Below are 114308 nucleotides of genomic sequence, written 5' to 3'. Positions count from 1 at the left end.
CAGATGCAGCCCACCAGCGCGCTCACCCACATGGCATTGACCATGTAGCCATAGGTGAAGGGCTCGAGGAGCAGGTCGGTCACGGCGCCTTCTCCTGCTCGCGCTCGCTGTAGATGACGAACGGGCGCTCATCGTCGGTGATGACCTTGACCGAACGCTTGTCCTCGTCGTCGTGCAGGTCCTGGCCACCGAGAATGAAGTGGCGCAGCACGCCGCCGAAGGCCTTTTCGAGATTGGCCTCGGTAAAGGCCTCGGCGGTCGGGCCGGAGGCGATGACTGTGCCCTTGACGAAGACGGTCCGATCGCAGAAATCCGGCACGCTGCCCAGATTGTGCGTGGAAACCAGCATGACGCGGCCTTCGTCGCGCAGCTTGCCGAGCAGCTCGATGATCTGCTCCTCGGTGGTGACGTCGACACCGGTGAACGGTTCGTCGAGCAGGATCACCTGACCTTCCTGCGCAAGCGCCCGCGCGAGGAAGACGCGCTTTCTCTGTCCGCCCGAGAGCTCGCCGATCTGGCGCTTGCGATAGGCGCTCATGTTGACGCGCGAAAGCGCCTCGTCGACCATCTCATGATCGCGCTTGGAGGGGATGCGCAGCCAGTTCATGTGGCCGTAGCGCCCCATCATCACCACGTCCTCGACCAGCACGGGAAAGGTCCAGTCGACCTCCTCGGCCTGCGGCACATAGGCGACGAGGTTCTTCTTCAAGGCTTCCTGTACGGAAAGGCCGAGGATCGTCACATTCCCGACGGCGATGGGCACGAAGCCCATGATCGCCTTAAAGAGCGTCGACTTGCCGGCGCCGTTGACGCCGACAAGGGCGGTGATGGTGCCTTTCGGCACGGAGAAGCTCGCCTGCCGAAGGGCGGTGTGCCCGTTGCGATAGGTGACCGTCACATTGTCGGCGACGATGCCGTCGACCTTCCTGGGCTTGCTTCCCATCATCATTTCGAGAGGCCTTCCACGATTGTCTCCGACGTCACGCGCAAGAGGTCGAGATAGGTCGGAACGGGACCGTCCGCTTCGCTCAGCGAGTCGACATAGAGCACGCCGCCATAGGCTGCGCCCGTTTCCGCCGCGACCTGCTTGGCCGGGTCGGCCGAGACCGTGCTTTCGCTGAAGACGACATGGATATTGTGTTCGCGCACCGCATCGATGACGGCCTTCACCTGCTTGGGCGTGCCCTGCTGGTCGGCATTGATCGGCCAGAGGAAGAGTTCCTTCAGGCCGAAATCGCGGGCGAGGTAACTGAAGGCGCCTTCGCTGGTGACGAGCCAGCGCTTTTCTTCCGGCAGCGCGCCGATCTTCGCCTTCATCTCCGCGCCGAGCGCCTTGATCTTCTCGCCATAGGCCTTGGCATTGGCGTCATAGGTCGCGGCATTCGCCGGATCGAGCGCGACCAGCGCCTTGCGGATGTTCTCGACGTAAACAAGCGCATTGTCCGGCGACATCCAGGCATGCGGGTTCGGCTTGCCCTGATAGGGGCCCTCGACGATGCTCATCGGTTCGATGCCGTCGCTCACGACGACGTTCGGCACGTCACCGAGATTGGCGAGGAATTTCTGAAACCAGAGTTCCAGGTTGAGGCCGTTCCACAGGACCAGCTTGGCGTCCTGCGCCTTGAGGATGTCGCGCGGCGTCGGCTGGTAGTTGTGGATCTCCGCACCCGGCTTGGTGATGGATTCCACGACTGCGGCATCGCCCGCCACGTTGGCAGCGATATCGGCGATGATCGTGAACGTCGTCACGACCTTCGGCTTTTCCTGGGCGAAGGCGGGCGCTGCGGCGAGAAGGGGCAGGCTGAGGATGAGGGCATTGAACGAACGGCGGAACATGAATGGTCCTGAACTGCTTTTGCGAATGAGTTGCATTAAACTATAGGGCGCTTTCGGCCGCTGTCAACGCTATTGCAAATCATTCGCAACTATGTGCCGAAATGAACCCGTCCCCCTTAAAACTTCCGAAACGCCCTGCTTGTAGAGTGCGCTCAGTTCGCGCGCTCTCGGCGCGTCCGTTGTTCTGCGTTCCAAGAGAAGTCCGTCGCCCGTGAAGCTGCTCCCGATCTCGTTCCGCTTGTCCCGGAAGCTTCTGATCATCGTTGCCGGTGTAACGGTGCTGACCGGTGCGTCCGGTGCGGCCGCGATCTTCGTCGGGCGCGACGTTCTGCTCGGCCCCTCGACGGAAACGGTATCGGGGGCCGCCTGCACGACGGTCACCACCGTGCGGCTTGATCGCGACGGGCAGCAGTGGCTGCGCAAATATGTGCGCTCCGACGCCAAGGACGGCGAGGTTCGCGTCAAGACGGCGCTACGTGTCGCCGGTGCGGTTTCCAATGCGGAGGAAGCCGATCTCTACCAGGTGATCATGCTTGATGCCGCCGGTCCGGTCTATCGCGCCGACATGCGCGGCCGTGCCATCGGCGCCGAAGTGCTTTTCGCGCGTGACCCCTCGGCCATTCCCGGCATGAGTGCGCCCTTCGTCGCCCGCTATACGGATGGAAAGCCGGCGGGCAACGGTGAATTCTACGGCGAACGCAAGGAGCTTTCGCTGGACGAGATCAAGACCATCGTCACCGCCATGACGGATCGGGAAGACTGTGTCGATCCCAATGCGGTGGCCGAGGCCGGCAAGTCCGGCGGGCATGGCGAGGCAAAGCCCGAGGAGGGCGGCCACGAGGCGCCGACCGATGGCCACGCCTCCTCCGACACGGCCGAGGAAGGCTCGCACGAGGTTGCCGCGAGCGGTCACTGAGGGCGGTTCCATCCGCGGCACGGCAACTTTGCCGTTGTACAGCACCGCCCAACTTTGCTAGCAGAAGCACACGATTTTGACCCCGTACCGGCCGGTGTGCCGACCTTCTCCTGGCGGAGAGGGTGAGGAAAGTTGACATGCCCGATCTTCTGCTTGAACTCCGCTCCGAGGAAATTCCTGCCCGCATGCAGCGCAAGGCGGCAGGCGACCTGAAGAAGCTGGTCACCGATGCGCTTGTCGAGGCGGGCCTGACCTATGAAGGTGCACGCGAATACTGGACCCCGCGTCGCCTGACACTGGATATCCGCGGCCTCAACGCCCGCTCCAGCGACGTGCGCGAGGATATCAAGGGCCCCGCGACATCCGCGCCGGAGCAGGCGATCCAGGGCTTTCTCCGAAAGGCCGGACTTGCCTCGATTGCCGAGGCCCATGTGCACAGCGATCCGAAGAAGGGCGACTTCTACGTCGCCCACGTCGTCAAGCCGGGCCGCGCGGCCGATGAGATCATCGCCGAGGTGATGCCCGGCATCATCAGGAATTTTCCCTGGCCGAAGCCGATGCGCTCCGGCGCGGAATCGGCCAGGCCCGGCTCGCTGCAATGGGTGCGCCCGCTGCAATCCATCGTCTGCACCTTCGGTTCGGAAACCGAGGAAACCCGCGTCGTGCCGTTCGAGGTCGGCGGCATCGTCGCGGGCAATGTCACCTATGGCCACCGTTTCCACGCGCCCGAGCCCATCACCGTGCGCCGCTTCGAGGATTATGCCGCCAGTCTCGAAAAGGCCAAGGTCGTGCTCGATGCCGAACGCCGCAAGCAGATCATCGCGACCGACGCCAACAACATCGCCTTCGCCAACGGCCTTGAACTGGTCGAGGACGAGGGGCTTCTGGAAGAGGTGTCGGGTCTCGTCGAATGGCCGCAGGTGCTGATGGGCACGTTCGAGGAGGATTTCCTGTCGATCCCGTCGGAAATCATCCGCCTGACGATCAAGACGAACCAGAAGTGTTTCGTGACCCGCAAGCCGGGCGCCGACACGCTCTCCAACCACTTCATCCTCGTTTCGAACATCGAGGCGAAGGATGGCGGCAAGGAGATCGTGCACGGCAACGGCAAGGTCGTGCGCGCGCGGCTCTCCGATGCCAAGCATTTCTGGCTGCGCGACCAGGGCGACCTGCCGGATCTCGACACGCTGAAGGCCTCGGCCGAAAAGTTCGGTCTCGATCTTTCGAAGCCGCTCGACCAGCGCATGGCCAAGCTCGACGCCCTCAACGTGACCTTCCACGCCAAGCTGGGCACGCAGGGCGAACGCGTCGCGCGCATCCGCACGCTCGCAGCCGAACTCGCCCCGATCATCGGCGCCGATCCGGCGCTGGTCGACCGGGCCGTGGTGCTCGCCAAGGCGGACCTGCGCACCGAGGCCGTCGGCGAGTTTCCCGAACTCCAGGGCATCATGGGCCGCAAATATGCGCTCCTGCAGGGTGAGGATGCGTCGGTGGCCGAGGCCATCGAGGATCATTACAAGCCGCAGGGCCCCTCCGATCGCGTGCCCTCGGGCAAGGTCGGCCTCACGGTCGCGCTGGCCGACAAGCTCGATACGCTGATCGGCTTCTGGGCGATCGACGAAAAGCCGACCGGCTCGAAGGACCCCTACGCACTGCGCCGCGCTGCGCTCGGCGTGATCCGCATGGTGGTGGAAAAAGGAGTGCGACTTCCTCTTCTGCAGAGCCTCGCATCTGGATTGTTCGGGCTCGTCTATAATGGTGGCGATCGTCTTTCCGTTATTTGGCAGGCGGATGATGGCGGGACGTTTACGACGGGCGTCGACGGAGTGAGTGATCTGATGTCCGCTAAGGCTGTTGGCCTAAAGCGCGAGAAAGCCGATCCCGGTGAAACAATATCCCCAAAGCAACTGGTTGCAGATTTGCTTACCTTCTTCCACGACCGTCTGAAGGTCTACCTGCGCGACATGGGCGCGCGCCATGACCTGATCGACGCGGTCCTGACGCCTGATGCCGACGATCTCCTGATGGTGGCCCGTCGCGTGGAAGCGCTGACAGCGTTCATTACTTCCGAGGAGGGGCGCAACCTGCTCGCCGGCACCAAGCGTGCGACGCAGCTGCTGGCGGCCGAGGAGAAGAAGGGCACGGTGGTCGAAGTCGCCGTCTCGCCCGATCTCCTGAAACTGGATGACGAAAAGGCGCTTTACGCGGCGATCGAGACGGCCTCCAGGGATGCTGCGGCCGCCGTGGCTGGCGAGGATTTCCGCTCCGCCATGGCCGCGCTTTCGACGCTTCGCGCGCCGGTCGACCAGTTCTTCACCGACGTTCTCGTGAATGACGAAGACCCGGCGGTCCGTGCCAACCGGCTGGCGCTGCTGTCTTCCATTCGTGCGGCGACCGGCACGGTTGCCGATTTCTCAAAGATCGCGGGATGAGGCGGTGCGCTGATGACAGGAAAGATCCTCATCAGCGCCTGCCTCGCCGGTCTGCCGGTCCGCTACAACGGATCGGCCAAGCCGCTGCTCCATGAGGCCGTGGACCGCTGGCGTGCGGCCGGGCGGCTGGTGACGCTCTGTCCCGAACTGGCCGGCGGCTTTGCCGTTCCACGGCCGCCCGCCGAAATCGAAAACGGTCTGGATGGCGACGACGTGCTCGACTGACGGGCGCGCGTGCTGGAAATTTCCGGCGGGGATGTCTCGGCTGCCTATATCGAAGGCGCGCGTATCGCGCTCGATGTGGCGCTCGCGCATGGCTGCCGGCATGCGCTGCTCATCGACGGAAGCCCGTCCTGCGGCTCGGGCTTTGTCTATGACGGCTCGTTTTCCGGCGTCCGGCATGTGGGAAAGGGCGTGACGGCTGCGCTTTTGCGCCGCAACGGGATCGCCGTCTATTCCGACGGGCAAGTGGATGCGCTGGCGCGGGATCTCGCAGAGACCGCCTGACACGCATACGCCCCTGCTTGAGGTCAGGGGCGCAACGTCCGCTTTCGCGAATTCCCGTCAGTCTGGAGGGACCGAGAGGCAGGGTTCTTCCAATATGGGGTCATTCCACGCGAAGTTCAAATTTTGTCGGATCAAACTCCCGTGAGGTGGCGACGGCTGCGGTCGCTGTCTCGCGCGCTGCATTGGTTCCCAGCGCGCTCGTCTTGGCGCTGGTGTCGACGGTTGCGGCCGCGGCGTTCTCATCCAGCGGCTTTTCAGCCTCGGCCGCCTGGACCGTCTCGGCTGGTGCCTTGTTGACGAACAGTACGGGCGACCCGCCCATCCACGCTTCCGTCCGGAAAACCTTGCGCTCGCCGTTCTGTTCGCGGATTTCGATCTTCTGCGTGCCGGGTGCGATGGCATCGACGTGATAGGTCGAGGTCTCTGCCTTCGGCTTCAGCGCGGGGCACCCATCGCAGCGCACCGTCGAGATGCTCGAGGATGATGTGGTGGCAGGCATGGTCTCGATCGAACCAGCAAAGGCAGGCGCGGTGAGCAGAAGCAGGCCAAAGGTCGGCAGCAGGGTACGCATCAACGGGTCTCCCTCATGGTTGAGGGAAGAATAGCCGTTACCGGTTACGGTACCGTCAGGAGAGATGGTAAAATTTGAGCAAACCGGCCCGTTGCGGCCGGGGTCTCAGGCCTGTTCGCGGGCGACGGCGCGCCAGCCGATATCGCGTCGGCAGAAGCCGTTGTCCCATGTCACGGCGTCGACGGCGGCATAGGCGGCCTTTTGCGCTTCCGCCACCGTCGGCGCGACGGCGGTGACATTGAGAACGCGGCCGCCTGTCGCGACCAGGTGTCCGTCCTTCAGGGCTGTCCCGGCGTGGAACACCTTCGTCGCCGCGTCATCCGTCGGCAGCGACAGGATCGGCGTGTTCTTCTCATAGGCGCCCGGGTAACCCTTCGATGCCATGACGACGGTGAGCGCCGGCGCGTCGCGCCATTCCGCGGTGACCTTGTCGAGCCGGCCAACGGCGGATGCGTGGAGGATCGGCAGGAGGTCGCTTTCTAGGCGCATCATCAGCACCTGGCATTCGGGATCGCCGAAACGCACATTGTATTCGATGAGTTCGGGGCCCTTGGCGGTGATCATCAGGCCGGCGAAAAGCACGCCCTGGAACGCATGGCCATCTGCCGCCATGCCGCGGATCGTCGGCTCGATGATTTCCTTCATCGTGCGCTCGACCATGTCAGGCGTCATGACCGGGGCGGGCGAATAGGCGCCCATGCCGCCCGTATTGGGTCCTGTATCACCGTCACCGACGCGCTTGTGATCCTGCGCCGAGGCGAGCGGCAGGGCGTTTAAGCCGTCGCACAGGCAGAAGAAGCTCGCCTCCTCGCCGTCGAGGAAGGCTTCCACCACCACTTCGGCACCGGCCGCGCCGAAGGCGCCGTCGAAGCAATCGTCGATCGCGGCAAGTGCTTCGTCCAGCGTCATGGCGACGGTCACGCCCTTGCCGGCGGCGAGGCCATCGGCCTTGATGACGATGGGCGCACCCTGCTCGTTCACATAGGCCTTGGCGGCGGCTGCATCGGTGAAGCGCTGGTAGGCGCCCGTGGGAATGTCGTATTTCGCGCAGAGATCCTTGGTGAAGCCCTTGGAGCCTTCGAGCTGGGCGGCGGCGGCCGACGGGCCGAAAACGTCGATGCCCTTGGAGCGCAGCACGTCGGCCAATCCCGTGACCAGAGGCGCTTCCGGACCGACGATGACGAAGGACACGCCGTTATCGGCACAGAAGGCGGCAACGGCTTCGTGGTCTTCGATATCGAGTGCGACGAGCGTCGCGCATTCGGCTATGCCGGGATTGCCGGGTGCGGCATAGAGCGTGGTCAGCAGCGGCGACTGCGCCAGCTTCCAGGCAAGGGCGTGTTCGCGTCCGCCTGATCCGATCAACAGAACCTTCATGCCCGTACCCTCGATCCGTCCGTGATTAGCAGGCGGGTTAAGGGGACGGGGCGCAAAGGTCAAGGGCCTGCGGCCTCACAGGGTGGCGGCGCCCTTTTCCGCGACGGGACGGCCGAGGTTTTCCAGTTCGTGTCGATCAGGTGCACGTCATCGTACCACCCCTCATCATCCACCATAGCGCTTTCGGTGGCGGCGCGCTGAAGGGCGCGCGCCTCTCCGCGCAGCTTCTCGAGCCTTGCGATCTTCTCCTGCCGGGAAAGCCCCGTTTCACTCCGGATTTCCTGGAGCTTCGGCTCCATCGTGCTCACGGTCATCGCAAACGCCTTGTTTCAGCGCGGCAAAAACGCAAACTGAAGCGAATCGTTCCTGTAACGGGCGGGAACACGATGGTTAGCGAATCGGTAATCAAACATGGATAATTCTAGGCAATCAAAGTTCACGGCGGCCTGCTGCGGGGCCGTCGGTCAAACGAGGATTGTGTTTTGAGTATCCGTGTTACGACCGCAATGACTGCGGCTGCGCTTCTGTTCGCGCCCGTATCCGCCAGTGCCGGCGATTACTTCTGGTCCGGCGACTGGTATCTTAAGGTGGGTGCGGCGGGCTTCTCCGCTCCACGCTACGAGGGCTCCAAGAAGTACCTTTTCCAGGTCACGCCGCTGATCTCGCTCGGCAAGGCCGGCAGCACGGTTCGTTTCTCCTCGCGCAACGACAACCCGTCCTTCGCGCTCATCGACAACGGCGCCTTCCGTGCGGGTGCGACCGGCAAGCTGATCATGCCGCGCGACGAGGGCGATTCGGACGATCTGAGGGGCCTGACGCCGGTGAAGTTCGGCGGCGAACTCGGCGCGTTCGCCGAGGTCTATCCGACGGATTTCCTGCGCCTGCGCGGCGAAGTGCGTCACGGAATCCGCAGCCATCATGGTGTGGTCGCCGATATCGCGGCGGATGCCTTCGTCGACGTCGTGCCCAATGTCCGCGTTTCGGCCGGCCCGCGCATGACCATCGCGTCCAAGGACTACATGAAGACCTACTATGGCGTGAAGCCGAGCGAAGTCGCCGCGTCCGGTCTCGCGGCCTATGATCCGGGGGGCGGCATCCAGTCCGTCGGCGCGGGCGCGGCGATCACCTGGCAGGTCAACGAGAAGATCGAGACCAGCGCCTTTGCGGAGTACAAGCGCCTCGTCGGCCCGGCGGCTGATTCGAGCCTCGTCAAGCAGCGCGGTGACCGCGATCAGTTCCTGATCGGCGTCGCGGCGACCTACAAGTTCGATTTCACGCTCCGCTAAACCGCAGCACGCCGCCGCCGCAGACTCACGGTTGCGACGGCGCGACGCTTGACCGGAACGTAAGCGCTTGCGATCAAGGTGCATGATCACCACCTCGACCGATTCCGGCCGCGTCGCCGACGCACCGTCCAACAACTGGGTCTATCGCGTGCTGCCGCGCGCGCTCTGGCCCTATGCGCAGCTTGCCCGCTGGGACCGGCCGATCGGCTGGCAGCTGCTCATGTGGCCGTGTTTCTGGTCGGCTGCGCTTGCCGCCAATGTCGCGGCCGCGGCCGGGACGTTCGACTGGACGCGCTTCGTCTTCCATCTCGTGCTGTTCTTCATCGGCTCCGTGGCGATGCGGGGTGCGGGCTGCACCTACAACGACCTCGTCGACCACGATATAGATAACGCGGTGGCGCGCACCCGCTCGCGCCCGCTGCCGTCCGGTCGCGTCACGCGCCGGCAGGCGAAGGTCTTCATGCTCCTGCAAACGCTGGTCGGCCTCGTCGTGTTGCTGCAATTCAACCGCTTCGCCGTGCTGCTCGCCATCGCCTCGCTGCTGATCGTCGCAATCTATCCCTTCGCGAAGCGCTTCACGGACTGGCCGCAGTTCTTTCTCGGCATGGCGTTTTCGTGGGGTGCGCTGATGGGCTGGGCTGCCGAGTTCGGCACGCTCTCCCTTGCCGCCGGCACCCTCTATGTCGCCGCCATCGCCTGGACGGTGGGTTACGACACGATCTACGCCCATCAGGACAAGGAAGACGATGCGCTGATCGGCGTGCGCTCCACCGCGCGCCTATTCGGCGATCGGACCAAGCCGTGGCTTGTCGCCCTTTACGGCCTCACCGTCGCGCTCATCGCCGTCTCGTTCTGGCTTGCCGGCGTCGGCTTCGTCGCCTGGCTGGGGCTTGTCGTCGCGGCTTTCATGCTGGCCTGGCAGATCAGGACGCTCGACATCGACGATCCGGAGCAGTGTCTGGCGCTCTTCAAGTTCAACGGCGTCGTCGGTCTCAGCATCTTCCTCGCGCTGGCCGTCGCCATTCCCTTCGCCTGATCCTTAAACCCGGCGCGCGCCTTCCTGCGGGCGAAGGCCCGTGCGGCGGAGCGTTGCAGGCTGCATGGCCAGCTCGAAGCCGCGGCGGGGCGGCCGGCCGTGCGAGACGAGGGCTGCATCCGCCTTGCGCAGATGGATGAGGAGTGTGGTGAAGAGCTTTGCCATGTGATCCGTCCCTTGCGCTCGTTCCCGGCCGGGCCGGTGTTGAACGCTATGTGGCATGGAGGGACGGAGACGGCTGTTCCTGCGGGAACAGGGGTACGCGAAAAAGCCGGCCGCAGGGAACGGCCGGCTTTTCATGGAGGTCAGCGCATGCTCAACGGCGGGCGATGATTTCCCGTCCGTCGATCTTCATCTGGACGCCGAGCTTGCCCGTCGTGCGGCGCACGAGGAAACGCGGACGGCGGTCCGCAAAGTAGGAATGGCGGCGACGCGGCTTGGCCGGGCGGCTGCCGACGGTGAGGTTCTCATCGAGGGGCCGGGCGATGCCGTCGGCCTCCACCATCAGCATGGGGATGCGGTAGGCATCCGACCAGCTGCGCCAATCGGCGGCGATATCGCAAAGATCGTGCGCCACCAGCAGCGGAATGCAGAGATCCGGATCGTCGTGGTGGAGTTCGAGGGTAACGGTCACGTCGCCGTTGCCGTGGTCGATGGCGCGGGCGGCGACGCCCTTGAAGGCGCGCGCAGGCAGCGCGATGGAAAGCGGAAGGCCGCTCGACGGCAGGACCTTGCGCAAAACGGCGCCGCGCTCGTCGAGAGTGATGGTGGCATCGGTTCCCTCGGCGCGCAGCTCGAACGATACCTGCTGCGGGAAGCGCTTGGGATCGAGCCGGAGCGTGTTGCCGGCCCATGCCGGCTTGGAAACGGTATTCAGCATGTCTTTCACCCTTGTTTTCCTTGAGAGCCGGTTTCCGGTCTTCTCATCGGGACTTTTCGTCCTCTGAGGGCGAGAATAGGCACAGCCCCTTCCGAGCCGCTTAAAAATTGCGGTTAAGAAAACTTTGCGGTTCCCGATGGTTAGCAAAACCGAACCGGCTAGGGTTTCGAACTTATGAATGCCTGGGGCGCGATGTGTGCCGCGCCGGACCGACAGGCCGGGACAAGGCTCGACAGCGACAATGACGCCGATCGGCTTGCCGATGACTGGAAGGAACGGTTCCCGATGCTGTCGACCTATACGAGCTACAACCTCATCGCGAAGGACCTGTTGAAGTCGCTAAACCGAACGGCGGCGGAGACGGTCAATGCGCGCGACGCCGCCTATTACAAGGAGAATATCGGCAAGGTTACCTCGGTCGACGCGTTCCTCGACGACCACCGGCTCTATTCCTACGCGGTCAAGGCCTATGGCCTGGATGACATGGGCTATGCCAAGGCCTTCATGCGCAAGGTGCTCGACAGCGACCTCGCCGATCCTAACAGTTTTGCCAACAAGCTGACGGACGAGCGCTACCGGAACTTCGCAAGCGCCTTCACCTTCAACACCTCCACGACGGCCACGGCCCAGACGGAGGCGCAGCTCGACGAGGTCATCGGCCTCTATACCGCGGGCGCTGCCAATGCCGGAGCGGCGATCAAGGAAGAGAGCCGGTACTACAATGCCGTGATCGATCAGATCACAAACGTCGACCAGCTTCTGAACAACGACCGCCTGCGGACCTATGTCTTCACGGCCTTCGGCATCGATCCCAACACCTATTCGCGCGAAGCCGTGCGTGGCGCGCTGTCGAGCGATCTGAGCGACACGTCCAGCTACATCAACACCCAGTTCGGTGGCAGCGTGACGGCGGCGCAGGAGGCCAGGCAGGTGGCGAGCGATGCGCTGGCGCCGCTACAGCTGCGCGAGACGCATCTTGCCCGTATCACCAAGCTCGAAACTGATATTCCGGCCTTGCAGACGCAGATCACCGATCTGGATGCCGAAATCGCGCGGCTTTCCACCAATCCGGACGGGCTTGGTGCCGCGGAGCTGCAGGCGCTCATCGACAGCAAGGAGGCGGCGAAGGCGACCCTCCAGACCCGCCGGTCGGATTACCAGGCGGAGCTGGTCGAAAAGCAGGCCGCCGCGGCCGATCTTGATGCCGTTCTGGTTCCGCGCGCGGAGGCGGCATCCCGCATCGCGTCGCTCAAGGCGGAGATCACGCGCCAGGACACGATCATTTCGAGCGCCGACAAGTACTTCATGCTCGCGGCGGCGTTCAACTTCGCAGCGGACGGGACGGCGGTGGCCGGAACGGTTCAGGATGCAAGCCAGAAGACGAGCACGCAGGAACTCTACACGCTCTCCAATCCGCGTGTGACGACGGCTGCGGCCCTGATCCATCAGGATTATTTCGAAAGCCGGATTGGCAGCATCACCACCGCGCAGGAACTCGCCGATGATGCGCGTCTTGTCTCCTATCTCAAGGTTGCCTATGGGCTCGACAAGCTGTCGGTCGGCAGCCTGACGATCCGCAACATCATCACGAGCGATCCGGATCCGGACAACCCGTCGAGCTATATCAACGCTTTCGGCGGTGCCGACAAGGCGAAATACATCGCGCTGCGGGCGGCCTTCAATTTCCAGGAAGACGGAACGCTTGCGGCAGGCGACAGCGCCCAGACGGCCACGCAGACCGCGAAAACCGCGAGCGCCTATCTCACACACTACAATGACAAGGACGAAGAGGCCGACGAACTCGCCATCAAGCGCTTCAAGGGGCAGATCGGCGCGGTGGAGACCGTGCAGGACTTCCTGGGCGAGTCCACGCTCTACAGCTTCGCGTTGAAGGCTTTCGGCATCGACCCGGCCAAAGTCTCGGCGTTCACGATCAAGAATGTGCTGAAAAGCGATCTCAACGATCCGAAAAGCTATGTGTACCAATTGAAGGACGAGCGCTTCGTCGAATTGGCGAAGGCGTTCAATTTCGGGCCTGATGGCAATGTCACGGCGCCCAAGTTGGCGCAGTCGGAAGCCGAAATTCTCGTGATGTCGCGCGCCTATCTGACGGCGAAATCCCGTTTCGGCACGGAAGACGACAAGGAGCTGGCGCAGAAGGAGGCGGAATATTACTCCGCCCAGATGCAGAAGGTGGAGACCGTCAAGGAATTCCTGTCGGACGAACGCCTCGTGGCTTTCGTGCTCACGGCAAACGGGATCGACACCCAAAGCGTCGATGCGGAGTTCATGGCGAAGATCTTCACCTCCGATCTCGATGATCCCAAGAGCTTCGTGAACCAGCAATCCAATCGCGCCTATCGCAAGATGGTGGCCTCCTTCAATTTCAATTCCGATGGCAAGGTCGCGCAGCCGGACGCCGATGCCGTGCAGTCGCGGCGCGGCATCTACGAGACCATCGACAGCCATGTCCGGCAGATGCTGGAAGAGGAAGCAGGCAGCGACAATGCCGGCGTGCGCCTCGCACTCTATTTCGAGCGCAAGGCTCCATCGGTCGGCAGCGCTTATGACATCCTTGCCGACGACGCGCTGTTTGCGGTCTTCAAGACGCTGTTCCAATTGCCTGATGAGGTCGGTAGCGCCGACATCGATGCGCAGGCCGACATGATCAAACGCCATCTCGATCTCAAGGACCTGCAGGACCCGGAAAAGGTCTCCAAGATGATCGTGAAGTTCTCGGTGCTCTACGATCTGGACAACCAGGCCACGACCGATCCGGCCCTGTCGGTGCTGACCGCGTCGGGTTCAGCCGGCATCAGCGCGGATCTCATGATGTCGCTGGCGCAGCTGCGCACCGGCGGCGCCTGACGTCAGGCCTTCAGGACCTTGCCGGGATTCATGATGCCGGCGGGGTCGAAGGCGCGCTTGACCCTGCGCATCAGGTCCATCTCGATCGGCTCGCGCACCGCGGCAAGCTCGTCGCGCTTCAATTGGCCGATACCATGCTCGGCTGAAATCGAGCCTTTGTATTTCAGCACGATGCCGTGGACGAGGTGGTTGATTTCCCGCCAACGGTCCAGGAACGCCTGCTTGTCGGCGCCGACGGGCTGGGAGATGTTGTAATGGATATTGCCGTCGCCCATGTGCCCGAAGGAGCAAATGCGCGCGCCGGGAATTGCAGCCATAACGGCGGCGTCCGCTTCCGCCATGAAGTCCGGGATGGCGGAAACCGGCACCGACACATCGTGCTTGATCGATCCGCCCTCCGGCTTTTGCGCCGGCGACATGCTTTCGCGCATGTGCCAGAGCGCCTTGCGCTGCTCCTCGCTTGCCGCGATCACCGCATCCTCGACCAGCCCTGCCTCGAAACCTTCGGACAGAAGCGCCTCCATCATGTGCGTGGCGGTCTCGGCGGCATCGGAGGTCGAGATGTCGATCAGGACATACCAGTCATGCGCGGTGGCAAGCGGGTCGCGGACGCCTGGAATGTGCCGTGTGGTGAAGTCGACGCCGAGGCGCGGCATCAGCTCGAACCCTGTAAGCGCGGTACCGCACCGGCTGGAAGCGCGTTCGAACAGCGCCAGCGTGTCCTTGACCGATTTCAGCCCGGCAAAGGCGACCTCGTGGCCGAGTGGACGGGGAAACAGCTTGAGCACGGCGCCGGTGATGACGCCGAGCGTGCCTTCAGCGCCGATGAAGAGGTCGCGCAGATCATAACCCGTATTGTCCTTCTTGAGGCGGCGCAGCCCGTTCCAGATCTCGCCCGTCGGCAGAACGACCTCGAGCCCGAGGCAGAGCTGGCGCATGCCGCCATAGGCGAGCACGGCGGTGCCGCCGGCATTGGTGGAAAGATTGCCGCCGATCTGGCAGGAGCCCTCCGAGCCGAGCGACAGCGGGAAGAGCCGGCCCACCGCCTCGGCTTGCGCCTGGATGTCGGCCAGGATGCAGCCGCCGTCGGCGACGATGACATCGCCGACCGGATCGACATCGCGAATGCGGTTGAGGCGGGAGAGCGAGAGCACGACGTCGGCAGCCCCTTCGCGCGGGACACTGCCGCCGACATGGCCGGTATTGCCCCCCTGCGGCACGATCGCCGTGCGCGTTTCCGTGGCGAGCGCCAGGATATCGGCAACCTCCTGCACGGTGCCGGGCCGCAGCACCAGCGGCGAGACACCGTGATACAGGCCGCGGCTTTCGATCAGGTAGGGGGCGATATCGCCGTCGTCGACAAGGGCTTGGGCCGGGCCGACGATCGCGGCGAACCGCGCGATGAGTTCGGGGGAAAGGGTCGCCTGGACCATGCGTCGTCGTTCCTTCCTGTGCATCTCCCGCCCACGCGCATGGCATCGGCGCCGGTAAATGCCGTCATAAATCTAGCCACGCGGCGCGGCGGCCCGTTGCAGGCGGTCGTTGATGGCCTCGCCGAGGCCGGTTTCCGGGATCGGCGAGAAGGCGATGGAGCCGGCGCCGGTCGCGTCCGCACGCTTCATATAGCCGAACAGGTTGGCGGCCGCTTCGGCCAGGTTGCCGGCCGGGCTCAGATCCAGCACGAGGGCTGCGGCATCCTCGCCGGGAAGCGGCGCGCCGCCGAAGCGAATGAGCACTTCACCCGGTTTGACGTCGCTTGCGTCAAGCCGCACGGGGGCCGCGGGTGCATAATGCGAGGCCAGCATGCCGGGGGCCTCGATGGCGGCACCCGCCTTTTCGTTCCGCTGGACGCGCCGGCCGGTCACGCGTTCGATCTCGCTGACGTCGAGGCCGCCCGGCCGCAACAGACGGATCGTGTCGCCCTCGACCTTAAGAATTGTGGATTCGAGCCCGACGGCTGCCGGACCGCCGTCGAGAACCAGCTCCAGCCTGTCCCCGAAGTCATCGGCGACGTGGCGGGCCGTCGTGGGGCTGATCCTGCCCGACGTGTTGGCGCTGGGCGCCGCCAGCGGGCGGCCGAAGGCGGTGAGCAGACGGCTTGCAAAGCCCGCCGGCACGCGGATGCCAACCGTATCCAGGCCGGCACGCGCCAGCGGATGGATGGCGCTTTCGGGACGGATCGGCACAATGAGCGTCAGCGGTCCCGGCCAGAAGGCTTGCGCCAGCGCCCGCGACATTGGATCGAAGACCGCATGTTGCTCCGCCATCGCGAGATCGGCCATGTGGCAGATCAGAGGGTTGAAGCGCGGCCTGCCCTTCATTTCATAGATGCGGGTGATCGCCAGCGGGTCGGTGGCGTCGGCTGCCAGGCCGTAGACCGTTTCGGTGGGAATGGCGACGGGCACGCCGCGGGACAGGGCCTCGCAGGCTCGCTCCAGGGCTGCCGTCGCATCCGTCCTCGTGTCCACGATATCAGCCATTTCGCGCTTCCGTTTCGTCGGCTTCCTTTACAGGGCTTTGGCAGCGGATGCCAAGAGGCCAGCCCATTGCCTAAAATTGCAACGACCTGATTAGACTGGCCGTAAGGGCGCGCTGATATGCCTGATGGTAACAGGTTGTGCCCACAGGTTCCGGTTGATGACACACAAGAAATCCTCCACGATCGATGTCGCGCTGCGCGTTGCGACGGCCATGAAGCAGATGGGCATCGAGGGCCTGCCGCGAAACTACGAGCTGGTCTATGAGGCCTATGCGGGCAACAATCCCGATCTCGTGCGCGAGTTCATCGCGCTCGGCAAATACAAGACCCAGGCGGGGCTCGACGAACTCGGGCGCAAATACCTGCCGCATCAGCATGAGGCGAGCGTGCTGCAGCGCTCGGCAGGCGCTATCACCAACGAGATGGCCAACTTCATGGACCTGCTCGGTCAGGAGCGCGCCTCGCTTTCCGACTATGGCCGCCTGATCGGCGAAGCGTCGCAGGTGATCCGCAATGCCAGCGGCATGGGCGAAGGCGCGCTCGGCAGTTCGCTCGAGGCCCTTCAGCGGGCAACAGAGCTGCGTGTCACGCATACGGCTGAAATGGCGAAGAAGGTCGCGGCGCAATCGGTCGTCATGGACGGCATCCAGAAGGAGATGGCGGAATTCGAGGCGATGAAGTTCATCGATCCGCCGACGAAACTCGGCAATCGCCGGGCCTTCAACAAAGCGCTTGCCAGCGTCTATGCCAATCCCGAACTGCCCATGCTGTGCGGCGTCGCCATCGCCGAGGTCGATGCGGGACGGCGCTTTTCTCCCGCGCAGATCGAAGCGCTTTCGGATCACCTTGTGACGTTCTATGGCGGGCTCATTCGCCAGGTGTTCCCCGGTGAAGACCTCGCGGTGCGTTTCGATGGCCTGCGCTTCGGGTTCTTGTTCCACACAGGGGACGAAGCGGAGATGCTGCGGCTCATCGATCAGTTGCGCAATACGTTCGAGACGGTGGCGTTGCGCGATCCGCGCACGGGCCGCAATCTCGGCCATCTCACCCTGTCAGCCGGTGTCTGCATGGCCGACCGGGCCGATAGCGCGCTGGCTCTGTCATCGGCCTGCGAGCAGGCATTGGCGGAGGCGCGGGCTGGCGGCGGTGACAGGGTCGTCGTGCACGGACCGGGCGAATCCGCCGCTTCCGGTCGCGACTGGATGATCTACCGGGCGTCCTGAGCCACCGGGCGCTGCCGGTTACGGCTACATCGCCCGGATGATCTTGCGCAGCGCCTCGTTGCCTGCGCTAAGCATGAGAACGTTCTTCATCGCCAGCTTCGGGTCATCGGTGCGGAACAGCACGCCGTTTCCGCGTATCTTGTTGTCGATCCTGAGCCGTCCGGCTTCTTCCGCAGGCGTGATCGCGACGGCGAAGTACATGCGGCCCGGCTTGCGGGAGATGCTATCGAAGAACTGCTCCCCGTGGTCGCTGTCGGCGCCGATCTCGGCCTGGAAATTGGCCATGTAGAAGGCCCATTGAACATTCTCGAATTCGGCAAAGCGGGACTTGGCGACGGTGATATGGCAGTAGCCGAGATGCGGCGTGCCGGCGAGCGTGCGGTGAAAGATGAGGCGGGGAAACTGGATGGACTGGTGGAAGCGGTTGATACGGCCGTGCGTGATGCTGCCGGCCCGTTCCAGCTTGCGGCCGGTACGCTCGGCGACTTCTTCGTAGCTGAGATAACGTTTTTCGGTAGCGCTCCAGGTCGGCGTGCGATCGATCCGCCCCGTGCGCAGGAATTCGGTATGCGCGGACCGGGGCGGGTTCGCGCGCTTGAAGGCGACAGCGTCGTAGTATCGGAAACCTGTCTGCTGCACCCGTCGCACCCCATCGTCGTGCCTTTATCGACGAAAGAGTATGGAAACGTCGTTAAGCTTTCCTTTCCGACAGGGTGCCTTTTCCAGGTGCATCCTTTATGGTCGCAATATGACAACCTGCCGTCACGCGGCCGCCTGCTGCCAAAACTATACGCATTGCGCCGCAAAATTAGGCGCATCACATTGAAACCTTTAACTTAATGAGAGCAATGCAGGTAGGGCCCATGCAAAGGGGGCTGTCGTCAAAACATGATGGCATGTCGTTTTCCGGCGTGCCGCCCGGTCTTTCTTGCGGTTAGATAAGAACACTCAAGGTGCCCGCCTCCAAGGGAGGGGTGGAGAATTGGGAAGCCGGTTTAAATCCGGCGCTGCCCCCGCAACGGTGTTGGAGCAAGGTGCAGCAGGAAGCCACTGGACGGGAGGTCCGGGAAGGCGCTGCACCAGGTCCGGAAGGCATGGTCCCAGGCGAGCCGCGAGGCTTTCTGTGCGGATCATGACCGGCCAAGGACACTCCTCAGCCCGGAAACCAGCCTGGAGTAACGATCGTGACTGGCTGCGGCGGGCGGCCGGGAAGCGTGCAGACCGTGCGGCTTGCCGCCCGGATGCCGTCTCCTCAGCGCGCCTCGGCAAATTATTGGATATTCTGAGGATCCGGCATGGACATTCACAGCGACGTGCTCCGCAAGCTCAAGAACCGGCGCGAAGGCCACAGCCTCGAGCAGGCTTTCTACATCGACCCCGACTATTACAAGCTCGATCTTGAGACGATCTGGTACCGCGACTGGCTGTTCATCGGCCACGATTGCGAGATCCCCAAGTCCGGCAACTACTTCACGGTGCAGGTAGGCGATTATCCCGTCGTCGTCACCCGCGACCGGACCGGCACCGTTCGTGCCCTTCACAATTCCTGTCGCCATCGCGGCTCGCGCGTCTGCACGCAGAACAAGGGCTCTTCCGCCAAGCTCGTCTGTCCCTACCACCAGTGGACCTACGAACTCGACGGTTCGCTGCTCTTCGCGCGCCACATGGCTGAGGATTTCGACAAGACCCAGCACGGCCTGAAGCAGATCCACTGCCAGACGGTCGGCGGCTATATCTTCATCTGCCTTGCCGATGAGGCGCCCGATTTCGCGCCCTTCCGCAATCTCGTCGATCCCTATCTCGCCCGCCACCGCCTTGGCGAGACGAAGGTCGCCTTCGAGAGCACGATCATCGAGAAGGGCAACTGGAAGCTCGTGTGGGAAAACAACCGCGAGTGCTACCACTGCGCCGCCAACCATCCGGAGCTCTGCCGCACCTATCCCGAAGCGCCGAGCGCGACGGGCGTACAGGGCGCCAAGGATGACCCCGTCATCGCGGAGCACTGGGCGAAGTGCGAAGCCGCCGGCTTGCCGAGCGAGTTCAAGATCTCGCCGACCGGCCAGTTCCGCGCCGCGCGCATGCCGCTCATCCAGGATGCCGAGAGCTACACCATGTCCGGCGCGCGCGCCGTGCAGCGGCCGCTGTCGAGCGACGTGCTGGAAAGCCATATCGGTACGCTCCTGCTCTTCCATTACCCGACGACCTGGAACCATGTGCTGGCCGATCACGCCATCACCTTCCGCGTCCTGCCGCTCGGCCCCGAGCTGACGCAGGTCACGACGAAGTGGCTGGTCAACAAGGATGCGGTCGAGGGCGTGGATTACCGGCTCGACGAGCTCACGCATGTCTGGACTGAAACCAACGACCAGGACCGCCGGATCGTCGAGGAAAACGCCTTCGGCATTCGCTCGCCGGCCTACCAGCCCGGCCCCTACTCGCCCGAAGACGAGGGCGGCGTGATGCAGTTCGTCGAGTGGTACACCAACTTCATGGTGGAGCGGCTCGACGGCGCCAAGAAGCCGCTGTCGCGGGTCGCCTGACATGACGGTCACGAGCGATTTCCGCCATTTCGACGAACTCCAGCCGTGGAACGATCGCCAGCATATGCTGGAATGCATTGCCGTCACGGTGGAGACGGCCGATGTGATGACCTTTACCTTCCGTTCCGATCGTGACAACTGGTTCCGGTACCTGCCGGGCCAGTTCGTCACGTTGGAACTGCCGGTCTCGGAAGACGATCCGGTCATGCGGACCTATACGCTGTCTTCGACCCCTTCGCGTCCCTTCTCCGTCGCCGTGACGGTGAAGGCGCAGAAGAGTTCGATCGGCACGCGGTGGATGTTCGATCATCTGCGTCCCGGCATGAAGCTGAAGGCCTTCGGCCCGCTCGGCGATTTCTCCTTCGTACGCTATCCCGCGGAAAAGTACCTCTTCATCTCGGCCGGCTCCGGCGTGACGCCGATGATGTCGATGACGCGGTGGATGTCGGATTGCAGCCCGCAATCGGACGTCGCTTTCGTCACCTGCGCCCGCAAGCCGGAAGACCTGCTGTTCAAGGCGGAGCTCGAATGTCTCGCGGCCCAGATGCCCAACCTGTCGCTGGGCTTCGTCGTGGAAGGCCATAATCCGCGCGACGGATGGCACGGCGTGCGCGGTCGCATCGATGCTGCCCGGCTGTCGCTGCTGGCACCGGATTTCCGTGATCGCACCGTCTTCTGCTGCGGTCCGGAACCCTTCATGCGTGGCGTGCGCGACATGCTCAAGGTCTGCGGCTTCAACATGGACCGCTACCACGAGGAAAGCTTCCAGCCGGCGGCCGCGCCGGCGCCGGAGGAAATCGCGATCCGCGCGGGTGCGGGTGAACAGGAGGTCGATGCCAACGCGGTCTCGACCGTCACCTTCACCATGGCGGGCAAGGACGCGAAATGCCCGCCCGGCCAGACGATCCTCCAGACGGCGCGTTCGGCCGGGGTGCGTATCGGCGCGGCCTGCGAAGGCGGCCTGTGCGGCACCTGTCGGGTGATGAAGATTTCCGGCGAGGTCGAGATGAACCACAATGGCGGCATTCTCGATGATGAAATCGAGGAAGGCTATATCCTTGCCTGCTGCTCGCGGCCGATCGGCGACGTGTCCATCGAAGCGTAAGCCAGCGCTGCGCGATCTCGATAAAAAGCCCCGTCACCGACCGGTGACGGGGCTTTGCGTTTTCGGATTGTGATCCGGCCTCAGTCCGCCTTTGCGCGGCGCGCCGGAAAGAGGATGACGTCGCGGATCGACGGGGCGTTGGTGAGCAACATGATCAGGCGGTCCACGCCGATACCGAGGCCGCCGGCGGGCGGCATGCCCTGGTCGATCGCATCCAGGAACTCGTCGTCGAGCTGCTTGTCCTTCTCGCCGCGGGCATGGGCCTGGTTGAGCTGCTCGACCATGCGGGCGCGCTGCTCTTCCGGGTCGTTCAGTTCGGAGAAGGCATTGCCGAGTTCCCAGGCATTGCAATAGGTCTCGAACCGCTCGACGAGGCGCGGCTCGCCCGGTACTTCCTTGGCGAAGGGCGAGATGTCTTTCGGGAAATGGGTGACATGGCTCGGCTGGATCAGCGTGCCCTCGACCTTCTCCTCGAAGATGAAGGCAAGGCACTCGCCCCAGGTCCAGTCCTTTTCAACTTCGAAGCCGGCCGCCTTGGCGGCGGCGCGGGCTTCCTCGTCCGTCTTGATGGCAAGGAAGTCGATACCGGTGGCTTCCTTGACGGCATCGGGCATCGGCACACGCTTGAACGGGCCCTTGAAGGAGAGCTCCTTGTCGCCATAGGCGAATTCGGTCGAGCCGTGGATCTTGACGGCCAGCTCGGCGAAGAGGCGTTCCACGAGGTCCATCACGTCCTCGTAGTCGGCATAGGCCCAGTAGCACTCCATCATCGTGAATTCGGGATTGTGCCTCGTCGACACACCCTCATTGCGGAAGTTGCGATTGATCTCGAACACCTTGTCGGTGAGGCCGGAGACCAGCGTGCGCTTCAGGAACAATTCCGGCGCGATGCGCAGGTACATGTCGAGCTTCAGCGTGTTGTGGTGCGTCTTGAAGGGCTCGGCCGTCGCGCCGCCGTACACCGAGTGCAGCATCGGCGTCTCGACTTCCATGAAGCCGTCGTTTTCCATGAAGCGGCGGATGCCTGAGACGATCTTCGAGCGCTGCTGGAAGCGCAGCTTCGATTCCTCGTTGGTCATGATATCGAGATGGCGCTTGCGGTAGCGGATCTCGACATCCGAAACGCCGTGCCACTTCTCGGGCATCGGCAGCAGCGTCTTCGTCAGCATGACGATCTCTTGCGCGTTGATCGTCAGCTCGCCGCGCTTGGTGCGGCGCACGGTGCCGGTCACGCCGATGATGTCGCCGATATCGATCATCGGCAGCAGGTCGCGGGCCTCCTGCGGCGTCGTATCCTTGTGGCTGAAGATCTGGATCTTGCCCGAGGCGTCATGGATGTCCATGAACATGCCGGAATTGCGCGAGGAATAGACGCGGCCGGCGACCGTCACGACGTCGCCGCTTTCCGTATCGGGTTCCAGCGTCTCGTATTTGTCGGCCAGTTCCGCATTGGTCATCGTGCGATGAAAATGCGCCGGATAGACATCGCCGATCGTCTTGCGCAGCTGCTCGAGCTTCTGGCGGCGGACTTCCGTCGGATCGGAGGAAAGGGCGGTTTCTGTCTTCGTGTCGGTCATTTTTTCGAACTCTGTTGCGGCGCTTGCCGCGCAATTAATTGCAAAACACCGCCCCTGGCTACCCCCTCACCCTGGCCCTCTCCCAGAGGGGAGAGGGGACTGGAGTGTGTCGTGGGCGCCATATGCCCCTTCTCCCCTCGGGGAGAAGGTGCCGGCAGGCGGATGAGGGGGAACCCCTCTTTCTTACTTCCCGCTACCGACCATCGAGGCTACCACCTGCGCGGCGACCTTCAGGCGCTGGCGCACGACGGAGCGGCCGAGAATGGCCATCGAGTCGAACAGCGGCAGCGAGCGCGACGAGCCGGAGACGGCGACGAAGAGCGGGGCGACGACGACCTTCAGCTTCTTGCCGAGCTTGTCGGCGCTGGCGCGCAGTTCCGCCTCGATGCTCTCGACCGTCCATTCGGGCATCTTTTCAAGATCCGGCTGCACCTGGTTCAGCACTTCGAGGATTTCTTCCGGCGTGGACTTCACCTTGGCGAAGGACTCCGGCGTCAGGCCGAGATCGGATTTCAGCAGGAAGCCGGCGAGGTCGGGCAGTTCGCCGAGCTTGGAGATGCGCGACTGCGAAAGCTTCAAGCCCTGGCGGACGCGGTCGTTCTCCATGGCCCATTCCAGCACGCGCTGGGTGAACTGTTCCTCGGTCAGCTGCTCGCGCAACCAGCGGCCGTTCAGCCAGTCGAGCTTCTGGATATCGAAGATGGCGCCGGCCTTGGACAGGTTGTCCGGATCGAACTTTTCGGCGAGCTGATCCATGGTCAGCAATTCCTCACCCTCGGCGATCTGGATGAAGAACAGGCCGAGGAAGTTCATCAGCGCTTCCGGCAGGTAGCCGAGCGCCGAGTAATAGGAGATCGAGGTCGGGTTCTTACGTTTCGACAGCTTCGACTTGTCGTGATTGCGCATCAGCGACAGGTGCATGAAGACCGGCGGCTCGAGCCCGAGATATTGATAGATGAGGATGTGCTTCGGCACGGAGGCAAGCCATTCCTCGCCGCGCGCCACATGAGTGATCTTCATCAGGTGGTCGTCGACCACATTGGCCATGTGGTAGGTCGGCATGCCGTCGGCCTTGAGCAGGACCTGCATGTCGACCGCATCCCACGGGATTTCGACTTCGCCATAGACGCCGTCGACGAACTTGCAGGAGCCTTCGGTCGGGATCTTCATGCGCACGACATGCGGCTCGCCGGCTTCGACGCGCCTGGTCACTTCTTCCGCCGTGAGATGCAGGCAGCGGCCGTCATATTTCGGCGGCTTGCCAGCGGCGCGCTGGGCCTCGCGCATCTGCTCCAGCCGCTCGGGCGTGCAGAAACACTTGAAGCCGTGGCCGCTCTCGACGATCTTGTCGACGAAGGGACGGTAGAGGTCCTTGCGGTCGGACTGGCGGTAGGGGCCGTAGGGTCCGCCGATGTCAGGGCCTTCGGACCATTCCAGGCCGCACCATTTCAGCGCGTCCAGCACCTTCTGTTCGAACTCCGGCGTGGAGCGCGTGGCGTCCGTATCCTCGATGCGCAGGATGAAGGTGCCGTTGTGCTTCTTGGCGAAGAGATAGTTGAACAGCGCGATATAGGCGGTGCCGACATGCGGTTCGCCGGTCGGGGAGGGTGCGATGCGTACGCGAACGCCGGATGCGGTTCCGGAAGTGCTCATGATGTGGCCCGTCTTGACTTATGGAGGGGAGAGCCCGGTTTTGAGCCGTTTCACACGGCGGAAAGAGGCTTTCCATTGGGCTGGGTGAGACCATATTCAGCCCGGCGCGTCAAGAAAAACTCCGCCTGTCACTGCACGGGCCAGACGGCGAGCAGGGCCGGAACGCTGACGATGAGGATGAGGACCGAAAGCGGCAGGCCGACGCGTGGATAGTCGGAGAACCTGTAGCCGCCCGGCCCCATGACCAGCGTGTTGCACTGGTGGCCGACCGGCGTGAGGAAGTCGCAGCCGGCGCCGATCGCAACCGCCATCAGGAAAGCCTCGGGCCTGTAGCCCAGTGTGGCGGCGAAGCTCGCCGCGATCGGGGCCATCACGAGCACGGTGGCAGCATTGTTGAGGAAGGGTGTTACGGCCATCGCGGTCAGCAGGATCAGGGCTATGGCCCCGAAAGGCGGCAGGTGCACGGCGACTGCGCCAAGCCATTCGGCGATGAGTTCGCTGGCGCCCGTCGTGCGCAGGCTGTCGGACACGGGGATGAGGGCCGCGAGCATCACGAGGATCGGTCCGTCTAGTGCGGCATAGGCCTCACGCAGCGGCACGGCCTTGAACAGGACCATGGCGACGGCCGCGGCAAAGAAGCCCGTCGCGACAGGCACGATGCCGAATGCGGTGGCCGTCATGGCGGCCACCAGGATCAGCACGGGTATCATGGCGCGCCGTGGCGCACCGAGCAGGATTTCGCGCTGGGCGAGGGGCAGAAGGCCGAGTTCCGGCAGGAGCGACGGCAAGGTGCGGTTGTTGCCCTGGATGACGATGAGGTCGCCGGGGCGCAGGCGCACTTCCGAGAGCTTTTCCCGCAGACGCTGGCCCTGCCTGCTCACCGCCAGCAGGTTGATGCCATAGGAGTGGAAGAGGCCGATGCTGCGTGCCGAGAGGTCGACAAGGCGCGATTCCGTGCCGACCACCGCCTCGATCGCGCTGATTTCTCCGTCTTCTCCCCGTTCCAGGAGGATCGGCTTGCCGGAGAGCGCGAGCCCTGCTGCCGAAACCACCTTGTCGAGCCCGCCGGCCGTTCCTTCCATCAAAATGGTGTCGTTGGCCTGCAGGACGACATCGGGTAGCGGGTGCAGATGCACGTTGCCGCGGATGATGGCCGTCGCGATCACCTCGCCGTCGCCATTGCGCAGCACCTCGTTCAGGGATTTGCCGACGGAGGACGAGCCTTCTTCAACCGTCGCATCCGATGAATAGGGGGCGGCCTCCAGTGACTCTTCGATCGTGGCATTGTTCTTGCCGCGCTCGGGCACGATGCGGTTGAAGAACAGCATGAAAAGAATGCCGCAGACGGCAAGCGTCGCGCCGACCGGCGTGAAGTCGAACATCGTGAAGCTCTCGCCGGTGATTTCCTGGCGCATGCGGGAAACGACGATGTTGGGCGAGGTGCCGATCTGGGTCATGAGGCCGCCCAGCAGCGCCGCGAACGCCATGGGCATCAGGAACTTCGAAGCGGGCGCGCCGGATTTGCGGGCGAACTGGAAGGCGAGCGGCATCATGATCGCGAGCGCGCCGATATTCTTGATGAAGGCCGAGAGCACCGCGACCGATACGAGCAGCAGGGCAAGCTGGGCGCGCATCGCCGTGAGGTTCGGGAAGAAGCGCTTCACCGCAACGTTGACGATCCCCGAGCGCGCGACGGCCGCACTCACCAGAAGCGCGCTGCCGACGATGATCACGATATCGTCGGAGAACCCCGAAAAAGCCTTGTCGAAAGGCACGATGCCGAGTGCCAGCGCAAGAAGCAGCGAACAGCATGCAACCAGATCATACCGGAACCGACCCCACATGAACGCCGCCATCATCAGCGCGATAACGGCGAAGGCGAAGGTCTGCTCTAGGGTCATGTCGGGATCCATGCATGAGGCGAATGTCTGCGGAAATTCCTTCAGAAGGGCTGCGGTTCCACTGTGCACGTCGGGAAATATGTGCCGCCTCTTTCAGGAACAATCCGTCTCAGGCACGGTTTGCAAGGGGAGGGCGGGCCGTGTCAACCGGACCCGACGGCGATGGAGAACACGGGAATTTTTCCGGTTTCTTCCCGTGGCCAACGAAACGGCAGGCGAGCTCCCAACCCGTCCGGCCCGCCTTCAGCCTTCATCGGTACCCACAAAAAACCGGCGGGATGATTGTCCCGCCGGCTTCTCTGTCAGTGGTGGGTGGTGCCCTTGTTTTTCTGCCGTGCCCGGCGGGAAAACATGTTCAGAAGTTCAACGAGAGCCGAGAACGCCATGGCGGCGTAGATGTAACCCTTGGGTACATGGAAGCCCATGCCTTCGGCGATCAGCGTCGTTCCGATCATCAGCAGGAAGGCGAGCGCCAGCATGACGATGGTCGGGTTCTTCTCGATGAAGTTTGCCAGCGGCGTTGCGGCAAGCAGCATGACAGCCACGGCAAAGACCACGGCGACAACCATGATCGGCAGGTGCGGTGTCATGCCGACGGCGGTGATGATGCTGTCGACCGAGAAAACCAGGTCGAGCAACAGGATCTGGCCAATCGCCGCTCCGAAGTTCGCCGCCACCGTGCGGCCGACCATGTCTTCCTTGTGGTCGACGGGGTCCACATTGTGGTGGATTTCCTTGGTCGCCTTCCAGACGAGGAAGAGACCACCGGCGATGAGGATGACATCCTTCCAGGAAAAGCCGTGGCCGAAGAGTTCGAAGACCGGGGTGGTCAGCTTGACGATCCACGCCACCGTGCCCAGCAGGGCCAGGCGCATGACGAGCGCGAGCCCGATGCCGATGCGCCGCGCGCGTTCGCGCTGCTCCACCGGGAGCTTGTTCGTCAGGATCGAGATGAAGATGAGGTTGTCGATGCCGAGGACGACTTCCATCACGATGAGCGTGACGAGCGCGATCCAAGCGGCGGGGTCTTGCATGAGTGCAAGAATGCTGTCCATCCGATGTGTTCCTCTCCAAGGTACGGTGTGTGAACGGTTCCGTATGTATGAGGAAATCGCCGGCTGACAAGCGGTCGGACCATCCGGCGCACGTTATTTCACGAATTCGTTATAAGATTGCGACCATGGCGGGTGTTTTCAGGGCCTGGCGCCATAGGCGGCGGTGAAAACCCGGATCGCGGAGGCGACATTCTTCTCGATCGTCGCTTTCAGCGGCGCGTCTTCCATCACGCCGAAGATGCGGGGCTTGAAGAGGCCGACCGTGGTGAGTTCCATGAACTGCCGGGCCGCGTGAGCCGTGTCGTCGCAGACGAGGACACCCGCCGCGACCTGCCTGTCCAGATAGGCCTGGAGAACGGACATGGGGTTGACCGTCGAGGTGGAGAAGAAATTGCGGCACAGTTTCGGAAGGCGATGGTTGGCGGCGATCACCATGCGCATGGCGCGGATGGTGGAATCGTTCGTGACATGGGTGGCGAAGAGCGTACCGAACTCCTCCAGCGTCTTTTCCAGTTCCTGATTCGCATCAAGCACATGGCGTACCGACTCCGTGAGCTTGCTGCGCTCGCGCTCGACCATGTCCTCGAACAGGTCTTCCTTGTTCTGGAAGTAGACGTAGATCGTGCCCTTGGAGACGCCGGCCGCACGCGTGATGTCATTCATGCTCGCGGCTTCGAAACCTTGCTTCATGAAAACGCGTTTTGCGCCGTCGAGGATCTGTTCACGCTTCGCCGGGTCTTCTCCGGCGGCGCGCCTTCCCGGCTGCGTAACGGTCGATCTGTCTGCCGTCGTGTCCATCTGGCGTTGTGTGTCCGAAACCCTGGGTGAAACTATTTCGAACCGGTTGGTTCGATTTCACTTGATATGGGGGAAAAATAGCATTATGTCAAATCGAACCGAACAGTTCAGTTCGAATGGTTATCCAGAGAATGGTGACGCTCGCATGTCGACTTCCCATGGTGCCGGCACGGCAAAGGTCCGTCCAGTCAACGATGATTTCGAGGCGGAGACCGGCGAGGCCCCGCCGGCCGCCGCTGAAGTGTCCGCGTCCGCGGAAGCTGCGCGCGAGCCCGAGAAAAAGAAGGGCGGGCGCCGTCTGCTGCTGCCTGTTGTCGCGCTCGCCGTGCTGGCCGGCGCTGGCTGGTTCGGCTATGAGTGGTGGACCAACGGCCGCTTCATGATTTCGACCGATGACGCCTATATCGAGGGCGACATCGCCTCCATCTCGCCGAAGGTCTCCGGCTATGTGGCGGCTGTGAATGTCGTGGCGAACCAGACGGTGAAGGCCGGCGACCCGCTCGTCACGCTCGATGACGGCGACTACCGCATCGCCCGCGAGCAGGCGGACGCCCAGATTGCGACCCAGAAGCTCGCGCTCAACCGCATCGATGCGCAGATCGAAGGCGCCAAGGCCAGCCTTGCCCAGGCGGAAGCGCAGAAGACCGCTTACCAAGCCGCCCTCGAAGGTGCGCAGGTCGCCGAGACGCGCGCGAAGGAGCTGAATGCGAAGGCCGTCGGCACGACCGCCTCGCTGGACAGCGCCACCGTCGCGCTCGACCAGGCCAAGGCGAACCTCGTCGGTGCGGATGCCAACATTGTCTCGGCCAAGGCCAATATCGCCGTCTTGCAGGCGCAGCGCGCCGAGGCGGAAAGCACGGTCCGGTCGCTGCAGCTGGCAAGCGACAAGGCAGCGCGCGACCTCGGTTTCACTGTGCTGAAGGCGCCCTATGACGGCGTCGTCGGCAATGTTTCGGTACAGGTCGGCGATCTCGTCTCGGCCGGGCAGAGGCTTGCCGCGCTGGTTCCGGTCACGCAGCTTTACGTCGAGGCCAACTTCAAGGAAACGCAGATCGCGCATCTCGTGCCGGGCTCGAAGGTCCACCTGCATGTCGATGCCTTCGACAAGGACGATATCGTCGGTACGGTCACGTCGATTGCGCCGGCATCCGGTTCGGTCTTCTCGCTGCTGCCGGCTGAAAACGCCACGGGCAACTTCACCAAGGTCACGCAGCGCGTGCCGGTCCGCATCGCCATACCGCAGGATGCCCTCGATACGGGCAAGCTGAGGGCCGGGCTCAGCGTCGTCGTGGATGTCGACAGCCGAACCGCGCCGACGGACACGGCGGCAGTGGCGAAAGCCGAATAGGCCTCACGAACGAAGGAGCGCGGGCGATGGCCGCGACCGCTCAACCGACTGCTGGCGCCCTGACGGCGACGCCGGCGCAGTCCGACAAGGTTCCCGTCCGCCGGATGGTCGCGTTCTTCGCGATGGTCTTCGGCATGTTCATGTCGATCCTCGACATCCAAATCGTCTCCGCCTCGCTCGCCGAAATTCAGGCGGGCCTGAGTGCGGGCTCAGATGAAATCGGCTGGGTCCAGACCTCCTATCTGATCGCCGAAGTCATCATGATCCCGTTGTCGGGGACGCTGGCGCGCATCGTTTCGACGCGTGTGCTGTTCGCGACGTCGGCGGCGGGATTCACGATTGCGAGCGCGCTCGCTGCGACCGCGACGAATATCGACCAGATGATCGTCTACCGGGCCATCCAGGGCTTCATCGGCGGCGGCATGATCCCGTCGGTCTTCGCGGCCGCCTTCACCATCTTTCCGCCGTCGAAGCGCTCGGTCGTCTCGCCGATGATCGGCCTCGTCGCGACGCTTGCGCCGACCATCGGCCCGACCGTCGGCGGTTATCTGAGCCATGCCTTTTCCTGGCACTGGCTGTTCCTCGTCAACATCGTGCCCGGCATCATCGTGACGGTGCTGACCTGGAACTTCATCGATTTCGACAAGCCGCAGTTCAGCCTCATGAAGAAGTTCGACTGGCTCGGCCTTGCCGCCATGGCGGTCTTCCTGGGCGCGCTCGAATATGTGCTGGAAGAGGGCAATGCCAACGACTGGTTCAATGACGAATATATCGTCATGGGCGCCATCGCCTCGACGATCGGCGGGCTGATCTTCTTCTACCGGGTATTTTCAGTGGAATTTCCCGTGGTGGACCTGCGCGCCTTCAGCAATCGGAATTTCGCGTTCGGCTCGCTGTTTTCCTTCGTCATGGGCATTGGCCTCTACGGGCTGACCTATCTCTACCCGCTCTATCTCGGGCGCATCCGCGGCTACGATTCGCTGATGATCGGCGAGACCATGTTCGTCAGCGGCCTTGCGATGTTCTGCACCGCGCCCATCGCCGGCGCCTTGTCGAGCCGCATGGATCCGCGCTTCATGATGATGATCGGCTTCGCGTGCTTTGCCTACGGCACGTGGATCATGAGCAGCCTGACGACGGACTGGGACTTCTACGAGTTGCTCCTGCCCCAAATCCTGCGCGGCTTCGGCCTGATGATCTGCATGGTGCCGATCAACAACGTCGCCCTGGGAACCCTGCCACCCGACAAAATCCGCGGCGCCTCGGGGGTTTTCAACCTGACGCGAAACCTTGGCGGTGCGGTCGGGCTTGCGGTGATCAACACGATCCTGACGCAGCGGCAGCAGGAGCATTATGCCCGGCTTTCCGAGCATGTGCAGTGGGGCAACCCCGCGGCGATGGATCAGCTGCACAGCATGGCATCGAACTACAACGCGCACGGTCTCGACGGCAACACGATCGCCATCCAGAGGATGTCGGGGCTTGTCCAGCAGCAGGCCACGATCCTCTCCTTCGCGGATGTCTTCCTGTTGCTGACGGTCTTGTTCGGCACCCTTGTCCTGTGCGCCTTCATCATCAAGAAGCCGCAATCCGGAGTGGGCGGTGGCGGCGGGCACTGATTGCCCGTCATGCCTCTTGCCCGCGCCTGGGCAATGCCATCAGAATGCGGGCTTGGAATCGCTGTCCGGAGGCCCGCATGCCCATTTCCACGTCTCGTCGTCATCTGCTCGTCGCGGCCGGCGGGCTCGGCCTCTCGATGATTCTGCCGGGGCAGCGTGGCCTCGCGCAGGCGCAGCGCCCGGCGACGGACGTCACCTTCCTGTTTTCCTGCGACGTGCATGCCTGCCTCGTTTCCGCAGACGCCCTCAGCCCGAATTGCGCGGATGAGGGCAAGACGGACGCGGCATTGCTGAAGCACGTCGCGGCCGTAAACGGAATTGCCGGTCACGCCTGGCCTGCCGAGATCGATGGCAAGCCTACGGGCCTTGCCGGCGCGGGAAGCCCGATCGCCACGCCGCGCGGCCTCGTTTTCGGCGGCGACATGACGGATGATGGCGGCGGACAGGTGAAGGTGCCTGGCGAAGGGCGCCAGCTGCAGCAGTTCTCCAGCCGCTATCAGCAGGGTACCGGGCCGGACCGGGTGCATTATCCCGTCTATACCGGGCTTGGAAACCATGACCTCGATCAGGATGGCGTGCCGCCGCATGCCGACTGGTACCGCCGCGAGCTGCGCGATTACATCGAGCTGAACCACCGCTCCACCGTTTTCTACAAGGCGCCGGTTCCCGTCACCAATTACGATATCGATTCGGACAACTATTCCTGGGATTGGAGCGGGCTTCATCTCGTCCAGCTCCAGCGCTTCGGCGGCGACGGCACGAAGGGCGCGATCAGCGGTCTGCCCTGGCTTCAGCAGGACCTTGCCACCTATGCCGCAGACGGCCGGCCGGTCGTGCTGTTCCAGCACTATGGCTGGGACGATTTTTCCACCGAACACTGGGATCCCGTCGCCAAGACCTTCGATCCGCACGGCTCCGGTCCCGCGCACTGGTGGACGGACGAGGCGCGTGCCGCCCTTCTGGCAACGCTCACCAAGTACAATGTCGTCGGCATTTTCCACGGCCACGAACACCCGACGCCGATGATCTACAACCGCGACGGCCATGACATCTTCAAGCCCGTTGCGGCCTTCATGGGCGGTCTTGCCGTGGTGCGCGTGACGGACCAGTTCATGGATGTGGCGCTCGCCCGTGCCGGGACAAGCGCCACGGATATCATCTTCACCCACGCGTTCAGCAAGCGCCTGGGCGGTTAAAAAAGCCGCTTTCGAAGCGTCGATCCATTTTTTGATTTACGTACATCAAAAACTCCTCTAAGGGTCTGGCCACGGAGGAGACATGCGACCGACAGTTCACGACATTGCCGAACGGGCAGGCGTCAGCCTTGCGACCGTCGATCGGGTTTTGAACGATCGGCCGGGCGTGCGCGGCGTGACGCGTGCCAAGGTCGAGGGGGCCATCGCCGAGCTCGGTTATGTCCGCGACGTGGCTGCGGCCAATCTTGCCAAGAGCCGTGTTTATCCGCTCGTCTTCATCCTGCCCGAGGGCGACAATCCTTTCATGCGCGGGCTGGAGGACGAGGTCCGTCGCGCCGGCGCCCATTCGATGGTCGAGCGCACGCAGCTTTCCGTGGTGACGGTCCCCGCCTTCGATGGTCGTGCCCTTGCACGGGAAATCGACGGTGCGATCGAACGGGCGGTTGCCGGTATCGCTGCCGTCGCGGTCGATGCGCCGGAGGTGCTGGCTGCGATCGGCCGGGCGCGCGAGGCGGGCGTACCCTTTGTCACCCTCGTATCGGACCTTGCCAATTCCGGCCGCGATCATTTCATCGGCGTCGACAACATCGCCGCGGGCCGCACCGCCGGCAGCCTGATGGGGCGGTTCCTGGGCGAGAGGCCCGGGCCGGTCGCGGTGCTCGCGGGCTCGATGCGGGTACGCGACCACGGTGAACGCCTCGAAGGCTTCCTGGCCGCCATGTCGGCCATGCCGATATCCCGCGCGATCCTGCCCGTGCTGGAAGGACAGGACGATCCCGAGCTTTCCTTCGACCTCATCGCCAAATGTCTCGCCGACGTGCCCGATCTCGCCGGCATCTACAGCCTCGGCGCGGGTAACCGGGGCTTGGTGAAGGCGCTTGCTGCGGCCGGCGCGGACCGAAACCTCTGCGTCATCGCGCATGAAGTGACCGACGAGACCCGCGCCGCGCTCGAAGGCGGACTGGTCGATGCCGTGCTCAACCAGGATGCCGGCCATGAGGTGCGCAGCGCCATTCGCGTGCTGCGCGCCAAGGCCGATGGCTTGCCGGTCATTGCCGCTCAGGAGCGCATCCGGCTCGAAATCTTCATCAAGGACAATCTTCCGTCCGAACCGGGCACAGATGATACGCCCGGCGCGGCCGGCAATTAGGGAGAAGCGCATGTATCTCGGGATCGATCTCGGCACATCGGGCGTCAAGGCCATGCTGATCGGCGACGACCAGACCGTGGTCGGCTCGGCGTCCAGCAAGGAGGTCACGACCACGCGCCTGCACGACGGCTGGTCCGAGCAGGATCCGGCCGACTGGATCCGCGCGACGGAAGAGGCGATCGCCGGCCTGCGCTCGGCCCATCCCGACGCGTTTTCCGCCGTGCGCGGCATCGGTCTTTCCGGCCACATGCATGGTGCGACGCTTCTCGACGCCGATGACAAGGTGCTCCGGCCCTGCATCATGTGGAACGATACGCGCAGCTACCGCGAGGCAGCGGCGCTGGATGCCGATCCGCGCTTCCGCAAGATCACCGGCAATATCGTTTTTCCGGGCTTCACCGCGCCCAAGCTTGCCTGGGTGAAGAACAATGAGCCGGATATCTTCGCCAAGGTGCGCTGGGTGCTGCTGCCCAAGGATTACCTGCGCCTGTGGCTCGCCGGCGAGCATCTTTCGGAAATGTCGGATTCGGCGGGCACGTCCTGGCTCGACACGGGCGCGCGCAAATGGTCCACAGAGTTGCTTGCCGCGACGGGGCTCGATGAAAGCCGGATGCCCGGCCTCGTGGAAGGCACCGCGCCGGCTGGAACGTTGCGGCCGGAGCTTGCCGCGAAGTGGGGCCTTCGCGAGGGCATCGTCATTGCCGGTGGCGCCGGCGACAATGCCGCCTCTGCCTGCGGCATGGGAACGGTGCGCGAGGGCACGGCTTTCGTCTCGCTCGGCACATCCGGCGTGCTCTTTGCGGCCAATGCCCGCTACCTGCCCAATCCGGAAAGCGCCGTGCATGCCTTCTGCCACGCACTGCCCGACACCTGGCACCAGATGGGCGTCATCCTCTCGGCCACGGATGCGCTGAACTGGCACGCCCGTGTCACCGGCGCGTCCGCCGCCGACCTGACGAAGGAGCTGGGCGACGCGCTGAAGGCGCCGTCCCACGTGACCTTCCTGCCCTACCTCTCCGGCGAACGCACGCCGCACAATGACGCCACGATCCGCGGCGCCTTCCTCGGTCTCGGCCATGAGGCCGACCGCACGGTTCTGACCCAGGCCGTGCTGGAAGGGGTCGCCTTCGCCATTCGCGATAGTCTGGAAGCCCTGAAATCCGCCGGCACGGAGCTTACGCGCGTCACCGCCATCGGCGGCGGATCGCGTTCTCGCTACTGGCTGAAATCCATCGCCACCGCGCTCGGCCTGCCGGTCGACCTGCCAGCGGATGGCGATTTCGGTGCCGCCTTCGGTGCGGCACGCCTCGGCCTGATCGCTGCGACCGGTGCCAACCCGACGGATATCCTGACACCGCCGGCGACGGCGGAGACGATCGATCCGGAGGTAGGGCTGTCGGCCGCCTACGAGGATGCCTATCAGCGCTACCGCCGCTTCTACCCGGCGATCCGCGCTGCCTACTGACCAACGAAAACGAGAGGAGACACCATGTCCACCGGCTTCTTCGGCGATATCGCCAAGATCAAGTACGAAGGCCCCGAGAGCACCAACCCGCTCGCCTTCCGCCATTACAATCCGGACGAGATCGTCCTGGGCAAGCGCATGGAGGATCATCTGCGCTTCGCCGTCGCCTATTGGCACACCTTCGTGTGGCCGGGCGGCGACCCCTTCGGCGGCCAGACCTTCGAGCGCCCCTGGTTCGACGATACGATGAAGGCAGCCAAGCTCAAGGCAGACGTCGCCTTCGAATTCTTCCAGCTGCTCGGCGTGCCGTTCTACTGCTTCCACGATGCGGATGTGCGCCCGGAAGGCAAGGACTTCATCGAGAACACGAAGAACCTCAACGAGATCGTCGACTATTTCGAGAAGAAGCAGGCCGAGACCGGCGTTAGGCTCTTGTGGGGCACGGCAAACCTGTTCTCCAACCGCCGCTACATGGGCGGCGCCGCCACCAATCCCGACCCTGACGTCTTCGCCTTCGGCGCGGCCACCGTGAAGACTTGCCTGGACGCCACGCATCGCCTCGGCGGCGACAACTATGTGCTGTGGGGCGGCCGTGAAGGCTACGAGACGCTGCTCAACACCAATATCGGCCAGGAACTCGACCAGCTCGGCCGTTTCGTCAACATGGTGGTGGAGTACAAGCACAAGATCGGCTTCAAGGGCGCGATCCTCATCGAGCCGAAGCCCCAGGAGCCGACCAAGCACCAATACGACTACGATGTCGCGACGGTCTACGGCTTCCTCAAGAAGTACGGCCTGGAAAACGAGGTCAAGCTCAATATCGAGCAGGGCCATGCCATCCTGGCCGGCCACTCCTTCGAACACGAGCTGTCGTTGGCCAATGCGCTCGGCATCTTCGGTTCGATCGATATGAACCGCAACGACTATCAGTCCGGCTGGGATACCGACCAGTTCCCGAACAATGTGCCGGAAATGGCGCTGGCCTTCTACCAGGTTCTGTCCGGTGGCGGCTTCACGACGGGCGGCACCAACTTCGATGCGAAGCTGCGCCGCCAGTCGATCGATCCGGCGGATCTGCTGATCGGCCACATCGGCGGCATGGATTGCTGCGCGCGCGGCGTGAAGGCTGCGGCGAAGATGATCGAGGACAAGGCGTTGTCGGCGCCGCTCGCCGATCGTTATGCCGGATGGCAGTCGCCGGAAGCGCAGAAGATCCTGTCGGGCGGTTCGTCGCTGGAAGCGCTGGAAGCCTATGTGGTCAACGGAAACGTCAATCCGCAGCCGCGCTCCGGCCGTCAGGAATATCTGGAGAACGTCGTCAACCGCTACGTTTGATTGCGCTTTACAGACTATACGAAGGGCGCCGCTGGCGCCCTTCTTCGTTTCAGGCGGTTGAAGCCGCGCTCGTGACGGATGTACTGCCTCACGTAACGTTATGTAGACTTCTAGTCTTAGGCCGGTTGTATTCTGTATCGTTTCAGTTGTCCGCATTACGTTATAAAATTGATATCTATCAATTTTTGCGCGATTTTCCGTGGCGATATAGGCTTTATTTACCATCATTCCCAAGAATTAAAGGGAATCAGGGGTGTCGTGGCCTCAATCTCTGATTGATTCCGGGGCGGCCACCAGGACTATTTCCGATGACCGCGCAGGATGCCAAGACCAAGCAGCTGAATGACCGCCTCCAGTTTGTCGATCTCGACGTGACGCAGCGCGCAGCGCTGAAGCGCGTTCTGCCGACGATTTCCGCTTCGCTGGACGGTGCGCTCGACACATTCTACCGCAAGGCGCGCGCGACGCCCGAGACCGCGCGCTTCTTTTCCAGCGAGGCGCATATCCAGGGTGCGAAGGGTCGCCAGATCAAGCATTGGGAACTGATCGGTTCGGCGACATTCGATGCGCAGTATGTCGATGCGGTCACGATGATCGGCAAGACGCATGCCCGCCTCGGGCTCGAGCCGCGCTGGTATATCGGCGGCTATGCGCTGATCCTCGATTCCATTCTTCAGAACGTCATCGCCAAGCATCTTGAAGGCTTCCTCTTCCGCAAGAAGGCGGCGGCGCTGAGCGAGGAGGTTTCGTCCATCGTCAAGGCCGCGCTGGTCGACATGGACTATGCGATTTCGGTCTATCTCGAAGCGCTCCAGGAAGAGCGTGACAAGGTCGAGTCCGAACGGCAGGCGCAGAACGCCGAACAGGAGGAGGCGCTTGCCGCGCTCGATACGTCTTTGAACCGCGTGGCAGGGGGCGATCTGACGGCATCCATCACCAAGCCGCTTGCGCCGCAGTTCGAGCGGCTGCGATCCAACTTCAATGCCGCCATCGGCAAACTCGACGATACGCTGGGCTCCATTGCTGCCGCGGCCGAGGACGCTGCTGGCAATTCCAGCGAACTGGTCGCCGCGACGGACGACATGTCCAGACGGACGGAGCAGCAGGCGGCGTCGCTGGAAGAGACGGCGGCGGCGGTCGAGGAAATCACCACGATCTCACGCGAAGCCGCCAACCGCGCAGAGGAGGCGAGGCGTGTCGTGGGCAGCGCCACCGAGGAGGCGCGCCGCTCCGGCGACGTCGTCGAGCAGGCCGTGTCGGCGATGAGCGCGATCGAGGATTCCTCGCGTCAGATCACCCAGATCATCGGCGTGATCGACCAGATTTCCTTCCAGACCAATCTTCTGGCTCTCAATGCCGGCGTCGAGGCTGCGCGGGCCGGCGAGGCGGGCAAGGGCTTTGCCGTCGTGGCGCAGGAGGTTCGCGAACTCGCGCAGAAATCCGCCGAGGCCGCCAAGGAAATCAAGACATTGATCGACAAGTCCTTCGAGGATGTTTTGCTCGGCGTATCCCTGGTCAACAAGACCGGCGAGGCGTTGCGCCATATCGGCGAGCAGGTGGTCCATATCAACGGGCATATCGATGCCATCGCCAGCTCCGCGCGCGAGCAATCCGCCGGCATTTCAGAGATCAACACCGCCGTCGTCAGCATGGACCAGATGACCCAGAAGAATGCCGGCATGGTGGAAGAGACCAATGCCGCCACGCACAATCTGATGCAGATCAGCACGAAGCTGAAAGGGCTGGTCGACAGCTTCACGGTCTCGGGCGGGCGTGTCCGTGCGGCATCCTTTGCCGAAGAGCGGCGCTACCGCTGAGGTTTAGCGCTTCTGGAAACGCCGCGAGGGTGCCGAGACGGAGTTGCGCACGATGAGGTCCGGGCGCAGCAGGATTTCCGTTTCGGCCGGCTCGCTGTCCGACAGCAGTTCGAAGAGCAGCGCCATGGCGCTCTTGCCGATGGCCGTGCGCGGCTGGCGGATCGTCGTCAGCGACGGGCTCATGAAGCTCGCTTGCGGCACGTCGTCGAAGCCGGTGACGGAGAAATCTTTCGGAATGTCATAGCCGCGCGCGCCAAGCCCGATCATGACGCCGATGGCCGTCTGGTCGTTCACGCACATGAAGGCGCTCGGCAGCGTGTCGCGCATGAAGAGCTGTTCCAGCGCAAGCCGTCCGCTTTCGATGGTGCCGTCGCCCTCCAGCACGATCCGGTCGCTCTCCGGTACGCCCGCCGCGTCCAGCCCGGCGTCATAACCCTGGCGCCGGCGGGCATAGGCGAGGCGCGTGCGTGAATCGCCGACGAAGGCGATCTTGCGGTGGCCTTCGGCGATCAGCAGATCGATCGCCTTGCGTGCGCCCTCGATATCGTCGACGCCGACATAGGGAATTCCGCCGTTATAGACGGGCTCGAAGACACCGACGCTGGGCGGCAGCCGTGCCGTCATGGTCTGGTGTCCGAAGGGCAGGATGCCGGTGAAGAGGATCAGCCCGGCAGCCTGGTTCGAATTGAGGAACTTCAGATATTCCAGGCCGCGTTGCGGATCGTTCTGCGTATGGCCGATCAGAATGCCGTAGCCGTGCGCGCGCGCCTCGTTCTCCAGGCCGACGAGGATATTGGAGAAGTTCGGATCGCCGATGTCGGGCGCGACCACGAGGATCATGTTCGACCGGCCAAGCCGCAGGCTGCGCGCCATCGCATTGGTCGTATAGCCGGTGATGGCGATCGCCTGGTTCACCTTCAGCCGCGTCGAATTGGCCACTTTTTCCGGTGTGTGGATGGCCCGCGACACGGTCGCGATCGAGACCTGCGCGATACGCGCGACATCCTCGATCGTGGCTGGGCTGGACATCGACAAACTGGTTCTCACTCGGCGGCGGCGGTTCCAGATATGCGAAACGATTCTCTATCCGGAACGGCTGGTACAAACGATTTGCGGGACACTACACAGACTGGCCCGAGGGTCAAACGACGCTTGATGAAAATTCCTGATGTCCGATGATGTAAACCTTTACATAGATCGTGTAAAGGTTTACATAGTGCTCAAGCGGTCGAGGAGCCGCAGGGAGGAAGTCGATGAATCCGGACGTTGCCGACGGCGCACCCGTTGTCCTAGCCGCACGCCGTGTCTCCAAGTCGTTCAACGGCGTGCAGGTGCTGTTCAGCGTCAATTTCGAGCTGCGCGCCGGCGAAATCCATGCGTTGATGGGAGAGAACGGCGCCGGCAAGTCGACGCTGGTGAAGATCCTTTCGGGCTTCGAGCAACCTACCTCCGGTGAAATCCTTCTCGACGGCCAGCCGATCAAGCTGCCGCCGAACGGCCAGGCCGAGGCGCTCGGCATCGTCATCATCCACCAGGAATTCAATCTCGCGGAGCACCTGACGGTATCCGAAAGCCTTTTCCTCGGGCGCGAAGTCACGCGTTTCGGGGTGCTGGATCGCAAGTTCATGCGCGCGGAAACGCGTCGCGTGCTCGACCAGCTCGGCTCGCATGTCGATGAAAACGCGTTGATCAGTTCGCTATCCATCGCCGACAAGCAGATGGTGGAAATCGCCAAGGCGATCAGCCGCGATGCCCGCATCATCTTCATGGACGAGCCGACCGCCGTTCTCTCCCGCGAGGAGACCAATTACCTGTTCCGCCAGGTGCGCAAGCTGCGCGAGCGGGGCACCTCGTTCGTCTTCGTCTCGCACAAGCTGGACGAGGTGATGGAGCTGACCGATCGCGTCACCGTGCTGCGCGATGGCCAATGGGTGAAGACCGCGCCGACCAGCATTCTCGATGGCGAATCCATTGCCCAGCTGATGGTCGGCCGCGAGCTGTCCAGCCTTTATCCCGCCAAGCAGGAGCCGAGCGTCGACGAGGACGTGATGCTTTCCGTCACGGGACTGTCGACGCATTACGTGCAAGACGCCAGCTTTGATGTGCGCAAGGGCGAAATCCTCGGCTTTTCCGGCCTTATCGGGTCCGGGCGGACCGAATTGATGGAAGCGGTCGCCGGTCTCAGGTCCCGTACGGCGGGCGAGGTGTCCGTTCGCGGCACGCCGGTGCCGGCGGGCGATGTGCATGCCGCCAATCGCGTCGGCATCGCCTACATGACCAAGGACCGCAAGCACAAGGGCCTGCTTCTGAACTCCGGCATGACGGCGAACCTCACCTTGCAATCGTTGGATCGGCACGGTGACCATGGCTATCTGAGCCCGAAGAGCGAAGCGGCCGCCCTGGAGCGGGCGCGCCGACGCTTCGATATCCGCGTACGCGACGGCCGCGTCGTGGCCGGCCGCATGTCGGGCGGCAACCAGCAGAAGCTTCTTCTCGCCAAGGTCATGGAGACCGAGCCCGACGTCATCATCATCGACGAGCCGACGCGCGGCATCGATGTAGGCACCAAGCAGCAGATCTATCACTTCATCTCCGCGCTCGCGCGCGACGGCAAGTCGATCATCGTCGTCTCCTCGGAAATGCCGGAGATCATCGGGCTTTGCACTCGCGTCGCAGTGATGCGGGAAGGGCGGATCGTCGGCATTCTCGAAGGCGAAGAGATCTCCGAGCAGGAGATCATGCGCTACTCGGCCGGCCTCAAGAAAAAGACCGCTGCCTGAGCCTTAAAGGGCGGGCGGCACGACAACAACGCATTCACGTCGGGGACGAACATGACGGCAAGCGAAGACGCGGCAGAAACCAGCGCGAGGGGCCGCACCTGGCGAGATATCGACCTGAGAGCGGTCGCGCCCTTTGCGGCGCTGGCACTGCTTCTGATCGTCGGTGCGTTGGTCAATCCGAATTTCATCGGGCTCAACAATCTCGCGAACGTGGCGACACGCAGCGCCTTCATCGCGATCATCGCGGTTGGCGCGACCTTCGTCATCTCGTCGGGTGACCTCGATCTGTCGGTCGGGTCCATGGTGGCCTTCGTGGCTAGCATCATGATCCTTTTCATGAATTCCGGTGCGATCGCCGATCCGTCTCTCATGCTGGCGGCGGCGGTGGCGCTGACGATCATCATCGGCGCCGGCTGCGGCCTGGCGAATGGCCTGATCACCACCGTCGGCAAGATCGAACCCTTCATCGCGACGCTCGGCACGATGGGCATCTATCGTGGCCTCACCACCTGGCTATCGCAGGGCGGCGCGATCACGCTGCGCGAACCGGAATTGCAGGCGCTCTATCGGCCGGCCTATTTCGGCAGCATTCTCGGCGTGCCGGTTCCGATCGTCGTCATCCTGGCGGTGACGATCGTCGCAGCCTTCGTTCTCTACCGCACCCGCTACGGCCGCCATGTGGTCGCTGTCGGTTCCAACAGCGATGTCGCGCGCTATTCCGGCATTCCGGTGAACCGCGTGCGCACCATTGCCTTCGTCATCCAGGGTGTCTGCGTGGCGATCGCGGTGCTGCTCTATGTGCCGCGTCTCGGTTCCACCTCGGCCACGACCGGCATTCTGTGGGAATTGCAGGCGATCACCGCGGTCGTCGTCGGCGGTACGGCGCTGAAGGGCGGGGCAGGGCGCGTCTGGGGCACGATCTGCGGCGCCTTCATTCTCGAGCTGGTCGGCAACATCATGCTGCTTTCCAACTTCATCAGCGAATATCTGATCGGAGCCATCCAGGGCGCGATCATCATCATTGCGATGCTCGTCCAGCGCTCGCTGGTACGCAAGTCGTAAGCCCGAGCAATTCCGGCCACAGCACAAGGCGGCCGGGGTTGTGGGAGAACAGTCGGGTTCACAGGTCGCCCGGCCACGAAGCAAGACCTGCTTTTGGGAGGAAACTCATGCGCAAGAAACTATTGGGCCTGACGGTCGCCGCGGTTGCCGCCTTTGCCGGCTTCGCTCACGCCCAGGAAGAGAAGAAGGTCACGATCGGCGTCTCGATCCCGGCCGCCAGCCACGGCTGGACGGCAGGCGTGATCTATCATGCCGAGCGTGTGGCCAAGCAGCTGATGGAAAGCCATCCGGGCCTCAACGTCGTGGTCAAGACCTCGCCGGACCCGGCAAGCCAGGCGAATGCCGTGCAGGACCTTGCCACGCAGGGCATCGACGCGCTCGTCATCCTGCCGACCGATCCGGATCCGCTGGTCAACGCCATCAAGGAAATCAAGGGCAACGGCACCTTCGTCGCGCTTGTCGACCGCGCGCCGAGCGTCAACGACGGCACCGTGCGCGACCTCTATGTCGCCGGCAACAACTTCGCGCTCGGTGAAGTGGCCGGTCAGTACATCAAGGAGACAACGCCGGAAGCCGAGGTCGTCGTCATCCGCGGCATGCCGATCCCGATCGACCAGGAGCGCCAGAACGGTTTCGACAAGGGCATCGAAGGCTCGGGCGTCAAGGTTCTCGACCGCCAGTACGGCAACTGGAACCGCGACGATGCCTTCAAGGTCATGCAGGACTACCTGACCAAGTACCAGAAGATCGACGTCGTATGGTGCCAGGACGACGACATGGCCGTCGGCGTTCTCCAGGCCATCGAGCAGGCCGGCCGCACGGACATCCAGTATGTCGTCGCGGGCGCCGGTTCGAAGGACATGATCAAGAAGGTCATGGACGGCGACAAGATGATCCCTGTCGATGTTCTCTATCCGCCGGCAATGGTCGGTACCGCCCTTGAGATGGCGGCTGCCCACTTCTACGGCCAGGTTCCGGTCCGCGGCGTCTACACGATCGACGCGACGCTGGTGACGAAGGACAACGCGAAGGACTTCTACTTCCCGGACTCGCCGTTCTGATCCAATCCTGATGCGCCGCTCGGGACATTGCGTTCCGGGCGGCCTTTCATTGGCGGGCACATCGATTTCGCATTGCCCGCACTGTTAAAGGTCGATAGTTTTCAAAAATCTGCGGTACGTACCGCAAGAATATCTTCAACCGGTCGCGGGGAGCGGCCGGGTGCATGGGAGGAAGCCGAATATGAAGACGATCAAGGGCCCGGCCCTGTTTCTCGCACAGTTCGCCGGCGATGCGGCACCCTTCAACTCCTGGGACAGCATTACCAAGTGGGCCGCCGATATCGGTTACAAGGGCGTGCAGGTTCCCACTTGGGATGCGCGGCTGATCGACCTGAAGAAGGCGGCGGAATCCAAGACCTATTGCGACGAATTTGCCGGCAAGGCGCGCGAAAATGGCGTCGAGGTAACGGAGCTTTCCACGCATCTGCAGGGCCAGCTCGTTGCGGTTCATCCAGCCTATGACGAGGCCTTCGACGGCTTTGCGGCACCAGAAGTGCGCGGCAATCCTGGGGCGAGGCAGGCCTGGGCGGTGGAACAGGTGAAGATGGCGCTGACCGCATCTCGCAATCTCGGCCTGAACGCCATGGCGAGCTTTTCCGGCGCGCTCGCCTGGCCGTTCGTCTATCCCTGGCCGCAGCGCCCGGCCGGTCTCGTGGAGACTGCGTTCGACGAGCTTGCGAAGCGCTGGAAGCCGCTGCTCGACCATGCGGATGAGAATGGCGTGGACGTCTGCTACGAGATCCATCCCGGCGAAGACCTGCACGACGGCATCACCTATGAGATGTTCCTGGAGCGCACCGGCAACCATGCCCGCGCCTGCATGCTCTACGACCCCTCGCACTATGTGCTGCAATGCCTTGACTATCTCGACAACATCGACATCTACAAGGACCGCATCCGCATGTTCCATGTGAAGGATGCGGAATTCAATCCGACGGGCCGACAGGGCGTCTATGGCGGCTACCAGGGCTGGGTCAACCGCGCAGGCCGCTTCCGCTCGCTGGGTGACGGACAGGTGGATTTCGGCGCGGTCTTTTCCAAGATGGCGGCCAACGATTTTGCCGGCTGGGCCGTGGTCGAATGGGAATGCGCGCTGAAGCATCCCGAGGACGGTGCCCGCGAGGGCGCGGAATTCGTCAAAGCGCATATCATCCGTGTTACGGACAAGGCCTTCGACGACTTTGCCGACGGCGGTACCGACGAGGCGGCCAACCGGCGCATGCTGGGGCTTTAAGGCTGGCCCCTGTCCCTCTCTCCGCACGCGGGAGAGGGGACCTGCCCACACAGTGGTGAAGGTTGGGATAACGGTGCGGCCTATCTCCTTTCCCGCTTGCGGGAAGAAGGTGGCCGGTAGACCGGATGGGGCTTGCCCCACGAGAAACGTTAAGGAGGAACACAGGATGGCAATCGAAGGAAGCGCGAACGAAACGCGCGAACGCCGGATCCGGCTCGGCATGGTCGGCGGTGGTTCCGGCGCCTTTATCGGTGCGGTGCACCGCATGGCGGCCCGGCTCGACGATCACTACGAACTGGTCGCCGGCGCGCTGTCGTCCTCGCCCGAAAAGGCCGAGCAGTCGGCCCGCGAACTGGGCCTCGACCCGGCCCGCAGCTATGGCAGCTTCAAGGAAATGGCGATCCGCGAGGCCAAGCTGAAGAACGGTATCGAGGCGGTGGCGATCGTCACGCCCAACCATGTGCACTACGAGGCGGCCAAGGAGTTCCTCAAGCGTGGCATCCACGTTATCTGCGACAAGCCGCTGACCTCGACGCTCGGCGATGCGCGCAAGCTGAAGAAGCTGGCGGACGAAAGCGACGCCCTCTTCGTGCTGACCCACAACTATACCGGCTATCCGATGGTGCGACAGGCTCGCGAGATGATCGCAAACGGCGATCTGGGCACCATCCGCCTGGTGCAGATGGAATATCCGCAGGACTGGCTGACCGAGGATATCGAATCGAGCGGCCAGAAGCAGGCGGCGTGGCGGACGGATCCTTCCAAGTCGGGCGCGGGCGGCTCGACGGGTGACATCGGAACGCACGCTTACAATCTCGGATGCTTCGTCTCGGGCCTCGAGCTCGAAGAACTCTCGGCCGACTTGGACAGCTTCGTGCCGGGCCGCAAACTCGACGACAACGCCCATGTCCTGATGCGCTTCAAGGAGAAGGACGGTGCGCGCGCCAAGGGCATGCTGTGGTGCAGCCAGGTCGCGCCCGGCCATGAGAACGGCCTGAAGGTTCGCGTCTATGGCACGAAGGGCGGCCTGGAATGGGTGCAGGCCGATCCGAACTATCTCTGGTACACGCCCTTCGGCGAGCCGAAGCGCCTGATCACCCGCAACGGCGCCGGCGCCGGCGCCGCAGCCGGCCGTGTCAGCCGTATTCCGTCCGGTCATCCGGAGGGATATCTCGAAGGCTTTGCGAATATCTATTCGGAAGCTGCCCGCGCGATCTATGCCAAGCGCAATGGCGCGGCCGTCGATGCTGCCGTTGTCTATCCGACGGTGGACGATGGGCTGAAGGGCATGCTCTTCGTAGACGCCTGCGTGCAGTCATCAAAGAAGAACGGCGCCTGGATCAAGGTCTGAGACCCGCAATCCCGTGGCCGCCGCATCTTCGCGGCGGCTGCGATACTATCATGAGAACATGCTGCCGAGGCGCAGGACCAGCTTCGTATCGAACATCTGGTTGTGATCGAACATCCAGTTGATGGCGTCCTTCGTCGACCAGGCCTTCTTGTAGGGCCGGGCGCTCGTCAATGCCTCGAAGACGTCGCACACGGTGGCGAGGCGCACCTCGGCGCTGATCTTCTCGCCCTTCAGGCCGAGCGGATAGCCCGAGCCGTCAAGGGCTTCGTGGTGTAGCCGGCAGACATCCAGAACGATACCGGAAACATTGCCCTGCTGTTTGAGCATGCGGTAGCCGACTTCCGGGTGATTGCGGACCAGCTGGCGTTCGTTTGCGTCGAGCTTGCCGGTCTTGTTCAGCACGGCGTTGGGAACCATCAGCTTGCCGACATCGTGCAGCAGACCGGCGACGCCCAGTTCGCGTACGGCATCGTCATCGTATCCGAGCGCGCGGGCGAGTTGCATCATCAGGGCGCTGACGGCCAGCGAATGAACGTAGGTTCCTTCATCCTTCGTCTTGAGGCGCGTGACCTCGAGAAAGACATCGGGTGCGGCCTCGATACGCTCGGCAATCTCGTCGGCGATCGGCCCCAGCGTCTCGATCTTCAATGTGCCGGCTTGCGCCGCCACGAAGCTTTCGCGCAGGGAACGCGCCGATTGGGATACCGTTTCGAGTGTATGCTGGCGTTGTTCTTCCTGCGCCTTCGCAGCGCTGTGCATCACGGCATCCACGTCGATCGTGCTGTGTTGCTGATTGACCAAGGCGTGGGTGGCTGATGTGGCCAGAATGGCGCGAACCGCATCTTCGGATTTGATCAGAAAGCGTCGGGGCTGAAATTCGGTAACCGGACATTCCACCGTTTCGATGAACATGCCCTTGCGCACGAGATGCTTCGGAATTCTGAGTACCACGCCCTTATCCCCGCAGAACCTGACGCAGCTTAGGCGACGAAGCCTAATTACTGATTAAGCGTCATCTTATTTACATATGAATAGAAGATGGTCGTCAGCGCGCGCCGTGGCTCTTCAGAAACCGTTTGATTTTTCACGCTGCCACTTTTACGGCAACGTTGCAGTAGTTTCATCATACTGAAAGGGCCGCCATGACCGATCCCACGATTCTTGCCGACCGCTTCCCCGGCGATTTCGTCTTTGGCGTGGCGACCGCCGCGTTCCAGATCGAGGGCGCCACGAAGGCGGACGGCCGGAAAGCGTCGATATGGGATGCTTTCTCCAACATGCCGGGTCGGGTCCATGGCGGCCACAACGGCGATGTCGCATGCGATCACTACAACCGTCTGGACCAGGATCTCGACCTGATCAAGGATCTCGGCGTGGAAGCCTACCGTTTCTCCATCGCATGGCCACGGATCATTCCGGAGGGGACGGGACCGATAAACGAGAAGGGGCTGGACTTCTACGACCGTCTTGTCGACGGCTTGAAGGCACGCGGCATCAAGGCATTCGCGACGCTTTACCACTGGGACCTGCCGCTCATGCTGGCCGGCGATGGTGGCTGGACGGCGCGCCGGACAGCCTATGCCTTCCAACGCTACGCCAAAGCCACGATAGCCCGCCTTGGCGACCGGCTCGATGCCGTGGCGACCTTCAACGAGCCGTGGTGCTCCGTGTGGCTCAGCCATCTCTACGGCATCCATGCGCCCGGCGAGCGCAACATGGACGCCGCGCTGCACGCATTGCACGTCACCAACCTCGCGCATGGACTTGGCGTTTCCGCCATTCGCTCCGAACGGCCCAACCTGCCGGTCGGGCTCGTCCTGAATGCGCACAGCATCTATGCGGGCAGCGACAGCGACGAGGATAAGGCCGCTGCCGACCGCGCCTTCGATTTCCACAACGGCGTTTTCTTCGGGCCGGTCTTCAAGGGCGCGTATCCCGAGCGTTTCCTGTCGGCGCTCGGACATCGCATGCCGAAGATCGAGGCGGGCGACATGGAGACCATCGCCCAGCCGCTCGACTGGTGGGGGCTCAACTACTACACGCCGATGCGTGTCGCGCATGATCCGTCGGAGGCGGCGGTCTTCCCGGCAACGGTCGATGCGCCACCTGTTTCCACTGCGAAAACGGATATCGGCTGGGAGGTGTATGCGCCAGCACTCGGCGATCTCGTCCGCAAGCTCAACGCTGCCTACGCGCTTCCGGATTGCTACATCACGGAGAATGGCGCCTGCGACAACACCGAAGTCGAGAACGGGGCGGTGAATGACGGGATGCGGCTCGACTACATCGCCGACCATCTCGGCATCACCGCGGACCTGATCGGAGAAGGCTACCCGATGCGCGGCTATTTCGCCTGGAGCCTGATGGACAATTTCGAATGGGCGGAAGGCTACCGCATGCGGTTCGGCATCGTACATGTCGACTACGAAACGCAGGCGCGCACGATCAAGAAGAGCGGTCATTGGTACAGCGCGCTGGCCGGGCAGTTTCCGAAGGGCAACCATCGCGCCGGCTGATGCCGGCGCCGGCATTATTTGCCGAGGTGGCGCTCGCCGCGCTGCCGTGCCAGGTCCATCTGCTTCTGTCGCTGGCGGAAGCGCAGGCGATCGTCCTCGCTGCGCGTGGCGTGGCAATGCGGACAGGACACACCGGCCTCGTGGAGCGGTGACGCGATATCCTCCGGCGTGAGCGGATGACGGCAGGCGCGGCAAAGCCGGTGCTCGCCTTCCTCCAGGCCATGCGTAACGGAGACACGTTCGTCGAAGACGAAACACGCACCCTCCCACAGGCTTTCCTCCTGCGGAATCTCCTCCAGATATTTCAGGATGCCGCCCTTGAGGTGGTAGACCTCGTCGAAGCCCTGCTCCTTCATGAAGGCCGTGGCCTTCTCGCAGCGGATGCCGCCGGTGCAGTACATGGCGATCTTCGGCTTGTTGTGCAGGCCGGTGTTTTCGCGCACCCAATCGGGAAACTCGCGAAAGGTCTTGGTGTTGGGATCGACCGCGCCCTTGAACATGCCGATGGCGGTCTCGTAGTCGTTGCGCGTGTCGATGACGATTGTGTCAGGGTCGGAGATCAGCGCGTTCCAGTCCGCCGGCGCAACATAGGTGCCGACGGAGCGGGTGGGGTCGATATCCTCCACACCCATGGTCACGATTTCCTTTTTGAGCCGCACCTTCATGCGCAGGAAGGGCATGTCGGCCGCATGGCTTTCCTTGTGCTCAAGACCGGCGAATTCCGGCTGGCTGCGCAGGAAGGAGAGGACCGCGCGGATGCCGGGGACGCGGCCGGCAATGGTGCCGTTGATGCCCTCATGGGCGAGCAGCAGTGTGCCGCGCACGCCGTTTTCCTCGCAGAGTGCCTGCAAGGGCGCGCGCAGCTCCGCAAAGCGCGGAACAGAGACGAAATGGTAAAGCGCGGCCACCAGGAAGCCGCTCTCTTCAGTCGATGAGGCAATCTCGTTTGTCATGGTCGCCACATACAGCGTCGCCGCATTTCCTGCAATGCGGCGTGACGTAGCGGTTCAGGTGAGCTGGCGCAGGCTGGCGCCGTTGCTGATGCCGAGCGCCATCGACTGGTTGGAATACCGGCTTTCGCCGGTCACTTCGCGGCCCACCCAATCGGGCAGCTCCGGCTCGTCCAGGCGGGAGGAAAGCTCGACCTCGGCAATGACCAGGCCGCGATGGACGCCCTGGTAGACATCGATCTCCCAGACATGGCCCTTGTGGGGCACACGGTAGCGCACCTTCTCGATCACCTTGCCGATCGCATGGCGCAGCATGTCCTCGGCTTCGTCGCGATCGACGTCGTACTCGTATTCGTCGCGGACAAGGACGGCATGGCCGATCTTCAGGGTGATACGCGCGCGCCCGTCGCCAAAGATCCGCACCCGAAGAGAGCGGTCATCCTGCGCGACGATGTAGGCTTGTCTTATGGCTATGCCTTCGTCCGCGAAGGCGCGCCACCGCTGGCTCGACACAAGGAACTTCCGTTCGATCTCTTTTGCCATAGGCACGCTTTCGCTGTTGGAGACACGTCAGGAGCGGGCAAACACTACACGATACAGGTGCCATGACAAGTCCAAGAATTGCGCGTAAGGCTCGACACGTGGTCGCGGACGCGATATGCCCGATTTCAATTCAATCGTTTTAAAAGGTGGTGTCATGAGCGACAAGAATGCCAAGCTGCTTTCCGTCCTGAAGCTCCAGCCGGTCGTGCCGGTTCTTATTATCGACGACGTCAAGACCGCCGTTCCCCTGGCACGCGCGCTCGTCGCCGGCGGGTTGAAGGCCATCGAGATCACGCTTCGTACGCCCGCCGCCCTGGAGGCGATCCGCGCCGTGGCCAACGAAGTGGAGGGCGCTGTCGCCGGCGCCGGCACGATCCTCAATGCCGCGCAGTTCGAAGCGGCCGTCGAGGCCGGTTCGCAGTTCATCGTCAGCCCCGGCACCACGCAGGAGCTGATCGATGCGGCCTCCGATTCCGAAATTCCGCTCCTGCCGGGCGCGGCCACGGCAAGCGAGGTCATGGGCCTTCGCGAGGAAGGCTATGACGTGCTGAAATTCTTCCCGGCCGAGCAGGCCGGCGGTGCCGCCTATCTGAAATCGCTGTCGTCGCCGCTTGCCGGCACGCTGTTTTGCCCGACGGGCGGCATCTCGCTTGCCAATGCCCGCGATTATCTTTCGCTGCCGAATGTCGTCTGCGTCGGCGGTTCGTGGGTCGCGCCGAAGGACCTCGTCGCCAAGGGCGACTGGGCGGGCATCGAGAAACTGGCCGCCGAAGCGGCTGCCCTGAAGGGCTGATCGCAGTTTTCGGAATTTGCAGACGGGCGGCCCTGGCCGCCCGTTATGCGTTTGTAATCGGCAAAGGTCATTCCTATCTTGCCTGATAGTCGGCAGGAACAACGGAGACCGCCCCATGTTTGACGCGAAGAAGTTGCTTGATCAGTTCCTCGGTTCGCAAGTGCCCGGCGCCGGTGGAACCGTGCGGGATCGCGCGGGTCAGGTCACGCAGCTTGCCAAGGACAATCCGCTCGCCAGCATCGCCATTGCCGGTGTCCTGCTGGGCACGGACAGCGGCCGCAAGGTTGCTGGCTCCGCTCTGAAGATCGGCGGCCTCGCCGCGATCGCCGGCCTCGGCTACCAAGCCTACAAGAATTATCGAGATGGTCAAAATCCCGCCGAAACGGCGCAGGGCGGTACGCCCGAACTTCTGCCGCCTCCGGCCGATTCCGGTTTTCATCCCCAAGCGGTGAGCAGCGACTTCGCGCTCATCCTTGTGCGCGCCATGATCGCAGCCGCCCGTGCAGACGGCCATATCGACGATGCCGAGCGTGCCCGCATCATCGACAAGCTGAAGGTGTCGGGTCTCGGCGACGATGCCGCGGCGTTCCTGGAAACGGAACTTGCCAACCCGATCGATATCGATGCCATTGTCGCGGCCGCGCAGACCGAAGAACAGCGCGTCGAGCTTTATACGGCCTCGCGGCTTGCCATAGAGCCGAAGTCGCGCGCCGAGCGCGGTTATCTCGATCTCCTTGCCGGCCGTCTTGGACTGGCGGATGCATTGGTCGACCATATCGAGGCAACGGTTTCTGCCGCCACCGTCTGATTGTATCGGGGGGTGGCGGAACGCCGCTCCCCGCTTTGCGCATTGCGCGCAATCGCTCGCTGCTCTATCCCTTCGGCACGACCGATGGAGGATATCATGCGCGATCTCAAGGACTGGAAAGGGGCACCGCCTCCCGCTCCCGTTTTGCTCGAAGGCCGTTACGTGCGGCTGGAGCCCTATGAGCGTGCGCGCCATCTTAACGCGTTGTGGGATGCGTTCGGCGGCATGGCCATCAACCCTTTGCTACGCTATTTCGCGCAGCCCGACTTCACCGGCATCGAGGCGTTCGATGCCTGGTCGGAGGCGGTGATCAAATCCGGCTGGGTGCGTGAGGTCATCGTAGACAAAGCCAATGGCAAGGTCGTCGGCATGGCGCATTACATGCGGCCGGACCCGGCGAACGGCGTCGTGGAGATCGGCGGCATTGCCCACGGCAGCGGCATGTCGCGTTCGCCGCTCTCCACAGAGGCGCAATATCTGCTTGCCAGGCACGTCTTCGAAGACCTCGGCTACCGTCGTTATGAATGGAAGTGCAACAACGACAATGCGGCCAGCAAACGCACCGCCGCCCGTCTCGGCTTCTCCTTCGAAGGGGTCTTTCGCCAGCACATGCTCTCCAAGGGAGAGAACCGCGACACGGCCTGGTTCTCCATCATCGACGGCGAATGGCCCGTGATCGCAAAGGCCTTCGAGGCCTGGCTGGCGCCCGACAATTTCGATGCCGATGGCAACCAGAAGCGCCGGCTCGAGGATATACGGGCGGACATCATGGCAGGAGGTGCGGCATGAGCGGCGACAACAAGGGACGGTCGACGGCGATCGCCGCCATCCTCATTCTGCTGGGAACGGGCGTGGTGTTCTATTTCGTGCCCAGGATCATGATCGCGCTGGGCGATCTTTCGCCGTGGCTGGCCGGCGCCTTCGGCGCGGCGATGGTGCTGTGCTTCTTCCTGCTCTTCTGGCTGCGGGCGCGCTATCAGCGCAAACACGGAAACTAGAGCTGGAGCGAGGCTCCGAGCAGGAGCAATCCCAGGACCATGACCAGCAGCGCGCCGGCGATCTCGATCGCCGTGCCGACCCGCACGGCTGCCGAGCCGTTGCCGGCAAAGCGCACGGCGGCGCCCTTGGCCGTGACCGCGAGCGTGGCGAGGATCGAGACGGTGATGGCCGTGCCGATCGACATGGCCAGAACGGCGAGCATGCCGCCGAGATAGAGACCGTTGAGCAGCGCGAAGCTCAGGACGATCAAAGCGCCGGAGCAGGGGCGTAGCCCGACCGCGACAATGGCCGACCATGCTTCGCGCAGCGCGAAGCGGTCGCCTTTCAGGAGCGACGGGTCCGGCGCGTGCGCGTGGCCGCAGGTCGAGCAAACCTCGCCTGCGTGATGATGGTGCCCGTGCGAATGATGGTGGTGGTGGTCATGGACTTCCACGGCCTGCGCACCCAGCGCCGACGCGCGGCGTGCCGGACGCAGTTTCCGGAAGAGCAGCCAGGCACCGAAAAGCGTGATGAGCGCGTAACTCCCCGTCTCCAGCGCGCGGGTGGCGTCCGTCATCGAGACGGTCGTGCCGCGCAGGAAGAGATAGGCGGCGCCCACCAACAGGATGGCGACGACGCCCTGGAGGATCGACGAGAGGAAGGAGAGCAGCACGCCGCGCCGAAGCTCCACCTCGTTCGCCAGCATGTAGGACGAGATGACCGCCTTGCCGTGGCCCGGACCGGCGGCATGGAAGACGCCGTAAGCGAAGGACAGGCCGACCAGCGTGGATGCCGCCCAGGGATTTTCGCGCATATCCTTCAGCGCGCCGGTCATCATGCGATAGAAGCCCTGCTGCTGCGCATTGATCCAGGAGAACAGGCCGCCGAAAGCGCCGTTGGTGTTGAAACCGGGCTCCGCAGAGCCGATGCCGAGCGGCGACTGCGCGTGGGCAAGCGTTGCAGTAGCGGCAATGGCGAGCGTGACGGTGGCAAAAGCGATGGCGCGGTTGCGGGTCAGCATGTCAGCTCCAGACGGGTTGCGAACATCTTCGACATGTCGGTGCCGGCGGGATCGTTGAAGAATGCCTCGGTCAGGCTGGCCTGGTTCTGGGCCAGAACCTCGTCGGGGTCCGGACGCACGACCTCGCGCTTGCAGGCGGCGAACTTGTTTCCGACCACGACGAGATCGTCGTCGGAGGCGAAATCCATCGCGGCATACATGGTGGGATCGTAGACGCCGAAGGTGAGCTTGCCCTTGAGCGGCATGACTTCGCCCGGCTTCACCGTGAAGAACATCAGGAGCTGGCCGTCCTTGTAATCGACATTGATCGCATCCGGCTTGGCCACCTTCACGGTTTTTCCGTCCTCGGTGATGGTGGTGTAGTAGCTGAACTCCTCCAGCGATTCGAGCACCGTCTTGCCGACTTCGGCAAGCTCGTCCGGATCGAGCTGGTTGTTGCCGTTCTTGTCGAAGTCCATCACGACGCTGGCGGAGAACATCTCGTCGAAACGCCAGACATTGCGCAACTCGCTGATGGTGCCGTCCTCGTTTGCGGTCACCTCCAGCCGCGCCTCCGCGAAGATGTGCGGATGGGCGAAGGCGGTGGCTGGCGCCAGCAGGGCTGCTCCGGCGAGCAGGCGAGGCAGGAAGCGCATGAAGTTCAGTCCTCTCGGCGATAGGAATCGACCGGATGAATCTAACGCAAATGGGTCGGAATTGGGACCCTCAGGCCTCGATGCCCGGATTGCGGCGGAACCAGCCGTGCAGGAAATCGACGAAGGTGCGCACCTTGGCCGGCAGATAGCGTCTGTGCGGGTAGATCGCATAGATGCCGCGGTCGGTCGGCAGATAATCCTCGAGGATCGAAACGACCTGCCCCGCGTCCAGGCAGGGCCGCGCGATGAAGGCCGGCACCTGCGCGACGCCGAGGCCGTTCGCGGCCGCGCGTATGGCGGCGGTCGGGCTGTTGACCTCGATATGGCCGCTGACCGGCACGCTGAAGCCTGCGCCCTTGTCATCCACGAAGCGCCAGTTGCTGTGCGACTTGCCATTCGTGTCGATGATGCAGGGCAGGTGGGCGAGATCGCTCGGGTGATTGATCGGTCCGGTGCGGTCGAGGAACTCCTGCGTCACGCAGATCTTGAGAAGGAAATCGCCGAGCTTGCGGGCGATGAGGGCGGAATCCTCCAGCCGCGTGATGCGGATCGCCACGTCGAAGCCTTCCTCGACGAGATCGACGAAGCGGTCGTCGGCGACGATCTCAAGCGACAGTTCCGGATATTCCTTGCCGAAATCGATGAGCGACTGGCCGATCTCGGCATCGACGAAGGTGCGCGGTGCGGAAACCTTCAGCTTGCCGCGCAGGTCCGTGTTCTTTTCGCGCACGAGATCGGCGAGGTTGTCGATCTCCTTCAGGATATCGGAGGCGGTGCGGTAATAGGTGTGGCCGGGCTCGGTCATCGAAAACTGGCGGGTCGTGCGGTTGAGCAACAGAGCGCCGAGTTCGTCTTCCAGTTCGCGTACATATTTGGACAGAAGCGCCTTGGACCGGCCGGTCTTGCGCGATGCAGCGGAAAATCCCTCGGCGTCGACGACGTCGATGAAGGCCCGGATTCGGGTCAATGTGTCCATGTGTCCCCACTTAAATAGACGTGCCGCTGGATCGCGGGTGCGGCCGGCGGCTGAAGACGGCGCTTGGGTCGCCGATCGTAGAAAAAAGTTCCATCGAAAGCCAGTTTCGCGAATGTCGTGGCTGGCGGATTATTTTCAATAGCGCGAGGCAAAAAAACCTCTTGATTACGACAGCGATTCTTCTTATCTCCCGTGCTGCCCAAAGTCGCACGTGCCTGTGGGTGTCCGCCGACCCTCGATTTGGTGAGGATCATCGGTAAGGTACCTGGAACTAACCGCTCCAGTCGCTATTCCGGCCAACCGGGAAATGCGAGGACATCTTGAAGCAACGACGGTGCGGGCCTTTCTGGTGTCTGCCGGCTCTCCATCAGCCGGGGTTACTGAAGAGGCACACCTTCATTGCCGGACGTGCGGTCGGGTTTCCCACCAATCCAAGGCAGACAAAGCCGAATTGAAGCCTAGGCGGGCTTCGGTTCACCGTTCGCGCTGATGCGCATGCTTGGTACCGGGGTCTCCACCGGCTGGTTCCAGAGCGTGTTCGTATCCGCCCTTTGTCCTCCGGGATTTTCCCGGAGCAACCTGGATATGGGGAATACCGAGATGGCAACCGCACGTATCATCGACTTCCTGAACACCCGACGTCCCGACGGCCCGTGCCTCGTGGTCGACCTCGACGTGGTGCGCGACAATTTCAAGGCTTTCCGCCACGCCCTGCCGGACAGCGCGATCTACTATGCCGTCAAGGCGAACCCGGCGCCGGAAATCCTGCGCCTTCTCGCCAGCATGGGCTCCAACTTCGATTGCGCGTCCGTCGCAGAAATCGAGATGGCGCTCGATGCCGGCGCGACCCCGACCCGCATTTCGTTCGGCAACACGATCAAGAAGGAACGTGACGTCGCGCGCGCTCATGCGCTCGGTGTCTCCCTTTTCGCCGTGGACAGCCATGAGGAAGTCGAGAAGGTCGCACGCGCCGCTCCCGGCGCGCGTGTCTTCTGCCGTGTCCTCACGGATGGCGAAGGTGCGGAATGGCCGCTGTCGCGCAAGTTCGGCTGCGTGCCGCAGATGGCCGTCGACGTGCTTGTCTATGCACACCAGCTGGGCCTCACCTCCTATGGCGTGTCCTTCCATGTCGGCTCGCAGATGACGAAGCTCGACGCATGGGATGCGGCTCTCGCCGATGCCAAGCGCGTCTTCGTGCAGCTGGCCAAGCAGGGCATCGAGCTGAAGATGGTCAATATGGGCGGCGGTTTCCCGACGAAGTATCTGCGCGATATCCCGTCGGCCGAAGCCTACGGCAAGGCGATCTTCTCGGCGCTGAAGAAGCATTTCGGCAACCAGATCCCGGAAACCATCATCGAGCCGGGCCGCGGCATGGTCGGCAATGCGGGTGTCATCAAGGCGGAAGTCGTTCTCGTCTCGAAGAAGTCCGACAACGACGCGCATCGCTGGGTCTTCCTCGACATCGGCAAGTTCGGCGGCCTTGCCGAAACCATGGACGAGGCGATCCGCTACCCCATCCGCACGGCGCGCGATGCCGACGAGATGGAGCCTTGCGTGCTTGCCGGCCCGACCTGCGATTCGGCCGACGTGATGTACGAGAAGAACATGTATCCGCTGCCGATCACCCTTTCGATCGGTGACGAGGTTCTGATCGAGAGCGCCGGCGCCTACACGACCACCTATTCGGCGGTCGCCTTCAACGGCTTCGAGCCGCTCAAGGCTTTTGTCATCTGACCGCCCCGGCGCTCCCGTCCCTGCGGGAGCGCCACCTTCACAATTCGTTCCGGATACCGTTTGAATCGGTTTTGAGCACGGGAGGCCCAGAGATGGCCACTGTTCTTGATTCTGTCCGCGCGTTCTTCGCGCATTCCGCCTTTGCCATCGACCAGGAGAATGCCGGCGATATCGTCGCGCGCGAGCGTCTGCTCGACCGTGTCATGGGCGAGGCGCGCTTCCGCAAGTCGTCCGAGACGTTGCGCCGCGGTCGCCTGCCGGCCGAAGGCCTTGCCTTCGTTGCGCGTGATGCCGAAGGGCATGTGATCGGCACCGTGCGTCTGTGGAATGTCGAAGCGGGCGTCGATGCCGATGGCAATGCCGTGCCGGCGCTTCTGCTCGGCCCGCTCGCCGTCGATTGCGAGCACGAGGGCAAGGGCATCGGCGGGGCGCTGATGCGGGCCGCCATCACCGAGGCGCGCGACCGTGGACACGGTGCGGTGCTTCTGGTGGGCGACCCTGAATATTACGAGCGCTTCGGCTTTTTCACCGCCAAGGCGCAGCATCTCGTCATGCCGGGTCCCTTCGAGCGCCGCCGCTTCCTCGCGCTGGAACTGAAGGACGGCTGGCTGGATGGAGCGGCGGGCGTGCTCGTTCCCAGCGGTCGCCGCCGCGTGATGCCGGCTGCGCGAAAGGCAGCCTGAGGAACGGCCGGCTGCGGGCCGGCCTTTCCATTCTTGACGCTTGTCATTGTTTTAATTGGACGTTTGACAACTCTCCTGTCGATTTCCAAGCAATCGTCCATTCGCATGCCTCTCACTTGATCCATCTCAAAGGCTTCTCCAGCGCCGGGCTCTCATAGTCGCGTCGCAAAACGAGTCGTGATGATGGAGAGACGACATGAAGAGAGATGGGATTGTGCGGATCAGGCGTGCGGCGCTTGCCGCGGCGGTGACGCTGATCGGCAGCGGGGCTTTTGCGGCTGATCTTGCAGAGCGCATGGCGCCGGCGGAGGCGCCGGTGGATATCGCGGCGCAGAGCCCCTGGCAGATCCGCGTGCGCGGGCTTGGCGTCATCACGAACGATTCGGGCTATGTGGATGCGATCCCGGGTTCGGGCCTGACCTATTCGGACACGGTCGTTCCGGAACTCGACATTTCCTACTTCTTCACGGACAACATCGCGGCGGAACTCATCCTCGGCACGACCTACGCGAATGTGAACGCGGCGGATTCCATCGCGGGTCTTGGCAAGGTCGGCAAGGCCTGGCTCCTGCCGCCGACCCTGACCCTGCAATACCACTTCACCGATTTCGGCGCATTCAAGCCCTATGTCGGCGCGGGCGTGAACTATACGCTGTTCTATAACCAGTCCGGTTCCGGTGATTTCACCGATCTCGACGTCAAGAACAAGGTCGGCGCGGCCCTGCAGGTCGGCTTCGACTACATGATCGACCAGCACTGGGGCGTGAACTTCGACGTGAAGAAGCTGTTCCTGGAGCCCGAATGGAAGGTCAACTACCAGGGGACGCCGCTGACCGGCAAGGCGAAGCTGGATCCGTGGCTGGTGGGCGCCGGTATCACCTACCGCTTCTGAGGATGAAGCCGCCCATGGCCGGGTGCTCACAGGTTTTCAACACTGCGTGAAACCCGGCCATCGGCCATGAAATTGCGCCGCCCGTCGCCTATCTGCCTTCCCATGAGGAAGCAGCTTTTCATTATTGGCCTTGCCCTGGCATTGCCGCTCGCCGGCGCCCGCGCGCAGGAACCCGTTATCGCCCAGCCGGCGCAGGCGATCGCCGAGACGCTGTCTGCGGCCTCGTCGCTGTCGCAGCTGAAGGCGGTCGTCGTCGCGCATAACGGCAAGATCGTCGCCGAGCGCGGTTATGGCGGGCATACGCCGGCCGAAAGCGCGAACATCAAGTCGGCGTCGAAATCGATCATCTCCGCCCTCGTCGGCATCGCCATCGCCAAGGGCCTGCTCGAAGGTGTCGATCAGCCGATCGCGCCCATCCTCGCCAGCGACCTGCCGGCGGAGCGTGACCCGCGGCTCGACCGCATCACTGTCGGCAACCTGCTTTCCATGCAGGCGGGGTTGGAGCGCACCTCCGGCGGCAATTACGGGCGCTGGGTCGCCAGCCGCAACTGGGTGCGTGCGGCGCTCGCCATGCCCTTCGTCGATGATCCGGGCGGGGCAATGCTCTACTCCACGGGCTCCACGCACCTTCTCTCGGCCATCCTGACGAAGGTCGGCGGCAAGTCGACACTGGCGCTGGCGCGCGACTGGCTCGGCCCGCTCTACGGTTTCCGCATCGGCGCCTGGGACCGAGACCCGCAGGGCATCTATCTCGGCGGCAACCAAATGGCGATGAGCACACGTTCTCTGCTCGCCTTCGGCGAGCTCTACCGCAATGGCGGGCGCACCGCCGATGGCACGCAGCTCGTGCCGGAAGACTGGATCCGCCAATCCTGGCAGTCGCGCACCAATTCGCGCTTTTCCAACGACGGCTACGGCTACGGATGGTTCGAGCGGGTGATCGGCGGCAAGACCGTCCACTATGCCTGGGGTTTTGGCGGCCAGATGCTCTATATCGTGCCCGATCTCGGCCTGACCGTCGCCATGACCTCCGAAGAGGGCGATCCTTCCGCCCGCTCCGGCTATCGTGACAACCTGCATGACCTCCTTGCGAAGATCATCGGCACGGCTGAGAGCTGATCAGTTCGCGGCTCGACGATAGAAAGCGAGTGAGCCCGCAAGCGCCAGCAATGCGCCGCCGCAGACGCGGTCGAGCCAAGCAGCGCCCGATGTCTTGAGCACGCGCGCGGCCTGCGAACCGAGTGCTGCGTAACCGAACATTACCAGGAAATCGATGGCTGCGAAGACCAGCGCGAGCAGCGCATATTGCTGCGTCTGCGGGGCTGCTGGATCGATGAATTGGGGCAGGAAGGCCGAGAAAAACAGGTAGCCCTTGGGATTGGTGACGGCGACCAGCAGGCTTTTGAAGAAGACCGCCCGCGACGTCGTGCGGTCGGCGGCCTGCATGTCGTCGAGAGTGCGGCCGAGCGAGCCGGTGGAACGCAGCATCTGGACGCCGAGGAAGGCGAGATAGGCCGCGCCCAGCCATTTGACGACCGAGAACCAGAATTCGGAGGCCGCCAGTAGCGCGCCGAGGCCAAGCGCGACTGCGCCGATCAGTACGAAGTCTGACAGAACGGCGCCAACCATGCCGGGAAGTGCCCGGCGGATGCCGTAGCGCGAGCCGTTGGTGAGGGCGAGAAGCACGGTGGGGCCGGGCGTGACAATGCCAATGAAGGCGACGGCGGCGAAGGCGATCAGGGTAACGGATGTCATGGTGGTTCCTCCTGGGAAAGTGCTCCCACGCTTCCGGCCCTCGTGCAAGCGGGAGATTTGACAGACGGGCCGCGAAGACCTATGTGCAGAGCAGGGTGAGAGCCCCTGCCGTCCGCGAGCGCAAGCTTTGGTGAAGTCTCTCTTAGAAATAATCGGTCTTCCAGCATCACGCATGCGAACCGGTGGCAATGCGGGCTCCCTCCGAAATGACGCATGCAGACACTGGAGTTCCGACATGCGTCCTCTCTCGACGCCCCTGCCTTCCCTCGATACCCTGAAAGACCAGGCGAAGCGGCTGCGTGCACGCTTTGCGGACGAGATGCAGCCCGTTTCGCATTCGCGCGCCCTGGAACTGATCGCGGCCCAATACGGCTTTCGCGACTGGAATACGTTGCATGCGGCGGTGGGCAACCGGCCGCCGTTCGATCCCTGGATGCTCGGCTCGCGCGTGCGCGGCACCTATCTTGGCCAGCCATTCGATGCCGAGGTCATCGGCGTGCAGGCGCTGACAACCCAGCCGGGTCGCTACCGCATGACACTGCATTTCGACACGCCCGTCGATGTGGTGACTTTCGACAGCTTCTCCGCCTTCCGCCAGCGTGTGAACTGCACCGTCGATGAAACGGGGCGGACGCTGGAAAAGACCTCGAACGGCCGGCCGCATCTGGAACTGGAGTGGTGAGGCTCAGAACGAGCCCTGGAACCGCGCGGCGAGGCCGTTGACCTTGAAGTCGGCGGTCTCGTCGGTCTCCTTGCGCACGAGGTGGCTGTATTCCAGCGCCACGGACGCGCCTTTCGCGAGCGTGTAGGTGAGGATCGCCGTCGTGGCATTCGTGCGTGTCCGATAGTCGTAAGCGAGCCAGTCGCTGTAGGCCTGCTCGAAGGCGAGGCTGAGCTTCAGCTTCTCCGTCAGCGCGGTTTCCAGCGCCAGGCTGAGCGTTCGTACATCCTCGCCCAGGGGATCATCGATGTCGGCAAGTGCGATATCCCGTGAGAGCTTTCCCTTGAGCGCGACCGTGTCGGTGATCGCCCAGGCGAGTTCGGTTTTCAAGAACGGACGGGTCGGATCGACGCTCGCGCCCAGGTCCGGGCTCTCAACGCGCACCAGGCCCGCCTCCGCCAGCAATGTCACGGCGCCGAACACGCGGCCGAAGGCGATCGAGCCGCGCAGGGTCTGTGCGGGGTAGCGCTCGAAATTGTCCTGGGGATCGCCCGGAATGCGGTTGGTGCGAAACTGCACCGTTGCGCCCACCTCGCCGCCGAGCAGGGGGCGGATATGCCCTGCCGTCACTTCATAGAGCGTGTTGCCGCCTTCAAGCTGCACGCGCGGCAGGCCCGGAATCGTTAATCGCGCCTTGCCGGGGCTGAAGCGGGCGAGCGATGCCGTGAGGTGGCTCTTGCCGCCGGCATGCTCGATCGTGAGGCCCGTGCTCGCATTGGCCAGAATGTCCGCCTGCCGGTAGCCGATGAGAAGGCCGGGCAGGGCGAGCAGGACATCGCCCGTCTGCCGGTGTTCTATACTGCCGCGAAGCGTGAACTTGACAGCCTCGCCGATATCGCGCGCAAGGCCGATCTCAATGCCTGCCGCGCGCTCGTCCGCAAAACGGTAGCGGGGCACCTTCCGCGCCCGCGTCGTCATCGCATAGGCGATGTCGGTTTCCTCAAGGTCGAAACTGCCGCGAAGGCTCAGCGCTGCTTCGGCAAAGGAGGCGGGAAGCCGCGTCGTGTCCTTGAAGATGTTCGATGTGCGGCCACCACCGAATGTGTAATCTATGGTTGAATCCGCCAATGACGGATTGCCGCCTGCCACCAGCAGGATCGTGGCCAGCATGGCCTGTGAAATACGCATTCGGTTCCGCGCCCCGTATCGGTTATCGGCTCGAAATCCTGGACTTATGTGGTTAAAAAACCCTCAAAGGTTGAGATATGGCAGGTAAATCCTGTCCGATTTCCGCAATGGTTGTATTCCGGAAGTATTCGTTAAACTTGTCTACGTTATGGTTAACTCTTTGCTATATCGGGCAAATACGGTTGTGTTGATGGGAGTTTATATTACCTTTGGTTGTGCATCTTTGAGGTGCGCAACCAAAGGAGAGAGACCATGAACAAGACCCGCATCATCGCAATCGCTACCGTGATCGCTCTTGCCGGTGCCGGCCAGGCGTCCGCCGGCGGCCTGCTCGGCCTCGGCATCCTCAGCGGCAACAAGACCAAGACCGGCGGCATCGTGATCGCCCCGAGTGTCGGCGTGGGCGTCGGCAACGTCCTCAGCGACAACAACGTCCTGAACGGTGTGCTGAACAACAGCCTGAACGGCACGCTTTCGGGCGTGCTCAACGGCTCGGCCCTCGGCATCCTGAGCGGCAGCGGCGGCAGCGATTGCGGCTGCAAGAAGCGCAGACACTGACCGTAATCCCCACCCTGTCCCTGCGGTCAGTGGCCCGGGAGAGCTTGCTCTCCCGGGTTTCTCATTTTAGGGGTGCGGAAGATCAGCCGGCCAGATCGATGACGCCGCAGTCGCCAGCCTCGCTGGCGAAGGCAAGCAGCTTGCCGTTGCGGTTCCAGCCCATCGATGTGATGGCACCCTTGCCGGGGCGGCGCAGCAGCACTTCACGGCTGTCGGCAAAGCGGGCCGCCAGAACCATGCCGTCGGAATAGCCGATGGCGACGACATCTTCCGCCGGGTGACACGAGACGCAGGTCACCATGACATCTGCGCGGGTGCCGAGTTCGAGCGGCGGCTTGCCCATCGGGCCGTCCTTGGCCGAGAAGGGCCAGACGATCGCGGCGGGCGCGCCGGAAGACGCGAGCCACTTGCCCTTGGCGGACCAGGAGAACGACTTCACCTTGGCAGGGTAACCCGTCATACGCATGTGACGAGTGTCGGCACCGGCTTTCGGATCGAGCTTCCAGCCGTGCAGGGCGTTTTCCTGCATGGTGGTGACGACGAAGCGGCCGTCCGGCGAGAAGGTGATGCCGTTATGCGCGCCCTTCCATTCCAGTTCGACCGGCTGGGCTGCCATTGCAACCCAGTGCAGGGAAACGCCGTTGTAACGGGCGATCCCGATGCGCAGGCCTTTCGGCGCGAAGGCCATGCCTTCGACGGAGCGGCTTTCGGAAAATTCCTTGATCGTCCCGTCGGCCAGCCGCACGCGCGCCGTGCGTCCCTCGGCGAAGCCGACGGCGCCCTGCGGACCGGCCGCCACGACGGATATCCACTTGCGCTGCACCTCCGCCAGCAAGGTCGCGGTGCCGTCGGCGGCAATGCGCTGCACCTTGCCGTCCTCGCCGCCGGTGATCAGCGTATCGTTCGCTTCGTCGCGCACGCAGGCCAGCAGGCCGTCATGCGCCTCCGTGGCCTTCTGCCCGTGATCGAGACGATGGATGACGCCGGAGGCGGAAGCGAAAAACGGCACGTCGCCGAGAAAGGCGGTCGCGACGACATGGCCGTCGAGATCGAGAGGGGCCACTGTCGGCATTACATGTCTTTCCTGCGTATGGCGTTATCCGAAAACCGCGTCACACTGTCCGGCGTCATGCCTTCTGTGCCTCGCAGGCCTTGAAGGTCCGTTCGATCTTCTCGCGATCGAGATCGCGACCGATGAAGACGAGGCGGCTTTCCCGCTTCTCGCCATCCTTCCAGGCGCGCTGGTGATCGCCCTCGACGATCATGTGCACGCCCTGCACGACATAACGCTCCTCGTCGCCGGCAAAGGCGATGATGCCCTTCAGGCGCAGGATGTTCGGACCGTCCGTCTGGGTGATCTTCTGGATCCAGGGGAAGAAGCGCTCCGGGTTCATCTCGCCGCCGCGCAGCGAAATCGACTGCACCGTCACGTCATGGATCGGCGAGACGCCGTGGTCATGATCATGGTGATGGTGGTCATGGTCATGATCGTGGTGGTGATGATCGTGGTCGTGCCCATGATGATGGTGGTCATGGCCGCAATCGGGGCCGCAGACATGGTCAGGATGATCGTGATCGAGGAAGTGCGGATCGTTTTCGAGCGCCCGCTCCAGATTGAACGCGCCCTGGTCGAGAACCTTGGTGAGGTCGATATCCGAGCGGGTCGTGCGATGGATGCGGGCGGACGGGTTGATCACGCGCACCGTTGCCTCGATCCTTGCAAGCTCTTCCGGGCTGACGAGGTCGGTCTTGTTGATGAGCACGACATCCGCAAAGGCGATCTGGTCCTCGGCCTCGCGGCTGTCCTTGAGGCGCAGCGGCAGGTGCTTGGCATCGACCAGCGCGACGACCGCGTCGAGTTCGGTCTTCTGGCGAACATCGTCGTCCATGAAGAAGGTCTGGGCGACCGGAACCGGATCGGCAAGGCCCGTCGTCTCGACGATGATGGCGTCGAAGCGGCCGGGGCGGCGCATCAGGCCTTCCACCACGCGGATCAGGTCGCCGCGCACGGTGCAGCAGATGCAGCCGTTGTTCATCTCGTAGATTTCTTCATCCGACTCGACGATCAGGTCGTTGTCGATGCCGATCTCGCCGAACTCGTTGACGATGACGGCGTATTTCTTGCCGTGGTTCTCCGTGAGGATACGGTTGAGCAGCGTCGTTTTGCCGGCACCGAGATAGCCGGTGAGCACGGTGACGGGAATGGGCTTGGGAAGAGCTGTTTCGGTCATGGGAACCTCGAGGGATGGGACGTCTGGTCCGTCGTCGCGACTGATATAGGAGATCGAACGGGCCAGCGCAAATGCCGTCAGCTAAGTGTTTCGACGTCGAATCCGTCAACATCCTCGAGAAGGCCGACAAGACCGCGCACGGCGTGCATGATCAGTTGCTCGCCTTTTTCGGCCGTCGCGGCACTGGCGTCTCCGGCCACGCCCAGCGGATTGAGGTCGGACATCTTCCAGCCGAAGGCGTGCGGGCCATAGGCGCGCAGATGGGCGAAACGCGCGGCGAATTCCGCCTGACGGGAACCGAAGCGCTCGGCCTTGTCCATGCGTACCTTTTCGGGGTGCAGCGCCAGCATCACGGAGGTCTCGATGTCGCCGCCATGGATGTCGATCGCCTTGTCCTCCGGCGTGATCCACCCGTCCGGCTGGCCGAACCGTGTCCAGGCCGTCGCCACGACAAGCATATCGAAACGCACGCGCGCTTCCGTCGCCACGATGGTCATCAGCGGCGCGTTGCCGCCATGCGCATTGAGAAGGACGAGCTTGCGCAGGCCGAAGCGGTTGAGATCTTCGGCAATGCGCAGCCATCGCTCGATAGCGACGGCATAGTCCAGCGAGCGTGTGCCGGGCACGTCGAGATGCTCGGGGGAATAACCGATGGGCTCTGCAGGCAGGAAGGTTACGGGCAGATGCGCCGGCAGGACGGCCATCAGGCGCTCCGCGATGCCCTCGGCGATCAGCGTGTCGGTTTCGAACGGCAGGTGAGGACCGTGGCTCTCATGGGCGCCGAGCGGCAACACGGCGATCCAGCCGGCGCGGTCTGCCGGCGCAAGCATCGGGTCGTTTTCGGTCCACCGCATCTTCGGATGCGCCATGCCTGCCTCCGATCCTCACTTGCCGCCAGCCTTCAACCTGAGTCATACAAGGACAGGCCCGTGATGCAAGGGCGTGGAGCGAGGCGATCGATGGGCAAGAAGCACAAAGACGGCAAGGACGGAAAGAAGGCCAAGAAGAAGAAATCGCACGATGCCGTTTCCGGCTCGGGTCTTGCTGCGGCCGTCGTGAATGCGGCACGCTCCATGCGTACGGTGCTTTCCCGCAATCTGCTCGCCACCGGCCTCTATGCCGGTCAGGACGGCGTGATCCTCGCGCTTGCCGAAGAGGGCGGGCTGACCGCCGGGGCGCTTGCCAACAGGCTCGGCGTCAAGGCACCCACCATGACGCGAACGATCGGGCGGCTTGAAGCGCAGGGTTTCGTCGAACGGCGGGCGGATGGCACGGATGGTCGCCTCACCGTCGTGCATCTCACCGAGGCAGGGCACGCCTCCATCGAGAAAATCACCGCGGCGGGCCGATTGAGCGAGCAGCAGGCTGCCGAGGGCCTGAGCGAAAAGGACGTTCGCAATCTCCTGAAGCTGCTGCGGGCCATGGACGAAAACCTGCACGGCGCAGGGCCCGACGAGGCGCGCGACAGCGAAAAGACAGTTGCCGACGAGATTTAAACTGTTTAAATAAACGGTTTTAAACGCGCAGAATGGCGCGGTCGTCGGGGAGGGGTCGTGGCACAGAAAATCAAGCTTTCCACCATCGCGGATACGCTGGGCGTTTCCACGGCGACGGTGTCGCTTGCGCTGAGAGACAGCCCGCTGGTGGCGGCATCGACACGCGACCGGATCAAGGAACAGGCCCGCGCGCTCGGCTATATCTATAACCGTCGCGCAGCGAGCCTCCGCACGTCGCGCTCCGGCATCATCGGGGTCGTGGTGCATGACATCATGAACCCGTTCTATGCGGAAATTTTGAAAGCCATCGAAAGCGAGCTGGACCGGGACCGGCAGACCTTCATCCTCTCCAACCATTACGATTCGGTCGAAAAACAGCGCAATTTCGTCGAGACGCTGCTTCAGCTCGGCGGTGACGGTGTCATCATGTCGCCGGCGATCGGCACGCCGCCGGAGGATATCCGGCTCGCCGAGGACAACGGCATGCCGGCGATCCTGATCGCGCGTTCCATCGAGGGGCTGGATGTGCCGATCTTCCGCGGTGACGACAGCTATGGAATCTCGCTTGCCACCAATCACCTGATCGGCCTTGGTCATCGCACCATCGCCATGGTGGGTGGCACGGACCAGACCTCCACCGGCCGCGATCGCTATCAGGGTTACGTGAACGCCTTGCGCAAGGCCAATATCGAGGTCGATCCCAGCCTGCGCATTCCCGGACCGCGCACCAAGCAGGGCGGTTTCGAGGCGGCGGTGCATTTCCTCTCGCTGCCGCAGAAGCCCACAGCGGCGGTCTGTTGGAACGATCTTGTCGCCATCGGCCTGATGAACGGCATCGCGCGCGCCGGCCTCGTGCCCGGCCGCGACGTCTCCGTCACCGGCTATGACGACCTGGAGGAGGCGGCAATCGCCACGCCTGCGCTCACCACGGTCTGGAACGGCCAGTCGGAAGTGGGACGCAACGCCGCGCGTGCGCTTCTCGACAAGCTGTCCGGCAGCCACGAGCCTGACGGCATCCACCTCATCAAGCCGGAAATGCGCATTCGCCAGTCCACCGGACCGCTGAAGCCGCATCCGGAAGGTTGAGGAGTTCCTTCATGAGCAGACCGCGCATCCTTATTCCGGGCATCATCCGTGAACGTGTCGTCGATCGCCTGAAGGAGGCTTTCGACATCGTGCGCATCGACAGCGCGGACCCGTCGCTGGTGGCGCGGTCCGAAGCCGCTTCGGTGTCCGGAGTGGCGGTTTCCGGGCGGTTCGACGCGGCGATGATAGCGCATTTGCCGGCGCTTGAGATCATCGCGAGTTTCGGCGTCGGTTATGATGGCGTGGACGTGTCGGCGGCTACTGAGCGCGGCGTCGTCGTGACCAATACGCCTGACGTCTTGAACGACGAGGTTGCCGATACGGCGATCGGGCTCCTGCTCAACACCGTACGTCGTCTCCCGCAGGCCGAGGCGTGGCTGCGCGAAGGGCGCTGGCAGCGCGATGGCGCCTTTCCGCTCTCCCCGCTCAGCCTTCGCGGTCGCAAGGCCGGCATTTACGGCTTGGGGCGCATCGGCCTGGCGATCGCACGGCGACTGGAAGGCTTCGGCCTCGACATCGCCTACCACACCCGCCGGCCGCGCGAAGGCGTGCCCTATACATACCATCCTTCGCTGATGGCCTTGGCGCAGGCGGTCGATATCCTGATCGCCATCGTTCCCAAGACGCCGGAAACGCATCGCACGATCGATGCCGGTATCCTCCAGGCGCTGGGCAGCAATGGGGTGCTGATCAATGTCGGACGCGGCTGGACTGTCGATGAGCCGGCGCTTATCGCTGCGCTGAAGGACGGCGTTATCGCCGCCGCCGGGCTCGACGTGTTCTATGACGAGCCGAACGTCCCTGACGGCCTGCTCGATCTGCCGAACGTCTCGCTTCTGCCGCATGTCGCGTCCGCCTCGGTTGCGACGCGCGACGCGATGGCCGACCTCGTTGCCGACAATCTCTTCGCCTGGTTCGAGCGCGGGCAGGCCGTGACGCCGGTGCCGGAAACGCCCTTTACCCGCAAATCAGGCCAGCATCCGGAAAGTCTTCGTTAACCATTCGGCAAGCTTGCGGGCGCAAGCTGTCCATGTCGAATCGCGCGAAGGAGATTTCCATGAAGACGCTCACAATCGCCGCTCTGGCCGCTGTCGTCTCCCTGGTGCTCTGGGCCGCCCGTGACCGGGCTCCGGACGTGGATCCGATGGTGTCGGGTTCCATTCCCAGCCCGTCGGCCGGTCACAGCTACACGATCACCAACGCCGTCGCGAAGACCGCCTGCCTTGTCGAACGCGGTGCGGCGATTTCGGGGCGCAGCACGCGCTTTACCGCCGGTCCGGATTGCGATGCCGTATGGCCCGGCCTTGCCGGTGCGCGGACATGGACGCAGAACGGCGACGGCACCGTCGATGTGCTGGATGCGCGCGGCGAGCCGCTTCTCACAGTCGTCGATGGCGATGGTCTGGCTTATGAGGCCGTCGAACCGGCCGACGCCATGGTCACCTTCATCGCGGCGGACTGAGCGACCTATTCGGCCGCCGTCCTATGCGCAATGCCGTGCCTTGTCGCGGCGTAATCGCGCACGGCCTCGCCGAAGGCGGCAAACAGCTTGTTGGAAGGCTGATCGGAACCGACCCAATATTCCGGGTGCCACTGTACGCCGACCGCAAATGCCTTCGCGCCGATGACGGAGACCGCTTCGATCGTGCCGTCTTCCGCGACCGCTTCGACGGCCAGGCGCGGCGCCATGTCCGAAATGGCCTGGCGGTGCAGCGAATTGACCTGGATTTCCCCGGCGCCGACGACGCCCGCAAGGCAGCTGCCTTCCTTGACGATCACCTTCTGGCGGATGCCATAGGCGACGTCGAGTTCGGGCGTGTCGGGCTTGCGGTGGTCCCATATGCCGGGCTGTTCCTGAATCTCGTTGGCAAGCGTCCCGCCGAGCACGACGTTGAGCTCCTGAATGCCGCGGCAGATAGCAAGCAACGGAACGCCGCGCTCCAGCGCGCGCTCGATGAGCGGCAGGCTGGTCGCGTCGCGGGCGCGGTCATAGGGGCCTTCCGCTTCGGTTGCCTCCTTGCCGTAAAGCGAAGGATGCACATTCGTGCGCGAGCCGCTGACGAGAAGCCCATCCACCCGGTCGAGGATGCCGTCGAAGTCGTTGTCCGCATCAAGCGCGGGCACGAGAAAGACGGTGACATCGGCGCCTTTCACGGCGGCGCGCACATACTGGTTCGGGGTTGCCTGCCAGACGTTGCCTTCGATCTCCCTGATATCGGCGGGAATGGCGACGACGGGTTTCGACATGCTGGGCTCCAGGGAAAGAAATACCAAAACAGGATTTGATATCAAATCCTCTCTCAGTCAATTCCTCTTTTCAGGCGAAATGACGACGGCCGCCGTTTCTCACCGGTGCCCATCATCCGTGGGACCACTATTTTCCGCGGGTGGATTCGAAAATAATTGTTAACCAAACATTTGTGAATTTAGGTTGTACTCAGCAGTTATTCGTGCGCTTTTTGGATAAATACTTTCGCGTATCCTCATCCCTATAGTTGCGCAATCAGCCTATGGAGGGTTGAGTATCTTTACTTTCCGCCTTTATTTTGCAATATTTGGTTGAAACTGTTCTTCCTGGGTTGGGGGTGCACGCGAAAATTGCCGGGTGAGTCCCCCGTTATTGGGTAATCTCCCGAAATCATTCATTAAATTTTGGCCGGTAACCCTCGCATGCCATAGGGAGTGCCGAGTCCATGACGGATAAGGGTCAAAACACACTGCCGGCTGATGTATACCTGTCGTTCGTCAGCTCGCTGTACGGAAACCGTCAGACCCTCTTCGTGGGCATGATTTCGCATGTCATCACGTTCGCCTTCGTATTCGCCAAGACCTCCGATCCCTTCTTCCTGCTGTGGAGCGCGTTCGTCGTGCTCATCTGGTCGCTGCGCGCGCACGGCATGCGCCGGTTCGACCGGGCCGACAAAACCGCGCTCGACATGTCGGGCATCCGCTATTGGGAGAACTGGTACAATCTGGGCGCAGTCGGCACCACATTCGCGCTGGGCACGGCCTGTTGCTACAGCCTGGTCGTCAGCCGCGACGCCTTTGCGGAGATCGCCTGTATCTCCGTGACCTTCGGCACCATGGTGTCGGTCGTCGGCCGAAACTATGGCTCGCCGAGGACCGTCAACTACATGGTTCTCGCGGCCTGCCTGCCGATCGCCGCCGGCTTCCTGGCTTTGCAGGATTTCTATCACGCGGTTCTCGCGACGCTCGTCCTGCCCTTCGCGATGACCACGCGCTCGATGGCCAACGGCGTCCGCACGTTCCTGTACGAGAACGTGCTTGCGGCGCGCGACCTCGCAACGATCGCCGACCGTTTCGATGCGGCGCTGAACAACATGCCGCACGGCCTGTTCATGCTGGATGCGGACCATCGCATTCTGGTGGCCAACCGGCGTGCCTGCGAGCTCCTGCATCTCGGCAGCCAGGACCGGCTGAAGGATTGCCATCTCGATCTCGTCCTGCGCTACGGCGTGCGCAACACGTTCCTGAACCTGGAGCAGAGCAAGGCGATCCTGCGCCAGCTCCAGGAGCTTCTGAGCGGCGACCGCTCGCGCGCGCTCTTGCAGGTGAGGGAGGGGCTGTACCTGGAGTTCACCGCGGCGCGCCGGGAAAACGGCGGCGCCGTGCTCATTTTCGAGGATGTCACAGCGCGTGTGCGGGCGGAAAACAAGATCCTCCACATGGTGCGTTACGACAGCCTGACCGGGCTTCCCAACCGCGCCTACTTCTCCGATCTTGTTCAGGACGCGCTTACGGAGCGCAAGAAGCCCGGCATAGTGGGCTTAATGGTGCTCGACGTGGACGATTTCAAACATGTCAACGACATGAAGGGGCACATTACGGGCGACCGCCTCCTTTGCGCGATCAGCGAGCGTCTGCGTCGGCTTACGACGGACAAGATCGTCGTCAGCCATCTGATGGGTGATGAATTCATCCTGTTCTTCCCGAACGAAGCCAATCGTCGCGATTTGGAGGCACGCATGCGCCGCTTCCATGAGCAGCTGCGCGGCACCTATGAGTTCGACGGCATGACCTTCCTCGTCTCGTTCAGCGCGGGATGCGTGATGGTGCCGAGCGACGAGTTCCGGCTGGATGAAATGCAGATCCGCGCCGACCTCGCGCTGTTCGAGACGAAGTCCCGCGCCAAGGGCAGCGTCACCGTCTTCGAAGAGGAGATGGACGCCCGCTACGTGGATCGCCAGAAGCTCAAGGAAGACCTGCGCGAAGCCCTGGCTGCCGATGCGTTGTCCGTCGCTTACCAACCGATGTTCGTCCCTGATGGCACAAGCATCGAATGCTGCGAGGCGCTGGCGCGCTGGACGCATCCCGAGCGTGGCCCCGTTGCGCCGAATGTCTTCATCCAGATTGCCGAGGAGATGGGCATCGTCTCCGAGATCACCCGTTTCATGATCAACCGCGCCTGCGCCGATTGCGCGACGTGGCCGCCGCATATGAGCGTCTCCGTCAATCTCTCCGTTCAGGATCTGCGTGGAACGTCGATCATCGGCGTTGTGACGGAAGCATTGGAGGCCGCCGGGCTTGCGCCGCACCGCCTGCATCTGGAGGTGACCGAAAGCTGCCTGATGGAAGAGCCGGTCAAGGTGCAGGCCATCCTGCAGGAACTGCGCGCCCGCGGCATCACCATCGCCATCGACGATTTCGGCACGGGCTATTCGAGCCTCAGCTATCTCGATCAGCTCCCGCTCGACGTCATCAAGATCGACCGGTCCTTCGTGCGCAACATCGGCGAGGATGCGCGGCGCTTCAAGCTTCTGCGCGGCACGGTCAACCTGTCGCGGGAACTCGGGCTGCGCATCGTCATCGAAGGTGTCGAGACGCAGGAACAGCTCGCGCTTATCAACAAATATCACTGCGCCGATCTGGTGCAGGGTTATGTCTTTGCCGCGCCGATGTCGCCCGATGCCCTTCGCGACCGCTATGAAAGCCTTGCCCGCAAGCCGGGTGAAGCGCGCCGCCGCGGCCGCCGCGTCGCCTGATCCATTCCCCTTTCGCCTGAAGAACCACTGCTTGCATCAGTTTATGCAAATTTAGCGTTAACCATATATTAAGGTTAATGAATGGTATTTTACACAAATTGTCTTATATCGCTGATTATCAGTCCGGGGATGTCGTATCGCCGGTGTGTATTCGGGGGTGTTGGGCTATGGCGAGCGTTGGAACGGTGGCCAATCGCTTTTCTGAGAAACTGCTGGGGCTGCTTGACGGGGTGGAGTACCGCCGCGTCGAGACGAGCGAGGACATGGAGGATATCGCCCGCATCCGCTACAAGGCCTACAAGGCCGGAAGCGTGATGCATCTGGGCGAGGAGACGCCGCTCCTCATCGATGAAGTCGACTTCGACAGCCATGCCTATGTCTTCGGCATCTACTACGAAGAGCGGCTGATCTCGACGGTTCGTCTGCATCACGTGACGCCCGATCACCGCGTGACGTCGTCGGGCAAGGTGTTCCCGGACGAGACCAAGGCGTTTCTCGATGCGGGCCTGACGCTGATCGATCCGGTGCGTCTGGCGGCCGATCCTGAAATCTGGAGCGAGATGCCGGCCATTCCGTACCTGACCTTGCGCCTGGCGACGATGGCGGCCGACTATTTCGATGCCGATCGCGTTCTCCAGATGGTGAAGCCGGCGCATGCAGCCTTCTACAAGCGGGTGTTCGACGGCGACTTCGTGGCATCGCCGAAAAGCAACCAGGGCAAGTTCATCATCGACCTGATGCTGATGGCGACGCGCTGCAAGGACGTGCGGTCCTCGCTCTATGCCCGTTTCCCGTTCTTCCAGTCCGAGCCTTTCGAGCGGCGCATGCTCTTTGCCCGCGGCGACGACATGCCGTTCAGCCCGCTGACGGTACGGCCGACGGCGCGCCTTGCCGACAGCCATCGCCGGATACAGCTATCGGGCGGCGCTTACGCTGGATGAGCCTTGCGCCCTTATGTCGCAGTGCAGGCCGGTTTCACCCGAAACCGGCCTGCATCGTTTCCGGAAGGAGAAAGTGGCCAGGGCTAAGTCACCCTTGCCGTTGCGCTTTGGCGATCCATTGTGTATGGCCTGAACAACGTGCGCTTCTGGCGCTTGGGGAAGAGCCGGGCCGCTACGCAGGCCCGACGGATGTAAGCGCTCATCGGATGGGGGATTTCCGGCTGGCGAGCGTGGCTGCTTAGGAGAAGGTGACTATGGCTGAACATCATACCGGACCGATCGAAATGGGCGCTCCGATGGATTATCCCGAGCACGAGAAGACCTACAATCTCTTCATTGCAGGCGCCAAGTACGGCACGCTGATCTGCGTCGCCCTGTTGATCGCCATGGCTGCCGGTTTCTTCACCAGCGCCGGCTTCTTCAGCGCCTTCCTGCTCTTCATCATTCTCAACGTCGCCGGTTTCTTCCTGCTTCGTTAATCCAGACATCTGCATTCCGCAGCTTGTTCCGGCGCCATCCGGCGCCGCGATTCTACACGGCCAGTCTCGGGGGGAGGACCACGGTTTGAGTCAGTGTGTTTTTGTAGCGCGTGAAAGTGATACGGCAGAAGGTCGTGTCGCGGCTTCCGTGGAAACCGTCAAGAGAATGAAAGGCCTCGGGCTGGATGTGCTCGTCGAGGCCGGAGCGGGGCTTAAATCCCGAATTCTCGATGCCGACTATGAAGCTGTCGGCGCGCGCATCGTCGGGGCCGAAGAGGCCAGGTCCGCCGATGTCGTTCTGAAGGTGCGCCGGCCCACATCGGGGGAAACCGCCACCTACAAGTCCGGCGCCATCGTCATCGCCACGATGGATCCCTACGGCAACGAAGTCGCCATCGCCGAGATGGCAAATGCCGGTCTCACCACCTTTGCCATGGAACTGATGCCGCGCATCACGCGCGCCCAGTCGATGGACATCCTGTCCTCGCAGGCCAACCTTGCCGGCTACCAGGCCGTCATCGATGCGGCCCATGAATTCGACCGTGCCATGCCGATGATGATGACCGCAGCCGGCACGGTGCCGGCCGCCAAGGTCTTCGTCATGGGCGCCGGCGTGGCAGGGCTTCAGGCCATCGCCACAGCCCGACGTCTTGGTGCCGCCGTTTCCGCGACGGATGTGCGTCCGGCCGCCAAGGAGCAGGTCGCTTCGCTCGGCGCCAAGTTCATCGCCGTCGAGGACGATGAGTTCAAGGCTGCCGAAACCGCCGGCGGCTATGCGAAAGAGATGTCGAAAGAGTACCAGGCGAAGCAGGCCGCCCTCGTGGCGGACCATATCGCCAAGCAGGACATCGTCATCACGACCGCGCTCATTCCGGGCCGCCCGGCGCCACGCCTCGTGACCCGCCAGATGCTGGCCGCCATGCGCAACGGCTCCGTTGCGGTCGACCTCGCCGTCGAACGCGGCGGCAATGTGGAGGGCGCCGAGCCCGGCAGGATCGTCGAGGTCGAGGGCGTCAAGGTCATCGGCTATCTCAACGTGCCGGGCCGCATCGCCGCCTCCGCTTCCGCGCTCTACGCCAAGAACCTGCTGACGTTCCTGGAGACCATGGTCGACAAGGAAACGAAATCGGTTTCGGTCAATGTCGAGGATGAACTCGTCAAGGCGACGATGCTGACCAACGGTGGCGCCGTCGTGCATCCGAACTTCGGCGGTGCGGTTCAGCAAGGGGAGGGCAAGTGATGGCGAACGAACTTCTCGACAAGGCAATCACCGATCTCGAACGTGCTGTCGAAGCCGTTCGCGCGGCATCCGAATATGTGCCGGATGCGGCGGCAGCTGCAGCCCATGGCGTTTCCGGCGGCGCGATCGATCCCTTCGTCTTCCGCCTGGCGATCTTCGTGCTGTCGATCTTCGTCGGCTATTATGTGGTGTGGTCGGTCACGCCGGCGCTGCATACGCCGCTGATGGCCGTCACCAACGCGATCTCCTCGGTCATCGTGGTCGGCGCGCTTCTGGCGGTCGGCATCTCGCTCTCGGGTGTGGCGACGGGCTTCGGCTTCGTTGCGCTCATCCTCGCCTCCGTCAACATTTTCGGCGGCTTCCTCGTCACCCAGCGCATGCTGGCGATGTACAAGAAAAAAGAGAAGTGAGGGCGGCCCGATGAACGCAAACTTCGCAGCCTTCCTCTACCTTGTCTCCGGGGTGCTCTTCATCATGGCCCTGCGCGGCCTGTCGCATCCCACGACCAGCCGCCGCGGCAACATGCTCGGCATGATCGGCATGGGTATCGCCATCGGCACGACGCTGCTTCTGGCGACGCCGTCCTTCGGCGGTCTCGTGCTCATCGTGCTCGGCATTGCCATCGGCGGCGGTGCCGGCGCCTATATCGCGCGCTCCATCGCCATGACCTCTATGCCGCAGCTCGTCGCAGGCTTCCACTCGCTCGTCGGCCTTGCCGCCGTGCTGGTCGCCGCTGCCGCACTTTACTCGCCGGTGTCCTTCGGCATCGGTCAGGTCGGCGAGATCCACGGCCAGGCGCTCGTCGAAATGGCGCTGGGTGCGGCCATCGGCGCGATCACCTTCACCGGCTCGATCATCGCCTTCCTGAAGCTCGACGGGCGCATGTCCGGCAAGCCGATCATGCTGCCTTACCGGCATGTCATCAACATCGTGCTCTTGGCCGCGATCATCTTCTTCATCGTTGGGCTCACCCTGTCGGAAAGCCACTTCGATTTCTGGCTGATCGTTATCCTGGCGTTGGCGCTCGGCGTGCTTCTGATCGTACCGATCGGCGGCGCCGACATGCCCGTTGTCGTCTCCATGCTCAACTCCTATTCGGGTTGGGCTGCGGCCGGCATCGGCTTCACGCTCGGCAACCTCGCGCTCATCATCACGGGTGCGCTGGTCGGCTCCTCGGGTGCGATCCTGTCCTACATCATGTGCAAGGGCATGAATCGTTCGTTCATCTCGGTCATCCTGGGCGGCTTCGGCGGCGACAGCGGTGCGGCGGCGAGCGACGACGGCGTGCAGCGCACGGTCAAGCAGGGCTCGGCCGACGATGCGGCCTTCCTCATGGCCAATGCCAGCAAGGTCATCATCGTGCCCGGTTACGGCATGGCGGTCGCGCAGGCACAGCACGCAGTGCGCGAACTGGCCGATGCGCTCAAGAAGAACGGTGTCGAGGTCAAGTATGCCATTCATCCGGTCGCGGGCCGCATGCCCGGCCATATGAACGTGCTGCTGGCCGAAGCGAATGTGCCCTATGACGAAGTGTTTGAACTCGAGGATATCAACTCGGAATTCGCGCAGGCCGATGTGGCCTATGTCATCGGTGCCAACGACGTGACGAACCCGGCCGCGCGCGACGACAAGTCATCGCCGATCTACGGCATGCCGATCCTCGACGTCGACAAGGCCAAGACCTGCCTCTTCGTCAAGCGCTCGCTCGGCTCCGGCTATGCCGGCATCGACAACACGCTGTTCTACAAGGACGGCACGATGATGCTGCTGGGCGACGCCAAGAAGATGACGGACGATATCGTCAAGGCGATGAACCACTAGACGGTTCGCGCCGGTCTGAAATGAAAAAGCCCGCGAGACGATCGCGGGCTTTTTGTTTGGGAAAGCGCAAGCGCCGTATCAGGCGGGCTGGGGCTTGTTGCCGGCGCCGCGCGTGCGGGCGAGGCCATCCTTGGCCGGCTTGTAGTTCGGGTCGAGACGCAGCGCCTGGGAGTAGGAGCGCGAAGCCTTGGCCATTTCGCCGCGGCGCTCGTAGATCAGCGCCTGGTTGGCCCAGGACTCGGCCAGCTTGCCATCGAGGTTGATGGCCGTGTTGAAGTCCGAGAACGCGTTGTCGTCGTCGCCCTGCGCCGCATAGGAAATGCCGCGGCCGTTATAGGGTTCGGCCGAGTTCGGCGACAGCGAGATGGCCTTCGAGAAATCCTCGATCGCCTTGGGATGCTGGCGGCGTGCCTGATAGATCAGGCCGCGATTATGGTAGGCGCGGGGATCGGTCGTATCGAGTTCGATGGCGCGGTTGAAGTCGCGGAACGCATCGTCCAGGCGGCCAGCCTGACGGTAGAGATTGCCGCGACCGATATAGGCCACGTCATAGCGCGGGTTGATCTGCAGCGCGGTGTTGTAATCGGAGACCGCCTGCGCCTGATCGCCCAGGCTGCGCTGCACGAGCGCACGGTTCGCATAGGCCTGGTAGAAGCGCGGGTTGAGTTCGATAGCACGGTTGAAATCGTCGAGCGCGCGGCGATTTTCGCCGGCGCGGCCATAGGCCGAACCGCGCACGTTGTAGCCTTCGGGATCCTGCGGATTGGCGGCGATTACGGCCGAAAGCGACGCGATGTTCTGCTGCGATCCCTGGGCGCGTTCGACCTTGAGGACATCCGTCGAGGTCGTCGACTGGCAGCCGGCCAGAAGAACGGCGAACGATGTCGCGGCAACCGCGGCCATCAGGGAGCGACGCATGTCAGCGGCGGGAAAGCGATTGTTCAGAAACCCGGTAGATGCAGCCATATTCAAGTGCGAGTCCTCAAAGTAAGCTTCTCTCACGCCTCATGCGCAAGGAAACCGCTACGGCTTTGTCAGCAATTCCGGCGGGGATTGTAGCGGGTGCGCCCGAAATTGCACGGAACGTCTTTCATAAGGGTGAAAAAACATCCGTTCACGTCAAAAAAGGCGGCGGCGATATGTTCGCCCCCGCCCGGTCTTGCATCCGAAAACGTCTATAAAGACGGCCGATTAACGGGCGCCCGGACGTGCGCTGACGAGGCCTTCGCGCTGTGCGCGCTTGCGAGCAAGCTTGCGAACGCGACGGACGGCTTCAGCCTTCTCGCGTGCACGCTTCTCAGACGGCTTTTCGTAATAGTCGCGCATCTTCATTTCACGGAAAATGCCTTCGCGCTGCATCTTCTTCTTGAGAGCGCGGAGAGCCTGATCAACGTTGTTGTCGCGGACAAGTACCTGCACGAGAATCCCGTTCCTTTGGTTGTTTTAAGCCAGGCGAGGACTGGTCGCGAGGCAAATGGATGACGTTCGCTCAGCCCAACGGGCCGGCAATTGGCGGGTCGGATATCAGATCGCTGCGGGAAAGTCCAGCCTGTCGGCGTGCGTGTTAAGGATATTTGCATGGGCCCGGCATAAATCCCCAGCAAAGCGCCGATGCCGGTCATGTCGCATGTGGTACAAGGTGCGCCTGAATGCGTCGCAAAGGATACGGCGCGAAACGCCAGGATTTGCTTTTTATCGGGGCAGGAAACAGCCGGCGCGACCGGCGAGATATTGAGGATACGGGATGCGCAAATATTCGGTTTTCGCCGTCGCCCGGGAGGCGATGCGCGGCCACAAGGGGTGGGAGGCGCAGTGGACCTCCCCCGAGCCGCGCAAGGAATACGACGTGATCATCGTCGGCGGCGGCGGCCATGGCCTGGGCGCAGCCTACTATCTCGCCAAGGAGCACGGCATCACCAATGTCGCCGTCATCGAAAAGGGTTGGCTCGGCGGCGGCAATACCGGCCGCAACACGACCATCATCCGCTCGAACTATCTCTATGACGAGAGCATGGACATCTACGAGCACTCGCTCAAGCTCTGGGAAGGGCTGAGCCAGGATCTCAACTACAACGTCATGTACTCGCCGCGTGGCGTGATGATGCTGTCGCACAACGTACACGACAAGCAGTCGTTCAGCCGCCATATCCACGCCAATCGCCTTTACGGCATCGACAACGAATGGCTGACCCCGCAGCAGGCGAAGGACTTCGTGCCGGTTCTTGATATCTCGGCGTCTGCCCGTTACCCGATCAACGGTGCGGCCCTCCAGCGTCGCGGCGGCACGGCCCGCCACGATGCGGTTGCCTGGGGTTATGCCCGTGCGGCCTCCGATCGCGGCGTGCATGTTATCCAGAACTGCGAAGTGAAGGGCATCCGCCGCGGGCCTGACGGCGCCGTGACGGGTGTGGAGACCTCGAAGGGTTTCATCGGCGCCAAGAAGATCGCGGTTTCGGCGTCCGGCCACAACTCGGTCATCATGTCGATGGCCGACGTCAAGCTGCCGCTGCATTCCGTGCCGCTGCAGGCGCTCGTTTCCGAGCCGATGAAGCCGATCTTCCCCTGCGTGGTCATGTCCAACTCGGTGCACGCCTATATCTCGCAGTCGGACAAGGGTGAGCTCGTCATCGGCGCCGGTACGGACCAGTATAATTCGTATTCCCAGACCGGTGGTCTGCAGATCATCACGCATACGCTGGATGCCATCTGCGAACTCTTCCCGATGTTCCGCCGCGTGAAGATGATGCGCCAGTGGGGCGGCATCACCGACAACACGCCGGACCGTTCCGCGATCCAGGGCGTGACACCGGTGAAGAACCTCTTCGTCAATTGCGGCTGGGGCACCGGCGGCTTCAAGGCCACGCCCGGTTCGGCACACCTCTTCGCGCATCTCATCGCGAAGGGCGAGCCGCACAAGCTGGCCGCCGGCCTGACGCTCGACCGCTTCCGCACCGGCCGCCTCATCGACGAGGCAGCGGCCGCGGCCGTCGCGCACTGATACCCCGTTATTCACCCGCGCGTCCGGCGGCTTGAGGCCTGCCGGCGCGGGACAGGAGAAACCCGATGCTTCTCATCTACTGCCCCTATTGCGAGGAAGAGCGCTCCGAGCTCGAATTCCGCCACGGTGGCGATGCGCATATCGCGCGCCCGACCAATATCGCCGACGTCACGGACGAGGCGTTCGAGGACTATTTCTTCCTGCGCGACAATCCGAAGGGCCTGATCTTCGAGCGCTGGCGCCACATTCATGGCTGCGGCCGCTTCTTCAACGCGGCGCGCGATACCGTCAGCGACAAGTTCTACCTGACCTACAAGGCCGGCGAGCCGAAGCCCGTCATTCCCGGTGTTTCTCCCGCCACCGAGAAAACCGTCGAAACCTATGAAGCCACGGAAGGAACCGCGAAATGAGCGGCGCCAATCGCATTGCCGGTCAGGGCCGCCTGACGCCCGCCAAGACAGCGCGTTTCACCTTCGACGGAAAGACCTATCACGCGCTTGAGGGCGATACCGTCGCCTCCGCGCTGCTCGCCAACGGCGTTCATCTGGTTGGCCGTTCGTTCAAGTACCATCGTCCGCGCGGCATTCTTTCGGCCGGCCCGGAAGAGCCCAATGCACTGATCGATGTCTCCCGCGATGCCGCGCGCCGCCAGCCGAACGTCCGCGCGCCCGTGCAGGAAGTCTTCGACGGCATGAAGGTGGAATCGCAGAACCGCTGGCCTTCGCTCGCTTTCGATATCGGTGGCGTGAACAACCTGCTGTCGCCGTTCTTCGCTGCCGGGTTCTACTACAAGACCTTCATGTGGCCGAAGGCCGCCTGGGAGAAGGTCTACGAGCCCTTCATCCGCAAGGCCGCCGGCCTCGGCGTGTCGCCGACGGAAGACGATCCCGACCATTACGCCAACCGTTACGCGCATTGCGACGTGCTGGTTGCCGGTGCCGGCGTCGCGGGCCTTTCCGCCGCGCTTGCTGCGGCTGAAGCGGGTGCCCGCGTCATCCTAGTGGACGAGCAGCCGGAAGTCGGCGGTGCGCTGCACTTCGACACCTCCGTCAAGATCGATGGCCAGAACGGTTACGACTGGGCGCAGGCGATGGCGGCCAAGCTGAAGGCGATGGAGAACGTCACCGTTCTCACCCGCACGACGGCCTTCGGCTACTACAACCACAATTTCGTCGGCCTCGTCGAGCGCGTCACCGATCATCTCCCCAAGCCGGACAAGAAGCTGCCGCGCGAGCGTCTTTGGCAGGTCCGCGCCAAGCGCGTCATTCTCGCGACGGGTTCGATCGAGCGCCACATGGTGTTCGCCAACAACGACCGTCCGGGCATCATGCTCGCCTCGGCCGCGCGCACCTATCTCAACCATTTCGGCGTCGCCGTCGGCCGCAAGGTCGGCGTCTATACGGCAAGCGATTCTGCCTATGAGGCCGCCTTCGACCTGAAGCGGGCGGGCGTCACCATCGCCGCCATCGTCGATAACCGCGAGAAGCCCGGCGAGGCCGTCCTGGCCGAAGCCCGAAAGCTCGGAATTGAGGTTCTGACCGGTCATTCGGTCGTCGACACCAAGGGGAAGCTGCGCGTCTCCGCCATGTCGGTCGCCCGCAACGGCGGCGGCTCGGCGCGCTGGATCCCCATCGACGCGCTTTTGATGTCGGCCGGCTGGACGCCCTCCGTGCATCTCTTCTCGCAGTCGCGCGGCAAGGTGGCCTATGACGCCGCTTCCGGCCGGTTCCTGCCGGGAACCTATGCGCAAGATTGCCTGTCGGTCGGTTCGTGCAACGGCACGGACGGGCTTCAGGCGACCATCGAGGAATCGCTGGCTGCCGGCGAGCTTATGGCACGTGCCACCGGCAACGAAAATGGCGCCAAGGTCGAGCTTCGTGGCGAAAGCGCCTTCGAATGGACCGGCGGCATGGCAGGTAGTGCGGAAGGCGCCGGGGTCGACACGACGGTCAAGGCCTTCGTCGATTTCCAGAACGACGTCTGTGCCAAGGATATCCGCCTCGCTGTACGCGAAGGCATGCACTCGATCGAGCACATCAAGCGCTTCACCACCAACGGCATGGCGACGGACCAGGGCAAGCTGTCCAACATCCACGGCCTTGCCATCGCGTCCGAAGTGCTGAACCGTGAGATCCCGAAGATCGGCCTCACGACCTTCCGCGCGCCCTATACGCCCGTCACCTTCGGTGCGCTGATCAGCCATTCGCGCGGTGCGCTTTTCGACCCGGCCCGCAAGACGCCCATGCATGGCTGGGAAGAAGCGCATGGCGCCGTCTTCGAGGACGTCGGCAACTGGAAACGTGCCTGGTACTATCCGCGTTCGGGCGAGACGATGCACGATGCGGTCAACCGCGAGTGCCGCACGGTGCGTAATGTCGCCGGTCTCTTCGACGCCTCCACGCTCGGCAAGATCGAAGTCGTCGGTCCGGATGCCGAAGTGTTCATGAACCTCATGTACACCAATGCCTGGGACACGCTGAAGCCCGGCCGTTGCCGCTATGGCATCATGCTGCGCGAAGACGGCTTCGTCTATGACGACGGTGTCGTCGGCCGCCTGTCGCAGGATCGCTTCCACGTCACCACCACGACGGGCGGCGCGCCGCGCGTCATGCACCACATGGAAGACTATCTCCAGACGGAATTCCCGCATCTCAAGGTGTGGCTGACATCGACCACCGAACAGTGGGCGGTTATTGCGGTCCAGGGCCCGAAGGCGCGCGAAATCCTCGAGCCGCTGGTCGAAGGCATCGATATCTCGAACGAAGCCTTCCCGCATATGAGCGTGCGTGAAGGCAAGATCTGCGGCGTGCCGACCCGGCTCTTCCGCATGTCCTTCACCGGCGAAGCGGGCTACGAAGTCAACGTTCCCGCCGATTACGGCCAGGCTGTCTGGGAGGCCATCTGGGCACGGGCGGAGCCGCTCGGCGCCTGCGCCTACGGCACCGAGACCATGCACGTACTGCGCGCCGAGAAGGGCTACATCATCGTCGGCCAGGATACGGACGGCACGGTCACGCCGCACGACGCCAGCCTCAGCTGGGCCGTTTCCAAGAAGAAGACGGATTTCGTCGGCATCCGCGGCCTCAAGCGGCCGGATCTCGTCAAGGAAGGCCGCAAGCAGCTTGTCGGCCTGCTGACGAAGGACCCAAACGTGGTGCTGGAGGAGGGGGCGCAGATCGTTGCCGATCCGAACCAGCCCAAGCCCATGACCATGCTCGGCCATGTCACGTCGTCCTACTGGTCGGAGAATTGCGGCCGGTCGATCGCCCTGGCGCTGGTCGCCGGTGGTCAGGCCCGCCTGGGCCAGACGCTCTACGTGCCGATGCCGGACCGTACCATCGCGGTCGAGGTCAGCGACATGGTCTTTGTCGACAAGGAAGGAGGACGCCTCAATGGCTGATCAAGCTCTTCGCAAGCCGCCGCTTGGCCGCAGCCACGGTGGTTCCGCCGGTGCACGCGTCACGCCTGCCGCACCCGCAACCCGTCTTTCGCTGCGCGCCGGCGCGGATGCCGTCGGCACGCTCTCGCTGGCCTTCGGCCTCGAACTACCGCAGCGCCCCAAGACCTCCGCCTCGGTCGGTGGTCGCCACGCGCTCTGGCTCGGCCCGGACGAATGGCTGCTGATCGACGAGACCGGCGCGGACCTGATGGGCATTGCCGCCGGCGTTTCCGCGCTGCATTCGGCGACAGACGTCTCCCACCGCAATGTGGGCATCATCGTTTCCGGCCCGGATGCGGGCGCGGCGATTGCCAGCGCCTGCCCGCTCGATCTGAATAACGAGGCCTTCCCGGTCGGCGCTGCGGCACGCACCGTGCTCGGCAAGATCGAGATCGTCCTGCTGCGCACCGGAGAGGAAGACTATCGCGTCGAATGCTGGCGCTCGTTTTCGCCCTATGCCTTCGGCCTTCTCTCGGAAGGCGCCGAAGACGCCGGTCTCTGATGCAAAAATCCCGCCTTCGAGGCGGGATTTTTTTAGACGTTCTCCGGCCGATCCTTCGGATCGAATTGAATGATGGTGATCCAGTCGGCCGTGAGCGCCGGCTTGCGCTCGTCTTCGATCTCGACGGAAACATCGTAGCGGATCGTCACCATGCCCGCGCCGCGGAAGCGCGCTTCGTCGAGCACGAACCGGCCACGCACCCGCACACCGCTTTTCACCGGCGTGATGAAGCGGACCTTGTCGAACCCGTAATTGATGCCCATCGTCTGCTCGAGGATGCGCGGCACGCAATCGAAGTTCATGGCCGAGAGCAGCGACAGGGTCAGAAAGCCGTGCGCGATGGTTCCGCCGAACGGTGTTTCGGCCGCCGCGCGCACGGGATCCGTGTGAATGAACTGGTGATCCTCGGTGGCGTCGGCGAAGCGGTCGATCATCGTCTGGTCGACGACGAACCAGCGGGAAACGCCGAGTTCGCTTCCCACGAGTGCGGGCACATCTTTCAAATGAATATCTGCGGGCATAGGGCCTTCCATTGATCGATCGGGATTCGTTCTAGAGACGCGCTTTGGCCGGGCAATGAATTTCAGTAGTTTTCGACAAGAATTTCGACTGTGCGTGCGCCCACCATGACGTTGGACGTATGGCCGACGGTGAGCAGGCTGACCCATTCGCGGCCGTCCGGCAAGGGGAGGGCAAGCGGCTGTTCGCCATGGCTGCGATTGACGACAACCGCGAGGCGGACGGTGCGCCGCTGCTGGACATCCGGCGTCTTGAAAAGAGCCATGAAGGTTCCTGCCGCGGGCTGCTCCCAGTCCTCGACGGTCATCGGCGAGCCCGCAGCGGTCAGCCACTCCACATCGCCGTCTCCGTTCAGAAACGTCGTCTCCGTGAGAGCCGGAAAGCGCTTGCGGATCGCCGAGAGCATGGCGGTATGCTCGATCAGGCCTTCGTCCAGACCCTTCCAGTCCAGCCAGGTCATCGTGTTGTCCTGGCAATAGGCGTTGTTGTTGCCCTGCTGCGACCGGCCGCCCTCGTCGCCGGCCGTCAGCATCACCGTGCCGCGCGAAAGGAAGAGGCTGGACAGCAGGGCCTTTACATCGGCGCGCCGCGCGGAAAGCACCACGCCGTCCGTCGTCGCGCCCTCGGCCCCGTTGTTCCAGGAATGGTTCTCGCTGTGGCCGTCCCTGTTGTCCTCGCCGTTCGCCTCGTTGTGCTTGTGCGTATAGGAAACGAGGTCCATGAGCGTGAAACCGTCATGGGCGGCGAGGAAGTTGACGCTGCGTGTGCGATCACCGCCATGGCGGGAGAAGATGTCGGAGGAGCCTGCGAGCGCCGTGACGAAGGCCCCGAGCTTGTGGCTGTCACCGCGCCAGAACATCCGCGTGTCGTCGCGATAGCGGTCGTTCCATTCGAGAAAGGGAGCGGGAAAATTGCCGAGCTGGTAGCCGCCGGGTCCGATATCCCAGGGTTCGGCAATCAGCACGCGGTCTTTCAGCAGCGGATCGGCGCAGATGTCGGCTAACAGGGCGGCATTGGCGGAAAAGCCGTCGGCCTCGCGGCCGAGAATGGTTGCGAGATCGAAGCGGAAGCCGTCAACCCCGGCCTGACGCACGAAATGGCGCAGGCTGTCGAGCACCAGCTGACGCACCACGGGATGTTCGCCGGCAATGGTATTGCCGCAGCCGGTATCGTTGATCAGCTCGCCCGGCCGATCCGGCACATGGCGATAGTAGGTGAGGTTGTCGAGGCCGCGCATGGAGAGCGTCGTGCCATGACGGTCGCTTTCGCCGGAATGGTTGAAGACGAGGTCGAGGATCACGCCGATATTTTCGGCCCTGAGTGCGGCGACCGTATCGGCAAGCTCCTGCATCCCGCCGGGCACCAGACGCGGATCGAGCGCCATCAGCGCGATCGGATTGTAGCCCCAGCTGTTCGATAGGCCGAGCGGCGGCAGATGCCGCTCATCGATCCAGGCGGTGATCGGCATCAGTTCGACTGCATCGACACCCAGGCGCTTCAGGTGTGCGATCACCGAGGGATGGGCGAGCGCGCCGACGGTTCCGCGCATGGCCTCCGGCACGTCGGGATTGCGCATGGTGAAGCCGCGCACCGCGATCTCATAAATGAAGCCGCCGGGGCGGAAGATCGGCGGGTCCACCTCGACGGGGCGGTCGCGCGTCACGATGGCCTTGGGCACGATGTCAGCCGTTTCGGCGCCGAATTGCGTCAGGCGGACATCATGCACGAAGCGGCGGTCGAGTTCCTTCGCATAGGGATCGACGAGCAGCTTGGCAGGATCGAACCACAGGCCGTGGTCGGGCGAGTAGATGCCGTCGGCGCGAAAGCCGTAGCGTGTTCCTTCCTGCGCGCCCTCGACGAAGACGCGGTGAAAGCCGTCTTCGTCCCGCCCCATGGTGAGGCGGGCAAGTTCCTTGTCGCCGCTGCCGTCGAACAGGCAGAGCTCGATGCGGGCGGCATCGCGGGAATAGACCGAAAACTCCACTCCGTCCCCGGAGAGCGTGGCGCCCGGCGCGAAGGAAGGAGGGGTGAGGGCCATCTTACGTGATCACGCTCGGTTCTTGGCGGCCGGTGCGTGCCTTGATGCCGGCAATCTCGTCGGCAACGGCGATAAGGTCCGCCAGTGCTTCCTGCGTGTCGATGTCGTGGCGGGCCGCATCCGGCTCGTAGCGCTCGATGTAGACGCGCAGCGTCGCGCCCGACGTGCCTGTGCCGGAGAGGCGGAAGACGACGCGCGAGCCGCCTTCGAACAGGATGCGGATGCCCTGGTTCCGGCTGACGGACTGGTCGACGGGGTCGTTATAGGCAAAGTCGTCGGCGGTCTCGACCGTGAGCGCGCCGAAGCGCTTGCCGGGCAGCGTCGCGAGCTGGTCGCGCAGGTTGGCCATCAGGCCGTTCGCAGCCTCGCTGTCGACCTCCTCGTAGTCATGGCGTGAATAGTAGTTGCGGCCAAAGCTCGCCCAGTGTTGCCTGACGATGTCGAGCACGCTTTCCTTGCGCACCGCCAGGATGTTGAGCCACAGCAGCACAGCCCAGAGGCCATCCTTTTCGCGCACGTGGTTTGAGCCGGTGCCCGCGCTTTCCTCGCCGCAGATCGTGGCAAGGCCGGCATCGAGCAGGTTGCCGAAGAATTTCCAGCCGGTCGGTGTCTCGTAGATGCCGATGCCGAGCTTTTCGGCAACGCGGTCGGCCGCGCCCGATGTGGGCATCGAGCGGGCGATGCCGGCAAGGCCCTGCGCATAGCCGGGCGCCAGATGCGCATTGGCGGCCAGGAGGGCGAGGCTGTCGGATGGGGTGACGAAGATGCCCCGGCCGATGATGAGGTTGCGGTCGCCGTCGCCGTCTGAGGCGGCGCCGAAATCCGGCGCGTCATCGGCCATCATCGTTTCGTAGAGCGCGCGCGCGTGGACGAGATTAGGATCGGGGTGATGGCCGCCGAAATCCGGCAGCGGCATGAAGTTCAGCACCGAGCCCTTGGCGGCGCCGAGGCGGTTTTCGAGGATTTCCTTGGCATAGGGGCCGGTCACGGCGCTCATGGCATCGAAGACGATGCGGAAGCCGCCGGCGAGCAGGTCGCTGATGGCCCCGAAGTCGAAAAGCTGCTCCATCAGCTCGGCATAATCGGCGACGGGGTCAATGACGTTGACGGTCATCCCGGCGATTTCGTGCGTGCCTTCCAGGTCGAGATTGACGTCCTCGACATCGGCGATCTTGTAGCTGTCGATGGTCTTGGTGCGGGCGAAGATGGCGTCGGTGATCTTTTCCGGCGCGGGGCCGCCATTGCCGATATTGTACTTGATGCCGAAGTCTTCGGTCGGCCCGCCCGGATTGTGGCTGGCGGAAAGCACGATACCGCCGAACGCCTTGTTCTTGCGGATGACATTGGAGGCAGCCGGCGTGGAGAGGATGCCGCCGCGCCCGACGAGAACGCGGCCGAAGCCGTTGGCGGCCGCCATCTTGATGGCGAGCTGGATGACCTCGCGGTTGTAGTAGCGGCCATCGCCGCCGATCACCAGCGTCTCGCCCTCAAAGCCTTCCAGCGAATCGAAGATCGCCTGGATGAAGTTCTCCGCATAGTTCTGCTGCTGGAAGACCGGCACTTTCTTGCGCAGGCCGGACGTCCCGGGCTTCTGGTCGGTGTAGGGCGCGGTCGTTACGGTCTTGATGGTCATAAGCTGATACTCTTCAGGAAAGGTTGGCTCGCGTCAGGAGACTGGAAAAAAGCTCGGCATAGCGGGCGGCGCTGCTTTCCCAGGAAACCTCGGATTTCATGCCCTGGTTCTGGATGCGGCCCCAGACCTTCGGCTCGCGCCAGGCCTTGAAGACGCGGCGCAGCGCCTGGCGCAGACCATCCGCATTGATGGGCGTGAACTGGAAACCGGTGGCGACACGGGCGGACAGGGCGGCCTCATTCGCGTCGATGACCGTGTCGGCAAGGCCGCCTGTGCGGGCCACGACGGGGATGCAGCCGTAGCGCAGGCCGTAGAGCTGGGTGAGGCCACACGGTTCGAAGCGCGACGGGATGAGAATGGCATCCGCGCCGGCCTGCATGAGATGCGACAGCGGCTCGTTATAGCCTATGACGATGCCGATGCGGCCGCGATGCCGCGAGGAGGCGGCGAGAAGCGCGCCTTCCAGGCCCTGGTCGCCGGAACCGAGCACCACCAGCTTGCCGCCCTGCTCGACGATCCAGTCGGCGACATCGGCGATGATGTCGATGCCCTTCTGCCAGGTCAGGCGGCTGATGACGCAGAAGATCGGACCGCCATCCTGCTCGATGTTGAAACGCTCGGCGACCGCCTGCCGGTTGACCGCACGCTGTTTCAGCGAGCCCGCCGTATAGGGCCTGGCGATATGCGCATCGCTTTCCGGGTTCCAGACGTTGGTGTCGATGCCGTTGACGATGCCCTCCAGGTCCGCCGAACGGGCATTGAGCAGCCCTTCGAGGCCCATGCCGTATTCCGGCGTCATGATCTCCTGCGCATAGTTCGGGCTGACGGTGGTGATCGACCACGCCGTGCGCAGACCGCCTTTGAGGAAACCGACGTCGCCGTAATATTCCAGGCCGTCGACGGTAAAGGCTTCCGGCGGAAGGCGCAGCCGCCCGAAAATATCGGCACCGAACTGGCCCTGGAAGGCCAGGTTGTGCACGGTGAGAATGGTCGGGATGTGCTGCAGGCCGGTGTAGCGCATGTAGACCGTGGTCATCGCCGCCTGCCAGTCATGGGCCTGAACGATGTCGGGCCGCCAGTCCGGCAGCAGTCCCCGGGCGATTTCGGCGCCGGCGAAGGAGAGCGCTGCGAAGCGGTGCCAGTTGTCGATGAAGTCGTTTCCGTTGCCGTCGGTATAGGGACCGCCCGCGCGGTCGAAGAAGGCAGGCGCGTCGAGCACGAGGAGATCGAGCCCCTCGTGGGTCGCTGCGAGAACGCGGGCGGGCTCACCGAGCAGATCTTCGAAGGTGGCGACGACCCTTGTATCGGCGAGGCGCTGCATGACGATCGGATAACCGGGCATCAGCGTGCGTACGCGTATTCCATGTCCCGCCAATGCGAGCGGCAGCGCGCCGGCAACGTCGGCAAGGCCTCCCGTCTTGATGAGCGGGAACACTTCGGATGCCACCGAAAGGATATTCATGTCCGGGTTAGAGCTCCAGCTTGTCGATCATGTTCTGGGTGATGAGGCATATGCCGTTCTCGGAACGGCGGAAACGCTTGGCATCGAAGTCCGGATCCTCCCCGACGACAAGGCCCTCGGGGATGACGACGCCGCGATCGATGACGACATTCCTGAGCTGCGCGTGGCGCCCGATCATGACATTGGGCAGGACCACCGCACCATCGAGCCGCGAGTAGGAATTCGCCCGCACGCCGGTGAACAGAAGGCTGCGGTGCAGCGTCGAGCCGGAAATGATGCAATCGCCCGAGACGAGCGAGGAGATGGCCGAGCCGCGGCGGTTCTCGTCGTCATGCACGAACTTGGCCGGCGGCTTGATCTCGGCGAAGGTCCAGATCGGCCAGGAGCTGTCGTAGATGTCGAGTTCCGGCGTGATGTGGGTCAGGTCGATATTCGCCTGCCAGTAGGCATCGACCGTACCCACGTCGCGCCAATAGGCCTCGCGCTCGAAATCGGAACGTACGCAGGAGGCGGTGAAGCGGTGGGCCACGGCCTTACCGTGCTGCACGATATAGGGAATGATGTCCTTGCCGAAATCGCGGCTGGATGTCGGGTCGGCGGCGTCGCGGCGCAGCAGGTCCATCAGGAACTTCGTGTGGAACACGTAGATGCCCATGGAGGCAAGCGCCATCTCGGGATTGCCGGGAATGCCGGGCGGGTCCGCCGGCTTTTCCACGAAGGCGATGATCTCGTCCTTCTCGTCGACATGCATGACGCCGAATCCGGTTGCCTCCATGCGCGGGACTTCCAGGCAGCCGATTGTGACCTGGGCGCCGGAATCCACGTGCTGCTGAAGCATAAGCTCGTAGTCCATCTTGTAGATATGGTCGCCGGCAAGGATGACCATGTATTCGACGCCGTAATCCTCGATGATGTCGATGTTCTGGTAGACGGCGTCGGCGGTGCCTTCATACCACTGCGTCTCCGAGACGCGCTGGGAGGCGGGAAGGATGTCGAAGCTCTCATTGCGTTCGGGACGGAAAAAGTTCCAGCCGCGCTGCAAGTGGCGGATGAGCGAATGCGCCTTGTACTGGGTAGCCACGCCGATGCGGCGGATACCGGAATTCAGGGCATTGGACAGCGCGAAATCGATGATGCGCGCCTTGCCGCCGAAATAGACGGCGGGTTTCGCCCGCCGGTCGGTCAGTTCCTTGAGGCGGCTGCCGCGTCCGCCGGCCAGGACATAGGCCATGGCGTCACGGGCAAGGGGTTGAATGCGCTTCTGCTCCATAGGTTTCCTCCCGATTCTTGTTTTATGCATCCAGCTCGAGCATCAGCGTCGCCAGTGGCGGCAGCGTGATATTGGCTGTTATCGTTCCATCGCCGTGTCTTTTTGCCTGGACGGCGCCCCCGTTGCCCTTGCCGCTGCCGCCATAGATTTCGGCATCGGTGTTCAGTATCTCCCGCCACCGTCCCTCCGCCGGAAGCGGCACGCCGTAGTTCTCGCGGTAAACGGGCGTAAAATTCGTGACAATGGCGATCGGCTTTTCGCCCGGTGCCTTGCGCAACCATGCGAAGACGGAGTTCTCGCGGTCGTCGGCGATCAGCCATTCGAAGCCGTCGCCCTCGCAATCGCGCGCATGCAGCGCCGCCTTGCGCCGATAGGTGCCGTTCAGGTCGCGCACCAGCCGGCGCATGCCTTCATGCAGCGGGTATTCGAGCAGGTTCCAGTCGAGCGCGCGTTCCTCGCTCCATTCCTGCCACTGGGCAAATTCCTGCCCCATGAACAGGAGCTTCTTGCCGGGATAGCCCCACATGAAGCCGTAATAGGCTCTGAGATTGGCGAACTTCTGCCAGTCGTCGCCCTGCATCTTGGCGATCAGCGAGCCCTTGCCGTGCACCACCTCGTCATGGCTGAGCGGCAGCACGAAGTTCTCCGTGAAGGCATAGAGCAGGCCGAAGGTCATGTCGTTGTGGTGGAACTTGCGGTGAACGGGCTCGCGCGACAGATATTGCAGCGTGTCGTGCATGAAGCCCATGTTCCACTTGAACCCGAAGCCGAGGCCGCCGTCATGCACCGGCGCCGAGACCTTCGGCCAGGACGTGGACTCCTCGGCGATGGTCAGCACGCCCGGATGAGCGGCATAGACGCGCGCGTTCATCGTTTGCAGGAAGCGCACGGCCTCCAGGTTCTCGTTGCCGCCATACTCGTTCGGCACCCATTCGCCATGCTTGCGGGAATAGTCGAGGTAGAGCATCGAGGCGACGGCATCGACGCGCAGGCCGTCCAGGTGGAATTTCTCGGTCCAGTAGAGCGCGTTGTTGACGAGATAGGAGAGAACCTCGGCGCGGCCGAAATTATAGATCGCGGTGTTCCAGTCGGGATGAAAACCCTGTCGCGGATCTTCATGCTCATAGAGGGCGGTGCCGTCGAAACGGCCGAGGCCATGCGCGTCCGTCGGGAAATGCGCCGGCACCCAGTCGAGAATGACGCCGATGCCGACCTTGTGGCAGCCGTTGACGAAACGCGCGAACCCGTCCGGCTCGCCAAAGCGCGCGGTCGGCGAATAGAGGCCGGTGGTCTGGTAGCCCCACGACGGATCGAAGGGAAATTCGGAGATCGGCAGGAACTCGATATGGGTGAAGCCCATGTCGACGCAGTAGGGTATGAGACGTTCGGCCAGTTCGTCCCAGGTGAGGAAGCCACCGCCGTGCTGGCGCTGCCACGAACCGGCATGGACCTCGTAGATCGAGATCGGCTGACGGCGGGCATCCATCTCGGCCCAATGTTTGAGATGCGCCTCGTCTTCCCATTTCTGGTCGATCTGGCCGGTGGTGACCGACGCATTGGCGGGGCGCAGTTCCGAGCGGCGCGCGAAGGGGTCGGCCTTGAGCGGCACAAGCGCACCGTCCGGCCCGACGATCTCGTATTTGTAGGCGTGGCCGGGCCCGATTTCGGGAAGGAAGATTTCCCAGATGCCGGTGTCGCGGCGCAGGCGCATCATGTGCCGGCGACCGTCCCAGGCGTTGAAGTCCCCGACGACGGAAACCCGCTTGGCATTCGGAGCCCAGACGGCGAAGTGGAAGCCGTCGACGCCTTCCAGCGTCATGGGATGGGCGCCCATCTTGTCGAAGAGCCGCAGATGCGAGCCCTGACGGATGTAGTAATCGTCCATCGGGCCCAGAACCGGACCGAAGCTGTAGGGGTCGATCACGAACCATTCCCCGCCCTCATTGCGGGCGTGGTAGCGGATCGGCTGCAACTTCCTGATCGACACCTCGCCGGCGAAGATGCCGGCCGGGTCGAGCTGTTGCAGCGTGCCGATCTCCTTGCCGGCCAGCGTCTGGGCGGTCACTTCCGTCGCGCCGGGCAGGAAGCAGCGGGCGATGTAACGGTCGCCCGAGGCATGAAGGCCGAGCACGGCGAACGGGTCCCAGTGCCGGCTTTCGAGGATTGCATCGATGTCCGCCTTCGCCAGAAGCTCTAACGGTTGGTCCGTCGTGCCTTTGTTCGGCGGTGTGGTCATCAAGCTCTCCAGATTTCCTTGGCGTATTGACGTATGGTGCGGTCGGAGGAAAACCAGCCCATACGCGCTGTGTTCCGGATTGTTTTTGAATACCACGACGTTTTGTCGTTCCAGATGCCGTCCACCTCGCGCTGGGCCTTGGCATAGGCATCGAAGTCGGCAGCCACCATGAACCAGTCGTGGTTGTAGATGCCATCCACGAGACCGGTGAAACGATTGCGGTCGTCAGGGGAGAAGACGCCGGAGGAGATGGCGGCGAGCGCCTGCGAAAGCTCCTTCGACTGCTCGATGATGGCGCGCGGATTGTGCCCTTCGGCCCGCACCGTTGCGACCTCTTCCGCCGTCATGCCGAAGATGACGATGTTTTCTTCGCCGACATGATCGCGCATCTCGACATTGGCACCGTCGAGCGTGCCGATGGTGAGGGCGCCGTTCAGCGCGAACTTCATGTTGCCGGTGCCCGAGGCTTCCATGCCAGCGGTAGAGATCTGCTCGGAGAGGTCGGCGGCGGGAACCATGATCTCGGCAAGCGAGACATTGTAGTTCGGCACGAAGACGACCTTGAGCAGGCCGCGCACGGCCGGGTCATTGTTGATCACCCGGGCGACGTCGTTCGCGAGCTTGATGATGAGCTTGGCGTTGTGATAGCTCGGCGCCGCCTTGCCGGCGAAGAGCTTGACGCGGGGCGTCCAGTCGAGTTCGGGATGCGAGCGGATCTGGTCGTAGAGCGCAACCGCCTCGATGATGTTGAGAAGCTGGCGCTTGTATTCGTGAATGCGCTTGATCTGGATGTCGAACATCGCGGTCGGATCGATGCGCACGCCCATGCGGCTGCCGACGAGATTGGCGAGACGGTTCTTGTTCTCGCGCTTGATCGCCGCGAAACGCTCCTGGAAGTCCCTGTCGTCGGCGAAGGCGTCGAGCGCCGTCAGGGCCTCGGCGTCGTCCATGAATGCATCGCCGATCGCTTCGCGGATCAGGTTGAACAGGCCCGGATTGCACTGCATCAGCCAGCGGCGCGGCGTGATGCCGTTCGTCTTGTTGTTGATGCGGTCGGGATAAAGCTTGTGAAGGTCCGCAAAGACGGTCTCCTTCATCAGCTCGGTGTGGAGCGCGGAAACGCCGTTGATCGAGTGGGAGCCGACGAAGGCGAGGTTGCCCATGCGCACGCGCCGTTCGCCCGATTCCTCGATCAGCGAGATGCTGCGGATCCGCTGGTCCTCGAAGTCCTTTTCCTTACGGGCCTGCAGGAGGATCTTCGCGTTGATCGCGTAGACGATCTGCATGTGGCGCGGCAGCAGGCGTTCGAACAGCGGCACCGGCCAGCTTTCCAGCGCTTCGGGAAGCAGGGTGTGGTTGGTGTAGGAGAAGGTGCGGCGCGAGATGTCCCACGCCGTATCGAAGTCGAGGCCGTGCACATCGCTCAGAAGGCGCACGAGCTCGGCGACGGACACGGCGGGATGCGTGTCGTTCAGCTGGATCGCGACCGCATCCGGCAGCGATGTGAAATCCGGGTATTGCTGAAGATGGCGGCGCAGGATGTCCTGCAAGGAGGCCGAACAGAAGAAGAATTCCTGTCGCAGGCGCAGTTCCTGGCCGGCCGGGGTGGCATCGGCGGGGTAGAGAACACGCGTGAGGCTTTCGGCCTTGTTGCTTTCCTTCAGCGCGCCGATGTGGTCGCCGGCGTTGAAGGCCTCGAGCAGGATCGGGTCGATCGGGTTGGCGGCCCAAAGGCGCAGCGTGTTGACGCGCTTCGCCCGCCAGCCGACGGCCGGCGTGTCGTAGGCGGTCGCGATGACGCGCTCGGCCGGCTTCCAGACGAAGCGCTGCTTGTCCTCGCCGATATTGATCGTTTCGACGACACCGCCGTAACCGATCTCGTAGGAGCTCTCGCGCCGTTCGAATTCCCAGGGGTTGCCATGGGCAAGCCAGGTTTCGGGCAGTTCCACCTGCCAGCCATCGGCCATCTGCTGGCGGAAAAGGCCGTGCACGTAGCGGATGCCGTAGCCATAGGCTGGAACGTCCACCGTCGCCATGCTTTCCATGAAGCAGGCAGCCAGACGCCCCAAGCCGCCGTTGCCAAGGGCGGCGTCCGGCTCGAGTTCCGCGATGACATCGATATCGACGCCGAGCGAGGCGAGTGCCTGACGCATTTCCTCCATAATGCCGATATTGGTCATGGCATCACGCATCAGGCGGCCGATGAGGAACTCCAGCGACAGGTAGTAGACACGCTTGGCGCCCGTCGCATAGGTGCGGCGGGTCGAGTCCATCCAGGCGTCGGTGATACGGTCGCGGGCGACGAGAATGGCGGCCGTCAGCCAGTCATGCGGCTTGGCGACTTTCGGGTCCTTACCGATACGGTATTTCAGGCGTTCCAGAAGCTCGATCGCCAGCTGTTCGACATTTGAGGTGCGAAGCGCCGGAGCGAGGTCGTTGCTGTTAACCCGGTTCATCATCGGTGAACTATGCCCCTCGCGTCATTCTATTTTCAGTGCTTCGAAAAGCGCGTTTAAATCAATTTATGCATCTATCCGAAGCGCTTGCAATATGCGTTTTCAAGAAAGGACGCATGCATTTTCGAAGTGTCTCACATACCCTGAGAATACGGAAAACCCGTCTTGCAGGAGCAAGGCGGGCCCGATCCGAAGCAAAATTCGGGCTTATTTCGTAAGGCGCGACATGATGGCGGCGGCACGCTCACCGATCGCCTTGAATGCAGCGACGAGCTGGTCCATTTTTTCTGCCTCGAAATAGTTTCCGGGCTCGGTCACGCAGGCTTTCAAAAGCTGCTGGCCGCGCGTCGGCGCCATGAACGCTACGCCGTAGACAACCATCCCGTCAGCTTTGGCTTTCGCGCAGATGTCCTTGGTTTTTGTATCGTCGGACGCGTTGTTGTTGTTACCGTCCGTCATCAGGATGATGTATTTTGTCGGAACCTGGCCGTTCTTCTTTTTATGTTCGTCGTTCTCGGTGGATGCCTTCAACTTATTGTAGGCTGCTTCCGTAGCGGCACCCGATGCGGTTCCACCGCCAGCTGAAAGTGCGTTTACCTGAGTTAAAGAGGCTCCGGTGCCCCAAACCAGGTTTGCTGCCGTGGACATGGAGCTATTATAGGAGACGGTGCCTGTGCGGACGTACATCGTCTTCGGGTCCGCGGCGTTGAGCTGCGTGAACAAGCTTGCTGATGCAAGCTTCAATGCCTCGATCTTCTTGATGTAGCATGGTTTGGTCTGGGAAATCTTTGATCCGCTGTCGTTATATTGCGTGCAACTGGTGACAGACGCGTTCACCTCGTTGGTATTCGCAAGCATCGATCCAGATTTGTCGAGCACAAGATACATCGAGAGTGCGTTCTTGGATTCGGTCGCGCTTTCCGTGAAACTCTTTGCGGTAAGCGTGATACCGTCGTGACCGAGCATCCTCGTAAACGCGCTGAATTTCACGGAATAGGTGGCGGTGATATCGATGTTGTAGATCTTGCCATTACTCTCGGTCGTCTTTTGCGAGATGTTGATGATTGGGGCAGCGTCCACGATCGTGGTGTCCCCTTCCTTGACGACGCCGGACGTGCCGCTGATCTGCATGGCAAAGAGCTCTTCGGCGATCTGCTTTGCCTGCGTCGCGTTCTTTTTTTCGTTGGCCAGAGCGGAGGCCGCCGCAAGTGCCGCGGCATCGGTCGCATCCTGAAGCTCGGCTTTCGCCAGGACCATCTTGGTCATGTCGATGGCGACGCCGCCGGCGGCGAGGATGACGGGGATCGTGACGGCCGTCACCATGGCGAAATTGCCAAAGCGATCCTTCAGCAGCCGCGATAGAATCGTCGGTCCTTGCGTCTTCTTCGTCATGGGAGTCCACCCGCCATTGCCCTGATATGCGGTGAACCTATCAGCGAAGTCTTATTCAACGGTTGGAAGGCGTGGTATAGTTTTCGTAAAATTGCGCCGATGCCGCAATTCCGCGCGTGGTTCTGTTTCCAAACGGGAATTCAGGCCGACTGGCGCACCGGAACCACATCGACCGCCTGGCTGGTCTGGTGCTCGCCGTAGCCCTTGAGAACGCCGATGACAGGGGCCACATCGGCGTAGTCGCGGCCATAGGCGACGACGATATGGTCGTTTCCGGCGGGGATGTTATTGGTCGGGTCGAGTTCCATCCAGCCATTGACCCGGCCGCACCAGAAGCGCACCCAGGCATGCATGGCGTCCGCACCCTCCAGGCGCTCCTTGCCCGGCGGCGGAATGGTGCGCAGGAAGCCGCTGACATAGCCCGCGGGTATGCCGAGGCTGCGCAGCGCGACGATCATCACATGCGTAAAGTCTTGGCACACGCCGCGCTTCAGCTTGAAGGCTTCGCGCGGCGTCGTGTCCACGTTCGTCGCCTTGGCATCGTAGGTGAAGTCCTTGTGGATGCGTGCGCAGATCGCCGTCGCGATCTCGCGAACCGTCATATCCGGGTTGACGGTGTTCCGGGCGTAGTCGGCGATTTCAGGGCAGTCCTTCAGGCGCGGGCTGGGGCCTGTGTAATGATGCGGCGAGTTGGCATCGAGTGACCAATGGCCGGCGATCTCCGACGGCAGCGCCTCCAGGCGCGGCGAGAAGTCCGCGGCGGTTTGCGGCACGTCGACGTGAACGCGGGCCTGCATGCGGATGTCCAGCCGCTCGTGGTTGCTGCGAAACAGGATCGCGCTCATCGGATTTTCGAAGAAGTCGCTATGATCGACACGCTCGCCGGGCACCGGTGCGACGCCGATCGTCCCGGCGACCAGCCGCTGGCGCCGGCCCAGTGAAAGCGGCAGCACACGCACGATATGCCGACCGCCGGAAACCGGTGTGTCGTAGAGATAGCCGATGTGGAGGTTGACGTCGTAGAGCATGGTCACAGCGTCTTCCTCCCGCTCAGCTCAGATAGGTTTGCGCAAGAATATCGGACAGCTTTTCGAGCTCCGCCTCGAAGCGCTTGTAGACAGCGTCCGTCATCGTCTCCGGCGTCATCACGGCAAGGCCGGCATGCAGGCGCATCGCCTCGCGGAAGAACGGCGACATCTGGCCGTTGGCATAGGCGTTCGGCAGCTGCTCGACCTCGTTCTTGATCTCGTTGAGCTGGTAGAGGATCGAGCGCGGATTGAGCGGGTCGAGCGCGAGCAGGTCGGTCACGGTGAGGCGCGCCGTGGCGACGTTGTAGCGACGTCTGTGGGTCATCACGCTGTCGCCGATTTCCAAGAGCATGTCGAGCGCGCCGTCAGGCGCATCCTCACCCGACATGTGGCCGAGAAGGCGCGTCATGTGCAAGCCGCGTTCGAGATAGCGGCCGATCGACAGGAAGCGCCAGCCGGTGAAGCGGTACATGTTTTCATGCACGAGGCCCGCGAAGCCCGCGAGCTTGCGCAAAAGCACCGTCATGGCGCGCGTCGCGTCATCGCCCGGCTCGATGCTGACGTGGAAGCGACGGGCCGTCTTCGACAGGTCGTTCAGCGCCAGCCAGCCATCGGGCGAGAAGCGGTCGCGGATGTTGCTTGCGGAGAAGACGGCGCTGTCGATGTTGCGGATGAGGCTTGTCGGCACGGCTTCCGACGTGTCGATATCCAGCGCGTCGAGATAATCGGTGACATCCTTCAGCAGCGGCTGGGACGGATCGGCATATTCGGCGTAGCGGCCATGCCAGGCCCGCAGGATGCGCAGCGCGCCCTCGGCGCGTTCAATATAGCGGCCGAGCCAGAAGAGGTTGTCGGCCGCGCGGCTCGGCAGGCTGCCGGGCATGTTGCGGATGAACACCTCTTCCGCGGGCAGCAGGCTGGTGCGCTCCACCGGTTTTTGGCTGACGATCCAGACATCCGCGGCCGAACCGCCCTCCTGCATGGCGATCGCCGACACGTTGTCGCCGGCGCCGATGCGGGCGAAGCCGCCGGGCATGATCTGCCAGCCGTCGCGGGTGCGGGCGGCGAAGACCCGCAGCGACATCGGCCGCGGCACGAGCTTGCCATCGACGAAGGCGGGCGTGGTGGAAAGCGTGACGGCTTCCTGCCCGACAAGGCTCGGGCCATCGGTCTCCAGCCATTCCGTAATCGACTGTTTTGCCGTTTCGCGCAGCGAGGAACCCAGGACGGACTGCTCGTTGTCATCGAAGAACGGCCGGGTCGAATAGGCGGGGCCGACGATCATGCGTTCGATATGGGCTGCGACATGGGCGCGCTCGTCTTCCTGCCCGCACCACCAGGTGGCAATGGAGGGAAGGCGCTGATCCTCGCCGAGCAGATGGCGACAGATATTGGGCAGGAAAGAAAGGAAAGCGCGCGTTTCCACGATACCGGCGCCGAGCGCATTGACGAAGGTGACGGAACCGGCGCGCAACGCCTCCACCATGCCGGGCGTGCCGATATGGGAGTTCTGGTTCAGTTCGAGCGGATCGGCGAAAGCGGCATCGAGGCGTCGCCACAGCACGCCGACGGGTTTGAGGCCCGCGACGGTGCGCACCATGACCTTGCCGCCCACGACGGTGAGATCCTCCCCCTCCAGCAGCATGAAGCCGAGATAGCGGGCGATATAGGCGTGCTCGAAATAGGTCTCGTTGGCAAGCCCGGGTGTCAGGACGGCGATACGGTCTTCGGCCGGCTTTCCCGCTTGCAAGGCGTTGCGGAAGGCGCCGAAGAAACCGGCGAGCCGGTGCGCATGGGTTTCGGCATAGACGTCCGAGAAGGCGCGTGTCGTCGCCACGCGGTTTTCCAGCGCGAAGCCTGCACCGGACGGGGCCTGCGTTCGATCCGAAAGCACCCACCAGTTGCCGTCGGGACCACGACCGATCTCGAAGGATACGAAATGCAGGAAATGCTGTCTGGCCGGCTGCACGCCCACGAGCGGTCGAAGGAATTCGTTGTTGGATGCGACGAGAGCCGGCGGCAGGAGACCGTTCGCGACAAGATCGTTCTTGCCGTAGATATCGGCCACCACGGCTTCGAGCAGTTCGGCGCGCTGGGTCAGGCCGCGCGAGAGGTGTTCCCACTCGGCCTCATCGATGAGGACCGGAATATGGGAGAGCGGCCAGGCACGGTCGGTGATCGTCTCCTTGCCATAGGCGCGGTAGAACACGCCGGCATCGCGAAGGTAGCGGTCGGCGCGGGCGAAGCGACCGGAAAGCTCCGTCTCGTCCATCCGCTCCAGCGCCGAGAGGAAATGGCGCCAGACCGGGCGGACATGACCGTCCGTGTCGACCATCTCATCGGCGACGCCGGGGAGTGGCGCATAGCCGCGGGCCGGCTTTTCGGCCGGTCCGGTTTCGGGCTGTGCCTGCGCACTCGTGGTCTTCACTCACATTCTCCTACAGGCGGTTCAAAGCCCCGGCGGCCGACGCAGATCCAGCGTCAGCGGGAAATCCGCCGACGGCGTTTCCGGCCACAGCGTATAGCCGCCCGCCCGATGACCCCACGGTTCGAATCGCGCCAGCCGGCGCGCCTCGGCCTCGTTTCCGTTTACCGGGAAGGTGTCATAGTTGCGTCCGCCGGGATGGGCAACGTGATAAATGCAGCCCCCGATCGCCCGTCGCGACCATGTATCATAAATGTCAAATGTAAGCGGTGCGTTGACGGGCAGCACCGGGTGCAGGCCGGAGGCGGGCTGCCAGGCCTTGTAGCGCACGCCGGCGACCGAAACCCCTTGCGCGCCCGCCGGTTTCAGCGGGACGGGGCGACCGTTGCAGGCGACGGTGTAGCGCGCCGGGTTCGTTGTTTCCAGCTTTACCTGGAGGCGTTCGACAGAGGAATCGACATAGCGGACCGTCCCGCCGATCGCGCCCTGTTCACCCATGACGTGCCATGGCTCCAGCGCCTGGCGCACCTCCAGGCCGACACCCTCATATTCCACCTCGCCGCAGAACGGGAAGCGGAACTCGAGCTGGGCGGCGAACCATTCGGGCCTCAGGTCGAAGCCGTTGGCGCGCAGGTCGGCCAGCACGTCGAGAAAATCCTGCCAGACATAATGCGGCAGCATGAAACGGTCGTGCAGCGTCGTGCCCCAGCGCACGAAGCCGCCTTCGGCCGGGTTCAGCCAGAAACGCGCGATCAATGCGCGGATCAGCAATTGCTGGGCAAGGCTCATGCGGGCATTGGGCGGCATTTCGAAACCGCGAAACTCCACAAGGCCCAGTCGTCCGGTCGTCCCGTCCGGCGAGAAGAGCTTGTCGATGCAGATTTCCGAGCGATGCGTGTTGCCCGTGACGTCGGTGAGCAGGTTGCGGAAGAGCCTGTCGACCAGCCACGGCAGGGGCGGCGCGCCCTGGCCGGGCGGCGGAACCTGCGCGAGCGCGATCTCCAGTTCATACAGCGAATCGTGGCGCGCCTCGTCTATGCGCGGCGCCTGGCTCGTCGGGCCGATGAAGAGACCCGAGAAGAGATAGGAAAGCGAGGGATGGCGCTGCCAGTGCAGCACGAGGCTCTTCAGCAGGTCCGGCCGGCGCAGGAACGGACTGTCGTTCGGGTTCCTGCCACCCACGACCACATGGTTTCCGCCGCCGGTGCCGGTATGGCGGCCATCGATCATGAACTTGTCGGCGCCGAGGCGTGAAAGCCGCGCCTCCTCGTAGACCGCGGTGGTAATGTCGACGCAGTCCTGCCAGTCCGACGCGGGGTGGATATTGACCTCGATGACGCCGGGGTCCGGCGCGACGCGGATGACGTTGAGGCGCTCGTCCTGCGGCGGCGCATAGCCTTCGATATGGACGGCGAGCCCCAGGCGGGTCGCCGCCTGTTCGGCGGCCGTCACCAGTTCGAGATAATCTTCCACGCGCTCGACCGGCGGCATGAAGACGCAAAGCCTGCCATCACGGGCCTCGACGCTCATGGCCGTGCGCACGGTGCCGACGATATCGCTGCGCACCTGCTCGACGCGGGCCTGTCCGGCGTCGCTCGCCTGAAACGAGGCCTCGGCCATTGCGCGGCCGCCTTCTGCCATCACTTTGCCAGTCTGGGCAAAGTCTGGCAGAGGCGGCTTCGCCTCTGAGGGATCGGCGGGGTTGATGTAGGGATAGTCCGACGGCGCAAGGTAGGGCAGCGCGCCGAGCGGCAGGCGATAGCCGACGGGGCTGTCGCCGGGCACGAGAAAGATCTTGCCGCGGCGCGTCTGCCAGCGCTCGCTGATCCAGCGCTTGCCGCTTGCCTTCGCGTTCCACGCCTGCACCGGCAGGATGTGGCCCGTCGGCTTGGTCAGGCCGCGTTCGAAGACGCGCGCGATTCGGTTACGCTCCTCGGGATCTTCGAGTTTCGAATTCGATGGGTCGACATTGTCGGGCAGGTTGCCTTCCTTGATGATCCATTCGGCAGGATCCTCGTAGGCCGGCTGGACCAGATCGGGCGCTAGACCCAGTTCCTCTGCAACGGCACTGAGGAGGGCCGCCGCCTCGGCTTCACTTACGGCCGCATCACTGCCTTCCTCCGCAATCAGGTCCGGATTATGCCAGATCGGCTTGCCGTCGCGTCGCCAGTAAAGCGAGAACGTCCAGCGCGGCAGGCTTTCGCCGGGATACCATTTGCCCTGACCGTAATGCAGGAAGCCGCCCGGCGCGAAGCGCTCGCGCAGGCGCCGGATCAGCTGATCGGCCTTTTCGCGCTTGGTGGGGCCGACGGCATCGGTATTCCATTCGCCGGATTCGAAATCGTCGATGGAAACGAAGGTCGGCTCGCCGCCCATGGTAAGACGCACGTCGTTTGCCGCCAGCACGCCGTCCACATCGCGGCCAAGCGCATTCAATGCTTCCCAGCTTTCTTCGGAGAAGGGCTTCGTGATGCGCGGATGCTCGGCCACGCGGTCCACCGTCATGGCGAAATCGAATGTGGTGTTCGCCTCGCCGAAATAGCCGCCGCTGATCGGGGCTGCGTTGCGGTAGTGCGGCGTCGCGGCAAGCGGTATGTGGCTCTCGCCGGTCAGCAGGCCGGATGTCGGGTCGAGGCCGATCCAGCCCGCGCCGGGCAGATAGACTTCGCACCAGGCATGCAGGTCCGTGAAATCGACTTCGGTGCCGGAAGGGCCGTCAAGCGCCTTCAGGTCCGGCGTCAGCTGGATGAGGTAGCCGGAGACGAAGCGGGCCGCAAAGCCGAGATTGCGCAGGATCTGCACGAGCAGCCAGCTCGAATCGCGGCACGAGCCCAGGCCGATCTCCAGCGTCTCCTCCGGCGTCTGTACGCCCGGCTCCATGCGGATGACATAGCCGATCGTCTGCTGGAGGCGCGCGTTCAGGCCGACGACCATGTCCACCGTGCGCTGCCCGGGCGTGCGGTCGACCGTCGCCATGAAGGCTTCGAGCGCCGGGCCCATGGGCTCAGGGGTCCGGTAGATCTCGAGATCTTCGCGCAGGTCTTCCGGATAGTCGAACGGCCAGTGCTCCGCCTGCTCCTCGACGAAGAAGTCGAAGGGATTGTAGACGGTCATGTCGGCGACGAGGTCGACCTCGATCTTCAGTTCGGTGACCGGATCGGGAAAGACGTAGCGGGCAAGGTAATTGCCGTATGGGTCCTGCTGCAGGTTTACGAAGTGGTTTTCGGGCGAGACCTTCAGCGCGTGGCTGATGACCTTGGTCTTGGAATGCGCCGCCGGCTTCAGCCGGATGATCTGGGGTCCGAGGCGGACCGGTTTATCGTAGATGTAATGGGTTAGGTGGTAGATACCGGCCTTGATCGACATGCGCGCTCTTATTCCCCTCGGGCGGTCTCATGCCGCCATCGAGAGGATTTTGTGCGTTGCGAAGAAAGATTGCAAGCAGGATCGCAGCCGGGCGCGAGCGAAAGCCGCGCGCCCGGGAAAACCTTATTCCGGCAGGATGCGCACGGCGCCCTTGTCGGCGCTCGCGGCGAAGGCGGCATAGGCCTTCAGCGCGGTCGTGACATTGCGCTTGCGCGGCGCCGCCGGCTTCCAGCCGAGCTTGTCCTGCTCGGCGCGGCGCGCGGCGAGTTCGGCTTCCGGAACCGCGAGGTTGATCGTGCGGTTGGGGATGTCGATCTCGATCAGGTCGCCCTGGCGCACGAGGCCGATGGCGCCGCCCTGGGCTGCCTCGGGCGAGGCATGGCCGATCGACAGGCCGGACGTGCCGCCGGAGAAGCGGCCATCGGTGATCAGTGCGCAGGCCTTGCCGAGGCCCTTCGATTTCAGGTAGCTCGTCGGATAGAGCATTTCCTGCATGCCCGGGCCGCCCTTCGGGCCTTCGTAGCGGATGACGACGACATCGCCCGCTTTCACCTCGTTGCCGAGAATGCCCTTCACCGCCGCGTCCTGGCTTTCATAGACGACGGCCGGGCCGGAGAATTTCAGGATCGATTCATCGACGCCGGCGGTCTTCACGATGCAGCCGTCGAGCGCGATGTTGCCCGAGAGGACGGCGAGGCCGCCATCCTTGGAGAACGGGTGCTCCACGGAGCGGATGACGCCCTTTTCGCCGTCCGTGTCCAGCTCGTCCCAACGGGCTTCCTGGCTGAAGGCGACCTGGGTCGGGATGCCGCCCGGTGCGGCGCGGAAGAAGGTGCGCACGGTCTCGCTGGTGGTGCGGGTGATGTCCCAGCGGTCGATGGCGTCGCCCAGCGTTTCGGCATGCACGGTCGGCGTATCGCGGTGGATGAGGCCGCCGCGTTCCAGTTCGCCGAGAATGCGCATGATGCCGCCGGCGCGGTGCACGTCTTCCATGTGCACGTCCTGCTTGGCGGGCGCGACCTTGGAAAGGCAGGGAACCCGGCGCGACAGGGCGTCGATGTCGTCGAGATCGAAGTCGATCCCGCCCTCATAAGCGGCGGCGAGGATATGCAGAACCGTGTTGGTCGAACCGCCCATGGCGATATCGAGCGACATGGCGTTCTCGAAAGCCTTCTTGTTGGCGACGTTGCGCGGCAGGATGCTCTCGTCCTCCTGCTCGTAATAGCGGCGGGCGAGATCGACGATCAGGTGGCCGGCCTCGACGAAGAGGCGCTTGCGGTCGGCGTGGGTTGCCAGCGTCGAGCCGTTGCCCGGCAGCGAAAGGCCGAGTGCCTCGGTCAGACAGTTCATCGAGTTGGCCGTGAACATGCCCGAGCACGAGCCGCAGGTCGGGCAGGCGGAGCGCTCGATGACCTTGACGTCCTCGTCCGAAACCTTGTCGTCGGCGGCGGCCACCATGGCGTCGACGAGGTCGAGCGCGTGGGTCTTGCCGTGCAGCACGACTTTGCCGGCTTCCATCGGGCCGCCGGAGACGAAGACCGCGGGGATGTTGAGGCGCATGGCGGCATTCAGCATGCCGGGCGTGATCTTGTCGCAGTTGGAGATGCAGACCATCGCGTCGGCGCAATGCGCATTGACCATGTACTCGACCGAGTCTGCGATGATTTCGCGCGACGGCAGCGAATAGAGCATGCCGTCATGGCCCATGGCGATGCCGTCGTCCACGGCGATCGTGTTGAATTCCTTTGCGACACCGCCGGCCTTCTCGATCTCGCGGGCGACGAGCTGGCCGAGGTCCTTGAGATGCACATGGCCGGGCACGAACTGGGTGAAGGAGTTCACCACCGCAATGATCGGCTTGCCGAAATCCGAGTCCTTCATGCCCGTCGCGCGCCAGAGGCCGCGGGCACCGGCCATGTTGCGGCCGTGGGTGGTGGTTCGGGAGCGATATGCGGGCATGGTCAGTTCCTCGGAGATGGACGCGGCTGGCATATGGGGCCTTGGCGGCCGCATTGCGAGCCTTGAGAGGGTTCCCTAGCGCAAAACACCCCGCGCGTCACGAAAGGAATGATGATTTTTTGACGGCGCGGCGCAATTTCCTTGCCGGTGGCGGGCTCGGTGCTGACCGTTGTCGGCATGGTGCATTCGTGGCATGGTCCGCGCCATGAACGACAGCAGTCAGGGTTTGGCCGAGGCCGGCGGAGAAGGCGTGGAGACGGCGCTCGACAAGAGCCCTCTCTACCTGCGTATTCGCGACGTGCTGGCCGACGCGATCTCCGGCGGGCGCCTGCCGAAAGGCGCGCTCCTGCTGGAGGGGCCGGTCGCAACGCTCTTTGCCTCCACCCGCACACCGGTGCGCCAGGCGCTCGCCCTTCTCGAAGAGGGGGGAATGGTGCGCCGGTTCGACGGGCGTGGATTCCTGGTCGGACAGGGCCGCACCGGTCCGAAACGGGTGACGCTGACGGCCGACATGCTGGGCCTTGACGAGGAGGCGCCGGCGCTGCGCAAGGCGCCGGGCTGGGAGGCGATCTACGAGAGCCTAGAACGGGAGATGGTGCACCTCTCCGTCTTCGGCCGCTACCGCATCAACGAGGTGGAGCTTGCGCGTGCCCGGGGCGTGGGCCGGCAGGTGGCGCGCGATGCGCTGATGCGGCTGGAAGCGCTCGGGATCGTCGAGAAGGACGAGCGCATGCGCTGGACGCTGGTCCCGCTCGACGAACAGCGCATGCGCGACCTGCATGCCATCCGTGTCGCGCTGGAGCCCGTCGCATTGCTGCAGGCGGCGCCCCTCATTCCGCCCGCTGACCGGAAGGCGATGACGGAGCGGCTGGAGGAGGCTTTGGCCGTCTATCCCGCCCTGTCCGTCGAGGCGATGGACGATCTGGAAACGGACCTGCACATCACCTGCCTCGGCTATTGCCCGAACCGTGAACTGCTGATCGCGTTGCGCCGCGCCCATTTCATGCTGAATGTCAGCAAGCACGTCATCGGCGTCTCGCACCGCATGCCCGAAGACGAGCCCTTCATCGCCGAGCATCTCGCGGTGTTCCGTGCGCTCGACGTCGAGGATTTCGCCCGGGCGGCCGAGACACTGCGCCATCATATCGTGGTCTCGCTGCCCAAGGTGATCGGCCGGGTTGCGGAACTGCGCGGGGTGCATCGGCCGGACATGCCGGCCTATGCGACGCCGGTGGCGCGCGCCGGGGAACCCGCATGAAGGTGAAGCGCATCGTCGCCAATATCGCGACGACCGATCCCGCATTGGTGGCCGGCTTCTACAAGGATGTGCTGGGGCTGGACCTGCTGATGGATCACGGCTGGATCGTCACCTATGGCAACGAAAACCCGACATCGCCGCAGGTGAGCTTCGCCTGCGAAGGCGGTTCCGGTACGCCGGTGCCGGCGCTTTCGGTCGAGGTGGATGATGTGGAGGCCGCGTATCTGGCTGCTTGCGCGGGCGGTCATGCCATCGAGTACGGGCCGGTGGACGAGCCCTGGGGCGTGCGCCGCTTCTTCGTGCGCGATCCCGCCGGCACGCTGGTCAATATCGTCATGCACACGCGATGATCAGGTGATCGCGCCGACCTGCCAGGGCACGAATTCGTTGTCGCCGTAATCGAAGGCCTCGCTCGCCGTCTTGCGTCCGGATGCGGTTTCGATGACGAATTCGAAAATACGGCGGCCAGCCTCTTCGATCGTCTCGCTGCCATCGACGATCGTGCCGCAGTTGATATCCATGTCGTCCTTGATGTGCTCGTACATGGGCGTGTTCGTGGCGATCTTGATGCAGGGCGCCGGCTTGTAGCCGGAGACCGAGCCGCGGCCCGTGGTGAAGGCGACGAGATTGCAGCCACCGGCGATCTGCCCGGTAACGGCTGCCGGATCGTAGCCGGGCGTATCCATGAAGACGAAGCCCGGCTCCGTCACCTCCTCGGCATATTCATAGACGGCGTTGAGCGGCATGGAGCCGCCCTTGGCGACCGCGCCGAGCGATTTTTCGAGAATGGTCGTCAGGCCGCCGGCCTTGTTGCCGAAAGAGGGGTTGTTGTTGAGTTCGGCATCGTTGCGCGCCGTATAATCGCGCCACCAGTCGATGCGCGACAGGAGTTTTTCCGCGACTTCCGGCCGGGCGGCGCGGCGGGTCAGCAGGTGTTCGGCGCCATAGATTTCGGGTGTTTCGGAAAGCACCGTCGTCGCGCCCTCCTTTACGAGAAGGTCGGAGGCGACGCCGAGGGCGGGGTTGGCGGAGATGCCCGAGTAACCGTCCGATCCACCGCATTCGAGCGCGAGCTTGATGCCCGACAGCGGTTGCGGTGTTCGGCGGATGCGGCCGACATCCGGCAGCATGTCGTCGATCATCTCGCAGGCCGCCTCGATGGTCTTGCGCGTGCCGCCCTGGTTCTGGATCATCATGGTGCGGAAGGTCTTGCCTTCCTCAAGGCCGGCCTCTTCCACGAGCGGCCCATATTGAAAGGTCTCGCAACCGAGACCGATCATCAGGATGCCGCCGAAATTCGGATTGCGCGCATAGCCCTTGAAGGTGCGGGTGAGAATGCGCCCGCCCTCGGACTTGAGGTTCAGCGCGCAGCCGCCGCCATAGGTGAGCGCCACCACGCCATCGATATTGTCGTGGCCGGCCTCGCGGAACCGGCGGGCATAATGCTCGGCCACGTAGCGCGAGACCGTGGCGGAACAGTTCACCGTCGAGAGGATGCCGATATAGTTGCGGGTCCCGATGCGGCCGTTGCCGCGATCGAAGCCATCGAAGGTGCGCCGCTGCTCCTGCGGCACCATGACAGCAGGTGCATTGTCCACGCAGAATTCATGCTTCAGCGCTAGGTCGAGGATGGCGAGGTTCTGCAGATGCACATGTTCGCCGGGCTGGATGGCTTTCGTCGCATAGCCGATGATCTGGCCGTATTTCAGCACCGGCGCGCCTTCGGCGATATGTGAGATCGCAACCTTGTGGCCGCGCGGAATGCGCTCGGCGGCGACCACGCCGTTCACCAGCGCCCGGCCGGCATCGACATTGGCCGGCACGACGCCGACATTGTCTTTCGCGTTGAGTACGAGCACGGCGGGAAGGTCGGCAATCATCGCAGTTCCTCTGTTGCGTCTGCGCATTATGCACTTTGCCGGCAAAAGTCAATATTGCTGGCCGCCCCGTCGCGACGGTGTGTGGAGTATCGGCCGGCCCGATGCTTTCGCTGTGCTGCGGCGGTGGACGGATGCCGCCCGAGCGCCTATGTGTTTTGCGTACACCAGAAGGAGAGGTCCATGCGTCCCATCATCGGCGTCATCGCCGCCGCTTTTGCCGTTCTGTCGCTTGCGGGTTGCAACACGACGTCGTCGGCCGACAACACCACCTATGCACGCCCGCCGGTTTCGGACGGTGGCGTGCGGGTTCCGCTGAACTGATCATTCGATCACGACAATAGAAAAGCCGGCCCGCGATGAACGGGCCGGCTTTCTTTTTCGACTCATGGTTCAGTGGCTGTCGGCGAGCCTCGCGGCATCGATCGCCGAGGCCTGTTCGAAGCGCACGCCGTTGAAGAAGGCGTTGAGAACCACGGCGGCGATGGAAGCGAGCACGATGCCCGATTCGATGATCGGGTGGATCGCATGCGGCATCCACATCAGGTAGTTCGGCGCCAAAAGCGGGATCAGGCCGAAGCCGACGGACACCGCGACGATGAACAGGTTGTTGCGCGAGGACTTGAAGTCCACCGTCGAGAGGATGCGCACGCCCGTTGCCGCGACCATGCCGAACATCACCAGTCCTGCGCCGCCCAGAACGAATGTGGGCACGGCTTCCACCAGCGCGCCCATCTTCGGGATGAGCCCGAGCACGATCATGATGACGCCGCCGGCCACGCAGACATGGCGGCTCTTCACGCCGGTGACGCCGACGAGGCCGACATTCTGCGAGAAGCTCGTATAGGGGAAGGTGTTGAACAGGCCGCCGATCATGGTGCCGATGCCGTCGACGCGCAGGCCTGCCGTCAGTTGTTGCTGCGAAACCTGCCGGCCGGTGATTTCGCCGAGCGCCAGGAACATGCCGGTCGATTCGATCATGACCACGATCATCACGAGCGTCATGGTGGCGATCAGCACGGGATCGAAAATCGGCATGCCGAAATGCAGCGGGGTGACGACCGCAAACCAGCCGGCATCCGACACGCGGTCGAAATGCATCATGCCGAGGATGGATGCGGCGAGACAGCCGATGATCACCCCGCAGAGCACCGCGATATTGCTGATGAGTCCGCGGCCGAAACGGGCGATCAGCAGGATGGAGACGAGCACCAGCGCCGAAAGCGCGATATGGCCCGGCTCGGCATAGATCGGGTTTGGAACGCTCGGCGCGAGCGCCAGGCCATCCGGCACGGCCGGGCCGCCGGTTTCGGCGAGCGTCTTCATCTGGGCAAGCCATTCGCTATGGGCAGGGTCCACCAGCTTGGGGGCGGTGGGTCCGAAGGGATTGCCGAAGATCCAGTTGATGCCCACGCGCATCAGCGAAACGCCGATGACGAGAATGATCGTGCCCGTCACGATGGGCGGAAAGAAGCGCAGCAGTCGGCCCATGACCGGGGCAAGAAGCAAGGCAATGAAGCCGGCACCGATGATGGCGCCGAAGATCATGCGCGCGCCCTCCGTGCCGGGGAAGGCATTGGCCATGGAGACCATGGGCCCGACGGAGGCGAAGGTCACGCCCATCATGACGGGCAGGCGGATGCCGACATGACGTCCGAAGCCGAGGGACTGGATGATGGTAACGATGCCGCAGACGAAAAGGTCGGCGGAGATGAGGAAGGCGACGTCCTGCGGGCTGAGCTGCAAGGCGCGTCCGACGATCAGCGGCACAGCGACCGCGCCGCCATACATGACGAGCACATGCTGGATGCCGAGTGTGGCGAGCCTGCCCGTGGGCAACCTCTCATCCACGGGATGTATGCTGGATGCGTCGCTCATGGATACTCCTCCTATCACGTCGACCCCTCATGTCCCGTCCTCCAACGGGAGGGGGCATCTTTGGGAGCCGCGGTGCGGGCTGCAAGTATAGGCGGGCGATAAACACTTTACGGATTTCCGGGGTAATCCCGCACAGGCGGATCCACCGGAAACACGATGCACTGCTGAAATTCCATTTTTGCTTCAAGTGCTTGCGTGACTGTCGAGCCTGTCGCGCAAGCTGTATGCGATGCTATTTGAACGTCAAAGATCGCGTGCCGTCAACTTTTTCCTGCACTGCACAACTGTCTTGCCGAACATTACTCGGCCGCGGCGGGCGGGGCCGGTTCGGACAGCGTGTCGGCCGTTTCCGGCTTCTTCAGCTTCAGAATGATTGGCGCGAGCAGCGATACCGGCTCGTCTCCCATATCAGGCGTAAAGGTTGGGAAGGGCGCGGCACGATTGGCCATGTCGATGGCCACCGCATCCAGTTCGGGATGACCTGACGATGTGACGATGCGAATATCGGAGACCTTGCCATCGGGTGAAATCGTAAACCCGACGCTGGCCTGGAAATCACCGTCCAGACCGAGCTCGCGCGCTTTCATCACGGCAAGCGCGCTCTGGCGCTTGATCTTCGCGCCGACCGCCTGCGACCAGTCCTTCTTGTCGCTGGGAGCGGGGCGTTGCGACTTTGTATCCTGTGCGAAGGCGGGAGGAGAAAGCGAAATGGCCGCTGCGGCGAAGGCCGCTAGAATGAAACGTGTCGTCATGTCATCCTCGTTGTCCGGTGGACCATCGGTGGTGGCGACGAGCGTTCAATGCGTCATTCCTTCATGTCTCCGGCCTTCATGTCGCCGGCCTTCATGTCGCCGGATGGCTGCGCAGCTTTCAGCGCCTCGTCGGCGGCGTCGATCGCCTCGGCCTTGCTTGCGGCCGCGCGCGCTTCCGCATCCGCCTGTTCCTTGGCGGTACGTTCAGCATATCCACCCTGCGCGCGCTCTCCAATAGTCGGCGCGAAATCGACCGTCAGCATGGCCAGGAAGAGGGTGGCGGCGATGACCGCGATGAGCCAGACGGAAAGCCGCATGCGAACTCCGTTGCGCGTTGCCGGTCTCTCGGAAATGGGGTTGCGGGCCACCCCGTCTTCAAACCCGCAAAAACAAAAAAGCCCTGTGAAAACAGGGCCTTTTGGATCGAATGGTGGGCGTGACAGGGATTGAACCTGTGACCCCTACGATGTCAACGTAGTGCTCTCCCGCTGAGCTACACGCCCGTTCGATGAGGCGCATAGACCACAAAACATCCGGCGGCGTCAATAGGCTTTTTGAAGCTTTTTTTACGTGCCGTTTTCGTGGTCTTTTCCGTGGCTTAGGCCGCCAGCATCTTGTTGACCTCTTCCACGAGATCACGCAGGTGGAAGGGCTTGGAGAGCACCTTGGCGTCCTTCGGAGCCTTGGAATCCGGGTTCAGGGCAACAGCGGCAAAGCCGGTGATGAACATGACCTTGAGGTCCGGATCGAGCTCGGTCGCGCGGCGCGCCAGTTCGATACCGTCCATTTCCGGCATCACGATATCGGTCAGGAGAAGCGAAAAGGGTTCTTCGCGAAGCCGGTCATAAGCGCTGGCGCCGTTGTCATAGGACAGCACCTGATAGCCCGCCTTTTCGAGCGCCTTTACGAGGAAGCGGCGCATGTCGTTGTCGTCTTCTGCGAGGAGAATCTTTGGTGTCATGGGAATTCGGGAACCATTGCTGAGGTTATCTGCCCGCGGACGGGCGCTGTTGCTACAAGATCGTATTCCGGTAAATATCCGGTGAATGGGCCAGGACAAGCCCCATCCAGATGCCATCGAGTATGGACACGGCCCAAGCCCGCTGGCAACATGGGCGACGCAATGACTTTCAGGCATGGTAAAGGACGGCAATGGCGGAGGCTTTCAGCGAAATCAGCCACTTCGAAGTGCTGGAGCCGGTTTCGCAGAGCGTGCCCCTCGTTTTCAACTCGCCGCATAGCGGGCGACGTTATCCACAGGACTTCCTCGCCCGCTCGCGTCTCGACGCCCTCGGCATCCGCCGGTCGGAAGACCATTATGTCGACCAGCTCTTCTCCGTCGCTCCCGCACTGGGCGCGCCCATGCTCGTGGCGCACTTTCCGCGCGCCTGGCTCGATGTGAACCGCGAGCCCTATGAGCTCGATCCACGCATGTTCGACGGGCCGCTGCCCTCCTATGCCAATATCAGCTCCATCCGCGTCGCGGGCGGGCTCGGCACGGTGCCGCGGGTCGTGGCGGAGAACATGGAGATCTACAAAGGCCGTCTGCCGCTGGAAGAAGCGCTCGATCGGGTGGAAACCGTCTACAAGCCCTACCATGCCTGCCTGCGTCGCCTCGTGGTGCGAACGCATGTCGCCTTCGGCTTCGCCGTGTTGATCGATTGCCATTCCATGCCCGGCAATATCCGCGTTTCGGGCTCGGGCCTGCGGCCGGACTTCATCATCGGCGACCGGTATGGCACCAGCGCCTCCGGGGACCTGTCGCGCGTCGCCATGCGGCTGCTCGATGACATGGGATTTTCCGTCGTGCGCAACAAGCCCTATGCCGGCGGCTTCATCACCGAGCATTATGGCCGGCCGGCCAAAGGGCTGCATGCATTGCAGATCGAGGTGAACCGCGGGCTCTATATCGACGAGACGACGCTGGAGAAGAAACCCGACTTCCTGGTGCTTCAGACGGCCATCTCCGCCTTCCTTCAGGACTTTTCGGATTACGTCGAGGAATATGCGGCCGACCGGTCGCTGGCGGCGGAATAGGCCCTGTTTCCTCTCAAAAAAAACCGCGCTTGTGGCGCGGTTCAAGTCTAGGGAGGAAACACCCAAGGAGGGTATTACAGCCACAAGTGACTGCCAGAAGACCCTAATATTGCGCTGCACAAATGTCAAGTGCAACTGCGAAGAATTCAGCGCTTCGAACAACCGGGCCGACAGGCCGAGATTCTCCCCGGTTTCGTTTTGCGTTCCGATGTTTTATGGGGAGAGAGTTTCCTTCGCTTGAGAGAATTCCATGCTACCTGACCGTGCTTTTTTCGACCTTCTCGCCGAAGCGGCCAAGAAGGAAACCCTTCCGCGTTTCCGTGTCGGCGCCGATGTGGTCAACAAGGAAGCCGGCGGCTTCGATCCGGTGACGGAAGGCGACCGCGCCGCCGAAACCGCGATCCGCGCGCTGATCGAGCAGCATTTTCCCGAACACGGCATCCTCGGCGAGGAGCACGGCTCCGTCGGTCTCGACCGCGAATATGTCTGGGTGATCGATCCCATCGACGGCACCCGCGCCTTCATTTCCGGCGTGCCGGTCTGGGGCACGCTGATCGGCCTCTACCGCAACGGCGATGCCGTGATGGGGCTGGTCGACCAGCCCTTTACGGGTGAGCGCTATTTCGCTGACGGCAAGGCGGCGCATTATGCCGGCCCTGACGGCAGCAAGACCCTGTCCACCCGTCCGTGCGCCAGCCTTGCCGATGCGATCATGTTCACGACCTCGCCGCATCTCTTTACCGGCGACAGGCAGGCCAGCTTCGAGGCCGTCCAGGACAAGGTCCGCCTCTTCCGCTACGGCGTGGACTGCTACGCCTATGCGCTGCTGGCGGCCGGCCATGTCGACCTCGTCGTGGAATGCGGGCTGAAACCCTACGATGTCGGCGGCCTCATCCCCGTCATCGAGCAGGCGGGCGGCATCATCACGGCCTGGGATGGCGGGCCGGCGGAGCGCGGCGGGGAGATCATCGCCGCCGGAAGCCGCGCAGTCTATGACGAGGCGATCGCGCTGCTCCGCGGCTGAGCGGTTCAGGCGCCGAGGCTGGTATCCTCGGCGTCGCTGCCGGGAATGAATGCCTCGATGGCCGCCAGCACCTGGGCGCGATAGCGGTCGGCCTCCTGAAACAGTTCATGCCGTGCGCCGTCGATTTCGATCAGGCGTCCGGCGCGGAAGATGCGGGCAAGATGTCCGACAGCCGCGCGGGGCACGAGCGCATCGGAGGTCGCGCAGAGCAACAGCGTGGGGATGCGGATGCGGGTGAGGTGATCCTGCCGCGTCACCTTCGTCATCGTCGTCAGCGCCTGGTTGAGCCAGCGCGCGGTCGGCCAGCTGATCG

Annotated in this window: 99 protein-coding genes, 1 tRNA gene, 1 pseudogene and 1 riboswitch (2 of these 102 running past the window's edge); of the genes and pseudogenes, 51 read left to right on the top strand and 50 right to left on the bottom strand. The window is 63.3% G+C overall.

Features of this window, described 5'->3' with window-relative positions; all coding sequences use genetic code 11:
* The 3 genes in view from K6301_RS12380 to K6301_RS12370 are tightly spaced (each overlapping or abutting the next) and all read right to left on the bottom strand, a layout consistent with a single transcriptional unit that may run on beyond the window.
* Window positions 1-83, bottom strand: the start of a protein-coding gene (locus tag K6301_RS12380) for a metal ABC transporter permease (protein WP_281505869.1). It extends 790 nt beyond the left edge of the window; the window shows 83 of its 873 coding nt (coding positions 1-83); its start codon is at window positions 81-83; its stop codon lies off the left edge, out of view.
* Entirely contained in the window at window positions 80-949 is an 870-nt protein-coding gene (locus K6301_RS12375) for a manganese/iron ABC transporter ATP-binding protein (RefSeq protein WP_281505868.1), read from the bottom strand. Before K6301_RS12375 ends, K6301_RS12380 begins: the two co-directional genes overlap by 4 nt.
* Window positions 946-1836, bottom strand: coding sequence for a metal ABC transporter substrate-binding protein (locus tag K6301_RS12370; protein WP_247217304.1), 891 nt, complete (start codon window positions 1834-1836; stop codon window positions 946-948). Before K6301_RS12370 ends, K6301_RS12375 begins: the two co-directional genes overlap by 4 nt.
* A gap of 211 nt (window positions 1837-2047) precedes the next feature.
* Here K6301_RS12370 and K6301_RS12365 point away from each other — a divergent pair, with 211 nt between their 5' ends.
* The 3 genes and pseudogenes from K6301_RS12365 (at window position 2048) to K6301_RS12355 (ending at window position 5691) form a co-directional block, all read left to right on the top strand.
* On the top strand, window positions 2048-2752 hold the full coding sequence (locus K6301_RS12365) for a hypothetical protein (RefSeq protein ID WP_247217302.1): 705 nt from the start codon (window positions 2048-2050) through the stop codon (window positions 2750-2752).
* Window positions 2753-2889: 137 nt separating this feature from the next.
* Window positions 2890-5184 carry a glycine--tRNA ligase subunit beta gene (gene glyS / locus K6301_RS12360; protein WP_247217300.1) on the top strand — a complete coding sequence of 765 codons (2295 nt, stop codon included), beginning with the start codon at window positions 2890-2892 and terminating at the stop codon, window positions 5182-5184.
* A 12-nt stretch (window positions 5185-5196) separates the two neighbouring features.
* Window positions 5197-5691, top strand: a pseudogene (locus K6301_RS12355) (2-thiouracil desulfurase family protein).
* Between the two features lie 100 nt (window positions 5692-5791).
* Here K6301_RS12355 and K6301_RS12350 read toward each other — a convergent pair.
* From K6301_RS12350 to K6301_RS12340, 3 genes are all read right to left on the bottom strand, one after another.
* Complete coding sequence (locus tag K6301_RS12350; protein WP_247217298.1) at window positions 5792-6262, bottom strand: plant virulence effector HPE1-like domain-containing protein; 471 nt, start codon at window positions 6260-6262, stop codon at window positions 5792-5794.
* A 105-nt stretch (window positions 6263-6367) separates the two neighbouring features.
* Entirely contained in the window at window positions 6368-7639 is a 1272-nt protein-coding gene (purD, locus tag K6301_RS12345) for a phosphoribosylamine--glycine ligase (protein ID WP_247217296.1), read from the bottom strand.
* 59 nt (window positions 7640-7698) lie between these two features.
* Window positions 7699-7953, bottom strand: coding sequence for a hypothetical protein (locus K6301_RS12340; RefSeq protein WP_247217294.1), 255 nt, complete (start codon window positions 7951-7953; stop codon window positions 7699-7701).
* A 192-nt stretch (window positions 7954-8145) separates the two neighbouring features.
* Between K6301_RS12340 and K6301_RS12335 the strand changes: the two genes are divergently transcribed.
* Together K6301_RS12335 and ubiA are read left to right on the top strand one after the other, a co-directional pair.
* Complete coding sequence (locus tag K6301_RS12335) at window positions 8146-8925, top strand: MipA/OmpV family protein (RefSeq protein WP_247220595.1); 780 nt, start codon at window positions 8146-8148, stop codon at window positions 8923-8925.
* Window positions 8926-9007: 82 nt separating this feature from the next.
* Entirely contained in the window at window positions 9008-9961 is a 954-nt protein-coding gene (gene ubiA / locus K6301_RS12330) for a 4-hydroxybenzoate octaprenyltransferase (RefSeq protein WP_247217292.1), read from the top strand.
* A gap of 3 nt (window positions 9962-9964) precedes the next feature.
* Here the strand turns inward: ubiA and K6301_RS12325 are convergent, their stop codons facing one another.
* Together K6301_RS12325 and K6301_RS12320 are read right to left on the bottom strand one after the other, a co-directional pair.
* Window positions 9965-10126 (bottom strand): hypothetical protein, encoded by a 162-nt coding sequence (locus K6301_RS12325; protein WP_247217290.1) that lies wholly within the window; start codon window positions 10124-10126, stop codon window positions 9965-9967.
* A 151-nt stretch (window positions 10127-10277) separates the two neighbouring features.
* Window positions 10278-10841, bottom strand: a complete 564-nt coding sequence (locus K6301_RS12320) for a DUF6101 family protein (protein WP_134646067.1) — start codon at window positions 10839-10841, stop codon at window positions 10278-10280.
* A gap of 174 nt (window positions 10842-11015) precedes the next feature.
* Between K6301_RS12320 and K6301_RS12315 the strand changes: the two genes are divergently transcribed.
* Window positions 11016-13709, top strand: a complete 2694-nt coding sequence (locus K6301_RS12315) for a DUF1217 domain-containing protein (RefSeq protein ID WP_247217287.1) — start codon at window positions 11016-11018, stop codon at window positions 13707-13709.
* Between the two features lie 2 nt (window positions 13710-13711).
* Here the strand turns inward: K6301_RS12315 and K6301_RS12310 are convergent, their stop codons facing one another.
* Both K6301_RS12310 and K6301_RS12305 read right to left on the bottom strand, forming a co-directional pair.
* Window positions 13712-15142: an FAD-binding oxidoreductase gene (locus K6301_RS12310; protein WP_247217286.1), complete on the bottom strand. Its 1431-nt coding sequence runs from the start codon at window positions 15140-15142 to the stop codon at window positions 13712-13714.
* A gap of 72 nt (window positions 15143-15214) precedes the next feature.
* Window positions 15215-16189, bottom strand: a complete 975-nt coding sequence (locus K6301_RS12305; RefSeq protein WP_247217284.1) for an L-threonylcarbamoyladenylate synthase — start codon at window positions 16187-16189, stop codon at window positions 15215-15217.
* 157 nt (window positions 16190-16346) lie between these two features.
* Here K6301_RS12305 and K6301_RS12300 point away from each other — a divergent pair, with 157 nt between their 5' ends.
* Complete coding sequence (locus tag K6301_RS12300) at window positions 16347-17411, top strand: diguanylate cyclase domain-containing protein (RefSeq protein WP_247217282.1); 1065 nt, start codon at window positions 16347-16349, stop codon at window positions 17409-17411.
* Between the two features lie 24 nt (window positions 17412-17435).
* Here K6301_RS12300 and K6301_RS12295 read toward each other — a convergent pair whose 3' ends face one another.
* Window positions 17436-18050 carry a DUF6656 family protein gene (locus K6301_RS12295; protein WP_247217281.1) on the bottom strand — a complete coding sequence of 205 codons (615 nt, stop codon included), beginning with the start codon at window positions 18048-18050 and terminating at the stop codon, window positions 17436-17438.
* Between the two features lie 295 nt (window positions 18051-18345).
* Window positions 18346-18599, top strand: a riboswitch (cobalamin riboswitch).
* A 107-nt stretch (window positions 18600-18706) separates the two neighbouring features.
* On the opposite strand from K6301_RS12295, the gene K6301_RS12290 reads away from it, so the two are divergent.
* Both K6301_RS12290 and K6301_RS12285 read left to right on the top strand, forming a co-directional pair.
* Entirely contained in the window at window positions 18707-19951 is a 1245-nt protein-coding gene (locus K6301_RS12290; protein WP_247217280.1) for an aromatic ring-hydroxylating oxygenase subunit alpha, read from the top strand.
* Window position 19952: 1 nt separating this feature from the next.
* Entirely contained in the window at window positions 19953-21056 is a 1104-nt protein-coding gene (locus tag K6301_RS12285; RefSeq protein WP_247217279.1) for an FAD-binding oxidoreductase, read from the top strand.
* Between the two features lie 80 nt (window positions 21057-21136).
* On the opposite strand, the gene lysS is transcribed toward K6301_RS12285, so the two are convergent.
* The 5 genes from lysS to K6301_RS12260 all read right to left on the bottom strand — a co-directional run bounded on the left by lysS (window position 21137) and on the right by K6301_RS12260 (window position 28076).
* Window positions 21137-22633 (bottom strand): lysine--tRNA ligase, encoded by a 1497-nt coding sequence (gene lysS / locus K6301_RS12280; protein ID WP_247217278.1) that lies wholly within the window; start codon window positions 22631-22633, stop codon window positions 21137-21139.
* Window positions 22634-22816: 183 nt separating this feature from the next.
* Entirely contained in the window at window positions 22817-24286 is a 1470-nt protein-coding gene (gene gltX, locus K6301_RS12275; RefSeq protein WP_247217277.1) for a glutamate--tRNA ligase, read from the bottom strand.
* 128 nt (window positions 24287-24414) lie between these two features.
* A complete protein-coding gene (locus tag K6301_RS12270) occupies window positions 24415-26187 on the bottom strand; it encodes an SLC13 family permease (RefSeq protein ID WP_247217275.1) in 1773 nt (590 codons plus the stop codon).
* A gap of 302 nt (window positions 26188-26489) precedes the next feature.
* Window positions 26490-27242: a TerC family protein gene (locus K6301_RS12265; RefSeq protein ID WP_247217273.1), complete on the bottom strand. Its 753-nt coding sequence runs from the start codon at window positions 27240-27242 to the stop codon at window positions 26490-26492.
* Window positions 27243-27380: 138 nt separating this feature from the next.
* Window positions 27381-28076 carry a TetR/AcrR family transcriptional regulator gene (locus K6301_RS12260; protein ID WP_425475397.1) on the bottom strand — a complete coding sequence of 232 codons (696 nt, stop codon included), beginning with the start codon at window positions 28074-28076 and terminating at the stop codon, window positions 27381-27383.
* Window positions 28077-28185: 109 nt separating this feature from the next.
* Between K6301_RS12260 and K6301_RS12255 the strand changes: the two genes are divergently transcribed.
* The 7 genes from K6301_RS12255 to K6301_RS12225 all read left to right on the top strand — a co-directional run bounded on the left by K6301_RS12255 (window position 28186) and on the right by K6301_RS12225 (window position 37970).
* Entirely contained in the window at window positions 28186-29388 is a 1203-nt protein-coding gene (locus K6301_RS12255) for an HlyD family secretion protein (protein ID WP_247217269.1), read from the top strand.
* Window positions 29389-29414: 26 nt separating this feature from the next.
* Complete coding sequence (locus K6301_RS12250; RefSeq protein ID WP_247217267.1) at window positions 29415-31007, top strand: DHA2 family efflux MFS transporter permease subunit; 1593 nt, start codon at window positions 29415-29417, stop codon at window positions 31005-31007.
* 77 nt (window positions 31008-31084) lie between these two features.
* Window positions 31085-32203 carry a metallophosphoesterase gene (locus K6301_RS12245; protein ID WP_425475339.1) on the top strand — a complete coding sequence of 373 codons (1119 nt, stop codon included), beginning with the start codon at window positions 31085-31087 and terminating at the stop codon, window positions 32201-32203.
* Between the two features lie 82 nt (window positions 32204-32285).
* On the top strand, window positions 32286-33353 hold the full coding sequence (locus K6301_RS12240; protein WP_247217265.1) for a LacI family DNA-binding transcriptional regulator: 1068 nt from the start codon (window positions 32286-32288) through the stop codon (window positions 33351-33353).
* Complete coding sequence (xylB, locus tag K6301_RS12235) at window positions 33241-34818, top strand: xylulokinase (protein ID WP_425475338.1); 1578 nt, start codon at window positions 33241-33243, stop codon at window positions 34816-34818. Before K6301_RS12240 ends, xylB begins: the two co-directional genes overlap by 113 nt.
* 24 nt (window positions 34819-34842) lie before the next feature.
* Entirely contained in the window at window positions 34843-36153 is a 1311-nt protein-coding gene (gene xylA / locus K6301_RS12230; protein WP_247217261.1) for a xylose isomerase, read from the top strand.
* A 308-nt stretch (window positions 36154-36461) separates the two neighbouring features.
* Window positions 36462-37970: a methyl-accepting chemotaxis protein gene (locus K6301_RS12225; protein ID WP_247217259.1), complete on the top strand. Its 1509-nt coding sequence runs from the start codon at window positions 36462-36464 to the stop codon at window positions 37968-37970.
* A gap of 3 nt (window positions 37971-37973) precedes the next feature.
* Here the strand turns inward: K6301_RS12225 and K6301_RS12220 are convergent, their stop codons facing one another.
* Window positions 37974-39005, bottom strand: a complete 1032-nt coding sequence (locus K6301_RS12220; RefSeq protein ID WP_247217257.1) for a LacI family DNA-binding transcriptional regulator — start codon at window positions 39003-39005, stop codon at window positions 37974-37976.
* Between the two features lie 218 nt (window positions 39006-39223).
* On the opposite strand from K6301_RS12220, the gene K6301_RS12215 reads away from it, so the two are divergent.
* The 5 genes from K6301_RS12215 to K6301_RS12195 all read left to right on the top strand — a co-directional run bounded on the left by K6301_RS12215 (window position 39224) and on the right by K6301_RS12195 (window position 45458).
* Window positions 39224-40750, top strand: coding sequence for a sugar ABC transporter ATP-binding protein (locus K6301_RS12215; protein WP_247217255.1), 1527 nt, complete (start codon window positions 39224-39226; stop codon window positions 40748-40750).
* A gap of 51 nt (window positions 40751-40801) precedes the next feature.
* Window positions 40802-41812, top strand: coding sequence for an ABC transporter permease (locus tag K6301_RS12210; protein WP_134646023.1), 1011 nt, complete (start codon window positions 40802-40804; stop codon window positions 41810-41812).
* Window positions 41813-41919: 107 nt separating this feature from the next.
* Window positions 41920-42873, top strand: a complete 954-nt coding sequence (locus K6301_RS12205; RefSeq protein WP_247217253.1) for a substrate-binding domain-containing protein — start codon at window positions 41920-41922, stop codon at window positions 42871-42873.
* Window positions 42874-43054: 181 nt separating this feature from the next.
* Window positions 43055-44107 (top strand): sugar phosphate isomerase/epimerase family protein, encoded by a 1053-nt coding sequence (locus K6301_RS12200; RefSeq protein ID WP_247217251.1) that lies wholly within the window; start codon window positions 43055-43057, stop codon window positions 44105-44107.
* Window positions 44108-44273: 166 nt separating this feature from the next.
* Window positions 44274-45458, top strand: a complete 1185-nt coding sequence (locus K6301_RS12195) for a Gfo/Idh/MocA family protein (protein ID WP_247217248.1) — start codon at window positions 44274-44276, stop codon at window positions 45456-45458.
* 48 nt (window positions 45459-45506) lie between these two features.
* Here K6301_RS12195 and K6301_RS12190 read toward each other — a convergent pair whose 3' ends face one another.
* On the bottom strand, window positions 45507-46409 hold the full coding sequence (locus K6301_RS12190; RefSeq protein WP_247217246.1) for an HD-GYP domain-containing protein: 903 nt from the start codon (window positions 46407-46409) through the stop codon (window positions 45507-45509).
* Between the two features lie 191 nt (window positions 46410-46600).
* Between K6301_RS12190 and K6301_RS12185 the strand changes: the two genes are divergently transcribed.
* Window positions 46601-47974: a GH1 family beta-glucosidase gene (locus K6301_RS12185; protein ID WP_247217244.1), complete on the top strand. Its 1374-nt coding sequence runs from the start codon at window positions 46601-46603 to the stop codon at window positions 47972-47974.
* A 14-nt stretch (window positions 47975-47988) separates the two neighbouring features.
* Here K6301_RS12185 and trhO read toward each other — a convergent pair whose 3' ends face one another.
* Both trhO and K6301_RS12175 read right to left on the bottom strand, forming a co-directional pair.
* Window positions 47989-48927 carry an oxygen-dependent tRNA uridine(34) hydroxylase TrhO gene (trhO, locus tag K6301_RS12180; protein ID WP_247217242.1) on the bottom strand — a complete coding sequence of 313 codons (939 nt, stop codon included), beginning with the start codon at window positions 48925-48927 and terminating at the stop codon, window positions 47989-47991.
* A gap of 54 nt (window positions 48928-48981) precedes the next feature.
* The gene (locus K6301_RS12175; RefSeq protein WP_134646009.1) at window positions 48982-49467 is read right to left on the bottom strand and encodes a CYTH domain-containing protein; all 486 of its coding nucleotides are present in this window, start codon (window positions 49465-49467) and stop codon (window positions 48982-48984) included.
* 154 nt (window positions 49468-49621) lie between these two features.
* Between K6301_RS12175 and K6301_RS12170 the strand changes: the two genes are divergently transcribed.
* The 4 genes from K6301_RS12170 to K6301_RS12155 all read left to right on the top strand — a co-directional run bounded on the left by K6301_RS12170 (window position 49622) and on the right by K6301_RS12155 (window position 52066).
* Complete coding sequence (locus K6301_RS12170) at window positions 49622-50260, top strand: 2-dehydro-3-deoxy-phosphogluconate aldolase (RefSeq protein WP_247217240.1); 639 nt, start codon at window positions 49622-49624, stop codon at window positions 50258-50260.
* A gap of 115 nt (window positions 50261-50375) precedes the next feature.
* Window positions 50376-51068 carry a tellurite resistance TerB family protein gene (locus tag K6301_RS12165; protein ID WP_160871523.1) on the top strand — a complete coding sequence of 231 codons (693 nt, stop codon included), beginning with the start codon at window positions 50376-50378 and terminating at the stop codon, window positions 51066-51068.
* Between the two features lie 96 nt (window positions 51069-51164).
* Window positions 51165-51857 (top strand): GNAT family N-acetyltransferase, encoded by a 693-nt coding sequence (locus K6301_RS12160; RefSeq protein ID WP_247217238.1) that lies wholly within the window; start codon window positions 51165-51167, stop codon window positions 51855-51857.
* The gene (locus tag K6301_RS12155; protein ID WP_160871525.1) at window positions 51854-52066 is read left to right on the top strand and encodes a hypothetical protein; all 213 of its coding nucleotides are present in this window, start codon (window positions 51854-51856) and stop codon (window positions 52064-52066) included. The genes K6301_RS12160 and K6301_RS12155 overlap by 4 nt, the downstream gene beginning before the upstream one ends.
* Here K6301_RS12155 and K6301_RS12150 read toward each other — a convergent pair.
* The 3 genes from K6301_RS12150 to K6301_RS12140 form a co-directional block, all read right to left on the bottom strand.
* Window positions 52063-53067, bottom strand: a complete 1005-nt coding sequence (locus tag K6301_RS12150) for a nickel/cobalt transporter (protein ID WP_247217235.1) — start codon at window positions 53065-53067, stop codon at window positions 52063-52065. The two genes, K6301_RS12155 and K6301_RS12150, sit on opposite strands and share 4 nt — an antisense overlap.
* Window positions 53061-53702 carry a DUF1007 family protein gene (locus tag K6301_RS12145; protein ID WP_247217233.1) on the bottom strand — a complete coding sequence of 214 codons (642 nt, stop codon included), beginning with the start codon at window positions 53700-53702 and terminating at the stop codon, window positions 53061-53063. Before K6301_RS12145 ends, K6301_RS12150 begins: the two co-directional genes overlap by 7 nt.
* Window positions 53703-53772: 70 nt before the next feature.
* The gene (locus tag K6301_RS12140) at window positions 53773-54678 is read right to left on the bottom strand and encodes a LysR family transcriptional regulator (protein ID WP_247217231.1); all 906 of its coding nucleotides are present in this window, start codon (window positions 54676-54678) and stop codon (window positions 53773-53775) included.
* A gap of 600 nt (window positions 54679-55278) precedes the next feature.
* On the opposite strand from K6301_RS12140, the gene odc2 reads away from it, so the two are divergent.
* The 4 genes from odc2 (at window position 55279) to K6301_RS12120 (ending at window position 59106) form a co-directional block, all read left to right on the top strand.
* Complete coding sequence (odc2, locus tag K6301_RS12135) at window positions 55279-56412, top strand: ornithine/lysine decarboxylase (protein WP_134645991.1); 1134 nt, start codon at window positions 55279-55281, stop codon at window positions 56410-56412.
* Between the two features lie 92 nt (window positions 56413-56504).
* Window positions 56505-57095 carry a GNAT family N-acetyltransferase gene (locus K6301_RS12130; RefSeq protein ID WP_247217229.1) on the top strand — a complete coding sequence of 197 codons (591 nt, stop codon included), beginning with the start codon at window positions 56505-56507 and terminating at the stop codon, window positions 57093-57095.
* Window positions 57096-57291: 196 nt separating this feature from the next.
* A complete protein-coding gene (locus K6301_RS12125) occupies window positions 57292-57987 on the top strand; it encodes an OmpW/AlkL family protein (RefSeq protein WP_247217227.1) in 696 nt (231 codons plus the stop codon).
* 102 nt (window positions 57988-58089) lie between these two features.
* The gene (locus K6301_RS12120; protein ID WP_247217225.1) at window positions 58090-59106 is read left to right on the top strand and encodes a serine hydrolase domain-containing protein; all 1017 of its coding nucleotides are present in this window, start codon (window positions 58090-58092) and stop codon (window positions 59104-59106) included.
* Here K6301_RS12120 and K6301_RS12115 read toward each other — a convergent pair whose 3' ends face one another.
* Complete coding sequence (locus K6301_RS12115) at window positions 59107-59742, bottom strand: LysE family translocator (RefSeq protein ID WP_247217223.1); 636 nt, start codon at window positions 59740-59742, stop codon at window positions 59107-59109.
* A 235-nt stretch (window positions 59743-59977) separates the two neighbouring features.
* Between K6301_RS12115 and K6301_RS12110 the strand changes: the two genes are divergently transcribed.
* Window positions 59978-60424, top strand: a complete 447-nt coding sequence (locus K6301_RS12110; protein WP_247217221.1) for a glyoxalase superfamily protein — start codon at window positions 59978-59980, stop codon at window positions 60422-60424.
* 3 nt (window positions 60425-60427) lie between these two features.
* Here the strand turns inward: K6301_RS12110 and K6301_RS12105 are convergent, their stop codons facing one another.
* Window positions 60428-61591 carry an outer membrane beta-barrel protein gene (locus K6301_RS12105; protein ID WP_247217218.1) on the bottom strand — a complete coding sequence of 388 codons (1164 nt, stop codon included), beginning with the start codon at window positions 61589-61591 and terminating at the stop codon, window positions 60428-60430.
* 252 nt (window positions 61592-61843) lie between these two features.
* Here K6301_RS12105 and K6301_RS12100 point away from each other — a divergent pair, with 252 nt between their 5' ends.
* Window positions 61844-62149: a hypothetical protein gene (locus tag K6301_RS12100; protein ID WP_230639993.1), complete on the top strand. Its 306-nt coding sequence runs from the start codon at window positions 61844-61846 to the stop codon at window positions 62147-62149.
* A gap of 82 nt (window positions 62150-62231) precedes the next feature.
* Here K6301_RS12100 and K6301_RS12095 read toward each other — a convergent pair whose 3' ends face one another.
* The 3 genes from K6301_RS12095 to K6301_RS12085 form a co-directional block, all read right to left on the bottom strand.
* Window positions 62232-63221: a WD40 repeat domain-containing protein gene (locus tag K6301_RS12095; RefSeq protein WP_247217216.1), complete on the bottom strand. Its 990-nt coding sequence runs from the start codon at window positions 63219-63221 to the stop codon at window positions 62232-62234.
* A gap of 55 nt (window positions 63222-63276) precedes the next feature.
* Window positions 63277-64380 (bottom strand): CobW family GTP-binding protein, encoded by a 1104-nt coding sequence (locus tag K6301_RS12090; protein ID WP_247217214.1) that lies wholly within the window; start codon window positions 64378-64380, stop codon window positions 63277-63279.
* 77 nt (window positions 64381-64457) lie between these two features.
* Window positions 64458-65249, bottom strand: a complete 792-nt coding sequence (locus K6301_RS12085; protein ID WP_247217212.1) for a creatininase family protein — start codon at window positions 65247-65249, stop codon at window positions 64458-64460.
* A 90-nt stretch (window positions 65250-65339) separates the two neighbouring features.
* Between K6301_RS12085 and K6301_RS12080 the strand changes: the two genes are divergently transcribed.
* The 4 genes from K6301_RS12080 to K6301_RS12065 are packed head-to-tail and all read left to right on the top strand — an operon-like array spanning window position 65340 to window position 68424.
* A complete protein-coding gene (locus K6301_RS12080; protein ID WP_247217210.1) occupies window positions 65340-65876 on the top strand; it encodes a MarR family winged helix-turn-helix transcriptional regulator in 537 nt (178 codons plus the stop codon).
* A gap of 57 nt (window positions 65877-65933) precedes the next feature.
* Complete coding sequence (locus tag K6301_RS12075; protein WP_247217208.1) at window positions 65934-66962, top strand: LacI family DNA-binding transcriptional regulator; 1029 nt, start codon at window positions 65934-65936, stop codon at window positions 66960-66962.
* An 11-nt stretch (window positions 66963-66973) separates the two neighbouring features.
* A complete protein-coding gene (locus K6301_RS12070) occupies window positions 66974-67960 on the top strand; it encodes a 2-hydroxyacid dehydrogenase (RefSeq protein ID WP_247217206.1) in 987 nt (328 codons plus the stop codon).
* Between the two features lie 59 nt (window positions 67961-68019).
* Window positions 68020-68424 (top strand): hypothetical protein, encoded by a 405-nt coding sequence (locus tag K6301_RS12065; RefSeq protein ID WP_247217204.1) that lies wholly within the window; start codon window positions 68020-68022, stop codon window positions 68422-68424.
* Between the two features lie 5 nt (window positions 68425-68429).
* Here K6301_RS12065 and K6301_RS12060 read toward each other — a convergent pair whose 3' ends face one another.
* Window positions 68430-69209 carry a gamma-glutamyl-gamma-aminobutyrate hydrolase family protein gene (locus tag K6301_RS12060; RefSeq protein WP_247217202.1) on the bottom strand — a complete coding sequence of 260 codons (780 nt, stop codon included), beginning with the start codon at window positions 69207-69209 and terminating at the stop codon, window positions 68430-68432.
* A gap of 446 nt (window positions 69210-69655) precedes the next feature.
* On the opposite strand from K6301_RS12060, the gene K6301_RS12055 reads away from it, so the two are divergent.
* From K6301_RS12055 to K6301_RS12030, 6 genes are all read left to right on the top strand, one after another.
* Window positions 69656-71965, top strand: a complete 2310-nt coding sequence (locus K6301_RS12055; protein ID WP_247217200.1) for a putative bifunctional diguanylate cyclase/phosphodiesterase — start codon at window positions 69656-69658, stop codon at window positions 71963-71965.
* 167 nt (window positions 71966-72132) lie between these two features.
* Window positions 72133-72906, top strand: coding sequence for an N-acyl amino acid synthase FeeM domain-containing protein (locus tag K6301_RS12050; RefSeq protein WP_134645959.1), 774 nt, complete (start codon window positions 72133-72135; stop codon window positions 72904-72906).
* Between the two features lie 254 nt (window positions 72907-73160).
* Entirely contained in the window at window positions 73161-73385 is a 225-nt protein-coding gene (locus tag K6301_RS12045) for an aa3-type cytochrome c oxidase subunit IV (protein ID WP_134645957.1), read from the top strand.
* Window positions 73386-73470: 85 nt separating this feature from the next.
* Complete coding sequence (locus K6301_RS12040; RefSeq protein ID WP_247217198.1) at window positions 73471-74625, top strand: Re/Si-specific NAD(P)(+) transhydrogenase subunit alpha; 1155 nt, start codon at window positions 73471-73473, stop codon at window positions 74623-74625.
* On the top strand, window positions 74625-75035 hold the full coding sequence (locus K6301_RS12035) for an NAD(P) transhydrogenase subunit alpha part 2 (protein WP_023515780.1): 411 nt from the start codon (window positions 74625-74627) through the stop codon (window positions 75033-75035). The genes K6301_RS12040 and K6301_RS12035 overlap by 1 nt, the downstream gene beginning before the upstream one ends.
* Before the next feature lie 10 nt (window positions 75036-75045).
* On the top strand, window positions 75046-76446 hold the full coding sequence (locus tag K6301_RS12030; RefSeq protein WP_247217196.1) for an NAD(P)(+) transhydrogenase (Re/Si-specific) subunit beta: 1401 nt from the start codon (window positions 75046-75048) through the stop codon (window positions 76444-76446).
* 78 nt (window positions 76447-76524) lie between these two features.
* Here K6301_RS12030 and K6301_RS12025 read toward each other — a convergent pair whose 3' ends face one another.
* Both K6301_RS12025 and rpsU read right to left on the bottom strand, forming a co-directional pair.
* Window positions 76525-77364 carry a tetratricopeptide repeat protein gene (locus K6301_RS12025; RefSeq protein ID WP_247220590.1) on the bottom strand — a complete coding sequence of 280 codons (840 nt, stop codon included), beginning with the start codon at window positions 77362-77364 and terminating at the stop codon, window positions 76525-76527.
* Between the two features lie 273 nt (window positions 77365-77637).
* The gene (gene rpsU / locus K6301_RS12020) at window positions 77638-77865 is read right to left on the bottom strand and encodes a 30S ribosomal protein S21 (protein WP_134645949.1); all 228 of its coding nucleotides are present in this window, start codon (window positions 77863-77865) and stop codon (window positions 77638-77640) included.
* Window positions 77866-78190: 325 nt separating this feature from the next.
* On the opposite strand from rpsU, the gene K6301_RS12015 reads away from it, so the two are divergent.
* The 4 genes from K6301_RS12015 (at window position 78191) to K6301_RS12000 (ending at window position 83385) form a co-directional block, all read left to right on the top strand.
* A complete protein-coding gene (locus K6301_RS12015; RefSeq protein ID WP_247217194.1) occupies window positions 78191-79444 on the top strand; it encodes a sarcosine oxidase subunit beta family protein in 1254 nt (417 codons plus the stop codon).
* Between the two features lie 65 nt (window positions 79445-79509).
* On the top strand, window positions 79510-79854 hold the full coding sequence (locus K6301_RS12010; protein WP_247217191.1) for a sarcosine oxidase subunit delta: 345 nt from the start codon (window positions 79510-79512) through the stop codon (window positions 79852-79854).
* Window positions 79851-82844 carry a sarcosine oxidase subunit alpha gene (locus K6301_RS12005; RefSeq protein ID WP_247217189.1) on the top strand — a complete coding sequence of 998 codons (2994 nt, stop codon included), beginning with the start codon at window positions 79851-79853 and terminating at the stop codon, window positions 82842-82844. The genes K6301_RS12010 and K6301_RS12005 overlap by 4 nt, the downstream gene beginning before the upstream one ends.
* Window positions 82837-83385 carry a sarcosine oxidase subunit gamma gene (locus K6301_RS12000; RefSeq protein WP_247217188.1) on the top strand — a complete coding sequence of 183 codons (549 nt, stop codon included), beginning with the start codon at window positions 82837-82839 and terminating at the stop codon, window positions 83383-83385. Before K6301_RS12005 ends, K6301_RS12000 begins: the two co-directional genes overlap by 8 nt.
* Window positions 83386-83417: 32 nt before the next feature.
* On the opposite strand, the gene K6301_RS11995 is transcribed toward K6301_RS12000, so the two are convergent.
* From K6301_RS11995 to ilvD, 12 genes are all read right to left on the bottom strand, one after another.
* Window positions 83418-83906 (bottom strand): MaoC family dehydratase, encoded by a 489-nt coding sequence (locus K6301_RS11995; RefSeq protein ID WP_134645939.1) that lies wholly within the window; start codon window positions 83904-83906, stop codon window positions 83418-83420.
* Window positions 83907-83968: 62 nt separating this feature from the next.
* Window positions 83969-85942: a glycogen debranching protein GlgX gene (gene glgX, locus K6301_RS11990; RefSeq protein ID WP_247217185.1), complete on the bottom strand. Its 1974-nt coding sequence runs from the start codon at window positions 85940-85942 to the stop codon at window positions 83969-83971.
* 1 nt (window position 85943) lies between these two features.
* Complete coding sequence (locus K6301_RS11985; RefSeq protein WP_247217183.1) at window positions 85944-87575, bottom strand: alpha-D-glucose phosphate-specific phosphoglucomutase; 1632 nt, start codon at window positions 87573-87575, stop codon at window positions 85944-85946.
* Between the two features lie 13 nt (window positions 87576-87588).
* Entirely contained in the window at window positions 87589-89037 is a 1449-nt protein-coding gene (gene glgA / locus K6301_RS11980) for a glycogen synthase GlgA (protein WP_247217181.1), read from the bottom strand.
* A gap of 7 nt (window positions 89038-89044) precedes the next feature.
* On the bottom strand, window positions 89045-90307 hold the full coding sequence (gene glgC / locus K6301_RS11975) for a glucose-1-phosphate adenylyltransferase (RefSeq protein WP_134645931.1): 1263 nt from the start codon (window positions 90305-90307) through the stop codon (window positions 89045-89047).
* A 22-nt stretch (window positions 90308-90329) separates the two neighbouring features.
* Window positions 90330-92543, bottom strand: coding sequence for a 1,4-alpha-glucan branching protein GlgB (glgB, locus tag K6301_RS11970; RefSeq protein ID WP_247217179.1), 2214 nt, complete (start codon window positions 92541-92543; stop codon window positions 90330-90332).
* Entirely contained in the window at window positions 92543-95002 is a 2460-nt protein-coding gene (locus K6301_RS11965; RefSeq protein ID WP_343298932.1) for a glycogen/starch/alpha-glucan phosphorylase, read from the bottom strand. Before K6301_RS11965 ends, glgB begins: the two co-directional genes overlap by 1 nt.
* Window positions 95003-95206: 204 nt before the next feature.
* On the bottom strand, window positions 95207-96391 hold the full coding sequence (locus K6301_RS11960) for a vWA domain-containing protein (RefSeq protein WP_247217177.1): 1185 nt from the start codon (window positions 96389-96391) through the stop codon (window positions 95207-95209).
* Window positions 96392-96531: 140 nt separating this feature from the next.
* Window positions 96532-97419 carry a transglutaminase family protein gene (locus K6301_RS11955; protein WP_247220587.1) on the bottom strand — a complete coding sequence of 296 codons (888 nt, stop codon included), beginning with the start codon at window positions 97417-97419 and terminating at the stop codon, window positions 96532-96534.
* Between the two features lie 22 nt (window positions 97420-97441).
* Window positions 97442-99847, bottom strand: coding sequence for a circularly permuted type 2 ATP-grasp protein (locus tag K6301_RS11950; RefSeq protein WP_247217175.1), 2406 nt, complete (start codon window positions 99845-99847; stop codon window positions 97442-97444).
* A 21-nt stretch (window positions 99848-99868) separates the two neighbouring features.
* Window positions 99869-103210, bottom strand: a complete 3342-nt coding sequence (locus K6301_RS11945; RefSeq protein WP_247217173.1) for a transglutaminase family protein — start codon at window positions 103208-103210, stop codon at window positions 99869-99871.
* Between the two features lie 123 nt (window positions 103211-103333).
* Window positions 103334-105169 carry a dihydroxy-acid dehydratase gene (gene ilvD, locus K6301_RS11940; protein WP_247217171.1) on the bottom strand — a complete coding sequence of 612 codons (1836 nt, stop codon included), beginning with the start codon at window positions 105167-105169 and terminating at the stop codon, window positions 103334-103336.
* Window positions 105170-105374: 205 nt separating this feature from the next.
* Here ilvD and K6301_RS11935 point away from each other — a divergent pair, with 205 nt between their 5' ends.
* The gene (locus tag K6301_RS11935) at window positions 105375-106427 is read left to right on the top strand and encodes a GntR family transcriptional regulator (protein WP_247217169.1); all 1053 of its coding nucleotides are present in this window, start codon (window positions 105375-105377) and stop codon (window positions 106425-106427) included.
* On the top strand, window positions 106424-106777 hold the full coding sequence (locus K6301_RS11930) for a VOC family protein (protein ID WP_247217164.1): 354 nt from the start codon (window positions 106424-106426) through the stop codon (window positions 106775-106777). Before K6301_RS11935 ends, K6301_RS11930 begins: the two co-directional genes overlap by 4 nt.
* Here the strand turns inward: K6301_RS11930 and K6301_RS11925 are convergent, their stop codons facing one another.
* Entirely contained in the window at window positions 106778-108307 is a 1530-nt protein-coding gene (locus K6301_RS11925; protein WP_247217161.1) for a UxaA family hydrolase, read from the bottom strand.
* A gap of 180 nt (window positions 108308-108487) precedes the next feature.
* Here K6301_RS11925 and K6301_RS11920 point away from each other — a divergent pair, with 180 nt between their 5' ends.
* On the top strand, window positions 108488-108628 hold the full coding sequence (locus K6301_RS11920; RefSeq protein ID WP_160871555.1) for a hypothetical protein: 141 nt from the start codon (window positions 108488-108490) through the stop codon (window positions 108626-108628).
* A gap of 69 nt (window positions 108629-108697) precedes the next feature.
* Here the strand turns inward: K6301_RS11920 and K6301_RS11915 are convergent, their stop codons facing one another.
* The 5 genes from K6301_RS11915 to cpdR1 form a co-directional block, all read right to left on the bottom strand.
* Window positions 108698-110182 (bottom strand): nucleobase:cation symporter-2 family protein, encoded by a 1485-nt coding sequence (locus tag K6301_RS11915; protein ID WP_247217159.1) that lies wholly within the window; start codon window positions 110180-110182, stop codon window positions 108698-108700.
* A gap of 299 nt (window positions 110183-110481) precedes the next feature.
* Window positions 110482-110934 carry an energy transducer TonB gene (locus K6301_RS11910; protein ID WP_247217157.1) on the bottom strand — a complete coding sequence of 151 codons (453 nt, stop codon included), beginning with the start codon at window positions 110932-110934 and terminating at the stop codon, window positions 110482-110484.
* A 53-nt stretch (window positions 110935-110987) separates the two neighbouring features.
* Window positions 110988-111251, bottom strand: a complete 264-nt coding sequence (locus tag K6301_RS11905) for a hypothetical protein (RefSeq protein ID WP_247217155.1) — start codon at window positions 111249-111251, stop codon at window positions 110988-110990.
* Window positions 111252-111362: 111 nt separating this feature from the next.
* Window positions 111363-111437 (bottom strand) — tRNA-Val (locus tag K6301_RS11900).
* A 95-nt stretch (window positions 111438-111532) separates the two neighbouring features.
* The gene (gene cpdR1 / locus K6301_RS11895; RefSeq protein WP_023512679.1) at window positions 111533-111895 is read right to left on the bottom strand and encodes a response regulator CpdR1; all 363 of its coding nucleotides are present in this window, start codon (window positions 111893-111895) and stop codon (window positions 111533-111535) included.
* Between the two features lie 191 nt (window positions 111896-112086).
* Between cpdR1 and K6301_RS11890 the strand changes: the two genes are divergently transcribed.
* Together K6301_RS11890 and hisN are read left to right on the top strand one after the other, a co-directional pair.
* On the top strand, window positions 112087-112971 hold the full coding sequence (locus K6301_RS11890) for an N-formylglutamate amidohydrolase (protein WP_247217153.1): 885 nt from the start codon (window positions 112087-112089) through the stop codon (window positions 112969-112971).
* Between the two features lie 250 nt (window positions 112972-113221).
* Window positions 113222-113995 (top strand): histidinol-phosphatase, encoded by a 774-nt coding sequence (gene hisN, locus K6301_RS11885; RefSeq protein ID WP_247217151.1) that lies wholly within the window; start codon window positions 113222-113224, stop codon window positions 113993-113995.
* A 5-nt stretch (window positions 113996-114000) separates the two neighbouring features.
* On the opposite strand, the gene K6301_RS11880 is transcribed toward hisN, so the two are convergent.
* Window positions 114001-114308: the end of an alpha/beta fold hydrolase gene (locus K6301_RS11880; protein ID WP_247217149.1), read on the bottom strand. 655 nt of this gene lie beyond the right edge of the window; the window shows 308 of its 963 coding nt (coding positions 656-963); its start codon lies off the right edge, out of view; the stop codon is at window positions 114001-114003.

The organism is Shinella oryzae, assembly GCF_023038235.1.
Classification (GTDB): domain Bacteria; phylum Pseudomonadota; class Alphaproteobacteria; order Rhizobiales; family Rhizobiaceae; genus Shinella; species Shinella sumterensis.
This window is presented reverse-complemented; position numbering and strand designations above follow the sequence as displayed.

What these genes read in the sequence shown, in the direction of transcription:
- K6301_RS12100 (WP_230639993.1), top strand. Translation starts at nt 61,844, where the DNA reads ATGAACAAGACCCGCATCATCGCAATCGCTACCGTGATCGCTCTTGCC.
- K6301_RS11915 (WP_247217159.1), bottom strand. Translation starts at nt 110,182, where the DNA reads ATGAGCGACGCATCCAGCATACATCCCGTGGATGAGAGGTTGCCCACG.
- K6301_RS12250 (WP_247217267.1), top strand. Translation starts at nt 29,415, where the DNA reads ATGGCCGCGACCGCTCAACCGACTGCTGGCGCCCTGACGGCGACGCCG.
- trhO (WP_247217242.1), bottom strand. Translation starts at nt 48,927, where the DNA reads ATGACAAACGAGATTGCCTCATCGACTGAAGAGAGCGGCTTCCTGGTG.
- K6301_RS12175 (WP_134646009.1), bottom strand. Translation starts at nt 49,467, where the DNA reads ATGGCAAAAGAGATCGAACGGAAGTTCCTTGTGTCGAGCCAGCGGTGG.
- K6301_RS12300 (WP_247217282.1), top strand. Translation starts at nt 16,347, where the DNA reads ATGACACACAAGAAATCCTCCACGATCGATGTCGCGCTGCGCGTTGCG.
- K6301_RS12090 (WP_247217214.1), bottom strand. Translation starts at nt 64,380, where the DNA reads ATGACCGAAACAGCTCTTCCCAAGCCCATTCCCGTCACCGTGCTCACC.
- purD (WP_247217296.1), bottom strand. Translation starts at nt 7,639, where the DNA reads ATGAAGGTTCTGTTGATCGGATCAGGCGGACGCGAACACGCCCTTGCC.
- K6301_RS12125 (WP_247217227.1), top strand. Translation starts at nt 57,292, where the DNA reads ATGAAGAGAGATGGGATTGTGCGGATCAGGCGTGCGGCGCTTGCCGCG.
- K6301_RS11960 (WP_247217177.1), bottom strand. Translation starts at nt 96,391, where the DNA reads ATGACGAAGAAGACGCAAGGACCGACGATTCTATCGCGGCTGCTGAAG.
- K6301_RS12285 (WP_247217279.1), top strand. Translation starts at nt 19,953, where the DNA reads ATGACGGTCACGAGCGATTTCCGCCATTTCGACGAACTCCAGCCGTGG.
- K6301_RS12060 (WP_247217202.1), bottom strand. Translation starts at nt 69,209, where the DNA reads ATGTCGAAACCCGTCGTCGCCATTCCCGCCGATATCAGGGAGATCGAA.
- K6301_RS12305 (WP_247217284.1), bottom strand. Translation starts at nt 16,189, where the DNA reads ATGGCTGATATCGTGGACACGAGGACGGATGCGACGGCAGCCCTGGAG.
- K6301_RS12140 (WP_247217231.1), bottom strand. Translation starts at nt 54,678, where the DNA reads ATGGACACATTGACCCGAATCCGGGCCTTCATCGACGTCGTCGACGCC.
- K6301_RS12245 (WP_425475339.1), top strand. Translation starts at nt 31,085, where the DNA reads ATGCCCATTTCCACGTCTCGTCGTCATCTGCTCGTCGCGGCCGGCGGG.
- K6301_RS12015 (WP_247217194.1), top strand. Translation starts at nt 78,191, where the DNA reads ATGCGCAAATATTCGGTTTTCGCCGTCGCCCGGGAGGCGATGCGCGGC.
- K6301_RS12035 (WP_023515780.1), top strand. Translation starts at nt 74,625, where the DNA reads ATGGCGAACGAACTTCTCGACAAGGCAATCACCGATCTCGAACGTGCT.
- K6301_RS12055 (WP_247217200.1), top strand. Translation starts at nt 69,656, where the DNA reads ATGACGGATAAGGGTCAAAACACACTGCCGGCTGATGTATACCTGTCG.
- glgB (WP_247217179.1), bottom strand. Translation starts at nt 92,543, where the DNA reads ATGACCACACCGCCGAACAAAGGCACGACGGACCAACCGTTAGAGCTT.
- gltX (WP_247217277.1), bottom strand. Translation starts at nt 24,286, where the DNA reads ATGAGCACTTCCGGAACCGCATCCGGCGTTCGCGTACGCATCGCACCC.
- K6301_RS12320 (WP_134646067.1), bottom strand. Translation starts at nt 10,841, where the DNA reads ATGCTGAATACCGTTTCCAAGCCGGCATGGGCCGGCAACACGCTCCGG.
- K6301_RS12130 (WP_247217229.1), top strand. Translation starts at nt 56,505, where the DNA reads ATGGCCACTGTTCTTGATTCTGTCCGCGCGTTCTTCGCGCATTCCGCC.
- K6301_RS12215 (WP_247217255.1), top strand. Translation starts at nt 39,224, where the DNA reads ATGAATCCGGACGTTGCCGACGGCGCACCCGTTGTCCTAGCCGCACGC.
- K6301_RS12080 (WP_247217210.1), top strand. Translation starts at nt 65,340, where the DNA reads ATGGGCAAGAAGCACAAAGACGGCAAGGACGGAAAGAAGGCCAAGAAG.
- K6301_RS12110 (WP_247217221.1), top strand. Translation starts at nt 59,978, where the DNA reads ATGCGTCCTCTCTCGACGCCCCTGCCTTCCCTCGATACCCTGAAAGAC.
- glgX (WP_247217185.1), bottom strand. Translation starts at nt 85,942, where the DNA reads ATGGCCCTCACCCCTCCTTCCTTCGCGCCGGGCGCCACGCTCTCCGGG.
- K6301_RS12030 (WP_247217196.1), top strand. Translation starts at nt 75,046, where the DNA reads ATGAACGCAAACTTCGCAGCCTTCCTCTACCTTGTCTCCGGGGTGCTC.
- K6301_RS12105 (WP_247217218.1), bottom strand. Translation starts at nt 61,591, where the DNA reads ATGCGTATTTCACAGGCCATGCTGGCCACGATCCTGCTGGTGGCAGGC.
- K6301_RS12225 (WP_247217259.1), top strand. Translation starts at nt 36,462, where the DNA reads ATGACCGCGCAGGATGCCAAGACCAAGCAGCTGAATGACCGCCTCCAG.
- K6301_RS12200 (WP_247217251.1), top strand. Translation starts at nt 43,055, where the DNA reads ATGAAGACGATCAAGGGCCCGGCCCTGTTTCTCGCACAGTTCGCCGGC.
- lysS (WP_247217278.1), bottom strand. Translation starts at nt 22,633, where the DNA reads ATGACCGACACGAAGACAGAAACCGCCCTTTCCTCCGATCCGACGGAA.
- K6301_RS12165 (WP_160871523.1), top strand. Translation starts at nt 50,376, where the DNA reads ATGTTTGACGCGAAGAAGTTGCTTGATCAGTTCCTCGGTTCGCAAGTG.
- K6301_RS11985 (WP_247217183.1), bottom strand. Translation starts at nt 87,575, where the DNA reads ATGACCATCAAGACCGTAACGACCGCGCCCTACACCGACCAGAAGCCC.
- K6301_RS12195 (WP_247217248.1), top strand. Translation starts at nt 44,274, where the DNA reads ATGGCAATCGAAGGAAGCGCGAACGAAACGCGCGAACGCCGGATCCGG.
- cpdR1 (WP_023512679.1), bottom strand. Translation starts at nt 111,895, where the DNA reads ATGACACCAAAGATTCTCCTCGCAGAAGACGACAACGACATGCGCCGC.
- K6301_RS12210 (WP_134646023.1), top strand. Translation starts at nt 40,802, where the DNA reads ATGACGGCAAGCGAAGACGCGGCAGAAACCAGCGCGAGGGGCCGCACC.
- K6301_RS12370 (WP_247217304.1), bottom strand. Translation starts at nt 1,836, where the DNA reads ATGTTCCGCCGTTCGTTCAATGCCCTCATCCTCAGCCTGCCCCTTCTC.
- odc2 (WP_134645991.1), top strand. Translation starts at nt 55,279, where the DNA reads ATGGCAACCGCACGTATCATCGACTTCCTGAACACCCGACGTCCCGAC.
- K6301_RS11995 (WP_134645939.1), bottom strand. Translation starts at nt 83,906, where the DNA reads ATGCCCGCAGATATTCATTTGAAAGATGTGCCCGCACTCGTGGGAAGC.
- K6301_RS12265 (WP_247217273.1), bottom strand. Translation starts at nt 27,242, where the DNA reads ATGGACAGCATTCTTGCACTCATGCAAGACCCCGCCGCTTGGATCGCG.
- K6301_RS11920 (WP_160871555.1), top strand. Translation starts at nt 108,488, where the DNA reads ATGCGTCCCATCATCGGCGTCATCGCCGCCGCTTTTGCCGTTCTGTCG.
- K6301_RS12000 (WP_247217188.1), top strand. Translation starts at nt 82,837, where the DNA reads ATGGCTGATCAAGCTCTTCGCAAGCCGCCGCTTGGCCGCAGCCACGGT.
- K6301_RS11955 (WP_247220587.1), bottom strand. Translation starts at nt 97,419, where the DNA reads ATGCTCTACGACGTCAACCTCCACATCGGCTATCTCTACGACACACCG.
- K6301_RS12010 (WP_247217191.1), top strand. Translation starts at nt 79,510, where the DNA reads ATGCTTCTCATCTACTGCCCCTATTGCGAGGAAGAGCGCTCCGAGCTC.
- K6301_RS12050 (WP_134645959.1), top strand. Translation starts at nt 72,133, where the DNA reads ATGGCGAGCGTTGGAACGGTGGCCAATCGCTTTTCTGAGAAACTGCTG.
- K6301_RS12170 (WP_247217240.1), top strand. Translation starts at nt 49,622, where the DNA reads ATGAGCGACAAGAATGCCAAGCTGCTTTCCGTCCTGAAGCTCCAGCCG.
- K6301_RS12310 (WP_247217286.1), bottom strand. Translation starts at nt 15,142, where the DNA reads ATGGTCCAGGCGACCCTTTCCCCCGAACTCATCGCGCGGTTCGCCGCG.
- K6301_RS11910 (WP_247217157.1), bottom strand. Translation starts at nt 110,934, where the DNA reads ATGACGACACGTTTCATTCTAGCGGCCTTCGCCGCAGCGGCCATTTCG.
- K6301_RS11890 (WP_247217153.1), top strand. Translation starts at nt 112,087, where the DNA reads ATGGCGGAGGCTTTCAGCGAAATCAGCCACTTCGAAGTGCTGGAGCCG.
- glyS (WP_247217300.1), top strand. Translation starts at nt 2,890, where the DNA reads ATGCCCGATCTTCTGCTTGAACTCCGCTCCGAGGAAATTCCTGCCCGC.
- K6301_RS11905 (WP_247217155.1), bottom strand. Translation starts at nt 111,251, where the DNA reads ATGCGGCTTTCCGTCTGGCTCATCGCGGTCATCGCCGCCACCCTCTTC.
- K6301_RS12325 (WP_247217290.1), bottom strand. Translation starts at nt 10,126, where the DNA reads ATGGCAAAGCTCTTCACCACACTCCTCATCCATCTGCGCAAGGCGGAT.
- K6301_RS12335 (WP_247220595.1), top strand. Translation starts at nt 8,146, where the DNA reads ATGACTGCGGCTGCGCTTCTGTTCGCGCCCGTATCCGCCAGTGCCGGC.
- K6301_RS12045 (WP_134645957.1), top strand. Translation starts at nt 73,161, where the DNA reads ATGGCTGAACATCATACCGGACCGATCGAAATGGGCGCTCCGATGGAT.
- K6301_RS12340 (WP_247217294.1), bottom strand. Translation starts at nt 7,953, where the DNA reads ATGACCGTGAGCACGATGGAGCCGAAGCTCCAGGAAATCCGGAGTGAA.
- K6301_RS12290 (WP_247217280.1), top strand. Translation starts at nt 18,707, where the DNA reads ATGGACATTCACAGCGACGTGCTCCGCAAGCTCAAGAACCGGCGCGAA.
- K6301_RS11930 (WP_247217164.1), top strand. Translation starts at nt 106,424, where the DNA reads ATGAAGGTGAAGCGCATCGTCGCCAATATCGCGACGACCGATCCCGCA.
- K6301_RS12315 (WP_247217287.1), top strand. Translation starts at nt 11,016, where the DNA reads ATGAATGCCTGGGGCGCGATGTGTGCCGCGCCGGACCGACAGGCCGGG.
- K6301_RS12085 (WP_247217212.1), bottom strand. Translation starts at nt 65,249, where the DNA reads ATGGCGCATCCGAAGATGCGGTGGACCGAAAACGACCCGATGCTTGCG.
- K6301_RS12270 (WP_247217275.1), bottom strand. Translation starts at nt 26,187, where the DNA reads ATGACCCTAGAGCAGACCTTCGCCTTCGCCGTTATCGCGCTGATGATG.
- K6301_RS12375 (WP_281505868.1), bottom strand. Translation starts at nt 949, where the DNA reads ATGATGATGGGAAGCAAGCCCAGGAAGGTCGACGGCATCGTCGCCGAC.
- K6301_RS12005 (WP_247217189.1), top strand. Translation starts at nt 79,851, where the DNA reads ATGAGCGGCGCCAATCGCATTGCCGGTCAGGGCCGCCTGACGCCCGCC.
- K6301_RS12185 (WP_247217244.1), top strand. Translation starts at nt 46,601, where the DNA reads ATGACCGATCCCACGATTCTTGCCGACCGCTTCCCCGGCGATTTCGTC.
- K6301_RS12145 (WP_247217233.1), bottom strand. Translation starts at nt 53,702, where the DNA reads ATGCGCTTCCTGCCTCGCCTGCTCGCCGGAGCAGCCCTGCTGGCGCCA.
- glgA (WP_247217181.1), bottom strand. Translation starts at nt 89,037, where the DNA reads ATGAATATCCTTTCGGTGGCATCCGAAGTGTTCCCGCTCATCAAGACG.
- K6301_RS12205 (WP_247217253.1), top strand. Translation starts at nt 41,920, where the DNA reads ATGCGCAAGAAACTATTGGGCCTGACGGTCGCCGCGGTTGCCGCCTTT.
- hisN (WP_247217151.1), top strand. Translation starts at nt 113,222, where the DNA reads ATGCTACCTGACCGTGCTTTTTTCGACCTTCTCGCCGAAGCGGCCAAG.
- xylA (WP_247217261.1), top strand. Translation starts at nt 34,843, where the DNA reads ATGTCCACCGGCTTCTTCGGCGATATCGCCAAGATCAAGTACGAAGGC.
- K6301_RS11965 (WP_343298932.1), bottom strand. Translation starts at nt 95,002, where the DNA reads ATGATGAACCGGGTTAACAGCAACGACCTCGCTCCGGCGCTTCGCACC.
- K6301_RS12150 (WP_247217235.1), bottom strand. Translation starts at nt 53,067, where the DNA reads ATGCTGACCCGCAACCGCGCCATCGCTTTTGCCACCGTCACGCTCGCC.
- K6301_RS12025 (WP_247220590.1), bottom strand. Translation starts at nt 77,364, where the DNA reads ATGCGTCGCTCCCTGATGGCCGCGGTTGCCGCGACATCGTTCGCCGTT.
- K6301_RS12240 (WP_247217265.1), top strand. Translation starts at nt 32,286, where the DNA reads ATGCGACCGACAGTTCACGACATTGCCGAACGGGCAGGCGTCAGCCTT.
- ilvD (WP_247217171.1), bottom strand. Translation starts at nt 105,169, where the DNA reads ATGCCCGCATATCGCTCCCGAACCACCACCCACGGCCGCAACATGGCC.
- K6301_RS12065 (WP_247217204.1), top strand. Translation starts at nt 68,020, where the DNA reads ATGAAGACGCTCACAATCGCCGCTCTGGCCGCTGTCGTCTCCCTGGTG.
- glgC (WP_134645931.1), bottom strand. Translation starts at nt 90,307, where the DNA reads ATGGAGCAGAAGCGCATTCAACCCCTTGCCCGTGACGCCATGGCCTAT.
- K6301_RS11935 (WP_247217169.1), top strand. Translation starts at nt 105,375, where the DNA reads ATGAACGACAGCAGTCAGGGTTTGGCCGAGGCCGGCGGAGAAGGCGTG.
- xylB (WP_425475338.1), top strand. Translation starts at nt 33,241, where the DNA reads ATGGCTTGCCGGTCATTGCCGCTCAGGAGCGCATCCGGCTCGAAATCT.
- K6301_RS12070 (WP_247217206.1), top strand. Translation starts at nt 66,974, where the DNA reads ATGAGCAGACCGCGCATCCTTATTCCGGGCATCATCCGTGAACGTGTC.
- K6301_RS12120 (WP_247217225.1), top strand. Translation starts at nt 58,090, where the DNA reads ATGAGGAAGCAGCTTTTCATTATTGGCCTTGCCCTGGCATTGCCGCTC.
- K6301_RS12350 (WP_247217298.1), bottom strand. Translation starts at nt 6,262, where the DNA reads ATGCGTACCCTGCTGCCGACCTTTGGCCTGCTTCTGCTCACCGCGCCT.
- K6301_RS12160 (WP_247217238.1), top strand. Translation starts at nt 51,165, where the DNA reads ATGCGCGATCTCAAGGACTGGAAAGGGGCACCGCCTCCCGCTCCCGTT.
- K6301_RS11925 (WP_247217161.1), bottom strand. Translation starts at nt 108,307, where the DNA reads ATGATTGCCGACCTTCCCGCCGTGCTCGTACTCAACGCGAAAGACAAT.
- K6301_RS12155 (WP_160871525.1), top strand. Translation starts at nt 51,854, where the DNA reads ATGAGCGGCGACAACAAGGGACGGTCGACGGCGATCGCCGCCATCCTC.
- K6301_RS12255 (WP_247217269.1), top strand. Translation starts at nt 28,186, where the DNA reads ATGTCGACTTCCCATGGTGCCGGCACGGCAAAGGTCCGTCCAGTCAAC.
- K6301_RS11945 (WP_247217173.1), bottom strand. Translation starts at nt 103,210, where the DNA reads ATGTCGATCAAGGCCGGTATCTACCACCTAACCCATTACATCTACGAT.
- K6301_RS12115 (WP_247217223.1), bottom strand. Translation starts at nt 59,742, where the DNA reads ATGACATCCGTTACCCTGATCGCCTTCGCCGCCGTCGCCTTCATTGGC.
- ubiA (WP_247217292.1), top strand. Translation starts at nt 9,008, where the DNA reads ATGATCACCACCTCGACCGATTCCGGCCGCGTCGCCGACGCACCGTCC.
- K6301_RS12095 (WP_247217216.1), bottom strand. Translation starts at nt 63,221, where the DNA reads ATGCCGACAGTGGCCCCTCTCGATCTCGACGGCCATGTCGTCGCGACC.